This is a genomic window from Halalkalicoccus subterraneus (assembly GCF_003697815.1).
Lineage (GTDB): Archaea > Halobacteriota > Halobacteria > Halobacteriales > Halalkalicoccaceae > Halalkalicoccus > Halalkalicoccus subterraneus.
In genome coordinates, this window is the sequence record NZ_RDQG01000006.1 from 54,851 (window position 1) to 142,104 (window position 87,254).

75 protein-coding genes and 3 pseudogenes (1 of these 78 cut by a window edge) are annotated in these 87,254 nt (G+C 59.6%); 33 read left to right on the forward strand and 45 right to left on the reverse strand.

Translation table 11 applies throughout. The features are described 5' to 3' along the window. On the reverse strand, positions 1-938 hold the 5' portion of the coding sequence (gene pdhA / locus EAO80_RS01400; RefSeq protein WP_122088159.1) for a pyruvate dehydrogenase (acetyl-transferring) E1 component subunit alpha. The gene continues 175 nt to the left of window position 1, outside the view; only the first 938 of its 1,113 coding nucleotides appear in the window; the start codon lies at positions 936-938; its stop codon lies beyond the left edge, outside the window. 416 nt (positions 939-1,354) lie between these two features. Between pdhA and EAO80_RS01405 the strand changes: the two genes are divergently transcribed. The 4 genes from EAO80_RS01405 to EAO80_RS01420 all read left to right on the forward strand — a co-directional run bounded on the left by EAO80_RS01405 (position 1,355) and on the right by EAO80_RS01420 (position 6,964). Then, on the forward strand, positions 1,355-2,725 hold the full coding sequence (locus EAO80_RS01405; RefSeq protein WP_122088160.1) for an O-antigen ligase family protein: 1,371 nt from the start codon (positions 1,355-1,357) through the stop codon (positions 2,723-2,725). Between the two features lie 103 nt (positions 2,726-2,828). Continuing rightward, on the forward strand, positions 2,829-4,625 hold the full coding sequence (locus EAO80_RS01410; RefSeq protein WP_122088161.1) for an ABC transporter ATP-binding protein: 1,797 nt from the start codon (positions 2,829-2,831) through the stop codon (positions 4,623-4,625). A gap of 7 nt (positions 4,626-4,632) precedes the next feature. Next, positions 4,633-5,532, forward strand: a complete 900-nt coding sequence (locus tag EAO80_RS01415) for a glycosyltransferase (RefSeq protein ID WP_122088162.1) — start codon at positions 4,633-4,635, stop codon at positions 5,530-5,532. 172 nt (positions 5,533-5,704) lie between these two features. Further along, positions 5,705-6,964 (forward strand): O-antigen ligase family protein, encoded by a 1,260-nt coding sequence (locus EAO80_RS01420; RefSeq protein WP_122088163.1) that lies wholly within the window; start codon positions 5,705-5,707, stop codon positions 6,962-6,964. Here EAO80_RS01420 and EAO80_RS01425 read toward each other — a convergent pair. From EAO80_RS01425 to EAO80_RS01445, 5 genes are all read right to left on the reverse strand, one after another. After that, positions 6,919-8,070 (reverse strand): glycosyltransferase family 4 protein, encoded by a 1,152-nt coding sequence (locus EAO80_RS01425; protein ID WP_122088164.1) that lies wholly within the window; start codon positions 8,068-8,070, stop codon positions 6,919-6,921. The genes EAO80_RS01420 and EAO80_RS01425 overlap by 46 nt on opposite strands. A 53-nt stretch (positions 8,071-8,123) precedes the next feature. Then, positions 8,124-9,041: a glycosyltransferase family 2 protein gene (locus EAO80_RS01430; protein WP_122088165.1), complete on the reverse strand. Its 918-nt coding sequence runs from the start codon at positions 9,039-9,041 to the stop codon at positions 8,124-8,126. Positions 9,042-9,083: 42 nt separating this feature from the next. After that, positions 9,084-10,268 carry a glycosyltransferase family 2 protein gene (locus EAO80_RS01435; RefSeq protein WP_122088166.1) on the reverse strand — a complete coding sequence of 395 codons (1,185 nt, stop codon included), beginning with the start codon at positions 10,266-10,268 and terminating at the stop codon, positions 9,084-9,086. After that, positions 10,265-11,266, reverse strand: a complete 1,002-nt coding sequence (locus tag EAO80_RS01440) for a sugar transferase (RefSeq protein ID WP_162993826.1) — start codon at positions 11,264-11,266, stop codon at positions 10,265-10,267. The genes EAO80_RS01435 and EAO80_RS01440 overlap by 4 nt, the downstream gene beginning before the upstream one ends. Positions 11,267-11,639: 373 nt before the next feature. Continuing rightward, positions 11,640-13,091: an O-antigen ligase family protein gene (locus EAO80_RS01445; protein WP_245998385.1), complete on the reverse strand. Its 1,452-nt coding sequence runs from the start codon at positions 13,089-13,091 to the stop codon at positions 11,640-11,642. Positions 13,092-13,288: 197 nt separating this feature from the next. Here EAO80_RS01445 and EAO80_RS01450 point away from each other — a divergent pair, with 197 nt between their 5' ends. Continuing rightward, positions 13,289-14,701: an arylsulfotransferase family protein gene (locus tag EAO80_RS01450; protein ID WP_122088168.1), complete on the forward strand. Its 1,413-nt coding sequence runs from the start codon at positions 13,289-13,291 to the stop codon at positions 14,699-14,701. Positions 14,702-14,921: 220 nt separating this feature from the next. Here the strand turns inward: EAO80_RS01450 and EAO80_RS01455 are convergent, their stop codons facing one another. Continuing rightward, complete coding sequence (locus EAO80_RS01455) at positions 14,922-15,695, reverse strand: TrkA C-terminal domain-containing protein (RefSeq protein WP_245998386.1); 774 nt, start codon at positions 15,693-15,695, stop codon at positions 14,922-14,924. Between the two features lie 350 nt (positions 15,696-16,045). Between EAO80_RS01455 and EAO80_RS01460 the strand changes: the two genes are divergently transcribed. After that, positions 16,046-16,474, forward strand: a complete 429-nt coding sequence (locus EAO80_RS01460) for an SHOCT domain-containing protein (RefSeq protein WP_211330607.1) — start codon at positions 16,046-16,048, stop codon at positions 16,472-16,474. A 145-nt stretch (positions 16,475-16,619) separates the two neighbouring features. On the opposite strand, the gene EAO80_RS01465 is transcribed toward EAO80_RS01460, so the two are convergent. Next, on the reverse strand, positions 16,620-16,889 hold the full coding sequence (locus EAO80_RS01465; RefSeq protein WP_122088169.1) for a DUF7571 family protein: 270 nt from the start codon (positions 16,887-16,889) through the stop codon (positions 16,620-16,622). A gap of 548 nt (positions 16,890-17,437) precedes the next feature. On the opposite strand from EAO80_RS01465, the gene EAO80_RS01470 reads away from it, so the two are divergent. Next, entirely contained in the window at positions 17,438-17,644 is a 207-nt protein-coding gene (locus EAO80_RS01470; RefSeq protein ID WP_122088170.1) for a cold-shock protein, read from the forward strand. Positions 17,645-17,853: 209 nt separating this feature from the next. Here the strand turns inward: EAO80_RS01470 and EAO80_RS01475 are convergent, their stop codons facing one another. Further along, the gene (locus tag EAO80_RS01475) at positions 17,854-18,396 is read right to left on the reverse strand and encodes a DedA family protein (protein ID WP_122088171.1); all 543 of its coding nucleotides are present in this window, start codon (positions 18,394-18,396) and stop codon (positions 17,854-17,856) included. Between the two features lie 59 nt (positions 18,397-18,455). Beyond that, positions 18,456-19,475: a lysylphosphatidylglycerol synthase transmembrane domain-containing protein gene (locus EAO80_RS01480; RefSeq protein ID WP_122088172.1), complete on the reverse strand. Its 1,020-nt coding sequence runs from the start codon at positions 19,473-19,475 to the stop codon at positions 18,456-18,458. A gap of 100 nt (positions 19,476-19,575) precedes the next feature. On the opposite strand from EAO80_RS01480, the gene EAO80_RS01485 reads away from it, so the two are divergent. Then, positions 19,576-21,132, forward strand: a complete 1,557-nt coding sequence (locus tag EAO80_RS01485; protein WP_122088173.1) for a sulfatase — start codon at positions 19,576-19,578, stop codon at positions 21,130-21,132. A gap of 6 nt (positions 21,133-21,138) precedes the next feature. Here EAO80_RS01485 and EAO80_RS01490 read toward each other — a convergent pair. Then, a pseudogene (locus tag EAO80_RS01490) lies at positions 21,139-21,336 on the reverse strand (RNA-guided endonuclease TnpB family protein); the annotation flags it as partial. Positions 21,337-21,462: 126 nt separating this feature from the next. On the opposite strand from EAO80_RS01490, the gene EAO80_RS01495 reads away from it, so the two are divergent. The 7 genes from EAO80_RS01495 (at position 21,463) to EAO80_RS01525 (ending at position 29,864) form a co-directional block, all read left to right on the forward strand. After that, positions 21,463-22,320 (forward strand): hypothetical protein, encoded by an 858-nt coding sequence (locus EAO80_RS01495; protein WP_122088174.1) that lies wholly within the window; start codon positions 21,463-21,465, stop codon positions 22,318-22,320. Between the two features lie 148 nt (positions 22,321-22,468). Further along, positions 22,469-23,440: a glycosyltransferase family 4 protein gene (locus EAO80_RS20715; protein WP_122088175.1), complete on the forward strand. Its 972-nt coding sequence runs from the start codon at positions 22,469-22,471 to the stop codon at positions 23,438-23,440. Next, positions 23,441-24,589, forward strand: a complete 1,149-nt coding sequence (locus tag EAO80_RS01505; RefSeq protein ID WP_122088176.1) for a glycosyltransferase — start codon at positions 23,441-23,443, stop codon at positions 24,587-24,589. Between the two features lie 112 nt (positions 24,590-24,701). Beyond that, positions 24,702-25,991, forward strand: a complete 1,290-nt coding sequence (locus EAO80_RS01510; protein WP_122088177.1) for a hypothetical protein — start codon at positions 24,702-24,704, stop codon at positions 25,989-25,991. Between the two features lie 303 nt (positions 25,992-26,294). After that, on the forward strand, positions 26,295-27,446 hold the full coding sequence (locus tag EAO80_RS01515; protein ID WP_122088178.1) for a glutamate-cysteine ligase family protein: 1,152 nt from the start codon (positions 26,295-26,297) through the stop codon (positions 27,444-27,446). A gap of 104 nt (positions 27,447-27,550) precedes the next feature. After that, positions 27,551-28,495, forward strand: a complete 945-nt coding sequence (locus EAO80_RS01520; RefSeq protein WP_245998389.1) for a glycosyltransferase — start codon at positions 27,551-27,553, stop codon at positions 28,493-28,495. Between the two features lie 106 nt (positions 28,496-28,601). Next, complete coding sequence (locus EAO80_RS01525; RefSeq protein ID WP_122088179.1) at positions 28,602-29,864, forward strand: magnesium transporter; 1,263 nt, start codon at positions 28,602-28,604, stop codon at positions 29,862-29,864. Between the two features lie 99 nt (positions 29,865-29,963). On the opposite strand, the gene EAO80_RS01530 is transcribed toward EAO80_RS01525, so the two are convergent. Next, positions 29,964-30,536: a DoxX family protein gene (locus EAO80_RS01530; protein WP_122088180.1), complete on the reverse strand. Its 573-nt coding sequence runs from the start codon at positions 30,534-30,536 to the stop codon at positions 29,964-29,966. A 208-nt stretch (positions 30,537-30,744) separates the two neighbouring features. Between EAO80_RS01530 and EAO80_RS01535 the strand changes: the two genes are divergently transcribed. From EAO80_RS01535 to EAO80_RS01545, 3 genes are all read left to right on the forward strand, one after another. Next, positions 30,745-32,088: a sulfatase-like hydrolase/transferase gene (locus EAO80_RS01535; protein ID WP_122088181.1), complete on the forward strand. Its 1,344-nt coding sequence runs from the start codon at positions 30,745-30,747 to the stop codon at positions 32,086-32,088. Positions 32,089-32,231: 143 nt separating this feature from the next. Then, positions 32,232-32,636, forward strand: coding sequence for a GlcG/HbpS family heme-binding protein (locus EAO80_RS01540; protein WP_122088182.1), 405 nt, complete (start codon positions 32,232-32,234; stop codon positions 32,634-32,636). 92 nt (positions 32,637-32,728) lie between these two features. Beyond that, positions 32,729-33,019 carry a hypothetical protein gene (locus tag EAO80_RS01545; RefSeq protein ID WP_122088183.1) on the forward strand — a complete coding sequence of 97 codons (291 nt, stop codon included), beginning with the start codon at positions 32,729-32,731 and terminating at the stop codon, positions 33,017-33,019. Between the two features lie 51 nt (positions 33,020-33,070). On the opposite strand, the gene EAO80_RS01550 is transcribed toward EAO80_RS01545, so the two are convergent. From EAO80_RS01550 to EAO80_RS01590, 9 genes and pseudogenes are all read right to left on the reverse strand, one after another. Further along, the gene (locus EAO80_RS01550; protein WP_122088184.1) at positions 33,071-33,256 is read right to left on the reverse strand and encodes a hypothetical protein; all 186 of its coding nucleotides are present in this window, start codon (positions 33,254-33,256) and stop codon (positions 33,071-33,073) included. 3 nt (positions 33,257-33,259) lie between these two features. After that, entirely contained in the window at positions 33,260-33,673 is a 414-nt protein-coding gene (locus EAO80_RS01555) for a glycerol dehydratase reactivase beta/small subunit family protein (RefSeq protein ID WP_122088185.1), read from the reverse strand. A gap of 28 nt (positions 33,674-33,701) precedes the next feature. Next, the gene (locus EAO80_RS01560; protein WP_122088186.1) at positions 33,702-35,606 is read right to left on the reverse strand and encodes a diol dehydratase reactivase subunit alpha; all 1,905 of its coding nucleotides are present in this window, start codon (positions 35,604-35,606) and stop codon (positions 33,702-33,704) included. Between the two features lie 80 nt (positions 35,607-35,686). Then, entirely contained in the window at positions 35,687-36,091 is a 405-nt protein-coding gene (locus EAO80_RS01565) for a diol dehydratase small subunit (RefSeq protein ID WP_122088187.1), read from the reverse strand. Between the two features lie 9 nt (positions 36,092-36,100). Then, positions 36,101-36,688 (reverse strand): annotated as a pseudogene (locus EAO80_RS01570) (propanediol/glycerol family dehydratase medium subunit); the annotation flags it as partial. A 75-nt stretch (positions 36,689-36,763) separates the two neighbouring features. Then, positions 36,764-38,485: a propanediol/glycerol family dehydratase large subunit gene (locus tag EAO80_RS01575; RefSeq protein ID WP_122088189.1), complete on the reverse strand. Its 1,722-nt coding sequence runs from the start codon at positions 38,483-38,485 to the stop codon at positions 36,764-36,766. A gap of 396 nt (positions 38,486-38,881) precedes the next feature. Then, the gene (locus tag EAO80_RS01580) at positions 38,882-39,958 is read right to left on the reverse strand and encodes a CNNM domain-containing protein (RefSeq protein ID WP_122088190.1); all 1,077 of its coding nucleotides are present in this window, start codon (positions 39,956-39,958) and stop codon (positions 38,882-38,884) included. A gap of 123 nt (positions 39,959-40,081) precedes the next feature. Beyond that, complete coding sequence (locus tag EAO80_RS01585) at positions 40,082-40,495, reverse strand: universal stress protein (protein WP_122088191.1); 414 nt, start codon at positions 40,493-40,495, stop codon at positions 40,082-40,084. Between the two features lie 100 nt (positions 40,496-40,595). Continuing rightward, on the reverse strand, positions 40,596-41,606 hold the full coding sequence (locus tag EAO80_RS01590) for a lysylphosphatidylglycerol synthase domain-containing protein (RefSeq protein WP_122088192.1): 1,011 nt from the start codon (positions 41,604-41,606) through the stop codon (positions 40,596-40,598). A gap of 3 nt (positions 41,607-41,609) precedes the next feature. Between EAO80_RS01590 and EAO80_RS01595 the strand changes: the two genes are divergently transcribed. Continuing rightward, complete coding sequence (locus EAO80_RS01595; protein WP_211330608.1) at positions 41,610-42,899, forward strand: glycosyltransferase; 1,290 nt, start codon at positions 41,610-41,612, stop codon at positions 42,897-42,899. Positions 42,900-42,926: 27 nt separating this feature from the next. Here EAO80_RS01595 and EAO80_RS01600 read toward each other — a convergent pair whose 3' ends face one another. From EAO80_RS01600 to EAO80_RS01610, 3 genes are read right to left on the reverse strand one after another with little or no spacing between them, the layout of a single operon-like run. Then, positions 42,927-44,387, reverse strand: a complete 1,461-nt coding sequence (locus tag EAO80_RS01600; protein ID WP_122088193.1) for a sulfatase family protein — start codon at positions 44,385-44,387, stop codon at positions 42,927-42,929. Positions 44,388-44,435: 48 nt separating this feature from the next. Further along, on the reverse strand, positions 44,436-45,524 hold the full coding sequence (locus tag EAO80_RS01605) for a glycosyltransferase family 4 protein (protein WP_122088194.1): 1,089 nt from the start codon (positions 45,522-45,524) through the stop codon (positions 44,436-44,438). Between the two features lie 34 nt (positions 45,525-45,558). Beyond that, on the reverse strand, positions 45,559-46,965 hold the full coding sequence (locus tag EAO80_RS01610) for a sugar transferase (protein WP_122088195.1): 1,407 nt from the start codon (positions 46,963-46,965) through the stop codon (positions 45,559-45,561). Between the two features lie 235 nt (positions 46,966-47,200). Here EAO80_RS01610 and EAO80_RS01615 point away from each other — a divergent pair, with 235 nt between their 5' ends. Next, the gene (locus EAO80_RS01615; protein ID WP_122088196.1) at positions 47,201-48,187 is read left to right on the forward strand and encodes a GDP-mannose 4,6-dehydratase; all 987 of its coding nucleotides are present in this window, start codon (positions 47,201-47,203) and stop codon (positions 48,185-48,187) included. A gap of 11 nt (positions 48,188-48,198) precedes the next feature. Here the strand turns inward: EAO80_RS01615 and EAO80_RS20555 are convergent, their stop codons facing one another. Further along, positions 48,199-48,405, reverse strand: coding sequence for a DUF2061 domain-containing protein (locus EAO80_RS20555; protein WP_211330609.1), 207 nt, complete (start codon positions 48,403-48,405; stop codon positions 48,199-48,201). A 332-nt stretch (positions 48,406-48,737) separates the two neighbouring features. Here EAO80_RS20555 and EAO80_RS01625 point away from each other — a divergent pair, with 332 nt between their 5' ends. Beyond that, entirely contained in the window at positions 48,738-50,024 is a 1,287-nt protein-coding gene (locus EAO80_RS01625) for an MFS transporter (RefSeq protein ID WP_122088198.1), read from the forward strand. A gap of 209 nt (positions 50,025-50,233) precedes the next feature. On the opposite strand, the gene EAO80_RS01630 is transcribed toward EAO80_RS01625, so the two are convergent. Continuing rightward, on the reverse strand, positions 50,234-50,488 hold the full coding sequence (locus EAO80_RS01630) for a hypothetical protein (RefSeq protein ID WP_245998391.1): 255 nt from the start codon (positions 50,486-50,488) through the stop codon (positions 50,234-50,236). Positions 50,489-50,994: 506 nt separating this feature from the next. Between EAO80_RS01630 and EAO80_RS01640 the strand changes: the two genes are divergently transcribed. From EAO80_RS01640 to EAO80_RS01650, 3 genes are read left to right on the forward strand one after another with little or no spacing between them, the layout of a single operon-like run. Further along, on the forward strand, positions 50,995-51,270 hold the full coding sequence (locus tag EAO80_RS01640) for a hypothetical protein (protein ID WP_122088199.1): 276 nt from the start codon (positions 50,995-50,997) through the stop codon (positions 51,268-51,270). A 1-nt stretch (position 51,271) separates the two neighbouring features. After that, on the forward strand, positions 51,272-52,330 hold the full coding sequence (locus EAO80_RS01645) for a DUF4350 domain-containing protein (RefSeq protein ID WP_245998393.1): 1,059 nt from the start codon (positions 51,272-51,274) through the stop codon (positions 52,328-52,330). Beyond that, a complete protein-coding gene (locus EAO80_RS01650) occupies positions 52,323-53,321 on the forward strand; it encodes an AAA family ATPase (RefSeq protein WP_122088200.1) in 999 nt (332 codons plus the stop codon). Before EAO80_RS01645 ends, EAO80_RS01650 begins: the two co-directional genes overlap by 8 nt. A 352-nt stretch (positions 53,322-53,673) precedes the next feature. On the opposite strand, the gene EAO80_RS01655 is transcribed toward EAO80_RS01650, so the two are convergent. The 3 genes from EAO80_RS01655 to EAO80_RS01665 are packed head-to-tail and all read right to left on the reverse strand — an operon-like array spanning position 53,674 to position 56,428. Then, positions 53,674-54,522 (reverse strand): hypothetical protein, encoded by an 849-nt coding sequence (locus tag EAO80_RS01655; protein WP_122088201.1) that lies wholly within the window; start codon positions 54,520-54,522, stop codon positions 53,674-53,676. Then, the gene (locus EAO80_RS01660; RefSeq protein ID WP_122088202.1) at positions 54,519-54,998 is read right to left on the reverse strand and encodes a hypothetical protein; all 480 of its coding nucleotides are present in this window, start codon (positions 54,996-54,998) and stop codon (positions 54,519-54,521) included. Before EAO80_RS01660 ends, EAO80_RS01655 begins: the two co-directional genes overlap by 4 nt. Further along, positions 54,995-56,428 carry a DUF58 domain-containing protein gene (locus EAO80_RS01665; RefSeq protein ID WP_122088203.1) on the reverse strand — a complete coding sequence of 478 codons (1,434 nt, stop codon included), beginning with the start codon at positions 56,426-56,428 and terminating at the stop codon, positions 54,995-54,997. Before EAO80_RS01665 ends, EAO80_RS01660 begins: the two co-directional genes overlap by 4 nt. Before the next feature lie 77 nt (positions 56,429-56,505). Here EAO80_RS01665 and EAO80_RS01670 point away from each other — a divergent pair, with 77 nt between their 5' ends. The 3 genes from EAO80_RS01670 (at position 56,506) to EAO80_RS01680 (ending at position 61,099) form a co-directional block, all read left to right on the forward strand. Further along, positions 56,506-58,539: a hypothetical protein gene (locus EAO80_RS01670; protein ID WP_162993827.1), complete on the forward strand. Its 2,034-nt coding sequence runs from the start codon at positions 56,506-56,508 to the stop codon at positions 58,537-58,539. A 112-nt stretch (positions 58,540-58,651) separates the two neighbouring features. Continuing rightward, entirely contained in the window at positions 58,652-59,653 is a 1,002-nt protein-coding gene (locus EAO80_RS01675) for a DUF1616 domain-containing protein (protein ID WP_122088205.1), read from the forward strand. A 516-nt stretch (positions 59,654-60,169) separates the two neighbouring features. After that, positions 60,170-61,099: a glycosyltransferase family 2 protein gene (locus tag EAO80_RS01680; protein ID WP_162993828.1), complete on the forward strand. Its 930-nt coding sequence runs from the start codon at positions 60,170-60,172 to the stop codon at positions 61,097-61,099. Positions 61,100-61,243: 144 nt separating this feature from the next. On the opposite strand, the gene EAO80_RS01685 is transcribed toward EAO80_RS01680, so the two are convergent. The 3 genes from EAO80_RS01685 to EAO80_RS01695 all read right to left on the reverse strand — a co-directional run bounded on the left by EAO80_RS01685 (position 61,244) and on the right by EAO80_RS01695 (position 62,931). Further along, complete coding sequence (locus EAO80_RS01685; RefSeq protein ID WP_122088207.1) at positions 61,244-61,438, reverse strand: cold-shock protein; 195 nt, start codon at positions 61,436-61,438, stop codon at positions 61,244-61,246. A 117-nt stretch (positions 61,439-61,555) separates the two neighbouring features. After that, a complete protein-coding gene (locus EAO80_RS01690) occupies positions 61,556-61,735 on the reverse strand; it encodes a hypothetical protein (RefSeq protein WP_122088208.1) in 180 nt (59 codons plus the stop codon). 230 nt (positions 61,736-61,965) lie between these two features. After that, positions 61,966-62,931: a sugar phosphate nucleotidyltransferase gene (locus tag EAO80_RS01695; protein ID WP_122088209.1), complete on the reverse strand. Its 966-nt coding sequence runs from the start codon at positions 62,929-62,931 to the stop codon at positions 61,966-61,968. A 307-nt stretch (positions 62,932-63,238) separates the two neighbouring features. On the opposite strand from EAO80_RS01695, the gene EAO80_RS01700 reads away from it, so the two are divergent. Together EAO80_RS01700 and EAO80_RS01705 are read left to right on the forward strand one after the other, a co-directional pair. Beyond that, on the forward strand, positions 63,239-64,411 hold the full coding sequence (locus tag EAO80_RS01700) for an O-antigen ligase family protein (protein ID WP_162993829.1): 1,173 nt from the start codon (positions 63,239-63,241) through the stop codon (positions 64,409-64,411). Positions 64,412-64,623: 212 nt separating this feature from the next. Next, on the forward strand, positions 64,624-65,841 hold the full coding sequence (locus EAO80_RS01705) for a glycosyltransferase family 2 protein (protein WP_122088211.1): 1,218 nt from the start codon (positions 64,624-64,626) through the stop codon (positions 65,839-65,841). A 404-nt stretch (positions 65,842-66,245) separates the two neighbouring features. Here the strand turns inward: EAO80_RS01705 and EAO80_RS01710 are convergent, their stop codons facing one another. The 6 genes from EAO80_RS01710 to EAO80_RS01735 form a co-directional block, all read right to left on the reverse strand. After that, entirely contained in the window at positions 66,246-66,722 is a 477-nt protein-coding gene (locus tag EAO80_RS01710; protein ID WP_122088212.1) for an aldolase/citrate lyase family protein, read from the reverse strand. 307 nt (positions 66,723-67,029) lie between these two features. Further along, positions 67,030-68,184 (reverse strand): asparaginase domain-containing protein, encoded by a 1,155-nt coding sequence (locus EAO80_RS01715; protein WP_122088213.1) that lies wholly within the window; start codon positions 68,182-68,184, stop codon positions 67,030-67,032. Positions 68,185-68,429: 245 nt separating this feature from the next. Beyond that, positions 68,430-69,890, reverse strand: a complete 1,461-nt coding sequence (locus tag EAO80_RS01720; protein WP_122088234.1) for an oligosaccharide flippase family protein — start codon at positions 69,888-69,890, stop codon at positions 68,430-68,432. An 85-nt stretch (positions 69,891-69,975) separates the two neighbouring features. After that, complete coding sequence (locus EAO80_RS01725; protein ID WP_122088214.1) at positions 69,976-70,953, reverse strand: polysaccharide pyruvyl transferase family protein; 978 nt, start codon at positions 70,951-70,953, stop codon at positions 69,976-69,978. A 161-nt stretch (positions 70,954-71,114) separates the two neighbouring features. Beyond that, on the reverse strand, positions 71,115-72,305 hold the full coding sequence (locus tag EAO80_RS01730) for a glycosyltransferase (protein ID WP_122088215.1): 1,191 nt from the start codon (positions 72,303-72,305) through the stop codon (positions 71,115-71,117). 30 nt (positions 72,306-72,335) lie between these two features. After that, the gene (locus EAO80_RS01735) at positions 72,336-73,328 is read right to left on the reverse strand and encodes a glycosyltransferase family 2 protein (protein ID WP_122088216.1); all 993 of its coding nucleotides are present in this window, start codon (positions 73,326-73,328) and stop codon (positions 72,336-72,338) included. A gap of 703 nt (positions 73,329-74,031) precedes the next feature. Between EAO80_RS01735 and EAO80_RS01745 the strand changes: the two genes are divergently transcribed. Beyond that, on the forward strand, positions 74,032-75,243 hold the full coding sequence (locus EAO80_RS01745; protein WP_122088217.1) for an outer membrane protein assembly factor BamB family protein: 1,212 nt from the start codon (positions 74,032-74,034) through the stop codon (positions 75,241-75,243). A gap of 9 nt (positions 75,244-75,252) precedes the next feature. Here the strand turns inward: EAO80_RS01745 and EAO80_RS01750 are convergent, their stop codons facing one another. Further along, positions 75,253-76,764: a lipopolysaccharide biosynthesis protein gene (locus EAO80_RS01750; RefSeq protein WP_122088218.1), complete on the reverse strand. Its 1,512-nt coding sequence runs from the start codon at positions 76,762-76,764 to the stop codon at positions 75,253-75,255. A 193-nt stretch (positions 76,765-76,957) separates the two neighbouring features. Further along, positions 76,958-78,130 (reverse strand): polysaccharide pyruvyl transferase family protein, encoded by a 1,173-nt coding sequence (locus EAO80_RS01755; RefSeq protein ID WP_122088219.1) that lies wholly within the window; start codon positions 78,128-78,130, stop codon positions 76,958-76,960. Positions 78,131-78,315: 185 nt separating this feature from the next. Between EAO80_RS01755 and EAO80_RS01760 the strand changes: the two genes are divergently transcribed. Then, positions 78,316-79,107, forward strand: a complete 792-nt coding sequence (locus tag EAO80_RS01760) for a glycosyltransferase (RefSeq protein ID WP_211330610.1) — start codon at positions 78,316-78,318, stop codon at positions 79,105-79,107. 5 nt (positions 79,108-79,112) lie between these two features. On the opposite strand, the gene EAO80_RS01765 is transcribed toward EAO80_RS01760, so the two are convergent. The 4 genes from EAO80_RS01765 to EAO80_RS01780 form a co-directional block, all read right to left on the reverse strand. After that, on the reverse strand, positions 79,113-80,267 hold the full coding sequence (locus tag EAO80_RS01765; protein ID WP_122088221.1) for a glycosyltransferase family 4 protein: 1,155 nt from the start codon (positions 80,265-80,267) through the stop codon (positions 79,113-79,115). Further along, entirely contained in the window at positions 80,267-82,168 is a 1,902-nt protein-coding gene (locus EAO80_RS01770; RefSeq protein ID WP_162993830.1) for a hypothetical protein, read from the reverse strand. Before EAO80_RS01770 ends, EAO80_RS01765 begins: the two co-directional genes overlap by 1 nt. 77 nt (positions 82,169-82,245) lie before the next feature. Continuing rightward, entirely contained in the window at positions 82,246-83,418 is a 1,173-nt protein-coding gene (locus EAO80_RS01775) for a glycosyltransferase family 4 protein (protein ID WP_122088223.1), read from the reverse strand. Then, complete coding sequence (locus tag EAO80_RS01780) at positions 83,415-84,674, reverse strand: sulfatase (protein WP_122088224.1); 1,260 nt, start codon at positions 84,672-84,674, stop codon at positions 83,415-83,417. Before EAO80_RS01780 ends, EAO80_RS01775 begins: the two co-directional genes overlap by 4 nt. A gap of 154 nt (positions 84,675-84,828) precedes the next feature. On the opposite strand from EAO80_RS01780, the gene EAO80_RS01785 reads away from it, so the two are divergent. Next, positions 84,829-85,974 (forward strand): glycosyltransferase family 4 protein, encoded by a 1,146-nt coding sequence (locus tag EAO80_RS01785; protein WP_122088225.1) that lies wholly within the window; start codon positions 84,829-84,831, stop codon positions 85,972-85,974. Between the two features lie 91 nt (positions 85,975-86,065). After that, positions 86,066-87,040, forward strand: a complete 975-nt coding sequence (locus EAO80_RS01790; protein WP_122088226.1) for an alkaline phosphatase family protein — start codon at positions 86,066-86,068, stop codon at positions 87,038-87,040. A gap of 33 nt (positions 87,041-87,073) precedes the next feature. Here EAO80_RS01790 and EAO80_RS01795 read toward each other — a convergent pair. Beyond that, positions 87,074-87,254, reverse strand: a pseudogene (locus tag EAO80_RS01795) (NAD-dependent epimerase/dehydratase family protein); the annotation flags it as partial.

Consider the following 87,254-nt stretch of genomic DNA (forward strand, 5'->3'; position numbering starts at 1 on the left):
CCCTCTTCCACTTCTTCGATCCGTTCGTCGTCGAGAACCCCCTCGTCACGGAGATACGCCTCGAACCGGTCGATGGGGTCCCGCTCCTTCCACTCCTCGACCTCCTCGTCGTCGCGATAGTTCGATGGATCGTCGGCCGTCGTATGCGCCCCGTAGCGGTACTGAATCGCCTCGATCAGCGTCGAGCGGCGTTGTCCGTCGTCGGGATCGAGTGCCTTCTCGCGGGCGGCCCGGGTCACGGCGTAGACCGCGAGTGGATCCATGCCGTCGACTTGGACGCCCTCGAAACCGTAGGCGCTGGCTTTCCCCGCGAGCGTCTCGCTTGCGGTCTGGCGCTTGCGGGGCACGGAAATCGCCCACTGGTTGTTGTTACAGAAGAAGACGTTTGGCGTGTCGAAGACGCCCGCGAAGTTGAGCGCCTCGTGGAAGTCGCCCTCGCTGGTTGCCCCGTCCCCGAAGTGCGCGACGGTCACGTGCTCGTCGCCGTTGAGCTTCGCGGCCCACGCGTAGCCCACCGCATGGGGAATGTGGTCGCCGATGGTGATGTTGAGTGGGAACACCTCGATGTCTGCGAGACGGGCGTTGCCCGCCTCGTGGCCCATCCAGTAGAGCAGGTACTCCCAGGGCATCCCGCGGGCAACGAGCGCGCCGTGTTCGCGGTACTGATAGGCGATCATGTCGTCGTCGGCCAGCGCGTAAGTGCTGCCGATCTGGGACCCCTCCTGGCCCGCGAGCGAGGAGTACGTCCCCATCCGTCCCTGGCGCTGGAGGCTGATCATGCGCTCGTCGAACCGCCGACAGAAGCGCATGTCCCGGTACATCGCCGCCCACTGCTCGTCGCTCAGATCCGGAACGAGCGCGGGCGCGAGCACGCTTCCATCCGGCGCGAGCACCTCGATCCGGTCGCCCGGATTCCGGTCGAAGAGGGATCCTCCCATACTCGTGGTACTCGGGGACGTTGGGCATAAAACGCGCCCATCCAACCGGATCAATACGTATCAGTAAGATTTATTATGGTGTATGTTATACTGTATCATGTACCTGCCGAAGAAAGGGGTAGGAACGATATCCGAACGAATCATCCGCTCATCGAACAACGATCAGATATATCGAACAGAAGACACAACCGTCCGTCAGTCACGTACCGCTCGTTGATTACGATATCGGATCCGATTCCGGTTCACGTCGCCGGCTCCCTCGGATCCACCGAATTCGTCGGCCGTTCTCCGATTCCTGTGAGCCCCGCCCGTAGCGGGTAGGCGGCGGTGGGTGTTCCGAACGCCCGTCGAATGCCGTCGTCACTGATACCTTTCCGTCCCTTTAATACCGACTATCGCGGACGATAGGGCGTTCAATGGTTCGCCTCGCCGACGTCGCCTTCGCGGTCCTGTTCGTCGGCGTCGTCGTCCGCGCGGCCGTGACCGACCTCCTCGTCCCAGCGTCGACGCTCGCGGGGATCGCGCTCGTCGTCGCCGTCGTCGGTTTCAGTCTGTTTGACCCCGACGGCGGCGACCACGCCGCGTCACTGGTCGTGCACGTCGCGCTCGTCGGCGCGACCGCCCTCGCGCTCGTTCTCGTTCTGACCGATCTCACGCTCGTCTCCCGGGCCGTCGACCTCGCGCTCTTTTATCTGGTAGTGCTCGCGCTCGTCGGCTACCGTCGGGCTCCGCTTTCGAGCACCATCTCGCTGTTCCCATACCTGGGGGCGTTCGCCGTCGTGGTTGGCCTGTTTCTGCTTCACAGCCTCGACGTCTCGCCGGGGTCGGGTCTCGCGGCGTTTCCGGTCTTCGCGACCTTACTGCTCGGGGTCTGTCTGTTCGTCGTGCCCCGATACGTTGAGGCCGACTTCCTCCTTCGGTTCGTCGGCGCGCTCTCGGCCGTGATCGTCCTCGTCGGTCTGCCTTCCCTGTTCGTCGGCTCCTATTCCCTCCCCTTCTTCAGCGTGAGCCCGTGGTCCAACGCCACCCTCTCGCCGTGGTTCGTCGGCGAACTGCCGGTGTTACGCTCGATCTTCCCGAACCCGAACACCCTCGGCCTGCTCGTCTTTCCCGCCGTCCTTGGGGGCGTCGTCGACCTCCACCGCACGTATGGTCGCAGCGGATCGGTGTCGCTTTTCATGGTCGTTCCGGGGGTATTTCTCGCGATCAACGCGGTCGGGCTCTACCTGACGAACAGTCGGGCGAGCTACCTTGCGGCCGCCGTCGGCCTCGCGCTGTATGCCGCCGTGGTGGTCATCGACCGACGCGCCGTGCCGGTCCTCTTTGCGGGGCTTGCGGTGGCCGCGCCGCTGGTCGGCTTCGGCGTGTTCCGCGGCGTCGTTCCGATCGACCCGTCGAACCGCTTCGCGCTCTGGGGAGCGAGCGTCGAGGCACTCTTGGCGGGTCCGACGCTGCTTGGCGCGGGCGTCGTGAACACCAGCGAGCTGATCGCGCCGTTCCTCTCCGAGGGGCTCAGCGGCCAGAGTTCCCACAGTTCGTATCTCTCGATCGCCCTCCGGATCGGGCTGGTCGGCGGGGTGGCGTACTGTTTGCTCGTGATCGGCCCACTGATTCACGGCGCGTGGCGGTTCAAGCGCGTGGACGTGGGTATGTTCGCGCTGGCGGCGGGGTTCGCGGTCCACCAGCTCTTCGAGGGCTATACCCTCTTTCAGTACGGACCCGGGTCGATTCTGGCTGCCCTCGTGGTCGGTTACGTCATCGCCAGTGTAGTACCGGAGGCGACGTAGCGCGGCGGATCGACGGTGGAAACCCGCACGCTTTTTGCCGTCGCTGGGAATCGAACGATAGAGACCGGTTCATGCGCTCTCCCCTATCGATCACCCCGTCACCATGAACGACGTACCAATCGGCCGCCGCGAGAAGGCCAACTCGCTCGTTCGCGTCGCGAACTATCGCCCGCTGCTTACTGTAGGTATCATCGTTTTGAGCTTCTTTGCAGCCCTGCTCGAAGCGGTCGGTCTGAGCTTCCTGCTCCCGATCATCGAACTGGTTCAGGGCAACGGTGCGTCCGGTGCGGACGGCGACCTGCTCATGAGCATGTTCGTCCAGGTCTACGAACTCCTCGGGATCCCCTTTACCCTCGAAGCCGTCATCGTCGGGGTAACCGCGGTCATGTTCGCCCGGTTCAGCCTGAGCTTCGGCGTCGCGTGGCTCCGGGCCTCGCTCAAGACCAACTACATCCGCGACCAGCGCGCCGACGCCTTCGACTTCGCACTCGATGCGCGGACCGCCTATTTCGACCGTGAGGGCAGCGACGACATCCTCAACGCGATCATTACCCAGACGAAGTACGTCGGCCGGGTCATCGAGACCGGCATCAAGCTCTTCCAGGAGTTCCTGTTGAGCGTAATGTATCTCGTGATCGCGTTCGTCATCGCGCCGTGGCTCACCCTCGGTGCGGCGGTCGTCTTCGGCGGGATCACCTTCGTCGTTCGGCATCTCATCGAACCCGGCTACGAGGTCGGCGACCGGGTCGCCGACGCCAACGAGACCGTTCAGGGGTCGGTTCAGGCGGGGACCCAGGGGATCCGCGACGTGAAGCTCTTTAACATGAAACGCGAGGTGTATCACGTCTTCGAGCGCGCGGTCGATAAGTTCGCGGACGCGACCATCTCGCTCGAACGCAACGAGGCTGCGATCGACAACTTCTATCAGTTCGTCGTCGCCGCATCGGTGTTCATCATGATCTACGTCGCGCTGGTGTACGCCGACCTCTCGCTGGGCGCACTCGGGGTGTTCCTCTTCTCGATGTTCCGCCTCGCCCCGCGGGTCAGCCGAATGAACAGTTACGCCTACAACCTCGAGGGCGATCTACCTCATCTGGTACGTACCCAGCTGTTCCTCGATGAACTCGAAGAAAACACCGAACGCCAGCCGGGCAAGCGCCCGCCCGAGTCCATCCAGGAGGTCACCTTCGAGGACGTCTCCTTCTCGTACGACACCGAGGACGACGTCCTGAAGGACATCTCGTTTGCGGTCGACCGCGACGAGTTCATCGCCTTCGTCGGCCACTCGGGTGCGGGCAAGTCGACGATCGTCTCGCTGCTCGCCCGGATGTACGACCCAACTACCGGAACGATCCGGGCCGACGGGACCGACATCAACGAGTTCGACATCGACGAGTGGCGCGAGAAGATCGCGATCGTCCGTCAGGACCCCTACATCTTCAACGAGACGCTGCAATACAACCTGACGATCGGCAACCGGACCGTCTCCCAGTCCCAGCTGGACACCGCCTGTGAGATCTCGAAGGTCTCGGAGTTCTTCGATGAGCTGCCGAACGGCTACGATACCCACCTCGGGGACAACGGGGTGCAGCTCTCGGGCGGGCAGCGCCAGCGCGTCGCGCTGGCCCGCGCGTTGCTGAAGGACGCCGACATCCTCATCCTCGACGAGGCAACGAGCGATCTGGATTCCCATCTCGAAGGCGAGGTCCACGCCGGCATCGAGGCGGTCGATTCGGAGTACGCGACGGTCGCCATCGCCCATCGTCTCTCGACGGTGCGCAACGCCGACCGCATCTACACCGTCGAGGACGGTCGAATCACGGAGGTCGGCGACCACGAGGAGCTGCTCGAAACCGGCGGCACGTACGCCGAACTGTACGCGATCCAGTCACGGAGCTGAGAGCCTCATGACCGGCTCCGATCCCGCCGCCTCGGTGATCGTCCCGGTCTACAACGATCCCGCGGGGCTCGACCGAACCCTCTCGGCGCTCGTCTCCCAGACCTATCCCGATTACGAGGTGCTGGTCGTCGACAACGGCAGTACCGACGACACGCCCGCCGTCGCCGCGGACTACGAATCGGCCCATCCCCGCGTGACGCTACTCGTCGAGGACGATATCCAGGGGTCGTACGCCGCCCGCAACAGGGGAATCGAACATGCCCATGGGGACGTTCTCGCCTTCGTTGACGCCGACATGACCGTCGAGGACGACTGGCTGTCGTCGGCCCTCCGAGCCATGGACCGGCGCGAGGCGGCCTACATGGGCTGTCGAGTCGAGATCATCGCCGACCGGGAGACGACCGTCGCGCGCTACAACCAGCTGTCGGGCTTTCCGGTCGAGTCCTATGTGCGCGAACACCACTACGCGCCGACGTGCTGTCTGCTGGTTCGCCGGGCGGTGATCGAGGACGTCGGCCCGTTCGACCAGACGCTGGTGTCGGGCGGTGACGCGGAGTTCGGGCAGCGCGTCCACGCGGCGGGCTACGGGATCGAATACGCCCCCGAGGTCGCCATGTACCACCCCGCCCGCGAGTCCCTGCGGGCCCTCACGAAGAAGTACGTCCGCGTCGGGCGTGGCATCTACCAGCGCCGGCCGGATGATAGACCACCCCGAGAGCGAGCGGAGCGGTTCGCCCGTCGATGTCTCCCACCGAACCCGATCACGTTTCGCTCGCGAATGCGCGCCCGCCGGGCCGACGTCCCGCGCTCGGACCTGTTCGCGTTCTACGCGCTCGACGTACTTCGAAAGTACTCGAAGACGACCGGCTACCTTCTCGAGATGGCCGAAACGCGCCGCTTGACCTAGTTCGCACGAATCGACGGACGGCGCCGAGTATCCGTACGTTCTTATGCTGGGGGCGTGCTCCTCTAGACAGTGTATCGTCTCGCTGACGGACGGTCCCCGGTGGGGGGGACGCCGAACTCCCGAGCCGCGGCTCGACCCGGATCCCACCGAGCGGGATCCGAATAGATCCGCGATGGACTACCACACTCCAACCGTACTCGACGAGTCGCTCGGGAGCGCTCGCCGGTTCGTCTCCTTCGAGGCGCTCTTCGCGCTCTTTCTGTTCGCCGGCGTCTACAAGGCCTGGGCCCCGTTCGCCTGGATTCCGGTCGACCTGACGGCACTGCTTGGCGGGTTGGCCGGTCTTGTGGGGCTCCGGCTTTGGATCCAACGGGGCTTTCCGCGCCCTCCGCGGGCGGTCGTCGCCGCCGCCCTGTTCGGGCTCTTCGTCTTGTATGCGCTTCTCTCGGGGCTCTGGTCGCCGAGTCGGGTCTACTACGCCGAGAAGGCCTTCAAGCTGGCCTCCGCGACCACCTTCTCGTTCGTCGGCGGGCTCGCGATCGCTCAGAACCCGACTCGGACCCGGCGATTTTTCGCCGTCGTCACCGGCTTCGCACTGCTCATCACGGTCGGCGCACTCGTCTCGGCCGCCCCGTCCATGCTGCGCCCGACCACCACCCCCGAGCCACTCGGGACGACCTACCTCATCGTCGGGCGGGCGATCGGGTTCGGGGTGGTGATCCTCACCGGTTTCCTGCTCTTTCGCCCGCTCGAAACGCGGGAACGGGGGCTCGTCGCGGGCGCGATCGCGGTCTCGTTGCTCACGCTCGTCGGACTGGGTGGGCGCGGTCCGATGGTCGCGACGGGGGTCTCGATGGCCGCACTCGTCTGTGCCGCCATCGCTTCCGAGGGAATCGTTCCGACGTTCAGCCGCCGCATGGTGGTCGCCGTCCTCGGTGGCGGGGCCGTCCTCGGGGGTCTGCTCCTGACCGTCGGTCGCTCGATCCGCGGGGTCGGTCGATTCCTCATCCTGCTTGAGGGGCCCGGCCAATCGCTCGGCAGCCGACTAACGTATTACACCGTGACTCCCGAGATGTGGTATGCGGGCAACCGGCTCCTCGGCCAGGGTCTCGGTAGTTGGCCGATCGCGATGGGGCGAGGCGACGAGGCCGGCTACCCGCACAACATCATCCTCGAACTGCTGTTCGAACTCGGGCTGGTCGGGCTCGCGTTGTTCGGTGCCCTGTTGGTCTACGGCGGCGCGGTCCTCGTTCGTGGCTGGCTGGCCCATCGCCGTCCCGAATCGGTCGTGATCGGCGCGCTCTGTCTGTTCATGCTGCTCAACGCGATGGTCACCGGCGATCTGAACGAGAACCGCTACCTGTTCGCGGTGCTGGGGCTGCTCTGTTATCGTCCGGTTGCGGGGCGCGTCTCCCCCAGCAGCTTCTCGTAGAGGTCGAGCAGGCGGTCGGCCTCGCGTTCCCAGGCGTAGTCGGTCCGGACCGTCTCGGCCGCCCGCTTGCCCATTCTCTTCATCCGTGCCTCGTCGGCGAGTAGCTCCGCGACGACGCTCGCCTGTGTTTCGGTGTCGTCCTCGGGGACGAACGCGCCGAGCGATTCGTCCAGATACCGCCTGATCGAGCGCCCCGATGTGGCGACGACCGGCAATCCGGCGAGCATGTACTCGAAGAGCTTCGTCGGGACGTTTCGCCGACAGCGCTCCGTATCGATCAGGGCCAACCCCACGTCGGTCGCCGCGAGGACCGAAACGACCGCCTCGTACTCGACGCGCCCGAACAGCCGGACGCTCGCCTCGAGGTCGTGCTCGGCGATGAGGTCGTGAGCCCGGCGCTCCGTCTCGTCGTTTTTGAACTCGCCGAGCAACCAGAGCCCGACGTCCTCGTTCGTCGTTTCCCGAAGCTGCGCCACCAGTCGCAACATCCGGAACAGCCCACGCTCGGGGCTCAACTGGCCGACGTAGGCAAGCAGCTGATCGTGATCGCGCTCGACCGACGGTTCGACCGAGATCGACTCGATCCGCGGGAAGTTCCTGATCGTCACGACCCGCTCGTGACCGCGCCGGCGAAACGCCTCGGCGGTCGGCTCGTCGGCAGTGATGATCGCGTCGAGTTCTCGGGCGAACGCCGACTCGACGTACGGAAACGCACGCGAGAGCGGCCATCTGATCGGCATTGGGATCCACTCGCGCATGTAGATCGCGTCGGGGTAGTACTCATGGGCGTCGTAGATCACCTTCCCGTCGGTTCGTCGGGCCAACAGCGCGCCGACGAGCAGGAGTTCTGGGTCGTGGAAGTGATAGACGTCGGCATCGAGGCGGGCTGCCGTTCGGTAGGCGTCGTAGACGTGGCGCCATCGGTCGAAACGGGTGTCGACTTCGCCCAACGAGCGGATCTCGACGCCGTCTCGACGTTCGTCTCCGTCGTGGTGGGCGACGGCGCTGACGTCGAACCCGCCGTCGACGAGCGCCCGGGCCTGCTTGCGGAAGATCCGCTGGTCGCTCGTCGGGTGGACGGTCGTCAGGATACAGACGGAACTCATCTACACGAGGCGTTTACGCCGGGGCGACAAGAAGGGTCCGTGTCGGACGTTCCCTACCCAGTCGCGCGCCGAAGCGCGAGTTTGACCCGGTTGCGTGCGGCCTCGGCGCGGTCGTAGCCGCCCTTTCCGAGATACGTCGTGAGATACCGGAAGTAGTAGAGATAGTAGGTGGGATCCGTCCCGATCGCGCGCTTGAACTCGGCTCTGGCGCGGTCCATCTTGCCGGTGTCGGCGTACAGTGTCCCCCGGAGATAGTGGTGCTGGGCGCGGCGCTTGTCGCTGATCACGTCGCCGTACTCCTCGAGGATGAACTGCTGGCCCGCCATCTTGCGGTCGATGTCGGCCGTGATCTGCTCGCCATGGGCGTGATAGTCCACGAGCACCCGAGGGACCCCGACCATGTAGTAGTCCGACTCCGTGAGCACCCGTAGGTAGAACTCGTAGTCCTGCGAGGAGGCCAACCCCTCCCGGAGCCCGCCCACACGGTCGAACACCTCACGGCGAAACGTCGTACACGAAAAGCCGCCGATCACGTTCGCGTCCACGATGTCCTCGCGGGTGATCCGTCCGTCGACCGCCTCGATGACTGCGTAGACCTCGCCGTCACGGATCTTCCGGTAGGAGGTCGCGATGCCGGCACACGAGTCGGGCTCCCCTCGAAGAGTATCGACCGCGACCTCGAGAGTTTCGGGGTGGAACTCGTCGTCGGAATCGAGAAACGAGACGAACTCCCCTCGTGACTCCGCGACGCCCCGATTGCGAGCGGTGTTCGCTCCCGCGTTCTCCTGATAGACGTATCGAACCCTCCCGTCGTCGTAGCCGGTGACGACGGCCTCGGTGTCGTCGGTGCTCCCGTCGTCGACGACCACGATCTCGTAGTCCTCGAACCTCCCGGCGAGGACGCTCTCGATCGCGCGTCCGAGACGACCGGCCCGGTTGTACGTCGGGATTACCACGCTGACGACGGGCATTGTTTCCCGATAGCCCGTCGAGGGTGTTGTAGCTTGCTGGATTCACTCCCGCTCTACGGTCTCCCAGGTGACGACGTTTCGCCCCGCGAGGAAGTTCTTCAGCCCCAGCGCCATCGCGTAGTTCGAACTCAGGAAGTAGTACGGGATCGAGACGAGCCGCCCCGTCGGCCGGCCCGTCCGCTCGGCCAGCCCGCCGACCCCCGCTAGCGCGTAACAGGCCGTCTGACCGACGAGCGAGAGCGCGTAGAGCCAGCCCGCACCCAGCGCCACCAGCCCGACGTTCGCGAGAAAGGCGATCCCCAGAAAGACCGGTGAGAGCCACCGCAACAGTTTATGCGAGGTGAGCTGGAAGGCGACCCTCGGGCGGGCGACGGGATCGAGCAACGACGGATATCGCACGAGGGTGTGCCACGCGCGGGTGGTGATCCGCACGCGCCGATCGAACTCCGAGTCCACCGAGTCGCCGGTGTCCTCCCAGGCGATCGCCTCAGGGGCGTACGTGACCCGCTCGCCGGTCTCGATGACCGCCAGCAGCTCCGCGAAGTCGCTGATCTCGTCGGAATCGAGCGGGACGTACGACGAGCGCCGAACGGCGTAGATCGAGCCGTTGCCCGAAACGAGCGTGCCGATCCGCGATTCGAGGGTCCTGAGCCGGCGTTCGTAGCGCCAGTAGACCGACTCGCCCTCGACGCCGGCCTCCCGGTAGCGGAGCTCACCGACGACACAGCCCACACCCGGCTCGAAGCGCTCGACGAGCCGCTCGATCGCGTCGGGTTCGTACATTCCGTTGGCGTCGGAGAAGACGACGACCTCCGAGTCACAGTCCTCGACGACCGCGTTCTGACAGGCGGTCTTGCCGACCCGGCCCTCGATGCGCCGCAGCTCGACGCCCCGGTCGGCGTACGAGGCGACGATCTCGTCGGTCCGGTCCGAGGAGGCGTCGGAGAAGACGACGACCTCCAGCTTGTCGTCGGGATACTCGAGTTCGAGGCTGTTTTCGATCTTCTCGGCGATGACTCCCTCCTCGTTGTACGCCGCGATCACGAGGGTGACGGTCGGGTACTCGTGGTTTTGATTTCGATCGCTCTCCGGCTCCGAACGGCCCGCGAGTGCGCCGAGGAGCGCGCCGTACAGTACGTACGTCTGGGCGAGCGCGAACAGCGCGCCCCAGAACAGCGCCGCGAGCGCCGCCGTCGCCACGCGTCGGACTGCACTGATCCGAGTCATCGTCCCCAGAGGGCGAACGCGTCTCGAAGGACGATTCTGATTTGATGGCCGACTAGACGCAGGTCGAACGCAAACGACTGGCGGTGGATGTATTCGAGGTCCCATTCGAGCTTTCGTTCCGGTGAGAAGCTCGTCGCGTCGTTGACCTGCGCGAGCCCCGTCAAACCGGGCTTGACGAACCAGCGCTGGGACCACTCGGGAAGCGACGTGGCGATCCGAGCGTCGATCTCGGGGCGCTCCGGGCGCGGTCCGACGACGCTCATCGGCCCCCGCAGGATCAACCATAGCTGGGGGATCTCGTCGAAGTGTGTCCGTCTGAGGAGTCGGCCGACGCGAGTGACGCGCTCGTCCGACCCGCCGGCGTTCTCACTGCTCAGCGTCGCGCCGGTTTTGACCTCGGCGTTCTCGACCATGCTTCTGAACTTCGGGAGCTCGAAGGTCCGGCCGAAGCGCGTCGTTCGCAGCTGGGTGTAGATCACGGGTCCGGCGCTGTCGAGCTTGATTAGGACCGCGATCAGGACCATCAGCGGCAGGAGAGACACCAGCCCCACGGCGGCGAACAACACGTCGAACCCCCGTTTCAACGCTCGCTCGGATCGACTCCACGGCTCGAGGTCGACCCGCAGCAACTCCCCGTCCGCATCGGGGACGGTCAACACCCGGTTCGCTTGGTTCCGGTGGACCGCGACCGGGATCCCGCGCTCGTAGCAGGTCGTCAGCTGGTCGACGAACTGCCCGCGCCCGAGCGCCTCGAACGCGAGGACGACCGCGTCGACCTCGAGCTCCGAGAGAACCCTCTCGAACTGGGAGGGGGAACCGAGCCAGCCGAGTGCGTAGGCGCGCTTCCCGCCGTCGGTCATCGAGAGAGCGTCCTCGAGCTCCCGGTTGACGTCCTCGGAGACGAGATAGCCGACGAACGGTTCCGATCGCTCCGCGAGCCGCCGGATCTGCTCGGGGTCGTCACCGACGACGAGCGTACGCGACGACACTTCGACCATCGTTACCGCCCCCCGCTCGTCTGGACCGCCGACTGATCGACCCCCGTCCCCGTTCTGACGGCCTGTTTCGGCCCGCTGTAGGCGTGTTTCATCGGCGGAGCATCCCCTCATGTCGGGCTCCGAATCGAACACTGCGTCCGATCGCGCGATCCGTTCGCTTCGTTCGGCTGTTTCTCCGTCGACAGTAAAAGGATACCTATTCATACACCCCGACGCCGGGGGCCGTTCGCGGGCCGCCTTCCTAGCCGACCGGGACCGACACGACAGTCTCATCGTTCCTCTCGGCGTGCGACGGCGATCGTCCTGATGGCCGAGCCGCTGCTTCGACGCGTGTGCCGACAGCACCGCCGAGAATACGGAACGGTTGTCGCGTTCAGTCGTCGTGACGGAGGGACTCCATCGGGGACGACGGTACCGCCGGTAGCCCGGTCACGAACTCCACGTCGTCGGATTCGGACCGATTGATGTCGGCCGGCGTCGACACGGCGCGGCCGCTCTCGATCAGGCTGGTGATGACGTAGCCGACCGCGAGCGCACCGAGCACTGAACCATGGCCGAACTGAAAGAGGGTGTAGCCCTCGAAGAGCTGGTGGACCGCAAACCCCGCCGCCAGCGCGAACATTCCCGTCTCGACACGCTTGAACCGCCACGCGCCGTGAACGAGGGGGCCGACCACGAGCAGACAGTACGCCACCCCGCCGACGATCCCGGTTCTGATCGCGATCGAGAGATACGAACTGTGGACGGACTCTCCCCGCGCGGAGTACGGTTCGAGCGCCTCGCTCGTGCCGACGATCCCCTGGCCGAACAGACCCGAATCGTAACGCACGGCCTCGAAGCCGGCCTGCCAGAGCGTAAAGCGGTTCGTCGGGTCGATTGGAACGACGCCGATGGAGATCGCGAGCAGGAACCCGGGGATCGCGATCGCGGTGAGCGCCACTGCGGCGGGCAGGACCCGCCGCCCTTTGAGGGCCGTCGAACCGTAGATTCCGAGTGCGACGGCGGCCGCGAGCAGGCTCGCTCGGCTGTTCGAGAGGAGCAAACCGAGTACGGACGTCCCGAGTGCGGCCGCCGCCAGCCCCGTCCGCACCGACGGCACCTCATTCCGGAACGACCGATGACAGAGGACGGCGCTCGCAACGACGCCGGGAAAGGCGAGCAGGCCGAGCGTGTTGGGGTTCGCGAACACCGAGCGGATGATCGGAACCCCGCCGAACCACGCGGTTCCGTCCCACGTCCGGACCTCGAGGTGCCAGACCGAGAACTCGCCGACGACGATCGCTGCGAGACCCAGTAGCGATACCGCTCCCGAGACCGCGGCGATCGACCAGTAGGCGTCATCGGCCGAGACGTATCGCGGGATGACGAAACAGTTGAACGCGAGGACGATCCCCGCGAGCACCGGAAACAGCCCCAGCCCCGAGCCCGCTCCGTGGACGCGCCCGTGGTAGAGAAAGAGCCCGAACAGGATGACGAACGCCGCGAGATACGGCGCAGTCGTCGGGATCGACCGGCGAAGGCCCGCGTGTGCGAGGACGAACGTGAACACGAGCGCGAGCACCGCGAGCAACTCGAGGCTCCGCAGCCCGAGTCCGCCGACGACGAGCGTGATGAGCGAGACGCCGATCGCGAAGACGAGTGCGGTCTGCAGCGAGTGCAAGGGGGAGATCCCGTCGTTCTCGTCGTGGTCGCGGACGGTGAGCGCGATCACGACGAAAAGGAGGTACGCGAGCACGAGATGGATCGCCTCGAAGTAATCAGTCGCAAGCGTTAGCACGGCTAATCCGAGGAGAACCGCGAAAAGTGGGGCGAGCAGCGGATGCATTGCCCGCAGTTAATTCTATTTACCTTTAGTTATCTAGTTACAAAAGAATATCCTATGACCGTTATGCGCCTTTCGGCTGTCGATCGTCGGGCGAAGAGTAATGAACAACGCCTATATCCGCCCGCGCGGAACGCGTCATCAGAACTCGATGAATCGACGATCGGAACGCATCCATGGACTCACCGTAGGGACCGATCGTGTCGTCTAGGAGCGCTCGGATCCGCTCAGGACTCACCCGTACCCGGTTTCGAACCCTGTTCGCGGCGATCATCGTCCTCTCGATCGCCGTCCTCGCAAGCGGTGCGACCGGGGGCGGGCTTTCGACGGCGTCCGAGGCGGACGTCCCGCGCGCGGAATCGACCGGGAACCATACGGTCATCACCGAATCGGGTCGGGCCGGAACGATCACCGCCTACGAGCCCGACGGGAGCGTCCTCTACTACGAGAACGAGCGAACGAAGTACTTCGACGTCGACCCCGTCGAGGGCGACCCGCTGACCGTCGAGTACACGGCGACCGACACCATCCACACGGAGGGGCCGACCTGTGACTCCCCGCCCTGTGCACGGAACGTCATCGAGCGAACCGACCTCCAGACCGGTGAAACCGAGGTGCTCGCCGAGCGTTACGAACCTCAGGAGACCGCCGCCGAGTGGCACGACGCCGACCGGATCGGCGAGGATCGGTTCCTCGTCGCCGATATCCACGCCGACCAAGTGTACGTCCTCAACGTCGAGACGGGCCTGATCGAGTGGACCTGGGACGCTCAGGCCGACTACCCGGTCGAGGGTGGCGGCTCCTACCCGACTGACTGGACGCACATCAACGACGTCGAGTACGTCGAGGACGAGGGCCACGAACTGAACGGCACGGTCATGGTTAGCATGCGTAACCAGGACCAGGTCGTCTTCGTCGATCCCGACGAGGGCGTCCTTGAGGACTGGACGCTCGGCTCGGACGACGAGTACGACGTGCTCTTCGAGCAGCACAACCCCGATTACATCCCGACGGACAACGGCGGGCCGGCGATCACCGTCGCCGACTCGGAGCACGGCAACGTCGAGGAGTACCAGCGCGAGGACGGCGAGTGGACCCAGACGTGGGAGTGGTCCGACGGACAGATGCAGTGGCCCCGCGACGCCGACCGCCTCCCCAACGGGAACACGCTGGTCACCGACAGCCACGGGAACCGAGTGATGGAACTGAACCCCGAGGGCGAGATCGTCTGGGAGGTCGCCTCGACGATGCCCTACGAGGCCGAACGCTTGGAGACCGGCGATGAGAGTACGGGCGGGGAGAGCGCCCAGCAGCTCGGCTACGAGTCGCGCACGGCCGACGAGAGCGCCGACGAGAGTAGTGGAGACGGCTTTAGCCCGCTCGATCCGCTCATCGGGCTCTTCGATCGCATCGGGGCCGTCATCGAGTCGCTGCTCCCCCACCGGATCACCAACGGAATCCTGTTCGTCAGCCCGGTGTGGATGGGGACGGCCCACTTCGCCGCCATCGGGGTCGGCCTCCTGACGCTTCTCGTGTGGATCGGGTCCGAACTCGGCTGGCAGCTCTCCGATCGGGGGATTGGGATGCGTTCGCCGTTCTATCGGAACCGGTAGGCCGGAACATCGTTCACACGACGGTCCGTTTTGCTGTGTCGAACTCCCGACTGCTCATAGGACAAAGCGAAGAATCGTTAGATAGAGGCCAAGCAGATAACGGAACTTGATCTCCTTGATAGCTGTCAAAAATTGCGTGCTGACTACAGAGATGTATTCAGCATACGGTCATCGTTCAGTCCAGTTTGTCAGGAATCAAATAGCTGGTGGGTAGGCGTACTCATTGATCGATAAGCTCGGCCTGTTCATCAAGTACATCTTTGTGTTCCTCAATCGCGTCTTCGTGAGCATCCACATTGCCCTCGGCACGGTTAGAGAGTTCCTGCAACCGGCTTTTCTTTCCGTATAGGACAACAGTGTCGTCAGGATGTATCTCCGTATCTGATCTTGGGGCACCGATGTAGTCGCCATTTCGCCGAATGCCGAGCAAGAGCACGCCCTCTTCAGCGAGGTTCATTTCGTCGGCGCTATTGTTCGAGATCCAGTCGTCCTGGCTCACGTCTACTTCGGCGACCCGATACTCGCTTTGGAGTCCAAGCATCTGGGTATAGTCTTTGATCTCTAAGTCTGTCGTCCGTTCGAGAGCCCGTTCAATGAGTGGTGTAACGGCTTCATTAAGCAACTGACTCTTCGCGGCGGCAATAATCAGAAGTACGCCCCCAAGAACGTAGACGAGCGTAAGCGAATTTTCGCCACCAGAGTTGATGAATGACAGGAGAAGCGACGCAAGTGTACCCACGACACCGATACTCCCAATGCGAATTAACCATAAGACAGTGGTTCGTCTGCTGGGCTCAGAAACCGCAAATTCGGCCTCTTCAGTCGTAAAACCGGCTCCAGAGAACGCCGATGCGGCCTGAAATGAGGAGACATCGGGCGACAGTCCGGTCATCCGAAGCGCAACTGAGCCAATCCGAATGACAAGTAGAGAGAGTGCGAAGATAATGAAGATCGAGAAAATTTGGGTTGATGCAACCATGTGCGTATCTACCATGGTACTGTTAAAGAATCCTCGCACGTGACCAGGACACAATTAGTATCCTGTACTGAGCGGTCACACCTCTTTGGCAACCGACTTTCAGATCGTGTTGTATCTACGCTCTGTATTCAGCACGGCTCCGTCAGCACATCTATTATCTACTATGAATAACCGCGTTAGGTTCGTATCTCTACGCAACAGCTGCTTCATTCATTCTGGCTGGGAACTAATGGTGGCATCAACCGTTATATACAGGGAACTCTCCCGTCGAGTCAAACGGATGCAAAACTTATCAACCGTCAGTGAGAAGATTGTCAGAAGATAATGAAATCGTTTACCAGAACGAGAGAGGAGGAATAATACCAATGTCCTCACTGCTGGGGTCTGATGATCATTGGTTCACTCTCGCCGTTGGAACTCTCATCGTTTTAGGATTGTATGTGGGATTCTCGGTCCCGTGGTACTGGGCGTTGGTTGCAGCGATGCTTGTCTCTGGAGTGATGGAATTCGCGATTAAAGAGGTTCCACCGGATCCAGATGCGTATGATTCGAGTCAGTATCACCTCTGGAACACAGCGTTTGGAGACTCCCAGAGTCCCTCTGAAAGTGCTTCAAAAGAGATATCCACTGATTCAGCCGACTCGCTCGAAATTCTTCAGAGTCGATACGCCCGTGGAGAACTCACTGACGAACAGTTTGAGCAGAAAGTAGAGAAGCTGTTGGAAACCGAGTCGGTAAATAAGTCCACAGAACGGGACAAAGCACGAGAACGACTAACGGATCATACCAACTGAAATAGAGAACTGGTTCATTCGCACGAACTATCTAACGGTTGTTCCAGCGAAGAAATTATAGCCACTGAATCCACACCCAGTCTGCGTGTCTATCGAGCGGTCACCTTGACGAAAATATTGTTTGAGAGCGGAGAGCGACTACCGTTTAGGTGGACACGTGGCTACGCAGCCAGCCAGGGTCATGACCGGTGCGGTCTATGATATCAGACCGACACGCCGGACAGTAGTCGGGGGTGACTGATTCGTTTCGGGGAACGTACACCGCGCCGCCACACTTCACGCACGCATCCGCGACGATGGTCGTGCAGTCCGCACAGACGCTGAAGTGGTCAACCGTGAGTTCGCGCAGGGGTTCGAGTTGTTTATCGAGGAGATACTCGTCGATGACCGTCTGGCAGTTCTGGCATGGTTTCATGGCGATACATACCATACCTCGTGACCGCACGGTAAATATCTACCCCGAAACAGAACTGGTCACCGAAATCCGAACGAACTGTACGTACGACCAATCGTTTGGCGTGTATAGTGAACTACCCCGTCCTACCGCGCTCGGGGCTACCGGCCCCTCGCTTCTTGAGGGCGGGGCTTCCTGTTTCTGTGTCGGAATTTATACCCAAAGGCACAGGGATTCCAGACTCCGCAGGCGATTTCCCTTGACGGGCGATTCGGAGTGTCCCGCTCCTACCAACTCGACACTCGGGCCACACGACCGATGCAGGCGTGTTCTTGCCTTTGAACATCGGACGCATCGTGGTGAGCATCTTACTACCCTGTTCGACCGCGCGGGTAGTAATTATATTGATATATTTTGTTTCAAAGACGATGACGACGGGCGTATCCCCTCCCTACTCGCTTCGCTCGTTGAGGAAGGAGCCTTACCCGCCTGCGGTTCAGGTAAAACAGACCAGTGGTATCACGACACTCGGAAGTGTTATCAGTCACTGGAGACTACAGTTGTTTGTAATGGCAAACGGAACGGTTGATTTCTTCAACGATACTGGCGGCTACGGTTTCATTTCGACTGATGACGGCGACCTCGACGACGACGAAGACGTCTTCTTCCACATGGAGGATGTCGGCGGAGAGGACCTGACAGAAGGTACTGATGTCGAGTTCGACATCGAGTCCTCCCCGAAGGGACCTCGTGCGGCGAACGTCGTCCGACAGTAATACCGAGACACACTCGTCGCTCACAGCGACAAACACTACCTTCGATTTTTCGAACGATTACACGTTCCAGCTGAGGCTCTCTTTCTTCGAGGAGAGAGTCCCGCCGTTTACCCCGGGGAGGATGGCACGTATCCCTGAGAGCATTGACCGACTAGAATATCGACGGAGCCGTTCGGTGCCGTTTGACTGTTCCCCGTGTTGCGGTTCCCTCAGACGAGCAGGTAGTTATCGAGGACGAACTGGTAATCGACGAACAGGTACAACGCCGCCAGGATAGACTGAAAGGAGAGCGAGCCGAGAACGGAGAGAACGACAAAGGTTCGTCCGTTCATATCGGAGAGTCCGGCTGGGATCGTCAACAGACCGCGCACGAACAACATCGTGTTGCTGACCGGGACGGCGACCGGGCCCCAGCGATCGAACCAGCCGTCGACCCGTTCGAGCCGGGATTCGGTCACCGGAACCCACGATTTCTGGAGGATGTAGTTCCGGCCCGCCCGGCGGACGAGACGGAACAGGAGGAACTGCCCGACCGTCGTCCCGACGACCACCACCGCGACGATCGCGATCACGTCGGGAACCGACGACCCGATCAACAGGAGTGCGCTCGGGACGACCAGTTCGCTCGGCATGAACCGCAGCATCATCGTCCCCTCGAGGACGCTGATACCGAACAGGACGACGAGGGCGAACTCCGAGGTAAACAGCATCTCGACCTCCGTCGGGACGTGGTCGAGCTGCAGCGGATCCATTGCTAATTCGTTGGAGGGGAGCCGGAGTTAAACCTTCTCTCTTCCTGAACGCGACCGGTTCACGCCACTGTTCGCGCGCTAAAGGCCGCCATCGAACTACCGCCGATGACCACTGGCAGCCAGTAGATCGCCCCGCGGTAGATGACGACCGCCGCGGTGACAGTTGCGGCGGGAAGTCCGGTCGTCGGGACGAGCAGCGCGACGAACGCGGCCTCGATGCCGCCGAGCCCGCCCGGCAACGGGGTCGCGCCGGCGAGGTTTCCAAGGGGGATCACGAAGACGAGGATGTGCACTGGAACGCTGTGGCCGAGGGCCGCGAACGCAGCCAGCAGTGCGGCCGCCTGCAGCAGCCACCCCACCGTCGACAGACCGAACGCCACGGCCAGTCGACGGCGCTGGACTGCCATTCGCTCGATGTGGGCGAAGAACCGCCGCAGTCGCTGGGAGACGTCCTCGGCGATGGCGTCTGAATCGGACCCGCCGACCGGGAGCCGCACGACCGCAGCCGCAGCCGCCCCCGAAAGGCGGGCGACGATCGCTTCTTGGTAGCGCCAGACGAGATACAGCAGGACCGTGACGCTTGCGACGATGACGATCGCCGACTGGACGGCGACCGCCAACCGCCCGCCGATGGTGGCCGTCGTCGCGTAGTAGCCGACGCCGACGGCGATCAACGAGAGCGATGAAACGACGTTGAGGGCGTCGACGGTTGCGATCCCGGCCAGCCCTGTCTCGTAACGTGCGTCCGAGACCTTCGAGATGAGTAGCGCCGCGATCGGTTCGCCGCCGGCCTGCCCGAACGGCGTCACGTTGTTGGCGAAGACGGCCGCAGCGTAGACGAGCAGCGACCGGCCGGTCGGGAGATCGACGCCGAGGGTTCCCAGCACCGTCTGAAGCACGAACCCCCACGCGCCCAGCCATAGGACGGCACAGCCGACCGATACGGCGACTAGTAACGGGTCGGCGGTCGCCAGCGCTTCGAGGACGTCACCGGCACCGACGACGGCGAACAGGCCGGCAATGAGGGCAAACGCCCCCATGAACCCGACGACCAACGCCCGCCAGTTCCGGCGTTCCATACCGTATAGGAGACCCGAGTCCCCTTTCAACCATCTGATTTCGACGCCGATCCGCCGGATGTCGACCGATTTATCGCCGTCCGGGCCCGACCACCGGGCGATGGGCCGTCAGCAGCCGTCCAACGTTCTGTTCGTCGTCCTCGATACGGTTCGGAAAGACCACCTCACGCCGTACGGCTACGACCGCCCGACGACGCCGGAACTGGGGACCTTCGCCGAGGAAGCGACCGTCTTCGAGTCGGCCGTCGCGCCCGCGCCGTGGACGCTCCCCGTTCACGCCTCGATGTTCACCGGGCTGTACCCGAGCCAGCATGGCGCCGACCAGGAAAGCCCGTATCTGGAGGACGCCCCGACGCTCGCGTCGGTCCTCTCCAATGCGGGCTACGACACGGCGTGTTACTCCTCGAACGCCTGGATCACGCCCTACACCGAACTCACGCGCGGGTTCGACGAGCAGGACTCGTTTTTCGAGGTCCTTCCCCAGGACCTGCTCTCGGGGCCACTCGCGCGCGCATGGCGGCTGGTCAACGACAACGAGCGCCTCAACGACATCGCGACCCGGCTCGTCAGGCTGGGTGCTCAGGTCCACGCCACACTCGCAAGCGGCGAGGGCGCCGACTCGAAGACCCCGGCGGTGATCGACCGGACGAAGTCCTTTATCGAGGGAAGCGACAGCGAGGCGGGGTGGTTCGCGTTCGTCAACCTGATGGACGCCCACTTGCCCTATTACCCCCCCGAGGAGCAGCGCGAGGCGTTCGCCCCAGGTGTCGATCCCTCGACTGTGTGCCAGAACTCCAAGGAGTACAACTCCGGGGCGCGCGACATCGACGACGAGGAGTGGGAATCGATTCGAGGGCTGTACGACGCTGAACTCGCTCACATGGACGCCGAACTCGGGCGGCTGTTCGCGTGGCTGCGCGAGACCGGCCAGTGGGAGGACACCACCGTAATCGTCTGTGCGGATCACGGCGAACTCCACGGCGAACACGACCTCTATGGCCACGAGTTCGCCCTCTACGACGAGCTGATCAACGTCCCACTGCTCGTGAAACACCCCGATCTCGATGCCGGGCGGAACGAGGAGTTGGTCGAACTGCTCGACCTGTATCACACGACGCTCGATTCGCTTTCGGCCGATACCGACGGTATGCCGGGCGCAGTCGAGTTCGACCCCACCCGGTCGCTGCTGTCGAGCGAGTACCGGGCGTTCGAGCGCGTCGATTCACCCGATATCGGCCAGCAAGCGGTTCTCGGCAGCGACGGCGAGGACGAGGACTACGCCTTCGTCGAGTACGCCCAACCAGTGATCGAACTCCACCATCTGGAGGAGAAGGCGAGCGAAGCCGGGATCACCCTGCCCGACGATCACCGAGCCTACGCCCGGATGCGCGCCGCTCGCGGGGCGGACGCGAAGTACGTCCGGGCCGACCGTATCCCCGACGAGGGCTATCGACTCGACGAGGATCCCGAGGAACGCTCATCACTCACACCCGAGGGTGACGAGCGGGTTGCGGCCGCCGAGCGGGCGCTCTCGCGGTTCGAGGGCGAGGTCGGCGGGGCGTGGACCACGCCCGCGGAGGTGAACGCCGAGGAGGCACTCGACGAGGCCGACGCGGAAACCAAGGACCGCCTGCGAGAACTGGGGTATCTGGAGTGAACTACTCTACCGCTCGCCTGACGGCTCGCGCTTGAGGGTAGGGCTTCCTGCTTCCACGACGCGCTTTGCAGATACGGATGTATCCACAGGGAGCGCAGTCTCCACAGGCGTTGATTCGGAGCGTCCCGCCCCTAACCGCTTCTTGATACCGCGAGAAAGGATGTTCCACGCCGCATTCGCGTCTCTATCCGCTTCGAACCTACACGTCGTCGCTCGTTGAGGAAGGGGCCTTAGCGCCTCGATTCAGGTAAGACAGTCGGAAGCGATTCCGACCCGAGCGGGTCGAAACCAACAGTGATAGGTGGGCGCGAGGGGAACTTCGAGCAACGAATGGAGGACCACCGCTTTCTCGAATCCGACTGGGACTACTGCGTGGTGCTCGACGCGTGTCGCTACGACGTCTTCAGCGAGATCTACGACGAGTACCTCGACGGCACGCTCGAAAAACGCCGGAGCAACGCTTCCTCGACGCCGGAGTGGGCCTATCGGACCTTTACCGACAGCCACGACATCGCGTACTTCTCGGGCAACCCCTTCATCAACAACCTCGGTATCCCGCTGAACGAACTCAAGTGGGGGGCCAGCTGTGACTACGAGTGGGCCGCCGCGGATCACATCAGCGAGGTGTTCGATGTCTGGAAACACGGCTGGGACGACGATCTCGGCACGGTTCCCCCCGAGAGCCTCGCAGCGTCGTTTCGTGAACACCCTGAGGCCATCGAGCGTGCCGACCGGACGGTACTGCACTACATGCAGCCCCACGCACCCTATCTCGGGCGCGGGAAGGGACAGAAGCTCAAGCAGATCCGCAAGGGGATCGACCGACAGGGCCAACAGGAAGCGAGTGCCGATGGCGGGGGTGCGCTGTCGTCGGTCAGTGACGCCGTCCGCCCGAAAGTCGAGAGCGCACTCGATGGCAGCAAGCTCGCCCAGAAGGCGGGGTTGTGGCTCGAACTTGATCCCGCCGATCTGGTGCGCAACGGCACCCGCGAGGCGGCCATGGAGCTCTACGAGGAGAACCTCCGGATCGCCCTCGAATCGGTCGCCGACCTCGTGGACGATCTCGATGGTCGGGTGATCGTCACCGCCGACCACGGCGAGGCCTTCGGCGAACAGGGAGTCTGGGAGCACCACATCGAGACGCACATTCCGCCGCTCGTCGAGGTGCCGTGGCTCGAACTCGAGTGATCGTATAGAAACTCCACCAAAAACGGCTGAACGATCTATTATATCCGATTATATTTAGTATACAATATATCTCTGATAAGCCCAACTCGCGCCCGGGACTGAAAATGTTCATAAGTGCCCTATCGACTACTACCCAGTACGAGGAAGGATGGACGTCAGTCACTACTTCGAGTTCGAGCGCTACGTTACTGGCGGGATACAGGAGTCGGTCAGACACCAGCGCAAGATGCACGACCGGCTCGGTATCGACCGAGTGACGGATCCGGATCTCGACTCGGACGTCCTTCATCTCAACCTGATGGGGCCGCGCTCGGTCTGGTACGCGAAGCGCGCCCGGGACCGCGGCGTGCCGGTCGTCGCTCACACCCACGTGACCGCGGAGGACTTCGGCGGCAGTTTCCGATTGACCGACCGCCTCGCGGGGCCGCTCAGGCCGTACCTCGAGCGGGCGTACGGGCTGGCCGACGCGCTGATCTGCCCCTCCGAGTACAACCGCCGTCTCATCCGCGGGTACACCGACCGGCCGACGACGGTGATCTCAAACGGGGTCGACCGCGAGAAACTCGCCGGTTTCGAGGGATTCGAAGCGACGTACCGCGAGCGCTACGACCTCGATTCGCCGACGGTCTTCACCGTCGGCCACGTGATGAAGCGAAAAGGGCTCGAGACGTTCGTCGAGACGGCCCGGCGGATGCCCGAGTTGGACTTCGCCTGGTTCGGTCCCCTCGACCGCCGGCTGAAGGGACGCGAGACGAAACGCTTGATCGACGGCTCGCCCGATAACTGCGTGTTCACCGGTTACATCGACGACATCCGCGGCGCGTACGCCGCCGGCGACGTCTTCTTCTTCCCGACTCATGAGGAGAACGAGGGGATCGCGCTGCTGGAGGCGATGACGACCGCTCACCCGGTTCTCGTTCGGGACATCGAGACGTTCTCGTGGCTCGAAGACGGCCACGACTGCCTGAAGTCGACGGGGTCGTTCGCGGACGACCTCGAACGGCTAAAGGACTTGACGCTGCGCGATCGACTCGGGGAGAACGCCGCCCGGACCAGCGAGCGGTTCGCCCTCTCGGAGACGGCCGGGCAACTGAACGCACTGTACGAGGCGGTGGTCTGAATGCGGATCGGCTTTTTCACCGACAGCTACTTCCCGGAGATCGACGGCGTGACCTACACCATCGACCTCTGGCGCGAACGGCTGGAGGACGCCGGCCACGAGGTGTCCGTCGTCTATCCCGACGGCGATTACGACCCCGACGAGCGCGAGTACCCCGTCGCGTCGCTGCCGAACCCCTTCTATGCCGGTTACAACGTCCCGCTGTTCAGACGCCCCTCGACGCTACCCGAACTCGATATCGTCCACTGTCACGGACCGGCTTCGGTCGGGCTACTGGGGCGCTATTACGCTTACAAACACGATCTACCGTCGATCTACACGCATCACACACCCCTCGAGGAGTACTTCCACCAGAGCCTCGGCTCGCGGTGTGCGGCGTGGCCGTTGAAAAAGGCCTACGTCCCGCTGGAGAACGCCTTCCTGCGTAGTTTCGATGTGGTGACCGCCTCGACCGAGCGGATCGACCGTGACGTCGACCACGTGAAACTGCCCGTCGGGATCGACATGGACTTCTTCCAGTCTGCCGAGGAGGACTGGTATCCGGATCGGACCGTGATCGGCTACAGCGGTCGTCTCAGTATGGAGAAAAACGTCAGCGAGCTCCTTCGCCTCGCCGACCGACTGCCGGAGTACGACTTCGTCATCGTCGGCGAAGGGCCCTTCAGGGAGTCCCTCGAACGCGAGGCCCCGGGGAACGTCCAGCTCCGATCGTTCCTTCCGCGCGAGCAACTGCCGGTCTTTTACAGCTCCATCGACGTCTTCGTCACCGCTTCGACCGCCGACACGCTCGGGCTCTCAACGCTGGAGGCGAACGCCTGTGGGACCCCGGTCGCCGCGGTCGACGCCCCGCCGTTCGACCGCACGATCGAACCCGAAAACGGCGAGCGCTTCGAGCCGGGCGACGTGACCTCGATGATCGACTGCGTCGAGCGGTGTCTCGAATCGGACAAGCCGACCCGTGCGGCCGTCGAACGCTACTCGGCCGACCGGACCATCGACCTCCTTGAGTCCCTTTACTCGAGCATCGCGCCCTCACATTCCCGGTCGACCGACGGCGGTTCGGGTCCGGTCGTCGAACGCGAGACGCTGTTCGATCATCCGGCCTCGCTCGCCCGGCGCGTTCGAGATCTCCGGGAAAACGCCGATTAACCCCTCCATCTCGGCCGGTTGGGTCTGGCCTCGATCGCGTCCTCCTCTCATCACACCGTATATATAATCTATCGAAAGGGCTATCCTCCTCGGTCGGTTCCCCACTGTATCGATGAGACGCCGTCGGCTACTTTTGCTTGGATTTCTCGTGCTTGTCGCCAGCTATCTGGTGGCCGGCGGCGCGATCGACCTCGTTACGGACTCGACCGAACCCGAGACGCTCGAGCGCGACCAGCTGATCCAGGTCGAGGACGGCGGGAGCTACCTGTGGCCCTACACCAGTCGCGATCTGACCACTGAGGGACGGACGCTGGCGATCAACATGATCATCCACGGCGACGACGACCGCGTCCGGCAGGCGCTCGTCGACAGCTCGGAGCTGGAATGGGAGGAGGCCGATCCGGACGAACAGGACGCCGAAACGGACACCTACGAGGCCGACCCCGAGGAACGAACGATCAGCTGGGACGACGCCCGTGGTTCGACCCGCTACACCTACATCGACACCGGGCCACACGGCGGGGGCGGAATCTGGTTCGACGAGAGCTATCAGCTCCACGCCGGGTCGTATCTCGGCAGCCGGTATCATATCAGGGCCTACACGACGACGTGGGACGACTGGACCGCCGTCCAGGCCCACCAGGAGTACTGGGACTGGTTCCGCCTCCGACACACCGTCACGGACATCCAGGACGCGCGCAACGTCCTCGAAGCCGACTTCATCGACCAGCCGTACGTCAACGAGGTCAGCCGGGAGTACCACGGGACGACCGGGGGACGAAACGACGGATGGCTGTCCGTCATCAGGCTAGTGACGGTCGTCCCGCTTGCCGCGCTCGGTTTGTTCGGGAGCAGCGTCGAGCGAACACGGGCGCTGTGGCGCGAGACGACGCGGCTGCTGCAGTGGGTTCGACGGAACAGCCGCGGGTTCATCCTGGCGGCGGTGCTGGCGGGGCTGTTCCTCGGCGTTCGAAGTGCCGGCTTGCTCCTCGAGACCACCCTCTCGTGGATCACGCCGAAGGCGTTCGTCGCGATCCTCTACCCGATCCTGGTGGTCGGACTGCCGCTCGCGGCGGTCGTGTTTAGCCGGCCGCTCGAGACGGCCACCCGATTCGTGCGCCTCCAGTGGGGGATCAGCTGGCTGGGTGAACCACTCCGGCCCCAGTCGGCCTTCGTCTTCACCGTCGTCGGCCTCGGGCTCGCCTTCATCCTCGACTTCGCGGGGCTCGGAATCTCCGTGTTGCCGATCGAACTCATGCTCCACCGTCTCGGGCTGTTGTTCGCACTGGGGCTGATCGCGGCCGGTGCCGCCCGAACCGATCTCGAGGGTAACAGTCTCCTCGCCGTCGGCACTATCGGGTGGATCGTCGGGCTGGCGATGCCGCTGTTGGGCTATATCTGACGCCGACGCGGCGAGGGCTCGACTTGGATCACCCGTTGTGAAACTCCGACTCGGGGTGGAACCGTCTCTCGATCGAAAACAGGACTTTGACACCCTTTACAGTCGTATTTTATCCATTTCCGATCCGGCCGTCCGGTATGGTAGAGGCAAGATATACCGGCACGGGCAAGGCGAGGGGCCTTATCAGTGGGCAGTCGAGGGAGGTGATACAGGACGACGACCCTACCGACGATTTTCGGGATCTGTCCCGCGTCGGCGCTGCACTGACACGCAACCGCCTGACGTCCGATACATCATCACATCATGCAACTGAGTCTCGAACTCGAATACTGGACGGTCGATACGACGGGTGCGCTTGCACCCGCACAGCCGGTCATCGAGCGGATCGACGCTATCGACGCCGAAAGCGCCGATCCCATGCTGGAAGTCGTCACCGAGCCGTGCGACGACGTCGCAGAACTCCAAGCGGAGGTCACGGAGCGACTCTGCGAGGTGCTGGCGGTCGCCCACGAGGAAGACCGCCGTCTCGTCCCGCTCGCCACGCCGCTCTGTGCCGAGTCGATCGATACCAGCGAGTGTCCGCGAACCCGGATCCAGCGACGGGTGCTCGGCGAGGAGTTTGGAAACGCCACGCGCTGTGCGGGCACCCACCTCCACATCGATCAGATCTCCGGTTCCGAAACGGACCAGTTGAACCTGCTGACGGCGCTGGATCCCGCCTTCGCGCTCGTCGCGAGTTCCTCCCACGACCGGGGCGAGTACGTCGCCGGGTGTGCCCGGTCGGCGATCTATCGGCGGGGGTGTTACGGCGACCATCCCGAGCTGGGTCGGCTGTGGCCCTACGCCGGATCCGTCGACGAATGGGAGGACCGGATCGACCGCACGTTCGATCGGTTCCGCCGGCAAGCGCTGGCAACGGACGTCGACCCGGCGACGTTCGACGACCACTTCGCGCCCGAGGATTCACTTTGGACGCCGATCCGGCTCCGTGAGACGTTCGGGACGATCGAGTGGCGCGCCCCGGACGTGACGCTCCCCGTCGAGACGTTACAGCTCGTCAGGGACGTTCGGGACGCGATGGATCGGGTCGTCGACCGCGGCCTCGAGATCGGCCACCGGCCCGGGATCGCGGGCGAGCGCGTGACGATCCCGGAGTTCGACCGGCTCGGGCGCCACGTCCGGACGGCCATGGACTCAGGCATCGAATCGCCTGCAGTCGGCGGCTATCTGGAGGCGATGGGGTTCGACCCTACGGACTACGATCCGGTCGCACGGGAGTTCGACGGCGTAACGTCCCTCTCGACGACCGATGCCGAGCGGCTTCGACTCCGCTACGCCGACCGGCTCGAACGCGAGGTCGACGCACTCGCCACCGAACGGGAGGCAGGACGACCGGCGGTATCCCACACGAAAGACCTGCGCCGCGTCTCGCCGCTTCGCGGTCGCATCAGCTGATCGCCAGTCGTAAGACGATCGCTCCGGTCGTCTCCGGTATCGATGTGCGATCGTCCCTCGGATAGGCGTCCGCCCCGGTGGCCCACTCGGGCGGGGACAACCCCGTGACCGACCCGCTGGTGAGCGTCGTCGTCCCGACGTACGACCGGCTCACGATGGTACGCCGGGCGGTCCGCAGCGTCGCTGCCCAGACCTACTCGCCCGTCGAGCTGATCGTCGTCGACGACGGCTCGTCGACCCCGATCGACGGTTCGGAGCTCGATGTCTCGGCCTTCAGCGCCTGCCGGCTCCGCCGCCACGATCACACTCGTGGGGGGAACGCCGCCCGCGCCACGGGCATCGAGGCCGCCCGTGGGGAGTATGTTGCCTTCCTCGACGACGACGATACGTGGGCACCCGAAAAGCTCGAGCGTCAGGTCGCCGCGTTCGATCGGGTCCCGGCCGACGTCGGCCTCGTCTATACCGGCGTCCGGCAGGTCGACGCCGACGGCCGGACTAACGCGGTTCGTACCCCTCGAATCGGCGGGGACGTGACCGAGCGCCTGCTGTACTGGAACTTCGTCGGGACGTTTTCGGCCGTGATGATCCGCCACGCCGTGATCGAGCGGATCGGGCTCCCCGACGATCGGTTCCCGAGCTGGCAGGACTGGGAGTTCTACCTGCGGATCTCGAGGACGTATCGCTTCGGCGCCGTTCCCGAACCGCTCGTGGTCCGCCACAACCGTACGGACGATCAGATCAGCCGGGACTACACCCGGAAACGCGACGTGACGGTCCCGCTGTTCGAATCGACGTTCGAACCGCTCGCGATGGAGTACGGGTCGGGGTGCTGGCGGCGGGTTCGAGCCCGCCTTCGCTACCAGCTCGGCCGCTCGGCGCTTCGGGCCGAACGCTACGACGAGGCCCGCCGCCAGTTCCTCCGGGCGGTCCGGATCTCCCCCACCGAGTTCGCCGTTTACCCGTATCTCCTGGCGAGCCTCGGCGGCGCGCGGACGTACGAGCCCCTCCAGCAGGCAAAGCGCCGTCTCGTGCGGTGGCGCGACGGCTGAGGCGATCTTTTCGTGTCCCCCATCCCCGTTGGCCGCGCTCACAGAGCGATCCCCGACCGGCGGTGCCTATAAGAAAACCTTAGTTGCCGCGTCGATCGGGTAGGGTATGGTCGAGGAACTAGCTGCCGTTCAGCAGACCCTGGCGACCTCCTCCACGCCGGGGGACGAATTCCAGGCCCTGTCGCTTTCGCGCCAACGGGAGGTCTTCTTCCAGCTCCCCGAGACGACCCAACAGCGGGTCGTCGACGATCTCTCCCAGCAGCACCTGCACCGCTTCGTCCGACATCTCGATCCCGACGAGGCGACCGACGTGCTGGCGTTCGCCGAGGAGGACCGCCAGGAGGCGATCCTCCGTCGGCTCAACGACGACCGGCGGGAGCGCATCGAGTTTCTCCTCGAGTTCGACCCCGAGAGCGCCGCGGGGCTCATGCACCTCGATTACGTCACCGTTGACAGCCGGAGTAGCTTCGAGACGGTGACCCAACGCGTTCGGCGCTACGAGGACCGGACGGGCCGGTTTCCCACGATCTTCGTGATGAAACACGGGCGACTGGTCGGCGAGCTACCCGGGCAGGCGCTGGCGATGGCCACGTTCGATTCCGAGGCGATCACCGACTACGTCAGGGATACGCCGACGACGAGTTTCGACGACGACCAGGAGGACGTCCTCGAGGTCTTTCGTACGAACCCCGAAAGCCGGGTCGCGGTGCTCGACCCCGAGGACGGCCAGGACACGATTCTGGGCGTCATCTACGCGGAGGACCTCCTTCGGGTCGTCGAGGAACAGACCGGTCAGACCCTCTATGAGTTCACGGGCGTTACCGAGGAAGAAAGCATCCTCGACGGGCCGCTCTCGAAGGTCCGCAACCGCTACAAGTGGCTGATCGTCAACCTCGGGACGGCGTTTCTGGCCGCCGCCGTCGTGGGGCTGTTCGAGGATACGATCGCCGCGTTCACGCTGCTGGCCGTCTACATGCCCGTCGTCGCCGGGATGGGTGGGAACGCCGGTACGCAGTCGATGGCCGTGACGGTTCGTGGCCTCGCGTTCGGCCAGGTGTCGCTGCCGACCGGCGGTCGCGCGATCCTCAACGAGGTCATTGCCGGGGCTGCAAACGGGACGATCACCGGCCTCCTCGTCGCCGCGATCGCGACGGTGTTCAACCAGAGTCCGCTGTTGGGGCTGGTCCTCGGTATCGCGATGGTGTTCAACCTCGTCATCGCTGGGTTTTTCGGCACGATCATCCCGCTCGTGCTCGATCGCCTCGAGATCGACCCCGCGACCTCCGCGACGATCTTCATCACGACCGCGACGGACGTCCTCGGGTTCTTCGTCTTCCTCGGGCTGGCGCAGGTGATCCTCGGTATCTGATCCGACGAGGCTCCTGATGCCAGTTTGTTGATCCACTCACGGAAGCGGACGTCGAGTACGGAACTACAAGGAAACGGTTCGTCTTTGAGGGTGACGCCATCACCCGAGGACGTAATCGAGTTTGGGGTACTTCTCGATCAGGGGCGTTCCGTCGATCTCGTAGCGTTCGATGATCGCGTCGAGCCCGAGGATCCGGCCGGCGCCGAAGGCCGCCACGGCGAGGAACACGAGCATGTACGCGAAGTCACCGTTGATCAGGCCGTGAGCGACGTCCCAGTTGGCGAAGTAGAACATCACCATCATGAACGCCCCGAAGAACGCTGCCAGACGGGTGAACGCACCCACGAGGAGCCCGAGCCCGATCGCGACCTGACCGAACGGGACGGCGATGTCGAGGATCGTGAGCATCCAGCCCGTCTCGCCCATCCAGACGAACAGGTCGACGAGCGGGCCGCCGTTGGCCGGGACCGCCCCGAGGAGATAACCTTGGGCGCTAAAGGGTTCCGCGCCGAGCAGTTTGTCGAGCCCGGCATAGAGGAACGCAAATCCCATCATGAGCCGGAGCGCGAGGACGAACCAGGCGCTCAGGCTGTGTGCCCGCCCCCGAAGGGTGATTCCGGCGATGTTGCTCTCGAAGACGTTCACGTCCGATTTGGGGGGTGTGGTCGTCATTTTTATCACTTACAGTTGTATCATGGCTGGCTACAGTAGTATAGAGAACGGACGGTTCTCAGGAACTGAGAACCAGAACACGGTGTTTTCACCTCCTCCGTTCTCGTTTGTTGTATTCTACGGATCCGCCCGACGCTCGGGACGAGAGGGGAAGCTTCCAGCCGCGGAAAGCTCAACCGTTATCGCCTAGAGTTGAGAGGATTCACCGATGAGTAGTGTCGCGCTCGTAGTTCTGGATACGGTCCGAAAGGACGCGTTCGACCAGCAGTTCGGCTGGCTGTCGGGTCGTCGGTTCGACCACGCCTGGTCGACGGCCAAGTGGACGATGCCCGCACACGCGTCGTTGTTCACGGGCAAGTACGCGAGCGAAGTCGGGGTCAACGCCAGATCGGAGGGACTCGACTGTCCGGACTCGACGCTCGCAGAGCGCCTCAGTGCGGCGGGCTACACGACGCGTGCGTTCAGCGCGAACCTCATGGCGTCACCGGTGTTCGGTTTCGATCGCGGGTTCGACTCGTTCGATGGGACCTGGCGGGTCAATGCCAACAGCAAGGGCCTGTCCGGCTGGCGCGAACTCCTTCAAAACGGCCGTTCGGGCATCGACAGGTATCTCGCGTTTCTGAAGCTGGCCACGAGCGGCCAGTATCGCATCGGGCCCTCGATCGCAGCCGGACTGCTCAGACGGCTCTCGGACAGTACGTGGCTTCCCGACGGCGGCGCTCGGAACCGGGACGATGGGGCGACGACGCTGCTTGACTCCCTACAGCAAGATGTCTATTCGGACGCGGATTTTCTCTTCGTGAACCTGATGGAAGCCCACGCACCGTACGCGCCGCCGAAGCCCTACCGAACGAGCGGCGATCCCTCATACGACGAGGTCGCGGCGACGCTGACGAGTCACGAACCCGACGCTCGTATCATACGAGAGGCGTACGACGGCTCGGTCCGGTATCTCTCCGACCGGTATCGCCAGATATTCGCCGCCCTCAAGCGACGTTTCGAGTACGTCATCACGCTTGGCGATCACGGGGAGCTGTTCGGCGAACACGGGAGTTGGCGCCACCTTCACGGCGTCTATCCTGAGTTGACGCACGTTCCGCTCGTGATCTCCGGGGCGGGGCTCTCCGGGACCTGTTCGAAGACGGTGAGCCTTCTCGACGTCCATCGCACGATACTCGACTTGCTGCACGTCGACGGCTCGTCCCGTGGGCAGGTCCTGCTCGAGGAGGTCGAGGATCGACCGGCGTTCGTCGAGTACGAGGGGCTTCGGACGGCTCGCATCGAGATGATGCGCGAGGCCGGCTACTCCGAGCAGCTGATCCGGTCGTACGACCGCCCGTTAGCCGGCCTCGCGATGGACGGTGGCTACTACGGCTACGAAACGCTCGATGGATGGACGGAACACGGAACCCCACCCGAGAGCGTGAGTGATCCACACGAACAGCTACGAGCGTTTCGCTCGTCGCTCCCGACCCGTTCGACGCCCGATCGAACGGCCACTGACGTGTCCGAGGCGGTCCAAGCGCGGCTTGAGGACCTCGGCTACGCGTGAGCGGTCCCTGGATTGAAGCCTCCCGCCACCGACTGCTGTCCCTTGAGGGGGGAGGATCCATGAGGACACATAACACGTATCTATACTAGGGTGGAGAGAGAGGTAAAACCACACTATGGGAAACCCCCATGGATCGTGATACAATGGAGACGCTAACACTCGCCGACGCAAAGGAAATGATCGACGCAGCGGAGACCGAATCCGACGAGATCGGGGTGCCGATGTGCATCGCGGTCGTCGATGCCGGTGCGAACCTTCTTGGCTTTCACCGTGTCGACGATGCCCTGCTTGCGAGCATCTCGATCGCGCAGAACAAGGCGTACAGTTCGGTGGCAATGAAGATGCCGACGGAAGACATCGGCGAGGCCGCCCAACCCGGAGAGCCTCTCTATGGGATCGAGACCACTGACGACGGTCGCATCGTCACGTTCGGCGGCGGGTTCCCGGTCGAATCCGATGGCAGCGTGATCGGCGCGATCGGCGTCAGTGGCGGCTCGCCCGACGAGGACATGACCGTCGCGCGTGCCGGCCTCGACGCGATCAACTGAACGTTCACCCCGGCAGTGTGCTTTCGGACTCCCTATCCGGACGGTCAGCATGCGGGGAACACAGTTATTTGATCCGGAGTGAAGAGGGGTTCATGAGCGAGGATGCCTCGACGGATCCGGTGAACCCGTCGAAGGAGATGCTTCTGGAAACGATCGACCGGAACAAACGAAGAACGTGGACCGAGTACGCCGAACGGTTCCAGTTCACGCTCCGTGGCGACGAACTGGTGGAGATGACCGCGGCCGACGACGACGAGAGAACGGCTACCGTGACGCTCGCCGGAGGGCGAGCAGTGACGTGCAGTTGCTACAGTCACGCGACCGCGTTCGGGCGAACCGATTGTCGACACATGCGTGCGGTCGATGCCCACCCACGGCTCTAGTCGATCGTTGCGTGGTCGCTGATCGGAAGTGTGTGCTTCCCGTACGGATAATCACTGGTCGGATTCGATGCCGTCCACGATGTCTTCGACGGACGCTTCGTGACCACAGTGCGGACAGTAAAGCACGCGTCCTTCGAGCGTCTCCGTCGAGAGGTCGCTGAGACCCCAGTACGAGTCACAGTTCCCACAGTTCATATGCGCGAGCGTCTCGATGTACGCGGTGTGTTTCTCGGTCATTGTTTACTCGCGTTCGCGGTTCTCGGAGTCCTCCTCGATCGGTTCGAGGGGCATGCGCTTTGCTAACCGCGCGGCGTTCGCCCCGACCGCTCTCGCTTGCGAGTCCGTTTCGACGCGAGCACGCTGTACCGGCTCCTCGGGTGGGAGCCGGGCGTGATGAAGCGTGTGTCTGGCGTCTCGGTCGATCCCGATCCCGATCTTCAATCCTGACTCCGAGGCCGCTCGGAACGCCAGTTCGCGGGACGGCTCGTCGGGACTGTCTTCGTCCTCTTCCACTGCGTGTGTCCGCCACGGAACGCCCTCCTCTTCGATGCCGTGTTCGATGTACTCGAGCGTGGACGGTTCCTCGCCCACATAGCGAATGTGAATTCGCGGGACGGCCTCGTCGGCTGCCGACTGTGTTCGAGTGTCGCTCACGGACGACCTCCATGCAGTGAACCTGCGTTCATGAGCGACTATCCCCGACGATTTCGGTCGTTCCGACGGATTTCGCGAGCCCGTCGGGGACGGTCACGTCGAACTCCGTTCGATCCCCGACGTAGGACAGACAGAGTCCGGTCGCGACTGCGTTTCGTGGCCCGGTCGTGCTGCGGATGTTCCCGCGCCCGCAGACGATGCCGTACTCGGCGAGCGCATCCGAGATCATCTCCGGGATCTCGAAGTCCAATGCCGACCGACCGACCATCACGACAAAGGAGTGGTATCGCGTGCTCTCCGTCGGCGAGATCCGTCGGAGTGCGCGCTTGGCGTTCGTGACGAACACCTTCTCTTTGGCCTGGCGTCTGGTCCGTCGAACCGTCTCGACGGACTCGTCGAGACCGACCGGTTCCAGTGAACCGTCGTCCTTGAGGAGGACGACCCGTCCGAACGTCTCCGAATCGACCGCCTCATCGAGAAACGTGACCGTGCCGTCCTCGTGGCGGATACTGAACAGCGTCTCCACCTTCGCGACGGGATATTTCTTGAGCCCTTCGGCGAGTTCCCGATCGACCCCGAGCTCCGAGGCGATCAGCATCGTCACCATATCGCCCGCCCCGGCCAGATGGGTCGACGTGATCTCGTTCGTCTCGTTGATGTACGCCGCATCGGTCGAGCCCCCGCCCATATCCAGAATGGCAAAGGGGACGTCCGTTCCCGGCGTCGTGAGCGACCCCAGGATCGCCATGTTCGCCTCGATACCCTGAATGGTGACCGCCGTTTCCAACCGGTCTTCGACCTCGTCGGCGATCTGTTGCATGGGAAGCTCGCTCGTTTTGACCATCGCCGCCAGCCCAACGGCGGTCTCCATGCTGTGTTCGCTCGCGACCGAACCCTCGACTTTCTGTGGGACGAGCGTATCGACCGCCATGATGTCCCGAATGTTGATCTCCGAGAGTTCCTGGCCGGTCACCTCACCCATCTGTTCGCGCGCCCGGCTCAGCATCCCGCCGATGTTCGAGCCCCGCTCGCCCCTGATGTCCGCGATCGGCCAGTGTTCCTCGACGTGGGCCATGATCTCGTCGGCACCCTGATCGATATCAATCGACACCGAATTGCCTCCTTCACCGATGACGGTCAGCGAGCCTGCCGGGATCGTCCGCTCTTCGACGTCACCAGCCGGTGTTTTGATGACGACCGCGGATTTGTTCCCGACGAGGGCCCGCGAGACGGGGATGATCTTCTGGGTTTCCTCGGATGAGAGCTCGAACAGCGTCGCAAGACCGTAGGGGTTCGAGAGCTGGTCGATCGTCTGTCCCGAGCCGCCCGTCGCGACCTCGACGGCGGCCGGTTGCCCGCGGGGGATCTCCTCGATCTTGCCGACTTCATCGACGATGGGGATCTCCCGGTCAATGCGGTTGTTGATCAGGACCGCGTCGTCCTTCTGGACGATCGCTCCCTGAATGTCGATCCCCTGCTCGACCCACTCGTTGATCGTCCCTGCGGCGTCCGCGAAGTCGACTGTCGCCGGCACGACGACGATGACCGACGGTTCGTCCGTGAGTGTGTCGCGATCCGTGGTTATCTCCACGACCGTCCCGGTTCCGAGCCCGGCTCCGCCCGGTGTCGATGGATCGTGGCCGATCATCGTCGATTCCGTGATCACGGTCTCGGTAATCGTCTCCATCGCGACGTCCCCGATAACCGGTGCGGCTTCGTTGAGGAGGATCCGGTCGATCTCGTCGACCGAAATGCCTGCCGTCTCGGCCGCCCGTTCGAGGGCATTTACGACCCCCGGAACGTTCTTTACGGTCCCTTTCAGCCCGGTTGTTCGAAAGAGGCTGGTCGCGACGAACTCGTAGCCGTCGTTGTTCCGAACCAGTGCGACCTCGGTGCTCGAATTGCCAATATCTACGCCTGCGATATACTCCATGTTCTCTCTGATTAGGTCCCGGTCGTGCTCCGCCCTGATAATTCGTTCCCGTCCCTGTGCGCCGTCGATCGCGGTCGGGTTCAGACGACGCCGCGCTTTTCGTACACCTCGATCGCCTCTCGAACCAGCGCGGCGTTGATCTGGGCGTCGTACTCGGTTTCGAGTTCGTCGGCCATCCCTTCGAGCGTCTCCTTGTCCGCCCCACTGGGTCGCAGTGCGTTGTAGATCTCGAGAATCCGCTCGTCGGGAATCGCCGTCAGCTCGGCCGCTCGGCGGAAGTTTTCCGCGAGCTGTGGCCGTCCTTCCTGTTCGGCTACTTGTGCTTGCTTTTCGAGGGTGTCCGGTGAAATCGCGATGTCGTCGCCGTCGATATCGCCGTCGACGACCGCATCGAGCGTGATCTCCGAAAGCGCCGTTCCGTTCGGCGTTTCGACCTGTTCCGGGTTGTCGGACAGCGGGTATTCGATCTCGTCTGAGTTGCTCATTGGTGGTAGTTAGTTGAAGTCGACGTCTATTTCGATCTGGCCGCGCTCCTCATCGAGACACTGCGTCTCTTTGATGTGCCAGATCGCGGCCATCGCCTGGAACTTCGGTCGCGTCATCGGGTCGTTTTCGACTGTTACCGGTGCGGGGCTCTCCCCTTTCGCGTACCGGGCGGCGTTTCGCCCGATCGCACGGAACGTTTCGGGGACCAGTAGCGGCCCTTGGGGAAACAGCTCCAGGTTGTCGAGCTGCAACAGATCCTCCTGGTGGATGAGCGTGGTCCCTCTCGATTGTATCGCAATACTGATTCCCGACCCGCTGAGATTCGAGGAGACGAGTCCCATCCGCCCCAGATCGACGGTGTCGTAGACCCGGACGACGCGCATCGAGGCGCCTTCCTCTTCGATCCCGGCCATCACTTCGCGAATGATCTCCGCGTGGGAGACGCCCGAAAGCGTTTCCGTACTGATCTCGCCAAAGCCCGGGCTCAGGGCGATGACGACCTCGTCGGGGGCCGTCCCCTTCTCGGCCGGGCCGGTGTCCTCGAATGTGACCGTTCGTTCTCGCTGTGTCGCTTGACTCATGGTATTGACTGTCCTCCGTTTCGTCCTCGCGCTCGTTCGTGCTCGGCTACCGGTTCCCGACGCTCGCCGTGGAGAGTGCTAGGAGCCATGTTAGACGTCCTTTGGATCGACGGCGTGTCGGTAGTTCTTGATCTCCTCCCAGCGCTCCTCGCTCATCCGGTAGCCGGTTCCGGGGCCCTCGTAGTCGTTCGGGTTATTCACCGCGCTCACGACGTTGAACTCCTCGTCGAGGATCGCCGACGTATGGAGGTAATCGCCAGAGACGCGCGATTTGAGCACGCCGAGAATGTTCTCCGCGATCTCCTCGAACCCGCGCTCGACCAGGATGGTGACGATATCGGCGCCGGTGACTTCGCGCTCCATCATCTCCTGTGCGGCGTCGATGTCCTGTGCCTGGTTCCGATCCGGCATGTCGTCGCTGCCGTCGGCGTACGTCGCAGCCTCGACCTCCTCGTCGGTGATCGGCGGGAAGCCCAGTTCCTCGAAGACCGCCTGGAGGGCTTTGACCGCCCGGTTGCGATACTTGATGACCTCCTCCTCTTCGACGTCTTTGGTCCCGCCGTCGACCTTGAAGTCCCGTTGTATGAGGTTGTAGTCGTCGAAATCCGACGAATCGAACGTCGAGCCGGCGAACATGTCGTCGTAGTTCGGTACGGCGCTGTACCCCGAGAAGATGAAGTCGGTCCCGGGGAACATCTGGGGGATCATGTGGGCCGTCCGGCGCGTCTCCGAGTGCGTAAACGTCTGGTCGTTCCCGGAGGCCATCTCCAAGTCGACCATCCCAGCGATGAGGTTCTCCGCGAGGATACACCGCAGCCCGGAGGGAACCGCCGCCGGGATCGCGACGGTGCTGATCGATCCGTTCTGGAGCCCTTGGACGCCACAGCCCTTCGTCACCAGCACGCATTTCGTCTCCAGATACAGCATGGATTTGCCCTCCGCTTGGCCCATGTTCACCTCGGAGCCCGATCCCGAGGTGAATCGCATCTTCACCCCTCGCGAGGCGTAGCCGGAGGCGAGAAACGCCTTCGAGTACGGGGTGTCGTCGCCGTCTTTGAACACGTCCTCGGTGCCGTACACGGAGACCGTCTCGGCGTAACTGGTCATCCCGCGCATTCCCAGTTCGAGTTCGGTCGCCTCCTCAACGGCACACTGCGTCAGAACGCCGCCCCTGCCACATTGGGTCCCGATCAACAGCGAGAGCGCGTTGAACGGTGCGATGCGTGTGATCCCGACCGTCGTCTCGGCTTCGTCGAATCCCCGAAGGGCGGATTCGGCCGCATCGGCCACCAGCTGTGCGGGATGATCCTTTACGCTCGTGACGTGACACTGGTTTCCAGGGTTTTTGCGAGTGCGCACCTTCTGGAGCGCCATCATCATCTCCACCGTGTTCATCTGGTTGACGACCTCGGTGAGCTTCGCCGGCGTCATCCCGGTCGCGAGCCGCTTGATCTCCTCGCGCGGGACGTTGATGTCCGCAAGCATATGTGCGAACTCCACCGAGTCGAGCTCGAGTGCCTCGTCGGCTACCTCCGGATCGATCGCGTAGTCCGCGATGAACTGGTCGACGAAATCGAACTCTTCGCGCTCGATGCCGTCCATCTCGACGATCGTTCCGTCCTCAACCGTTATCGAGGGATCCGGATCGTCAGGAGATTCCATCGCGACGAACCCGACCTCCGGCCACTCCTCGACGATTCCGTCTTTGTTGACGGGTCGGTTATCGAGGGTCTCGAACCGCTTGGACCGCTTCCGTTCGACATTGTCGGTCGCTTGCGACGCGTCCTCGGAGTTTGGTTCCTTGTTAGCCATTACCGATTCACTGCTTGGCGTCCACCGTAATAGGTTTACTTATATTCAAAATTATAGGCGATGATACTGCCTATCCAACCAACAAATTTGGCTGCTAGACGCTAGAAACACACATTTGGTTGCAGTAGGACAACTGTACTTTCATCGGTTCGCTGAAAACATTACCTCACTACTATCTCAGTTTATCCGTACGGGCACGCTCCCTCTGTGGCCGATGACTCCCCTGTGGCTCGTGGGTTCTACAAACCGAATCGGTCACTACTAACGATTCTGGCTCTGGGACTCCGTTTTCATCCTTCACTCCACTTGATCGACCGACCCCTCGATCGGATCGTCCGTTATCCGTGTCGGTTCACTTCGGACTACTCGACTCGGTGACGGACTGATGACAGTCGTTCACGCTGTCGAATCGTCCGCGGCCTCATCGAGTGGGTCCTCGAGTTCGCCGACGACGGCTTCCATCGCGTCCGTGGCGGTCACCAGTCCGACGAGATCATCCTCCTCGGAGCGAACGAGTGCGAGCTCCTGGTGTTCCTCCTGGAATCGATCGATGACGTCGCTGACGGTCGTCTCTTCGGAGACGGTCAACGGTGGCGCAGCGATATCCTCGATGGTCTTCTCTCCCGCTTGGAGGGCATCGATCTCGTCGAGGACCGCCGAAACGTAGACGATCCCGCGGAAGTCGTCGGGATCCTCACCGATCAGCGGATACCGATTGTGCAGCGACCCCGAGAGCCGTTCGAGGTTCTCCGAGAGGGGCAGGTCCGTCGAGAGGAACACGATCTCCTCCCGGTCGACCATGATGTCGCTGACGGTCATCCGCCCGACTGCGAGCGCACCGAGGACCTCCTCGTAGCGTTCGTCGTCGAGGTTGCCCTCCGCGAGCAGCCTCTCCATTCGATGGCGGAGATCGGCCCGGCTCTCGATGACGTCCTGTTCGGTTTCGAGCCACGCGCCGGTCATCTCGACCCCGAACAGTCCGAGCGTCCCCTTCGCGACCCAGTCGCCAAAGCGGATCAGCGGGGCGATCGAGCGCGCGAACCAGTACAGCGGGCGCGCGCCGTATCGACAGACCTGTCGCGAGCGCTCGACGCCCAGATACGTTGGGGTCTGCTCGCCGTGGGTCAGATGGATCATGTTGATGATAAAGAACGCGAGCAGCGAGGCGGCCCCGACCGAGGCAAGCGTGGTGTTCGCGAAGATCGGCTCCAGCAGTGCCGCCAGCCCGGGTTCTGCGATGATCCCCAGCGCAATACTGGTGCCCGAAATCCAGATCTGACAGGTCGTCAGGTACAGTTCGAGGTCGTCGGTCATGTCCCAGGCCCGTTGGAGTGCTGGGTCACCTCCGACGAACTCCTCTTCGGTGAACTGGCGTGCGCGGGTCAGCCCGAACTCGGTGGCGACGAAGAATGCGTTCGCGACGATGAGGAGCGCACCGGCGAGGAGTCTAGCAGCGATCTCTAGAGTAACCATTCGATCGGATCGTGACGACCGAGACTCAAAGGGAATTCGATGAACAGGGAGTACCCGCGGATACTGCCCGTTTCGTAGGGATCCCGTATCCGGTCTTACCCGAGGGTGGCTGTCGGGACGGACTCAGATCACGAGGACAGGGGTATCGGTGAGGCGGATCACGCGATCGGTGACACTGCCCAGTAACGTCTCCTTGAGACGGCTGCGATCACGCTTTCGCATGACGATCACGTCGATGTCGTGGGTCTCGTCGTACTCGAGGATCGCCTCGTCCGGAACGCCCTGGATGGTCTCCGTTTCGACCGTGATCGCGCGCTCGCGTGCGGCCTCGGCGAACCGCTCGACCGCCTTCGTCGCTTCGCTTTCCAACGTATCGACCACCTCGCCGCCGAGGTTCGTCACGCTGTCGCGGTTGGTGTCGGCGACCGACAGGATCGTGATCGTCGCTCCGTGCTGTGCTGCGAGCTCGTAGATTGGCTCGTATCGTTCGTCGGGCGTCGCGTCGGTCGAGACGGGCAACAACACGTGATCATACATACGTCTCCGTAGCGCTCGAAGACGTATAGGTCTGGATGTGCGATTCGGGGTCTCGACTATTCTTGTCGACCGGCCCGACCTCCGACGAGAGGACCGGGATTCAGTCGGTCGTCGGCCGCCAGCCCCGAAGATACGCGGTACAGATACCCCCAGCGATCGCGCCGAACGGGAGGGAGACGGTTCGAACGACGAGGACCGCCGCGGTCGCAGCGGTCGCGGTGGCGCCGGTCACGACGACGAGCGCACCGCCCAGCAGGAGATCGTACGCCCCCAGACTCCCCGGGATCGGCACGACGCTCGCGATCTGTGGGAGCGGCACGATCACGAGGATCGGGAGGAACGCAACGGGAGCGCCGACGCCGGCGATCGCCACCCAGAGGGCCGCCGCCGTCAGCAGTTGCTCGATCACGCCGCCGAGGACGATGAGGGCGAGCAACTCCGGGCTTCCGCGAAACTCGACGACCCGCTCCCAGTACCGCTCGACGGCCGCGACCACGACCGCTCGGTCGTGCGGTTGGTCCCGGTACAGCCCGGAGATCCGCGTGATGAGCGGTGCGCCTACCGTGACGATCCCCCGCGAGAGGTGCTCTCGCGAGAGCAAGACGACCCCGCCGACCACGAACACGCCGGCGATCGAGACCCCGAGCGTCGAGAGCAACCCGGACGCGTCCGGCGTCCCGAAGAGGACGATCAGTCCGAGCAGACCCGAAAGCGTCAACTGGGCCGCCGATTTCACGTACTTCGCCACCGACCGGACGCCGAGCGCCTCGGAGTAGCCCGTGTTCGTCGAGACGCTGATGAACCGGGCCATGATCGGCTCGGAGCTCACCGGCCCGGCCGGGCTGAGGATGTCGAAGAAATCGCCGGCGAGCGCGAACTGCGCGCTTCGGGCCCCCGATAGCCCGCCGTTCAGCGGCGCCAACGAGGCCCACACGCCGATCCCGTCCGCGAGCCCCTCCAGGACGACGAGCACGATCACGAGCGCGAGCGCCCACGGCGCGACCGCCAGCGCGCGATCGAGCACGGTGTCGGCGCCGACGGTGTAGAGATAGCCACCGAAAACCGCTAGCCCGGCGGCGACGCCGACGAGAAACCGCAGCGAGCGTCTCACGGCTTGCGGTTCGCTTCGGCCGAAGAAAAACGTGCCGAAGGACACGAACCGGCTCTCCGGCTGGTCCCCGTCGAGCCCGCGACGGTCGACGCGAAAGAGCTATGCGGGTTTCCCCGCGAGTTCGCCCCAGCCGGACGGGAGCCGTTCGACCCGTTGTTTCCCTTCGGTGCCCGACCCATGCATGTTCTCGCGCTGTTCAGCCACATCGGCCACACGACGATCGCCTACGACCTCACCGAGCGCCTCGCAACGGCGACGGACGCGACCGTCACGGCCGTCTCCGTTTTCGACCGCTCGCGCGAGTCGATCGACGTGCCGATCGACGACGCCGTTACCGTCGTCGCCCTCGGCGCGCGCTCGCGGGTCGACCCGCGGGCAGTCGCCTGCCTGCGCGTGCTGCTCGCGAGCGGCCGCTACGACGTCCTCCACACCCACCACAACTTCGTCGGCTCGCTGGGTCGCCTCCTCGCCCCGCGCGACCTCGCGATCGTCGACACCGAACACGCCGACCACCGCGCGCACTACTCGCTCGCCCAGAACCTGGTGAACGCACCGACGCTGCCCCGGGCTGACCGCGTCGTCGCGAACTCCGAGCAGACCCTCCGGTCGTTCTATCGTGCGGAGCGATGGTTGCTCCGCGATGAGCGCCTCAGGGTAATCTACAACGGTATCGATACCGACCGGATCGACCGCGCGCTCGTCACCTCGGCGACCCCCTTCGCGATCGACGGCCGGCGAATCGTGACGGTTGGCCGGCTGATCGGGACGAAAGACCAAGCGACGCTCCTGCGTGCGTTCGCCGCGCTTTCCGCCCGCCAGCCGGACGTGCGCCTGACGATCGTCGGCGACGGCCCACTGAGAACGCGCCTCGAAGCGCTCGCGGCGGACCTCTCGATCAGCGAGCGCGTCGAGTTCACCGGCACGATCGAGCGCGAGGCCGTCTATCGGATGCTGGCCGCAAGCGACGTCTTCACGCTCCCGTCGCGCTCCGAGGGGTTCTGCGTCGCGGCGGTCGAGGCGATGGCCTGTGGTCTCCCGGTCGTCGCAAGCGACATCCCCGTCCTCCACGAGGTGATCGGCCCGGTCGGAACGTTCGCCCCCGTGGGCGATGCGGCGGCATTCGCCGACCGGCTCAACAGCCTTCTCGTCGATGACGACGCTCGACGAACCGCCGCGACGCGCCTGCGAACGCGTGCCCGGACGCGGTTTCCGCTCGAACGAACCGTCGAGGAGTACTACGCCCTCTACGAGCAGCTGCTGGCCGAGCGCCGTGCCGCCGCGGCCTCGTCTTGATCCCTCTAACACGCGCGCCCGCGACCGTCACTGCAGGTAGCCCAGGTCGTCGAGGCGCTCGCGCGTCGCTGCCGCCATCGACGTGTTCGTTTCCGATTTCGACTCTCCTTCAAAGGAACGCGGGCCCCGCTCCTCGTACAGTCGCTCGCACAGCCGATCCCGGACGTCTTCGCGTTCGGCCGCGAGATCGATCGTTTCGTCCGGATCCTCGTCGATCCGGTAGAGCTCATGCTTCCCGTCGCTCGCCTCGATCAGTTTCCATTCGTCGGTGCGGATGCTGCGAAGCGCCCGGTCGTAGCGGCGTGCGGAGGCGGGCAGCGTTCCCAGCGTTCGCTCGAGTGCCTCCATCGACGGCTGTGGCGTGAGATACTCGGCGATGACACGCTCGCGGGACGCACCATCCGATAGGATCCCCGTGGTCGAAACGGTTTCCGCTGTGGGTGTCGCTACACCGGCGAGGTCGAGGATCGTCGGATAGAGGTCGCGCAGTTCGACGAGATCGCTCACGGTCGTCCCGGCGTCGATGCGTTCGGGGTAGTGCATCACCAGCGGGACGTGCAACAGGCTGTCGTGGAGGCTGTACTGGTGGTCCATCAGCCCGTGATCGCCGATGTTCTCGCCGTGATCGCCGACGAGCACGAGTACGGTGTCCTCGAGCAGTTCGTGGTGGTTCAGTCGGTCGTAAAGTCGGCCGATCCGGTGGTCGAGGTAGTTGAGCTCCGCCTCGTACAGCGCCTCGAGCGTCTCGAACTCCCGATCGCTCATGTCGGTCAGCCCCGTGACGTAGGCCCACGCGTCCTGGTTTACGTCCGTGGCACGTTCCTCGGAGACGAACCGCTCGCGAAAGCGCCGCGGGGGATCGTATTGGAGGTGCGGTTCGAGATAATTGACGAACAGGAAAAACGGTCGGTCGGGCTCTCGTTGCTGTTCGAGCCAGCGCCCGATCCGGTAGTTCGTCATCCAGGCGCCGTCGTCGTACGCCCGCCGCAGAAAGCGCGTATAGAGGGCGTTGACGAGCGTTCGGTGCCCGCCTTCGGCGCGGAGTTCGCCGAGTACGGCCCGCGTTCGGTCGACGAACCCCGTCTCGGATTTCGAGATCGAGGCGAGGTCGGTCCCGCCCGCGAGGAGCTCCCAGCCGACGAGAAACTCCTCGAACCCGTCGTCGAACCCGAACTCCGGGCTCACCCAGGTGTTGTTCGACACCGCGACGGTCTGATAGCCAGTCGTTTGGAGGCGGGCCGCGAGCGTCGGTACCGCGGGATCGAACGATTTCGTGTCCGCGTCCGTCCCGTGCTCGGCGGTGTACTGGCCGGTGAACATCGACGCGTGCGACGGCAGCGTCCACGGCGCCGTCGCGAAGGCGTTCGTTACCCTCGCGCCCGCCTCGGCGATCGCGTTCAGGTTTGGCATGACGTGCGGATCGGTCGCGTTCGCGACGCGGGCCGTATCCATCACGACGAACACGACGTTCGGCCGGCGCTGTCCCATTCGTCGCCCGCTACGCGAGTCGACAGGAAAAAGCGAGTGGTCCGCCGGTCAGTCCGCCAGCCGCTCGAGCGCTCGGGTCGTCGCCTCGACGGTCGTTTCCCACCGGTGTTCGCGTTCGACGTACTCGCGCCCGTCGGGTCGTTCCTCGAGCGCCGTCGCGAGCCGCTCGGCCAGCTTCCCTGTCTCGCCGATCGGGGCGGTGTAGCCGCCGGCCTCGACGATCGATGTGATCTGTTCGAGGTCCGAGGTGACGACCGGGAGGCCGCTCGCCATCGCTTCGAGCACCGTCCGCGGGACGCCCTCGGCGCGGCTCGGCAGGACGAGCGCGTCGGCCGCCCGGTAGATCGCCGGCATCTCGTCGTACGGGCGCTGTCCGAGGAACGTCACCGCCCCCGTCAGCCCGCGCTCCGTGACGCTCGCTTCGAGCTCCTCGCGCAGCGGTCCGTCCCCGCAGAAATACAGGTGGACGTCCGGGTATCGCGCCCGCAGTTGCGCGACGGCGTCGAGCGCGTCCTGCGGTCGTTTCCCGTCGACGAGCCGCCCGACGAAGAGGACGGCCGGTCCCGGAGCGATGTGCTCGCTGCGCTCGCCCGCGGGCCGAAACCGGTCCGTATCGATTCCGTTCGGGATCACCTCGATCGGGGTCCGGACCCCGAGCTCGCGAAGGCGCGTTCGTTCGGTGTCGGTATAACAGAAGACGGTGTCAGCCCGATCGAACGTCCACCGGCCCGCCGTCCGGAGATACCACTCGAAGAGCTGTTGGGGGGCGTTCTGGGAGTACAGTCCGTGGTTGGTGATGGCCAGCGGTGGTCCCCCGACCGCCCGCCGGAGCGCCGCGAGGTTCGTCGAGAAGTACAGATGCGAATGGGCGTGCAACACGTCGTACGAGTCGAGCGTCGCCAACTCGCGGGCGATGCCCGTCGAGATATCGTTTCCCAGCAGGCTCGCCGTCGGCGAACGGCGGACGACGGTGTAGCCGTCACGCCGTTCGCGTCGCGGTCGGTCCGTGTGATCGACCGTCAGGACGGTCACGTCGTGGCCGCGTGCGGCCTGATCGCGGCTCAGCGCGTGGACGTGATACGGCCCCCCGCCCTTCACGTCGGGGTAGCACTTCTGTGCGATCCGAAGGAGCTTCACTGGCGGTTGCCTCCGACGGTACGAACCGTCCCCCTCATCGACTTTCCGACCCCTCGATCAGTAGCGAACGCACGCGAGTCACCACGAGCCGGACCTGCTGGAGCACGATGGCGACATCGAGCCGGGCCGACTGGCTGTCGATGTACTCGAGGTCGTAGTCGAGTTTCCTGCGAGGCTCCCTGCTCGAGGCGTCGTGGATCTGTGCGAGGCCGGTCAGACCCGGTTTGACGAACCAGCGGCACTTCCAGCCGGGAATGGCCGCCTCGAAGCGCCGTTCCTCGTCGATCCAGATCGCCCGCGGGCCGACCGCGCTCATCCGTCCGGTGAGGATCGACAGCAGCTGCGGGAGCTCGTCGAGGTTCGACTCGCGAAGCAGGCGGCCGGCCCGCGTGATTCGACCGTTCTCCTCGTCGCTGCCGAGATCGGTCGCCTCGCTGTCGCGCCGCATCGTCCGGAATTTCGGGACCGCGAACGTCTCGCCGAAGACGGCGGTTCGCTCCTGAACGTAGAAGACGGGCCCGGGACTGTCGAGTTTGACGGCGATCGCGATGAGCACGAACACCGGTGCGAGCAGCACGAGCCCAACGGCGGCGAACGCGACATCGAACAGGCGCTTCACGACGTGATCCTGCATGTTCCAGGGGTCCAGATCCACCACGATCAGTTCGTCGTCCTCGTCTTCGTCGCTCACGAAGACGTCGACGCCGTGGTCCGCGAACGTCTTTACCCGCACGCCGCGCTCGCGACAGAGCGTCAGTGTCCCGAAGAACTCCCCCCGGTCGGTCTCCGGCAGGGCGAGTAACACGGTGTCGATTCCGTGTTCGTCGAGGGCGGCGTCGATCCGCGAGAGTCCGCCGAGTCGTCCGACACTCGGGCGTGTGATCCCCCCGTCGGCGATCGCCATCGATCGGGACGCCGTCGTTCGTTCTACGCTTGCCGGCGAGAGATAGCCGACGACCGGCACGTCCGCCGCGGCGATCATCCGCTCGATCTGCGCGGCGTCCGTTCCGATAACAAGCGCTCGATCACGCCGTTCGACGGGCCGTGCGCGGACGACCGCCAGCCACACGGGCAGGACGATCAACAGCAGTCCTGTCGCCATCACGAGCGTCGTCTGCGGTACGGACACCCAGTTAAAATATCCGAGCGTCGCTAGGAGAACCGCGGCGCGGAGGACGCGCGTCTCGGTGTGGACGACCGTATCGAGTCGCCGGTCAGTCTGCGGGTCGGATAGCGTGAGGAACGACCCGACGACGACGGCGACGGCACTGACCAGCGCGATCGTGTCCGTCTGTCCCGGTCGGAGAAATGACGAACCATTGAGAAATGAGCGATATGTCGTGTCGATGACCTGAACTGGTGGACTGGTGGCGAGGCTAAAGGCTAGTGCCGTCAAGAGGAGCACCCCGCCCAGGTTCACGAGTCGATATCGCCACCCCATACGTTCGTTGTGTGTCGTCGTCGGGAGACGTATTTCTACCGAAGTCACTGCTTTGGTGTTTCTGTGGCTACTGTCGACAGTAGTTCATTTGCCGTCGTGTCCGTCTACTGTACTGCTTGGCATCAGTATAAGTCTCACCTGTAGTGGCGTCCTTTCCCCCGTTCTCGATGAGTGATCCGACCATTCCCGGTGGTCTTCGGCAGTCTTTTGCTCTCAGATTAGCGTCGATAGAGTGATGGACCTTCTCGTGACTGGGGGAGCAGGATTTATCGGCGGTCACCTCTCTGCACGGTTTCTCCGGCGTGGCCACGATGTGACTGTGCTCGATAATCTCGATCCGGACTACAACCACGATCTCAAACAACGTGTTCTCGAACGCTGTCGTCGATCGGCCGCCGAGGGGGATGGACGGTACGAACTGGTATTCGGGGACATTCGCGATGCGAAAACCGTAGAGAAGGCCGTTTCAACCGCTGATTACATCTTTCATCAGGCCGCTCAGACGGGCGTCCGCACCAGTGTCGAGATCCCGACCAAGCTCAACGAAACGAACGTGGACGGAACGATCAACGTCCTCGAAGCCGCTCGTAACAGCGATATCGAGCGGGTCGTCGTCGCGAGCTCCTCGTCCGTGTACGGCAAACCCCAGTACTTGCCCTACGACGAGGTCCATCCCACGACGCCGGTTAGCCCCTATGGCGTCTCGAAACTCGCGGCGGAGCAGTACGTCCGGGTGTATTCCGAGATCTATGGGCTGCCCACCGTGTCCCTGCGCTACTTCACCGTCTATGGCCCATGGATGCGCCCCAACATGGCGATCTCGAACTTCGTCTCGCGCTGTCTGCATGGAGAGTCGCCCGTCATCTACGGCGACGGCTCACAAACGCGGGATTTCACCTACGTCGACGACATCCTCTGGGCGAACGAACGGCTCCTCGAAACGGACGTTGCCGACGGGGAGATCATGAACGTCGGCAGTACCGACAACATCGATATCAAAACGCTCGCGGAGGTCGTTCGCGATCAGCTCGCCCCCGAACTCGAGCTCCAGTACGGCGAGCGAAACGAGGCCGACGCCGAACACACCCATGCCGACATCTCGAAAGCCAACGAACTGCTGGGCTACGAACCGACGACGGACATTCGCGAGGGCGTCTCGAAGTTCATCGAGTGGTATCGAGCGAACGAGGGCTGGTACGATCCGCTGGTTCGGAATTCGTAGTCAGGACACTGTCACGCCACTGATTCAGTTCCCCTGGGCAATGGAGAACGTAGCCCAGCAAACGTCAGGTAGCCCTGTGACCCCCACGTTCGCTCATAGAGGTAGTACGTTCCCGTCTTCACGACGTTCGTTACGCGACCGATATTCAGCGCATCGCTCACATCTCCGATGATCAGCCAAGCACCGCTGACTGTGAGTGATCCGCCGACTCCCTCCACTTCGATCCGTCCTCGGCCCTGGGTGCGTTCGCTGCGTCGATATCCTTCATCTTCAATCGTACGGTAGAGCCCGTCTCTGACGAAGAAAGCGGCGATATTGCGATGGGATCCGCCAACTTATCCACGGGACGATTCTCGGTGAAAACGACTGGCTTCGTCATGGAGTGGACATGCACGCCGACGGTACAACCGAACGGAACTTCTCCCCTTGCTACTGGACGCAGGACCGTTTTCAGTCCAGCTTCGCGTCGTCCAGTGGCCCCGAGGCGCTTGGTCGAAGCGACCGGTGTCGACCGTCTCGGCCGCCGGAATCATGCCGGTCGTGATACGGTATGACGACTCCCTCGTCCGAAACGGTCGATCTCTCGACGCGGGCCTACGAGGAGCTCGGTTTCTCGCGATGGTGGCAACTCGTCGCCACAGCCGTGATGATGGGGCTCGTCAGTCCGTACAAATACGTCTGGACGGCGATTCAGGAGCCCCTCGCCAGGGATCTCGGGCTCTCGTTGGCCGCTCTCGGAGCGGCGTTTACGCTGTTCGTGGTGTTTCTGTCGATCTCGCAGTTCCCGGCCGGTCTGTATCGGGATCGGTTCGGACCGCGTAACCTGTCGATTCTTGCCGGCATGCTCGCGGGTGGTGGCTACGTCGGTCTCGCATACGCGACGGCGCTGTGGCACGTCTACCTGTTCTACTCGCTGGGTGCGATCGGCGTTGGGGTCGTCTACACCGTCGGGACCAACAGTGCCCTCAAATGGTTTCCTGACAAGCGAGGCTTCACCACCGGCGTCGGAACGATGATGTATGCGGGCGGAAGCGCCGTGTTCATCCCCTACGTCCGTGCGAATGCCACGGTTGATGCGTTCCCCGGTGCCGTCCAGAACATCGGCATCCTGATCTGTGTCGGCGTCGTCGCCAGTGCGGTCGTGCTTCGCGACCCCCCGACAGGGTGGATGACCGATGGGGGCGCCCGATCCGACTCGTCCACGCAGGAGACGGATCATTCCTCGACGGAAACGATCGAGATGGTAACTCGGCAATATACCTGGCGGGAGATGATTCGAACCCGACAGTTCCGTATCCTGTTCGCCATGTTCGCCGGTATCACGAGCGTCAGCTACATGCTCGCCGGAAACATCGTTCTCTTCGCCGAGAACAGCGGGATCGGGGCCGGAATCGCGACGGCGGCTGCGACGGCTCTTCCGATTGCGGACGGCCTCGGCCGGGTCGCCATCGGCGGGATCTCGGATCGATTGGGTCGCGAACGATCGATGCTCATCGCGTTTTCGGCCTGCGGGATCGGCGCTCTCCTGGTCGTGTTGAGCAGCGTCCTCGGCCTCTCGACCGCGTTTCTCGGCGCCGTCGTCTTCGCGAGCTTCTTTCAGGGAACACAGTACACCTTGGTTCCGAGTCTCATGGCCGGGTACTTCGGGGACGAACATTCCTCGGCGAACTACGCCATCGTCTATTTGATGGAGATCGGTGGCGGGGTCTTTGGCGGTATCGGCGTCGGCTGGCTAGCTCCCACCGTCGGGTGGTCGACGACCTTCGTACTGGGCGGTGTGCTGGGGATCCTTGCTGCGCTTGGAGCCGTGGGCCTTCGATCACCCTCTCACGGCTGATCGGTGCCCGATGGATCCCCCTGTTCCCTACTGATACTGGATGCCCGCCGGTTGTCTTCGTTCACGGAGCGATCCTCGATCACATCCAGTGGAAACCCCGTGATGAATTCGTTTGAGAGCATCTGATACGTGGAGGCCACAGTCCCGCTCTTCACATCCATCCCTCTCGGTCAGATACAGTCGATCACCTCACTGATGGGTCCGCGATCTCAGTCGTCGGCCGACGCTTCGAGATCGGGCTGGGGACCGAGTGGTTCCTTTGGCTTGATGGGCGAGCCCTCGCTGGGGTCGCGATCAGCGAGCGCCATACTACCCAGCACCTCGATAATCAGACGGTTCGCGAATCCGGAGGTGATCCCACCGTTGTAGGAGTTCGTGTCGCTGACGTCGTACTGCGGGGCGACCTCGACGACATCGAACCCGAAGTTGTCGGGATCAAGCTGGGTGACCGCATCCCGGACCATTTTGATAGCCAGCTTAGTATCGGGCCATGTGGGGCAAAGACGACGATTGAGAAGCGTTTTGGAATCGAACGTTCATCCGTTCGCGTGTGCCCGGATGGTGAGCGAGCGCTTGTATGGGAATGATAGAACACCCGTGGTGGCGGCGGTACTCGCTCACCGATAACGGTCCTAAACCGTCGCCTCGGGTTCGTTGCATCGTTCGGTAAGGGCACGTGATGGGTGGCGTGTAGTCGACTACCACGGCGCGTACACGCGAGAAACCCGCCCGCTTCCTCCGGGTGAGTGTCGGCGACGTAGCTGTCGATAGTGCGGCGGATCTCCGATGGGATGACGATCCCCCGTACCGGCTGCGGGAACACGGTTACCATAGCAGCGGCACTACTACACTTCTTTCGGCCCGTGATACGGTACTTGGCAACACCTTGTTGGGGAGGACAGCCCAGTCTGCTTCTCTTCGAACCCAAAAGCCGTTAGATTCGTAACAATGGGACTGAAAACGGAACTAAATGCCGACTCATCGCCGCCAACGGTTCATCCACGGCCAGACCGCCTGGATGCTCGTGACGATCGTCCTGCTTTCGCTGTTGAACTCGCTCTCCTTGGAGCTGTTTTTCGTTCTCTCGCTGATCGGGTTCTTGGTCGTCACCGAGCTCACCGCACCGTTCAACGTTACGCCCGAGTGGCGCACGCGCCTGCGCTGGATCATCGTCATCGGGCTCGCGGTCTTCGGCTATATCGTCCTCCAGCGCATTCTCGCCATCCTTCCGGAGGGGGTGTTCTAGCGTGGACGTGTCGCTGTCCGACCGCTCGCTGCCGGAGCTGATCGCCGGCGCGTACATCGTCGTCGTCATCGTCGCGCTCATCGTCGCAGCGAGCACCTCCGGGGCGGCCTTCGGCGCGTTTACCTTCTCCTGGGAGGGGACCTCCGACCTCCGAGGGGCGGCCGATGCGTCCGACGCCGACCTGCAGATCGTCACGAACACCGCCCAGTACGCGGACCAGCCCGCGAACAACTCCGTCGCGTTCGTCCTCTCGCCCGACGAGGCGTATACCGGCGAGGATCGCGAGCGCCTCCAGACGTTCGTCGAGAACGGCGGGACGCTCGTCGTCGCCGACGCGTTCGGATCCCACAGCAACGCGCTGTTGGACGACGTCGGTGCGAGCGCCCGGTTCAACGGCGACCCGCTGCGCGACGAACAGGAGTACTACCGCTCGCCGGCCCTGCCGGTGGCGACGAACGTCAGTGACCACCCCTACGTCGCCCAGAGCGAGTCGATCACTATCAACCGCGGGACGGTCGTTGAGCCCGGCGAGGCGACAGTGCTCGCGGCGAGTTCCGAGTACGGCTATCTCGACACCAACCGGAACGAAGAACTCGACGACGCGGAGACGCTCGGATCGTATCCCGTCGTCACCGCCGAGGAAGTCGGTGACGGCGAGGTGGTCGCGGTGAGCGACCCGAGCGTCTTCATCAACGCCATGCTCGAACGGCCCGGCAACGAGGCGTTCGCCGAGGGCTTGTTCGCGCTCCACGATCGGATCCTGTTCGATACCTCCCATAGCACGGACATCCCGCCGACCGCCATGGCCCTCCTGACGCTCCGTGAGTCCGCCGCCCTGCAGCTCGCACTCGGCGGCGGGCTCGTCCTGTCGATCATGACGCTGGGTCAACGGACCCTCGGCGGGCGTTCGGACGACCCCGATGCCGACGAACGCGTGGGCCTGAGCGAGCCGGAGCTGCGGCGGCTCCTGGAGGATCGGCATCCAGACTGGGAGGACGATCGCCGTGAACGGGTCATAACAACCATAATGTCTCGGAAAAAAAGGTCAGAGAATGACTGATCCCCAAGAAACGTACACCACCATTCGCGACGAGGTCCAGACCGTTCTCATCGGCAAAGAGGAGGTCGTCGAGCAACTGACGATCTCGCTGCTGACGGGCGGTCACGTCCTCCTTGAAGGGGTCCCGGGGATCGCGAAGACGACGGCCGCGAGCCTGTTCGCCCGCGCCAGCGGGCTCGATTCCTCGCGTATCCAGATGACGCCCGACCTGCTTCCCGCGGACATCACCGGGACCCACGTCTATCACGAATCGAGTGGCGAGTTCGTCCTCCAGCGCGGGCCCGTCTTTGCGAACCTCGTGCTGGCCGACGAGATCAACCGCGCGACGCCGAAAACCCAGAGCGCGCTGCTGGAAGCGATGCAGGAACGCCAGGTCACAATCGAGGGCGAGACGCTCTCGCTGCCGACGCCGTTTATGGTGATCGCCACGCAGAACCCCATCGAGATGGAAGGGACCTTCGAGCTGCCCGAGGCCCAGCGCGACCGCTTCCAGCTCAAACTCATCGTCGATCTCCCCGAGCGCGACGATGAGAGCGAACTCCTCGACCGATTCGATCAGACGCCCGATCTGAGTCCCGAGGCAATCGAACAGGTGATCGACCCCGCCGATCTGCTCGATGCTCGTGAGATGGTCGTCGACGTCCACGTGAGCGACGAGATCAAAGGCTACATTCTGGATCTGGTGGGCGAGACCCGGGACCACCCCGATACATCCCACGGGGGATCACCGCGGGCGACGCTCGCCTTTCTCAACACCTCGAAGGCACGGGCGGCGATCCACGGCCGGGACTATGTCATCCCTGACGACATCAAGGCGCTCGCCGAGCCGATCCTCACCCACCGCCTCCTGTTGACGCCGGAAGCCGAGCTGAGCGACGTGACGAGCGAGGACGTGATCGAGGAGATCGTCTCGTCAGTTGAGCCCCCGGGCAGTTCCGTTCCCGACGACCGACCGACCGTCAGCGACAACCCGATTCCCCACAACGAGTAGCTGTCCTCTCTCGAGTACTCCCGTTCTTCGACCGATAGAAGTCTATTTGAAACGATATTGTGACCATCCCCAAATCCACCATGTGAAATATACCCACTATTCACTCGAAATACGTGAATGTTGAAAAATACGAAATCAATACTTGTCCGATTCATGTACCCTATTCGCTTCTGATAACTGTGGCGTTAAATATTGAGATAACCATAAGCCGTCGCCGGTCGTGGCTAATACTAGATGTCACAAACACAGATGGGATACTGCGAGCAGTGTGAGGCGGATCGAGAGATCCGTTTTACGGTGGCATGGCAACCGAACTTCTGTGCCGTCTGTGGCGCAGAAATGGACGACTAACCTATAGTTCTCGACAGGTCACGACGTAGTTTCCGTCTTCTGTCTCCGTGACGTCGAGTTCGACCGGAGTGGTTCGTTCGGCCGCGACGGCGGTAGCGACCGTTGACGCGACCGGGTGGTCGAACCGATCCACGGGACCGTAGGCACTACCGGACACTTCGACCGAGAGTCGGCCGTTTTCGGGGTCCGTATTCGGCGTCGCACCGTCGACGAGTTCGAAGACTTCGACCAGCCCGTCGGCGAGTTGACCCGCCAGGACGTCGAGGTCACTTCCGAGGTCGCCGTTCGTCGCCGATCGCAGCTCGTCGACGAGCGCGTCGCCCGTCGGTTCGAAGGCGACCCCGCGTCCGCGATCGTCGGCGGGAAGGACGAGCACCGAGTCGAGTTCCTCGTCGTCGGGGATCGAATACTCCGTTTGCTGGGGGACGAACAGCCGGACGGCGGGATTACTGTCCGTGTCGATGGGCGTATACAGCTGCGTTTCCCCGAGCCCGAGTTCGTTCGTCAGCGACTCGTGATCGGTCGCGAGCGCCTCGTAGATCCGGCGGCCGACCGTCGCGGAGACGAACCGCTCGGGTGTGAGATAGCGGATGAGCAGCGCCGTGAACAGACCGGTCCCCCCGAGGGCGAACAGGACTGTGCTCGCGACGGGAAAGAAGAACGCTCCGACGATCGCCACCAGACCGACCAATCCGGTGCCGAAAGCGGCCCGTCGGTAGCGCGCTTGGCGTGCTTGGGCCAGTTCGCGGCGAAGGCGATCGTTTTCGGCTTCCAGCAGATCGACCCGTGCGGTGGTCACGTCCGGATCCGTCTCCGGTTCGTCGTCGGTGAGCGACTGTCCGAGGCTCATGTCGCTCCCTCCACGAGGTCGAGCGAAACGAGTTCATAGCGATGCATGCCGTAGGCGACGAGCGCGCCGACGACGACCAACGCCAGCGCGCCTATCCAGAGCGCCTCGCTCGAGACGAAGGCGATCCCGAAGACGAAGACGAACAGTCCGAAGACGAAGACCGTCATCGAGGTCACCGCGCCGCGATCGTAGAACGTCGGTATCGCCGCCACGAGCATTCCAAATAGACCGAGCTCGGCGACAGCGATTGCGAGCGTCTCAAATCCGTCGACGGTGAGCGCCACGACGAGCAGGTGACCCAGCGCGACCGCATAGATCACCGGAAGGGTCAGCCAGAGAAGGCCGATCGCGACTCCGCCGGCGATGCCGATGGGGGCGAAATCCCCGAGGAGAGCGAACCCGGCGGCCGCGATGAGGACGGCGAGAAACTCTGTCCACGAGCGCTCGGTGATCGCTCGGTTCGACTCGTCGATCATGCGACGGCCCTCCGTGCCTGCCGACCGCTCGAGCGGACGGCGGCCAGTCGATCGCTGGGGGCGATCTCGAGGGCCGAGACGCGATCCAGCCGGTCGAGCGATCGCCGGAACGCCTCGAACTCGCTGTAGCCCTCGTACGCAGCCGAGAGGTCGGCCAGTTCGTCGGATTCGAACATCACCGTCGGCGTCAGCATCACGAGGACGCGACGGCCCTGGTGGCGAGCGAGCAGTGCCGCCTCGCGGACCTCCGCGCGATGGGTGTCGTCGGTGAGGATGATCGTCCACGTCCCGCTTCCCAAGCGGCGAATGTGGGTCCTGACGGCAGCGGCCAGCGGGTCGTCCTCGACGGCCTGCGTCTCGTTCATCGTCATCGAACCGCCGTAGGGGCGAAGCCGCGTCGAGAACGGCGAGGACTCGTCGAGATTCGCCAGCTCTCGCGTCCGCGCGGTCGACCACTGGTCGCGATCGGTTCGGACCGGAGCGTCACCCGGCGTGACCGCGAGGTCATGAATTCGGGAGCGGACGGCGGCGTAGTGACCAGTCGAGTTCCGCGGTGGGAGGCGCTCGGTCACGCCCTCCCCGTCGACCGCGTAGAACCCGAGCGGATCGGTACTCCCCTGTACTTGTTCGGCGAGCGAGAGCGCGACGTGGCGGGCGTAATCGAGCTTCGTCTCGTCTTCGGGACCATCACCCATACTGCTTCGATGGTCCATCAGCAACACCGTCTTTCGGTCGGTTTCGGATTCGAACTCGCGGACGTGCGGATAGCCCATTCGAGCGGTCGATTTCCAGTCGATGATGCGGGCGGCGTCGCCGGGCATGTACTCGCGGATCTCCTCGGGGTCCATACCCGATTCGAGGGGATCCGACTCGTGTTCGCCGAACGCCCGGCGGATGCGCTCACCACCTTTGCCGACGTGGACGTTTCGCGGCCCGCGTGGCTCGACCGTGACCGTCGGCGTCGCGCCCCCCATGAGGGTCTCCTCGAACAGTCCGAGTGGATCGCGCGCGCTGATCGTCGCCGGATCGAACTCGAAGGTTCCGGCGATCGGCCAGCTGATGTCGACGACCCGCTCCGACACCCGTTCGTCCGGCCCGAGGGTAAGTTCCGACTCGCCCTCGACGCTCGCTCCGACCGGGATGCCCGGTTCGAGCGCGATTCCTAATGGGGTCTGTTGAGTGAGGGTAGCGCGAAAAGCAAGCGGTGTGGGACGCTCGGCGACGACGCGATCGCGCGCGAGGGTCTGGTCGATCGAAAGTGCGGCCATCGTCTCACCGAGCGCCCGCGCGAAGGCGTACTGGCGGGCGATCAGCCACGCGCCGATCATCGCCGCGCCGACGACGAGTACCGGCCGCGCAAGAGCAACGCCGCCGGCCGCGAACGCCGTCGCCAGCGCGACGACCGCCCAGAACTGCCGGGTAACATGCATACTTCTGTAGTATTTCGAGAGGTAATTGAACCTACCGACGAGAGATTTTTATCCTTCGCTGTCAGATGCGGGAGTACGTGTCTTCCAATCGCCGCCTCCTGACGCTGGTCGTCCTCGGGCTCTGTGTCTCGCTTGTCGCCGTTGGCGGCGTTGCGCCCACCGATGTGGCCGCACAGAACGCGACTACGAACGAAACGGGGGCGGATGCACCACACACCAATCCCGACGAGGCCAGCGAGGACGGCGACAGCGAGCGTGTCGCCAATTGGCTCCAGCAGCGACTCGGGAGTTCACTCGGCGAGAGCTCAGTACAACTCAGTGAGGGCCAGTACGACCAAGCGCGCGAGACGCTCGGTGACGACTACAACGGCTATCTCACCCAGTACGCCGAGATGGTGGGCGAGGACAATGCCACGGAGTTCGAGCAAGCCCAAACCAATCAGACCGAACTGATCAACGCGACCGAGGAGTACAACCAGACCTACACGGAGTATCAGGACGCACAGGCGGCGGGTGACGACGAACGCGCGCGCGAGCTCGCCCGCGATCTGAACGATCTCTCCGAGGACGTCGAAGAGAACAGTCAAGCGGTCCAGCAACGCCAGCAGACGATCGAGGAGGAAACCGGAACCGACACGTCCGATACGCGCGCGACAGTCGAGGACGTCAGCTCGAACGTCGCAACGACCCAACAAGAGGTTCGCAACACCGAGTTCGTCGTGACCGAACTGACCGTCGAGACGGACTCCAGGACGGCCTCCTTTGGGGATCCGATGACGATCGACGGCACGATCACGACGACGGCCGGGCAGCCGGTCGCGAACGAACCGATCGTCCTCGAGATCAACGAGCAGACGATCGAGACGACGACCGACTCGACCGGGTCATTCTCGGTCGAGTACCGACCGACGACCGAATCGCTCGACCTGACCGAACTCGAGATTGGCTACACGCCCCAGGCCCAATCCGAGTACGCCGAGGCCGAAACGAGCGTTCCCGTCCGCATCGAACAGACACAATCGTCGATTGACATCACCAACGCGACCGAGAGCGTCGCGTACGGCGAGGAGTTCACCGTTACCGGAACCGTCGAGGCCGCCACCGTCGGCATCGAGGGCGTGCCGGTCGCCGTGTTCGCTGACGGGAATCGGATCGGCGAAACAACCACCGACGAGAACGGCAGCTTCGAATCCACGACGACCCTTCCCGCAGACATCCGCGCAGACGACATCGAGGTCCGGGCGAGCACCGCACTCAACGAGCAGGCACTCGCCAGCGCCGAGACGACCACCGTGGCGACGGTCTCCGAAACCCAGAGCGAACTCGAGGTGGCGGCCAACCACACCGACGACTCGATCTACGTCCAAGGGGCGCTCAGCACTAACGATGGCACGCCTATTGCCGGCGAAGTCGTCACGCTCGACTTTGCCGGTCAGAGCACGACCATCGAGACCGCGGGAGACGGGAGTTTCGAGACGCTCGTCGACGTGCCCGAGACCGCGGGCGCGTTCGTCACGGTCGAGGCGACGTACGCCGAGGACGACAGTAATCTCGGCGAAAGTACGGCGTCGACCGACGTCCAGGTCGGGGAGGTGACGTTGCTCACGCAGCTCAGTGAGGTGCTCGGAATTGGCTGGCTCGATACGAGCCTGTCAGGGCTCGAAACCCAACACTGGCTCACGTTCGCAGGATCCGTTCTCCTGGGACTGACTGGGGCGTACTTCCTGCTTGGCCGACGCGGTGAGACGACGGACAGCCCGGACCTGAGTGGTGATGACGCCACGAATACAGGCGCATCGAGCCAGCAAGACGCGGCGACGCTTCGGGCAACGTTACTGTCGTCCGCACGTGATCTGGCCCAGTCCGGCGATCCGAACCGAGCCGTCGAACGCGCGTACGTCGCGATCCGGCAGGACGACAGCGACGAAAGCCGGACGGCGACACACTGGGAGTTCTATCAGTCCCATCAGGACGGGTTCGCCGCCGAGCAGATCGATGCGCTCCGCTCGCTCACCCAGCGTTTCGAACAGGCGGCCTTTTCGGCACTCGGCGTCTCCTCGGACGACGCGGACGCGGCGGTCGACGAGGCGGAGACGATCATCGACGAGTAACGTTCCGATCGGACTCGGTCGAGCCGAGCCGTGCTGTCCTCTTCCTTTGGTTGATCAGAACCCGGATTTCGTATCGACCGATTTTTTTACGACCGAAACGAAAGTAGCGATAATGCAATCGGATCGGGGCTGGTGGTTGATTTTGCCGCGGCCAGTCCGCCGGCTTCCAGCCGATCTCGCGGCCGTGATCGTCCTGACGCTGCTGACGGTGCTTGCGGTGTTCCTGCCGATCGTTCGCGAGACGTCCCTTCGCGTTCTCTTCGGATTGCCGTTCGTGCTCTTCCTTCCCGGCTACGCGTTCATCGCCGCGTTGTTCCCCGAACGAGGGAGTGTACCGACCGACGAAGAAACCGTAAGCAGGGGTGGAGGGATCGATCCGATCGAGCGGGTCGCGCTCGCCTTCGGGACCAGTATCGCGATCGTCCCCCTGCTGGGATTGATTTTGAACTTCACGCCATGGGGACTCCGGCTGACACCGATCGTTCTGAGCGTAAGCGCGTTCACGATCGGGTGTACTATCGTAGGCGCTGTTCGACGATGGGAGTTAGAGCCCGAGAAGCAATTCTCGGTGCCGTATCAGGAGTGGCTCGTCGCTGGGCGTGCGGAGCTCTTCGAACCTGACGATCGAATCGATGCTGCACTGACCGTGGGGCTCGTTTTGGCGTTGTTGCTCGCGGTCGGCAGTGTGGGTTTTGCCGTCGCCTACCCACAGCCCGGCGAATCGTTCTCCGAGTTCTATCTGCTGACTGAGAACGAAGACGGCGACCGCGTCGCTGATAACTACCCGGAGGAGTTTGTACAGGGCGAGCCCCAGTCGCTGATCGTCGGGATCGGGAACAACGAACACGAGACGGTTGACTATTCAGTGGTGGTCCAGCTCGAACGGGTCGAAGGGGAGGGCAACCAATCCGAGGTGGTCGAACGCGAGGAGCTCGACCGGTTCGGAACGACCCTTGAACACAACGAAACCTATCAGGAGTCCCAGACGGTGACGCCGACGATGGCCGGTGAGGAACTCCGGCTGAACTTCTTGCTGTATACGGGAGAGATACCCGCTCAACCGACCCGCGAGAACGCCTATCGGGAGACCCATCTCTGGATTGACGTCGAGTAAACCCCCGCTCTACTCGGACTCGACGTTGCAGGATCTGGTGAGTCCTCTGGACTAGTATGGTTTGACTGTCCATGATGCACTCATCGAGAAGTGTCAACTATTTCTAATTATCTCTAGCTTGTCCTGTATTTCTTTGTCACCCATCGTTCGTTTTCTTTTTGGTCAGTAATCATGCAAAATCCAAATAATCCGACAGTGTATTATTATTTGTATAAGAAGCAATCAAATATCTGTAAAATAGATGTGGACTATGTGAACGAAATGGATTAACTATCTTCCATTCATTACGAAGATAGTGTACTTCTGCGGACATTTATTGTCTTCCCGATTCTGGGATGAAGGAGGGGAATGACTGATACTCAACACTCCGAGTCAGCAGAGCAGGCATCTACCCAATCGGAGGTCTTTCTATCAAGTGCGCAGGAATCGGTTGTGGACGGGACGCGAACAGTTGATAGCTCTTCCGAGACATTTGACATTAATACTGAGGAATTATTCGAGACCCTCGAAGCCGACGTGGAGTGGGAGGATACGTACGTTCTCGTCGGTATCCCGGCGTACAACGCCGCGGACTCGATCGGCCGGGTCGTCAAGAAGGTCAAAGCCTTCGCTGATCACGTACTCGTCGTTGACGATGGAAGCGCCGATGCAACGGCCAAACAAGCACGCGAGGCCGGTGCAGAGGTCGTTTCCCACAAACGCAATCGCGGGTACGGTGGGGCACTCCAGACTATCTTCCGGCAGGCCAACGACCATGGCACGGATCTTCTGGTCACACTTGATGCCGACGAACAACACGATCCACGGACTATTCCACGACTAATCGAAGCTACGACCACCTCCACCGCTGATATCGTCATCGGAAGTCGGTATACGGACGACGCCGCCACGGACCTGCCGTTCGTTCGGTCGATCGGGTTGGGGATCGTGAATCTCCTCACGAACTGGAGTATGGGACGACTTTCGCCCCACAACTGGATCTTAGATACGCAGAGCGGTTTTCGGGCGTACAGTAGCGAGGCCATCGAGTCGCTTGCCTTCACCGATCGGATCGGCGATGGGATGTGGGCGAGCACCAATATCCTCTATCACGCCCAACAGGAGGGGTTTGACTTTACAGAGGTCGGGACCACTATTCGCTACGATGTCGAGCAGGGGAGTACGGAAGGGGCACTCTCACACGGATTCGGGTTGGTGAAGAACATCTCCCGATTCGCCCAACGAACCCACCCGCTCTTGTTGCTCGGCGTACCGGGCGTTCTCTGTGCGATTATCGGGATCTTCGTCGCCATCCTCTCACTCCAATTCGTCCTCCTATCGCAGTTCTCACTGGCGTTAGTCGCGTACGTGGTCTCCTCGGCTGGTCTGTTGCTCTTTGGGTTCTCGCTCATGTTTTTGGGAGTGTTGTTACATGCCTTCAACATCCATCCGTTCTTCGACGAGTAGTCCCACCAGACCGTATCTCTAATAGAGTATCTTTGATATATCTGAGATGAGTCGAAGAGATATCAGAGCGCCAGCTACGGGTGTAGCGTTCGGAAAATCGGAGTCGATAGCTAGTCGCCGTGAGGCGACAGCTGAAATCCGGTATTAATTGCGGACGACGTTCGTCGCGCGGGGGCCCTTAGGGGCTTGTTCGATGCCAAATTCGATTTCCTGCCCTTCTTCGAGGTCCGGGCCGCCAACGTCCTCCATGTGGAAGAAAACGTCATCGTCCGCATCCTCAGTGGAAATAAATCCGTAACCGCCAGTATCGTTGAAGAAATCAACTTTTCCGTTTGCCATTGCAAACAAATGTACACCCGAGAGGGAGATAACACTTGCGAGGGTCGCGGTATCATACCCTCTTCGATTTCGTATCGTGGTAGATGGGCGCTCGTTCCAGAAAACGCCTCTCAGTATTCACTCCTCCGTGTTCATTGGTACGACGTTATTCGCGCCACAGTCCGGGCATTCCTCGTCGTAGATATTGAACCGCGACTCACACGTCCGGCATCGATAGGACGCGTTCTCTTCGGCGCTTTCCTGCGCAGTCTGCTTGAACTGCTCGACCTCTCGTCCGATCTTTTCGAAGAATCCCATCAGTTTGCTACTACGTGGTGGGCGAGCGGGATAAGCGTTCACCAGACCACGAGTAGATCTACACGCTCTCCTCACGCGTTCCCTGACATCTGAACTGGGTCGGTGCCTTCTCGTTGTCGTCAAGCGACTGTGAATCGAGCCCGACGAGCCTCACGTCCGATTGCATCTCGGGGTGTCGTCCACGATGTCGGTCACAGTATCTCACTCGCAGAACGTGGTATACGGAACCGTCACTCGGCGTTCAGCTGTGTATATTCGCCGATGAGCGCGCCGTCGAGATTCACCGACCGCACCTCTGCCTCGTGATCGATGATCGAGTGATCGATATCGCTGTCCTCGACACGGGCACTCCCGAAGATGACCGAGTGGTCGACCGTCGCGTTCTGCAGTACTGCGTTCCCGAGGATATGGGCGTTCGTCCCCAGTTCCGTGTTCTCGACGATCGCATCGTCCGCCACGTAGCTCTCGCCATTCATCTGCCACTCGAGGGCCTCGAGGTAGCTCTCGGCGGTCCCGATGTCGAACCACGCCTCGTCGAACGTGTAGGCGTACACCGGCTGATCCTCGTGGAGCCACTGGATGAACCAGCCCGGTTCGTCGGGGTTGTTGCCCGCCTCGAGATACTCGTCCAATCGGTCCAGGGTTGCGGCCGGGAACGCATAGCAGGCGATCGAGACGAGGGTGCTTTTGGGGTCGTCGGGCTTCTCCTGGAACGCCGTGACCCGGTCGCCCTCGAGGTCGACGAGCCCGTAGGATTTCGCCTGTTCGCGGCTCTCGACGTCGTAGGCCGCAAGCGTCGGCTCGCCGTTCGCCTCGAATGTATCGAGGAAGTCACTCAGGTCGAAGCTGATGACGTTGTCCCCGGCGACGATCAGGGTGTCCTCGTCGACCTCCTCGCGATCGACGAGCTCAGCCAGCGCGCCGACCACGCCCAGTTTCTCGTCTTCCCGTGTGGTGCCCTCGATCGACAGCGTCGGTTTCTCGAACCGGCTCTCGGCGAGGTACTCCCGGAAGTCCGTCTCGAAACACTCGTTCGTGCTCACGAAGACCTCCGAAATTCGTTCGTCAGCCTCGAGACCGGCGAAGATCCGATCGATGACCGTCGTCTCGCCCATCGGTAGGAACATCTTGGGACGCTCCTTCGTAATGGGCCAGAGCCGTGTCGCATATCCTCCCGCGAGTACGATTGCCTTCATCTCTCTATTCTCTCTTTCAGTAGGCTTGTATATATGATTTTACCTCAAAGTTCTCTATATCGATACTATGGCATTGATTATCATAATTATTCGAACGACGAATATCGGTCGGTTTTTGAGAGCTGCTCAGAGAACCCCTAGTAATGAGTCGAGGACGCTTTCTTCGGTCGGTTTTTTCTCAATCACGCCGGACGGTTTGTTCCGATCTCGCGGCGGTGATTGGAACCGTCGCCGCGATCGGATGGCCTCGCTCGCAGAACCGGGTGCGACGACGACCGGAGCGCTGTGAGAAAACGGAGCTTCGGTGGTGAACGCAGTAGTCAAGCCGCCGACGTGGGGCGGGCCGGTGGTCGCACTCTGTTGTGTGCTGGCGAGCATCTGTGTGACGGTCTGGTTTCTGCCCTCGCAGATCGGCTACCTGCTGTCGGGTGGCATGCTGCTTGTCGCGATCGGCTATGGCGTGCTGACAGGGGTGTCCATCCGGACGGATCGCGTCTTTTTGGTCCTGTTCGGGCTGTACTGGCTGGCCCTCGCCGGGAACTACTACGTGACGCGAACCGACCCACTGCTGTTGTACGTCCTCGTCACCCCGATCGCAGTCGGAGCGACCGTGGTCGTTCTGCCGGCTCTGATCGCGGACGACCGACTGGTGTTCGCGAAGCTACTTACCGGGGTGAGTCTCCTGCTTACGTTTGTGGGGCTTGGGATGCTCGCGATGGAGACGCGGACCGACGAGCAGCTGTTCGCGTACGTGGCTGGCCCAGTGCTAGGCTACGAGGGCTATCGGATCACTTCCGTGTTCAGCTACTGGAACACGTACGGCTTCCTGATGATGGTCGGATTCTTGAGTTCCCTGTACGTGTATCTGGAGGAACGGGGCGTGCTGTGGGCGCTGTCTCTTCTGATCGCGTTCGCCGGGCTCGTACTCAGTAACGGGGAGGCTGCCTACGTTGGTGCCGGTGCCGGAGGGATTGTTATGGCTGCCGGGTACAGTTTCTCTGTCTTTCTCGGATTCTTGCTTCTGGGGATTGCTAGTACGGGTACGATGGTCCGGACCGGCCAGCTGCAGGCGCTGTTCGATTCCGGACTGTCAGGGCGATTATCCCTGTGGGAGGGGACCGTTCGTCGGCTCCTAGATGACCCCTACGTCGGGATCGGCTTCGAGAATCCCGGCGCCGAGATCATGCCGTATAGCGACTGGAAGACTGGTGTTGGCCCCCACAACGCCTACCTACATATTCTCCTCAATACCGGTATCATCGCCGGGTCGATCTACCTCGTCGCCCTTGCCTACGGTGCGCTCCGGTCGATGTGGTCCCTGACGACGACCTGGGACTTCTACGTCGTCGGAGTTCTAATCGCGATTCTGGTCCATATCGTCTTCGAGTCGGTCACGCTTGGTGGATTGAGCATGACGTCCGTGTTCTTCGGCCTGTTTCTCGGCCTCAGTCTGTATAATTATCCTCCGACTATTCATTAGTATAGATAATGATATATATTCCACTAATTACCACATACCTATTGATACGTTTATACAGAAACATTTTTATGCAATGTAGTATATGTCTTCCATAGGACAGAGCTTCGGACAAAAATAAGCTGATTGACAGCAGGTGGGAATTGCTGATACCCTCTTCTTGAAGGTAATATCCGGTGCCCCGGCCTGCTGATCTCTTGCACCCACTACTATAAATGTCAACAAAAAACCAACAAACGACCCAGAGCGGCTACGAACAGTCGGTCTCTGAGCAGGAACGCGGGCAGGAACTCCTTCTCAGAGCGGATAGTGCGACCACTCCTCGACTTAGCGTCGTCATGCCGACGCTCAACGAGGAGGAAGGAATCACCGAGTGCATCGATCGCATCAGGACCGCGATCCACGAGCTGGGCATTCCCAGCGAGATCATCGTCAGCGACAGCTCGACCGACCGCACCCCCGAGATCGCCCGCGAGATGGGGGCGATCGTGGTGACGCCCGACGAGCCGGGCTATGGCTACGCGTACCGGTACGCCTTCGAGCACGCCCGTGGGGAGTACATCGTGATCGGCGACGCCGACACGACCTACGACTTCGAGGACATTCCGCGATTGCTCGACCATCTGCAAGAGGAGGACGCGGACATGGTCATGGGCAGTCGCCTCGGCGGTGAGATCAAACCCGGTGCGATGCCCGCGCTGCACCAGTACGTTGGCAATCCGGCGTTGACGAAGTTCCTGAACACGTTCTATGGCGCTGGTGTGAGTGACGCCCACAGTGGGTTCCGGATCATCCGGAGTGACTCGTTGGAGGCGCTCGATCTGAAGACCAATGGGATGGAGTTTGCCAGCGAAATGATCATGGAGGCCGGGGCTAGTGACATGAAGATCGTCGAGGTGCCCATTACGTATCACGAGCGCGAGGGTGAGGCGAACCTCGAGAGCTTTACCGACGGGTGGCGCCACGTCCGGTTTATGCTCGAGAACGCCCCTGGGTACCTGTTCTCGGTACCGGGGATCGTGCTGACTGCCATCGGGATGCTGGTGATGGGGCTTTCGACGTTCGGGGTGCCGATCAGTGGTGTCGCCCCTGGTGTGCATTCGATGATTGCCGGCAGCCTGCTGACGATCGTTGGTTACCAAGTGATCAGTCTGGGTGTGTTCGCCGCGGTGACGAGCGACCCGATCCAGAAACCCACGGACCCGATCACGACGTGGGCCGTTGAGAACATCGGACTAGAGTACGGAGCAGGAGCCGGAGCGGTGATCTTCGGGCTCGGGGCGATCGGTGCGCTCTTGCTTATTGGACAGTGGGCCGCCTCCGGATTCTCGACGTTGACCTTTACAACGTTGTCGCTTGCTTCGTTTACGGCGATCGTGATCGGGACCCAGACCGTGTTCTCGTCGTTCTTCTTGAGCGCGGTCAATCAGTAGTTCGGTCGATCTGTTTTTCGACTGAGGAGTTGGTCGTCGGCATATTTCGTGTTACCCACGATTGTAGTCCGCGAAGTCCTGTCTCCATACTGGGTCACGTTGCACTGGCATTCTAGACTACCACCACTCCCACGTAGTGGTGAGTCGCGAATATTCTTTCTGAAGACGGTTATACCGCATTCTCACTCAAGAACGGCGCCGCATACAACGACGAGGTCACGATCGAAGGGCGTACTCGACAAGCCGCCGTAGTGTAAGCGACAAACACGCTCGCTACTGATCAGTAATCGTATAGGGGGATCAGGTTCGGCGTCGCGACTCGGTGTTGTCCGCTACTAGAGTTGGGACGGCGTTCGTGGGAGGACATTTGAGCTGCTTGAGCGGAGAGGTGAGGACAGGACAGATTAGGGAATTCGCTCCTCGATCGCATCACCCAGTAGCGCGGATGCAGAGCCCAGCGAGAGCAGTTGCCAGCCTTCCTCGACGAACTCGGATTCGTCGTTCGAGCCCACCCAGTAGCCCGGCACGATGTCGTTCTCTTGGGACGCTCTGAGCACGCGATCGACGGCGTTCTTGAACTCTGTCGAATCAGGACTCACGCCCATGAAGTTCGAGAGGTCGTTCGGGCCGACGAGCAACGAGTCGATTCCGTCGATCGCCGCCACTTCTTCGATCTGCTCGATGATCTCCGGTGTTTCGACCTGTTCGACTTCCTTTGGATCCCCGGCGGGGATCCGGACAAGGCCGGCGGTGTCGTCGGGGAACGTCGCCATCTTGTGGCGGATCTCCTCGATCCAGATGGCGCCGTGCTCGCCGTCGACCCACACCCAGTCGGTCGTCGGATGTTGCGAGACGATTGCCGCAGAGTCGATGCCCTGCATCGGGTCCGAGATCTCGTAGAGAGGGTTGCCGCTCTCGAGTTTTTCGGAGAAACTCCTACCCGTGTCGTGTGCGTGTTGACGATCTTCCCTTTTGAGAATTATATTGACACTTTCGCGATTTCGTGTAGTCCGGGTTGCTTGATCGGATACTCAATGGGACAGTGAGATTGCGAGACTGGGCTGTTGTCTGTGGCTTGTAGTGTCCGTAGTTTGGCCACAGTGCTTGGTGATGATCAGAAACGTGTGGATCGCTCGACCACGATCCAGCGTCAATGACGCTTTCTACGAACGACTCGTGTGCGTTGGGCTACTCGATCGACGAGGGGGCGACGACGTCGATCCCGTACTTGCCCTCAGTCACGGAGTCCCGCACGCCCTCCAGATCGGCGCTGATCGAGAGGGCGACCATCATGTGGAGGCGGGCCTTCCATGCGTTGAGGTCCTCCATGATGACGATCGGACTCTCCTCGTCGATGAGTCGGAGCGGTCCGTCGTGAACGCGTGTGGAGCGGGCGACCGGAATGCCGGCTTCAAGTGCTTCCTGACTCGCCTCGGTGATCGACGGTGAGGTCCCACCCCACCAGCCCGTCGCTTGGACGAGGATACCGTCGACGTCGTACTTACCCGCGCTCGCTTGTTCGATCAGATAGGCGTCGGCCCCGGCGCCGGTGGTGACGATCGGCACGACCATATCACAGGTCGCATCCAGATCGGCGTTCGCGAGGTTCGACGAGTAGCTCCCTGGTTCGCGGTACAAGACGAGCTGCTCGTCGGTGAAGACGGCGATCGGTCCTGCCGCGCCGGATTCGAACGTATCGACCTTCGTAGTGTGTGTTTTCGTCACGTCGCGTGCCGCATGGATCGTCTCGTTCAGGACGACGTAGACGCCGCTTGGTTCGTCTTTCAGGTGGAACTCCTCACGGGTGATCATTCGGGCCGCGGTCAGTAGGTTCGAGGGACCGTCGGCGCTCACGGCGTCTGCGGCGCGCATCGCTCCGACAAACGCGACGGGAATGTCGAGATCTAACACGAGATCGTTGAAGTAGGCGTCCTCCTCGATCGCGTCCGTGCCATGTGTGACGATCACGCCGGCCGCGCCGTCGGCTTCGGCCCGCTTGGCCGCTTTGGCCACGCCGACGTAGTCCTCTACGAGCAGACTCGAGCTCCCTTTCTGGGCGACGCGGTCGACCTCGATATCAATGAAGTAATCCAGGACCGGCACGGCCTCAACGATCGCGTCAGCCTCCTCGGAGACGGAGTAGCCCGAGCCTTCGGCCGCCTCTTCCGTGCTTGCGATCGTCCCGCCGGTCGTGACGAGCCTGACCAGTGGTCGGTCGCTTTTATCGGGTAGTTCGACGTCGGCGAGTAGCTCCTCTGTGGAGTCGGCGGCGGCCGTACCGGCCATCAGCCCTGCACTTCCGGCGGCGCCAGTGAGCTTGAGGAACGATCTCCTATTTGGCATAAAACTTCCAGATTCGCTAGTATCTGTTTTACTTTTTGTCTGAGTACGTTTTTTCATTCGGCAGATCGAGACAAACAGGGTGTTAGAATAAAACCTCGGTATGGGGCAAAACTGGGGAGTGGGGGTTGGTGTGGGGATTGTTCAACACCCAGGTCCGTCATTGGAGTTCAGACCGTGTTCTCGTCGCTTTTCTCTGGTCTCGGTTGAGTAAGAGGACGTTCTCTAAGCGGGTTGTCTACGGTATATCACCTATCTGGTAGAGTCTTGCTCGCGTACTCTCTGACTATCTCTACGGGGATGTAGCCCGCCGTGACGTTCAATGAGAGGAAAATAATGAATCCGAGTGGCGGGAAGACAAGCAGGGAGACTAACGGCGAGAGGTTAACGAGCGAGACGATCGCGATGAATACGGCGAAGAACGCGATCTGCACTCCAATCAGTTTGACCGCCCAGCTGAGGGGGACGACTTCGAGTGGGGAACGCCTCCATAGGAGGACGTTCCCGACGAAGATCGCGACATACGAGACACCCGTTCCGATCCCCGCCCCTATGATACCATACTCAGGGATCAAAAGGAGATTCAAGACGAGATTGACTACCAGCCCGAGCACGGTGATAAATTCCGATTCGCGAACCCAACCTGTTGCGTGTAACACTGGTGTGACCACCCGTGTTGTCCCCAAAAAGAACGTCCCGACGAGGAGGATCTGCAGCGTGGTTGATGACTCTACGTAGTTGGGCCCGAAGTAGACGCTGAGGAACGGTTCCGCGAGGGCGAACAAACCGATTCCAAACAGCGATAGTGACAGGACAGCGTATTTAACACCTTCCTGTAGATTTCTGTTGATCGTGTCCGTCCTATCGTTTGACCACAGATGTGCCGTATGCTGTAAGAACGCTGCCTGGATTACTGATGGAACGAACCAGATCATCTCTGCAGGAACGATCGCGCTCTGATAAAGTGCGGCCGCGTTCTGTCCATTGAAGAACTCGACGAGGAGGATATCGGTTCTATACAACAGTAGTGCGCTCACACCGCCGATAAGCTGGTAGCCGCCGAACGAGACAATCTCGCGCCCATATTTGGAAACGTCGTCTCTCGATGGAAGATTGAACGGGATCCTACTGCTCAGTACAACTAAACCGATTACACTGAGAAGGACGAATGAGAGCGTATAGCCCACGAATACACCGACAACCCCGTATCCGACGTACGCGAGTAGTAGTGCAGCTGCGCTGTAAATCAACTGACGGCTGATATTTAGTATCTCGGCGATCGATTCGCGCTGCACACCGTAGAACGCGGATCTGACGACAGCATACACGTTTCCAAAGAACACGACAATAATGATGGCCCAAATGTAAGGGACATACGTTGAGGGAACGATTCCCAATTCGGCCGAGAGGGATATTGCGGCAATCGTCAGCGCCGCGTAGACGACGCTGATCAGTAACGATACAGAGACGACCTTTGATACCCGCTGTCGGTCGTCTTTCCCATCACCAACTACCTTTCTGGTTGCATCGAAGAGCCCGCCTTTCGCGATAAGCGTGACAATGCTGAACCCTGCCATTATCGTCGCAAATAACCCGTACTGTGACTGTGAGATAATTCGTACGAGAATTGGTGTAAAGAGAATTCCGACGAGTAGCGTCAGAACACGTCCCGAAAGGATAGAAGCGATCGACCGCAGTAACGATGGCATAATGTGATGGTTGTCGCCCTGCCCGAAACTTAGTTCAAATGATTTGGTGTTAATTATATATTGAATCGGTGATCTAAACACTGAATCACTCTGCAGCCTCGAATAGCAGATCGAAGTTCTCTCTCGCAGCTGTCCGAAGCCGGTCAACGCCCGATGGTGAGACGAACTCGATCTTAATGTCTTTATGTGGCTTGTAGTACGGTAGATCGAGACGCTCTGCGACCTCTTCGACTTTCGGCTCATATGCTAACGGCAGGATGGGCTTCCTACAAATCGACGCGAAGACAAGCGAGTGGTATCGTGTGGCGACCATTCGTTCGACGTTTGAAACCCGCTTAAGCGTCTTCTCGACGGAGAACGTATACGGCCAGATCGGGATATCAAGGTATTTCTGTGCGAACTTCTCGTCTTTCGGCGTGAACGGGATGAATACTGGATTATCAACAAATTTGCATATTCGTTTTATATTCTCGATATACCGCTCGGTCGCGTTCTCTAAATCGGTGTAGCCAAAGTGGTCTCTCAGTGCACTTTCCGACATATCCTCTTTTTCTCCGAAGTATGGTCGGAAGTTTATCCCTGTTCGATCTGAGGTCGGCTCTTGGGGATCATCGTAGAGCCAAACAGGACATGCTGTGACAGTGACGTCCGTGTCACAGACGGCTTCGATGTTCGATTTCGACCATTCGTCACGAACCGTGATTAGGTCCAATTCCGGGAGTACGCGCGACGCCAGATCGCGCCCCTCCGGTGACTGGAAGCCGGGGACACCGACACCGATGGCGAACGCCTTTTTACCGCCAGTTGCGTACGCCAGACGCGTTTTGAGATGCTCCGTGCCGTACCAGTCGTGCAGGACACCGCCGCCACCGAGGACCCTATTCGGCGCATTACTGCTCTCTGTCGTGTGGTTAAACATCTCGACGCTTCTCCCTCTTGCCTGTATCTCTTCATAGAAGCGTTCTCCCAGAGCTTTATCTCCGATGTTACCCGTCCCATAACTGCCCTGTATACCGAAGTCATGCGATCTTCGCAGCCGAATTTGCGTGCTGATTTCGTCCATCGCTTCGGCGGGATTCCTTAATCCGTACGATAAGTCACTAATTGAATACATGATGTATGTGATTTCTCTACTTCACTTGATTGTTTGGCTTCGCGAGACCGCTGTCCACGTAGCTGCGCCGACCTTGGATCGCAAAAAACGAACTCTTCGTTCAGAGCCCATCAACGCGTGATTATCTCCTTGAACACTCGCTCTAGCTTGTCGACCGCCTTTTCTGGGGTGAGGTTTTCTCTGACGTGTTCCCTACCTGCTGTTGCAAGCTCGTCGCGGTACTCAGTGTCTTTGAGCAACGTTTTAACCGCGTCAGCCGTTGCACCCGGATCTCTCGGCGGTGTCAGCAGCCCAGTCTCCCCATCGGTGATGAGTTCTGGAACAGCCGAAACGGTCGTTGAGACACAAGCCGTGTTCATCGTCATAGCCTCTTTGAGGACAACTGGTGCAGCGTCACGGTCACCGTTTTCGGCTATTATGCAGGGCAGTAGGAAAATCGCGGCCTCGTCATATTCTTTCGATAGTTGGTCGTCAGATATTTGCTGTAGGATTTCGATATTTTTTTCTATACCGTATTCCCGTATCAGGCTGCGAATTTTCGGCTCTATATTCCCCTCTCCGACGATATGGTATTCTACGTCGGGATACTCCTCTACTACCTTCGCTATGGCTTCGATTGAGTATGAATACCCTTTCTTTTCGGCGAACCGTCCAACGGTCAATACCCTATTTGGGACAGTCCCCCCCGTTGGCTCCCTGTTTCCAAGCTGTGAAACCGCTGGAACGACGTTGATAGACGTGTCTGGTAGGTAGTGTTCTTCGATGTATCGTTTGTTATACTCAGTAGGCGAGATGATATGATTAACGCTGTTAAACAGTATCTCTAGGGCGTCGTAGTCCGGATCGGCGAACAGCCCGAATGCATGGGGTACGACCGAAATCGGGATCTCGTGCTTTCGAGCGACGTAGACAAGAGGGAGCCGACGTACGTTCGTAAAGTGGGCGTGGATGAGATCAGGGTGGAATTCTAACTTGGTGAGAAAATTCTCGAACTCTGATAGTAGATGTGCGTTGAAGAACTTACTTGGCACGTTCAGTGAACTCTCTCCAAATCGGTAAAATGACGGGTTTGAAAAGCTCTGGAGCACGTTTTTTGCACACTGATATGTCAGTTGAGGGGGTCCCGCGTGGTACACCGGAAGATTGAGATTATCGATTTCCTTGTGGGTAGTCTCTTCCATCGGGTCTGTATGTGCAAAAACTACAACGTTGTGGCCGCGCGATTTGAGTTCGTAGATTTCGTTTAGAATGAATGACTCTGACAGCTTCGGGAACCTGAACGCGGAGTATACGATGTTCATAGATGTTTGCACTTACTTATCCTCAATATTCTATGCATATCTGTTCATCTCGCTTTTGTGTATAAATCCATACCTGTGGCAATCTATATGAAATTGTACTTTATAGATCAGGTTTCTCCCTCTTTCTCCAGCGATAAGAGTCGCTGTAAGTGGGAAGATATCCACTATTTTCCACTCTGGGCTGTTTTTTTCCTCGTTAATAACTACCGATACTGCCTGCTGTGTTTTTCCTTGTTCTATCCTTTCACACGCTTTCGATCGGTATATTATCGCTAGTCGTCTCTCACTAAATTTCTTGATGTAATCTTCTCCGAAATAGTCGATCATGTCCTCCCCGTGCTCGTTGAGAAACATCTGTAGACCATCAAACCTCCCACAATAGTCATCCCCAATCTGATCATGCCTTCCGGTATTTTTAATCACCAGTCGCTCATCAACGTACGCGACGACTGAATCTTTTGCCATCCTGACCAGCATATCGTACTCTTGAAAGCTCGGGAAATTGGGGTTAAATCCTCCTGATTCCTCAATACAGCTCTGTTTAATCAAGAGTTGAGATGTCATAATGTTCATCCAGCCTGATAATAGATCCTTGTGGATGTCTCCCTCCCGGAGATCGTGGGGCTTTAATAGCAACTGAGATGAGGAACTCAATCCCTTGAGATAATCACAGTAGACAATGTCTATGTCCTTGTCCGATGCCTCTATTTTGTTTACCTGTTTTTCGATCTTATCAAGACGCCATTCATCATCGGAGTCGAGAAATGCGATATAATCACCTTCTGCGTGCTCTATACCCGTATTCCTTGCTACACTGCCTCCTTTATTATTTTCATGCCGTATATATATTATATTTTTGCAGTCAAAAGAATTCACGACTTCTTTTATATCTTCTTCAGATCCATCATCGACAATTATTATCTCTATGTTCTTATATGTCTGACTATTAACGCTATCTATCGCATTTGATAATAAACATCTTCTATTATATGTAGGTATTATTACACTTACGGGGCCCGACATATTTTATTAAGTCATATTTTGATGGTGTTATAAATGTTGTTTTCTCCCAGCGTTTTGGACTTCGTGAAACTAGTCATCCGATATAGCCAGTCGTCTTTACTAACCAGTCAGAGACTGGTGATGGGACGCACTGTAGGAGTGGGATTACTTGTCCGGCTGTGATAGCCCCTGTTCGCAACGCGAGTGTAGAATAAACTATGAAACCAGCCGGGGGACGATTACAAGCGATAGTAATCCCGAACTAATAGTATACGATATCCCAAAAATGACGACTGTAGATATAGCAGCAGTAGTGATAACTCGGAGAAGACGAAGATCACTAAATGGATCGTAACCGATCCAACGGGCAATAACGCTGTGGAATGTGACCAGTGACTATAGCAATATTTGTTGCGACAGCCGCCACAGCCATTCCATATTGAGGAATGAGCAAGAGATTCAATGCGAGATTGATCACTGTAGCGGTCCCGGTTACAACGATGAGCGCTTGGAGTTTACTTTACCTTGTCCAATCACATAGATTGGTCTCGCAAGTGCGAACCCAAGGACACCGGGGAGGAGGAGCAAAAGTGGTGCCACCGCGTCGCCGAATTCTCCTCTGAAGTACAATTGCATGAACGGGATTGCAAGCGCTGTAATTCCGAAGAGTAACTTAAAATGTTATAACCTGTAGTTTTAATAGATTCCCGTGCCAGAATCGTTTATGCAACTTCTTACCGATTCAAGTGTCCCCTGTGCGACCCATATGTATGATAAACTTAGAACTGGGCAGGCCAAAAATTCAATCAAGGATTCATGTTCACCAGAATTAGCTTGGAAAACACGTCTCCCTAATTTCCCAGCGAAAGCACCCGAGTCTACACCGGTATTTGATTCTTCAGGAAACATATATTTTGGATGTCATGATGGCAACCTATATTCATTATCGCCATCTGGTGATGTTAGATGGAGTTTTATGACTAATAAGAAAATCTTCGGAGGGCCATTAATTACAGATTCTAATAGTATAATAGTAGCTAGTGGAAATGGATATCTCCATTCAATCACTACAGATGGGACACATGAATGGGCATATGATATTTCAGAAGAATACAGGTCAAAAAAGGAATGGGCTAAGTCGTTTTTTTCAATTCTGCCGGGATCTATAGACTACAGTAAACACTCTCTACGGCGAATATTATGTTGGTCTTCTCCTAATATTGACTCAGAAGGGAATCTCTATATTACTGGATTTGGTGAAGGGATTCATTCAGTAGACGCTGCTACGGGTGAACAAAACTGGAGTTATGATCTGGGAGTTCCTAGATTCCATACAGGAGGTGCTGCAATTGATAAATCAGATAATATATATGTGCCATCTCAGCGAGGAGTGCTATATTGTTTCGATACAGCTGGGAATGTGATTTGGAAATACAAAATTAAGAAATCACACGATACTTGGGCAGCTCCTTCGATTGATCTTCAGAACGGATATATTTACCAAACATCATCATTCTTATCCCAGAAAGGTCAAATATCTGCAATTAGTCAAAACGGAGAACTAATCTGGGAAACAACTATTGACGAAGGGATCCGTGGGACAGCATCAATCAGCCATCAGGATTATGTGGTTATATGTGGACTGAATGGTACAGTCTATTTTATAGGGAAAGAACAAGGAAGGATATATCGAAAAATAAATCTCAGTAACGCTCCTAGGGCAATGTGGACAAGTGCGAGTATAGATCGCTCAGGGAATATATTAATTGGGATAAAAGAATCATTTCACCAAGGATCACTCGTGTGTATCCAATCTAATGGTAGAATAAAATGGTCGGAGAACATTGGGAAAGCCTATGCAACCCCTATCATTGGCACCGAAGGAGAAATTTATATTGGATCTTGGAAAGGTGAGTTCTATTGCTATACAACATAAATTAGATTGTTATGATATAGCTGTAATAATTTTCGTAGCCCAAATTGAGAATGGATCAGGAATTTGGTCAAGAAACGGTAAGATTTCGTCGGCCGTAATTGCATTTGTCCAAAATGCGATTTTTGAATATACAATGAAACCGACAGGGGGGACAAGGATAAGTGAAATAATTCCAGAATCAATTGCGTAAGAAAGCCCAAAAATAACTGGTGCAGCAAGACTTGCGGTAATTCCAACACGAACAGATCGGAGGTCTTGAAATGGATTATAGCCAATTCGACGAGCTGCAAGATAATGAAGAAAAACCATCAATCCATATCCGATACTGGTTGCGATCGCTGCACCAGCCATTCCATATTGAGGAATAAGTAGTAGATTCAGAACAAGGTTAATTACTGCTGCAGTACCCGTTGCGGCGATTAATTGGCGGAATTTTCCATCACCTATCCCAATCGCGTAGATCGGCCGCGCGACTGCAAATCCGAGCACACCGGGGAGGAGCAACAGGAGAGGGGTTACCGCGTCGCCGAATTCTGCTCCGAAATATAATTGCATGAACGGGGTTGCAAGCGCCGCGATTCCGAGGAGCAACAACGTCGTGAAAACCAGCGTGTACCGAGTGGCTTTGCTCGCCATACTGGTAATTTCCTCGTGAGCCTCTCGTGACCACATCTCCGAGGACGAGTGAATGAAAACTATTTGCACTGCAGTCGGAACGAGCCACAGAAACTCCGCAATCACCAGCGCGGACTTGTACAGTCCGGTTTCGTGACTGCCAACCATCGGCTGGAGGAGCAGAAGATCGACATTGTACAGCGAGACAGTCAAGAGGACGAAGACAGTATTATAAACGTTAAAATTGAAGAGATCGCGTTTCGGAAACGCCGTAGGAACCGATCGAAAAACGGCCGTCAGATCGATGCGCGTCCGTAGTATCCATGTTGCCCCAACTGCACACACCAGATAGGCAAGTGCGGTTCCGGAGAGTACACCAGCAACGCCGAATCCGACGTATGCTAAACTCAGACCGAATGCACCGAGTAGGAACGTCTGTAGCATCGAGAGTGATTCGGAATACTGCTCGAAATGTAGTCCCATGAGGGTGTGTCGAGAGATGTAGAACAGTTGGTTGGCTACGAGCATCGCTGCGAGAAGAACGAAATAGAGCGAGAACCCATCACCGAACAGTTGTTTGACTGGTCCTAACATGCCGAAGAGGATCAAACAGAGTCCGCCGAGAGCGGCAAACCCCAGTGCTAACTGGGTATAAAACGCGAAAACGTGTTCTTTCCATCCCTGTTGGTTTCTCTCCTCGGCGATGTACTTCCGGATTCCGGCTGAGATTCCCGCATGGGCGAACGTCGTGATGACAGCAAACATCGAAAGTAAAAACCCATAGTCGCCGTAGTCTGCGCTGCCGAGAATTCTGACGAGGAGTGGAGTAGTTACCACACCGATCAGGAGAACACCAACCTTCCCGCCCATCACGGAGAGAATCCCCGAAATGGTTCGGTTACTCATTGATTAAGTTATCGAACTCGATCACTTCTAGATCTTCCCCTCAAACGGTAGTACGAGTCGATGCAACCATTTTGCGCGGGAGATAAATCGATTCCCATCTCGATAGGTTGCATTGCCATCGTTACAGATTCGGTTCTTCTCAACGAATCGTGCATCACCAACGGAGAGCCCATTCGACGGAAATATCTGTGGCTCAGTTGTTTCTTTCATAATTCTTTTTAATTTTATGTATGAATTCCAAACCTTCATTTCGTAATTCGATTGTTCTTTTCGTAATCTGTTCATCATCCATCTGTTGTTCAAATGAATCAATCTTTTCTCCTATGTCTAGTATATCATCGTTTACAGCATCTATGTGTCTATTTAAAAGAGAAAAATCATTTAACAGCGAATGGGTTTTGCTTTCCATATTCGCATAGGCCTTATCTGTTTCAAGAGTAACAAATGGTGTTCTATGCTTGAGACTAAATATTATTGAGTGAAGACTACTTGTAACCACCATGTCGAAATGCTTGTACATCGTGTAATATTCGAATGGATCTACCTTTCCTCTGAGCTCTAGATCTGCATACTTAGAAGTTGTAGGCGCGATTATCTGATATCCTTTTCCTTTGTAATGATCACATATCTCTTTACCTAGCTTATTAGATGGACCGTGATAACCTAAGATTGGCTTTTCAAGATTAATATTATTCTTTAGTAAGATTGCTTTAGCGTCGCCCTCGGGAATGTCAACTAATAATGTCGGATCGGGAACTTTATACACATTTTTGAGCCCAAGATCTCCTAACAGTTCTTGCGTGTGTCTATCACGAACACTAATATAGTTATAGGCGGATAGATGCTCTCTCATTGTCTCTTGTTGAGACTGTGTTAGTGTCTCTAAATTCGTCTTATTTGCTGATGCAGCATATGCTACTTTCATTGCAGAAATTTGAGGATCCAGGAAGTACAGATTTGGAAAAGGGCGGGATGGACGAAGATATGACCTAATTTTACTATCATCTTTAGCTATCTTCCAGATCTCGTCGCTACCAGTGAATAATAATCCATATTTTTGTTTTTCTAGCCAACTCACAGCTTCCTCATGAGTATCCGTTGTAATTGTTTTCTTGCTCGTTGATAGAGATGATGATGAGAAATTGTTAACTATGCATCTATCCTTGATTTGATTGATAGTTTTCTGAGGGTGTTTTGGGAAGAATATCTTACTTATTCTACTTATTTCTTTAGATTTAGTACGATAATCGACTATCTCGACATCTTCCGAAAATATTTGGGAAAGTGACTTCTGTAGGCAATAGGATTGTAATATTGCTCCTCGATTTTCATTGTTATGAAACGTGAGGATTCCAATTTTTGGCATCGATAAATAAAATGTTATTGGTTGAAATAAATCTCCCGAAATTGAACTGCCTCAAAGAAAAATTAGTTCAGTTATATTATTGTGATTATCATTTCTATAATGACACTTACTGTTGTCGAAGCTAATAGTGAGCGAAAATTTGATACTGCCAGCTAGATAATTCTCCTATTATGAGATTCGTTACTATGGTGAATGAGGGATACATAGATCCTTTGTTAGCACTTATTGATAGTTTAAAATTAAATAGCGGGTTCAAGAAAGAGGATATCCATCTAATCATATTAGAACTATCCGAACTAAGCGATGAGAGTCGTTATTTAGTTGAAAGTCAAGGTATTAATATTGAATTCGTCGATTCTTCCTCGTTGGGAACGTTTGAATTCGACCAATCATTGTTGAATAATCCTTCTAAATTAACAAACCAGAAAAAATTCCTTATATATAAATTGCCATACTCGGAACGCCTTTGTTATCTTGACGCAGATATGATCTGTCTAAATGACATAACTGATATAGCTAATTTTGACAACTTATCAGCCGGTATTAATATTGGGCGAGAACCACCGGAAACCGTTTTTAATAGGCCTATGTTCAATTCTGGATTGTTTATATTTGAACCCTCAAACAAAACTTATGAAAAGATACAAGATTTTGCATTAGACTATAATGCTCAACTTGATTACGGCGATCAAAGATTACTTAATGAATTCTACTATGGCGATTCTGATATTAATGTTGACTTACTATCCTTTGAATGGAATGTTATAATAACTATGAAAAATCACCATCCAAAGATGTGGAACTTTGTAGTAGATAACGGGGTGAAGTTCCTCCACTACACATTATGCGAACCGTGGAAGGATACTAATTTTTATGATATAAAAGAAATAGCATCTAATTCAATAAAAAAATATAAATATAGAGATGAGATTAAGTTATGGAAAAAACATTATCAAAATGCGTTAGATTCCACATAAATCTGTTAGTACGCGTTGTTAGCACTATTATATGTGGTAAGTAGTTGTGGAACGACAACGTCTGGTGAATATGTTTCATATACGTATTCTTTGTTTTTCACACCAATCTGGCTTTTACAGGAGAAAACATCCTGAATCGTCTCAGCCAAGTCACGAGAATTCTCTGGTTCACAGAGATACTCCTCTTGAGGGATCACTTCTGCTGGCCCACCGATATTTGTCGCTACAACAGGAAGTCCGAACTGCATGGCCTCAAGAATCGTTCGTCCGAACGGCTCGGGCCAGATACCCGGATGTACAAATAGATCCGCACGGGCGTACAGCCGTTGAATATCATCGTGTGGAACCCTTCCAAGGAGGGTCACTTGATCAGCGACACCGATCTTGTCGGACAGTTCACGCAGGCTTTCCTTGTTCTTCCCTCCTCCAGCGATAACAATCTGATTGTTTTCCGGAAGGTAGTTCGCAGCTCTAATTAGATACTTCACACCTTTAGTCTCGCGGAGTGACCCTACATACAGGATCGTGTTCTGGGTAGGTGCTATATCGATAATCGACTTCATGTCTGATGTATCGACATCGAACAAGTGGGGTTCGCACATGTTCGGGATCACCTCTATGTTTTGGTCCCCGAACATTTCACGTCGGTAGATCTCCGCGATGGTCGAACTGATCGCAACGAACGTGTCTATCTGTCGCATACGGTTCCGGAGAATGTGCCCTGTCGTCGCCTTCGAGATGATCTTATACCATTCGAGCACACTGCTAACAGGAATGTCGATATCGCGGTATGGGATGAATGCATACGAGTTTAGAGTCGCCACAGATGGAATATCCAGCTTGTTTGATAGATGACCGACAACTGGATGGAGCTGCATATTATAGGAGTGGATCAGATCTATCTCGTCTTCTGTGAGCTTCTCTCTGAGTTTGAAATATGAATAGAGGTTCACGACTTCGAACGAGACGATCAACGGCGATTTGTGCCGTCGTATCCGAGCGCCGTCCTGACGCGTCGGCCCATCTCCATCAAACGTGTAGACTACTACCTCGTCTATCTCGTCGGTGTCTGAGAGTATTTGAGCAAGTAGTTGGGCGCTGACTTCCCCGCCACCGCCGTTGTTCGGTGGATATCGAGGTGTTACAATCCCGACACGCATCACTGTCCACCCCCACCAGACGCATTCTCGGATTTGTATCTGATCACTGTGTCTCCATTCGCATAGATAACGCTATCAGTGGAGTTTGAATCCGGCAAGAGGAACACGTACGTATGGCCTCCAATACCCTGTCCAGTCGTGTCCCGTATCCCAGTATTTGCGGCTGTTTCCGTATACCCGTATCTGTAACCGGGCTGTACTTCTGAAGTATTTAGTGCCGCAGTCGTTCTTGATTGTGACTCGTACGGTACCTCCGTACTTGGTGCCATTGTGCGCAACATCGTTTCGGGATCTCCCTCGTACATATCGGTCCACTCTTCACCCGCGTTCAACTGGTTTGTGTCATGAAGACGATTGTGCGGAACCTCATCACTAACTATCGATAGATGCGCACTTGCAACCGGCGAGGCCAGAGACATAACGGCGAAGACACAGACTATAGCGCCAATCACCTTTGGAGAGGTAAACGGGATATCCGAATGAAGGAGATACATCAGGCTTACGCCGGCGAATACGTTCAAACCGAAAATACCCAAGAGTGCGTAAAACCGCTGTGGCTGTGTGTCTCCGGCGTTGAAAACGAGGCTTATAACCATAAATATCGCTATGAATCCCATCCAGAAGATAGTGAGATCGAACTCCCAGTTGGACTGCCGAATCGCGATTGCCGCCCCTAATACTCCCAGTCCGAACAACATCGCTTGCCCGGATGTTGCTGCCAAGAGCATCTCCAACGGGAGTTCAGAGTACCGTCCTGCTCCTCCTGTCCCTCCACCAGCCCCGGATTCAGATCCCACAAGAAATATCGACGCTATTAGACCTGCAACCCGTCCAGTTAGATCGCCGCTGTGAATGGGATTTCCGAAGATTCCCAGACTATACGCGGCAACGAACACCACTGTCGGCCCGGTATGAAACGTTGGGCGGCTCTCTTGGTAGATATACTGCGTAAGAATCACGAATATCGTGATCGCGATGACGAAAAGAAGGGCAGCACCAGCGCTGAACTGGTGTCCGAATATCAGTGCAGGACCGATGACAATCCCAATGATCGCCCATAGACGTCGTCGCTGGGGTGACACCGTCGTATACAGAAGTATACAAACCATCCCTAACAGCAGCGTGAGTGCGTAAAAGAAGCTGAGTTTGCTTGGGTGAAACCCCCGTCCTAGCGTCCAGCTCATACATCCGAAGAACAGTGCAGCGTAGAGTACGACCTGACTCGACATTGATGGGAACGCCATGTCTAAGACGGAGATAACGAGGATCGTACCGGTGAGAAGCAGTACTGTCAGTAAGAAATACCCCATTCGGGGTGACAGACCAGTAACCAGTATCGATTCGGTTGCATAGACTAAGTGTCCGAGATAGATGGTTAAACCATCAATCACGCCGTCGTTCAGTGCATCCCGAATCGCTGGAAGATAGGTTGATCGTGTGTCTGCTTGATTCATCCCCGCAGGGAACGCTAGCTGGACGCTCCAGTACATGAAAAACAAGAGCACAAGGATTTGTGGAACAACCCGCTGTTTTCGCGCACCAGTCGCGATTTCATAGGCGATATATCCCGCAAAGCCTCCGAAAATCACATAGTGTGCTAACGGCCGTTCGTAGAGTACGATTCGATATATGAGAAATGTAGAAAAAACGTATAGACCTGTAATAATCCCTGAGATTCGGTAATTCGGTGGGGACAGCTCTGCGTCTGTAGTTCCCGGATGCAGGATGTGCAGAATGAGGATCGCAAGCAGTCCACCCACTGCTGCTCCGAGAATGGGACCGAGCAGTGATCTGTATTCTATCGTGATAAACAGATAAAGCAAAGCCAGCCCTAAGATGGCAACTGGTAATGATGCGTAGTGTCGAACGCTCTTCTCAATTTTCGTCAGTGTGCCATTCATAACGTGTGTCTCATGAAACCAGACTCATTATATCAATAGTACAAAGTATTATACTTCGCATCAATTACTCTCTCTGTTTATACGATATTTAGGCTATCTTCATATAACTCTTCCACATCCTCTACAACTGTCTCCCAAGAGGTGTTGACAGCCTTCGTGCGAGCCTTTTGTGCCATTCTGGCTCGTTTCTCCGTACTCGTCGCCAGTGAACGAATCGCTTCTGTGAACTGTTCAACGCTCCTCTCTACTTTGTACCCCGTTTCTCCATCGTCAATGACAGTCGGGATCCCTCCTTGATCCGTTCCAATGACAGGCGTTCCACAGGCCATGGCTTCGAGCAGAACCAGTCCAAACCCTTCGTATCGAGACGGAAGTACGAACACGTCTGCCGACGAGTACAGACTCGGTAGTTCGTCATCGGGAACGTAGCCGAGGAACTGAATTTGCCCTTCGATTCCTAGCTCCTGTGCGAGATCACGCAGATGGTCCTCGTGACGCCCTGTTCCTGCGATCAGCAGCTCGATTGTCGAATCGTCCACCTGCGCTACGGCCTGAAGTGCCAGATCGAGCCCTTTCCGGGCTCCCAACCGGCCCACATAGAGCAGTGTCGTCCGCTCCGGATGTACGTCTGGATGCGCTTTCTCGCGTGGGTAGAATCGATCAACGTCGACGCCATGTGGAACCATTTGGACGTGGTCGGCGTCGAACCGGTATCGTTTCACTAACTCGTCTGCCGCATGGTCGCTGATAGCGACGATTTCGTCTGCCCCACGGCCGGCAACGAAGTCCATCACGACGTTCATCGGATGAAAGAAGTATTTCAGCAGGTAGTCCGCAGGTGTTTCCAGTGCAACCGACTTCGTCTCTCCGATAGAGGTCCCGTGACTCGTCAAAACGACAGGTGTCTCAATATCGTTCAGCGGCGTTACCGCGATCGTTGAGGCAGGCATGAGCGTCCCGTGGACGATATCGTACTGGTCGAAGTCGATCTGTCGTCGCGCCTGAAAGCTGAACCAAAGCGTCTCGAACGTGACGAGCTTTTTCCGAGCCTTGGCGATCCGGTAGACGGTGACATTCTCATGGAGGTCGACGGTGTCGTTTATACTCTCGATCCATTGGGTGTATACATCGACCCGGTGACCGCGCTCTGCAAGTCCATTTGCCAGTTCGTAGGCGTACGTCTCGGCACCGCCAACACCGGGTGGAAACTGCTTTGAAATGAGACAGACGTTCAGCGTGTCGTCGCTCATTCCTTGTACCCGAGTGCTTCGAGTCGACGATCGATCTCCTCGTCTACCTCGTCGTCGTCCGTCGTCTCCTCCCCGCTTTCCGTTTCAATGCGTGTCTGGATGTGCGATTCAAGGCGTTCACGAAGCATTCGGGACGTACAGTCAGTAAATTCAAGCGCGTCGGTATCCCGATTTCGCTCGCAGAAACACGCCCCCTCCTGTGATCGTAGCGCGTACCGCCGGAGGTGGGCGTGTTCGTTCTCACCACGAGCCTGTTGGTAGACAGTTCGATCCTCGTCGGCAATATCGATCAGCGACGAACCCTCACGGGCCTGCTCGATACCGGCTGCTGACTCGATCGTCGCGACGATATCCACCGTGCTCGTCGGTGTCGTTATCTCTTGGTTGGCACCACCAGGGGGGCGGACCAAAAGCGGGACGTGGGTGATCTCGTCGTGGAGATATCGCGGGTGTTCGTAGTAGTCGTGTTCGCCAAAGGCATCGCCGTGATCCGCCGTGAATACGAGTAGCGATCGCTCGAGGAGGTCTCTGTTCCGAAGCTCTTCGAGAAGCCAGCCGATTTGGGCGTCGTTATAGCGGATCTCTGCGTCGTAGAGATCGATCAATAAATCCTGTTCGTCGCCGGTGATTGAATTTGGGTTTTTGATCGCTCGCCGGTACAGGTTTTGGGCCTCCCGACCGCTCAGCTCTTCGTCGGTGTACAGTGTCGCGTACTTGCTTGGGGGCTCATAGGGACCGTGGGTATCCATATAGTGTGCCCAGAGGAAAAACGGCTCGTCGTCCAGCGAATCGAGCCACGAGAGTGCTCGCCCGTTGATCTCTGGGGCACGCGCATAGTGGCGGTTTCGAAGCTTATCGAGGGCGCGCTGGGCGAGCGCGATGAGTTTGTGCTGTCCTAAATGGAGATCGTCGTCGAACTCGTCGAATCCGTCGTCGAACCCGTATGCCCGTGAGACGAACGGGTTCGAATGGAATCCGCCGGTCGCAACCCCTTCCTGAGAGAGCGTCGAGGCAACCGTCTCAGTCGCGAGGCGGTAGTTCGAATCGATCGCCACATCAGGCAGTTCTCCGGTCAATAGTGCAGGTACTGCCTCGCGTGTGTGTGAACTCGCACTATATGTGTTCGTGAATCGGATCGATTCTTGCGCGAGCTCGTCGAGAATCGGCGATGTATCTCGCTGATAGCCGTAACACGAGAGGTGATCCGCTCGCAACGCATCCGCCGAGAGGAGGATTACGTTCTCCCAGTCAGTCATTACTCATAGCCAGTCAGCGAAGTATGATATAGTTTTGTTCTCTCCGTGCTATGGCTATATATGTAAACATATCTACTGAAAATATTGCACCGGTATAGCTCACTCCCGTTCAGATCGGAATATTATTACAGAGACCCCTCAATCGAACCATACAATGCGAATCGCTTTTCTTACGAACGTCGTTTACCCCTTCGTTACTGGTGGTGCAGAAAAACGGATCCATGAGATCGGTTCTCGGCTCGCGTCTGATGGTCACGAGATAACCGTCTACGGACGGCATTTCTGGGACGGTCCTGAGGTAATTTCCCACGAGGGTATGACTCTTCGAGCCGTCGCACCAAGTGCAGAGCTCTACACCGATGATCGGCGATCGATCCCGGAAGCAATCGATTTCGCTGCGCGGGCAGTCAGGCCGCTTCGTCACCAGCTTGCCCGTCATCGACACGACCTCATCGACGTCTCTGCGTTTCCGTATTTTCCGATCTTCTCAGCTAGTCTTGCACGTATCGGCACCGACACACCGGTGGTGACGACGTGGCACGAGATTTGGCTGGACTACTGGGAGGAGTATCTCGGTATGCTCGCCCCGTTCGGAAAGGCGGTTGAGCGCGTTACTGCTCGTATGCCCCAACACCCGGTCGCAGTTTCAGGAATTACGGCCGATCGGCTCGCCGAAATCGGCCCTGCTCGTGAATCGATCGATGTCGTCCCCAACGGAATCGATATCGACCAGATTCAACACGCATCCCTTCCCCAAGAGCAGGCCTCGTTTGACGTCCTGTTCGCAGGACGTCTCATCGACGATAAGAACGTCTCGTTGCTTTTAGATGCATTCGACAAGGTCGCTGACGCGCACGATGCGACACTCGGCATTATTGGTGAGGGGCCAGAGCTGGATCGACTCGAAGCGCAAGCCGAACGGTTAGCACACTCTAATCGTATTACCTTCCTGGGCTTCCTCGAGGAGTACGAAGAGGTCCTCGGACAGATGCGTGCTGCGAAGGTGTTTGCCTCCCCATCGACCCGGGAGGGCTTCGGAATCACATTTGCCGAAGCAATGGCCGCCGACTGTACTGTCATTGCGGCCGATCACCCCGAGTCCGCTGCCAGTGAGGTAATCGGCGACGCGGGTTACGTCGTCGAGCCGACTGCCGAGGCAATCGCCAGTGCGCTCGAACGTGCACTTTCGGGCGAACGTCCGCCCATCGAGCCGACCGAGCGCGCAAAACAGTATGACTGGGATCGGGTCGCAGAACAAGCCGAAACGGTCTATCGACGGGCGATAGAGACGAATAGATAAGAGGACATTACGGCCACTTGTATTTATCTAGGAGTACAGTTGTTCTCCTAAACCACGACGGTTATAATATAGTTGAATATCTACTCGACCTATGAGACCTGATCCTCGTGACGGCCTCGCAGCATACACATACCTTTGGCGCGTACTGACATCGCGTATTCCCTATGGGAAGTCTGTTTTCAGCGAGAAGTGGGATCTACTCGTTATTCTCGATGCGTGCCGTGTCGACGCCCTTCAAGAAGTCAAAGACGAGTATTCGTTCATCAGCTCGGTAGACTCGATCCGATCCCGAGGAAGCACATCGAAAGAATGGATCGACAACACGTTCACTACCACGTACCGCGACGTAATCGCCGACACTGCGTATATAACGTCAAACGGATTCACGCACCAGTTTGAGGATAATGATCCTGTTGATCCTCTCGATACATCTGAAATACATGGATCTATAATCGATAAAAACGATTTCTTTAGAAATATGATAAAAGAGAGGACAGTTTCTGGAGAGTTCGCGTACTTTGAACAGGTACCGGATGTAAAGGGAAAGCGGGATGCACCGGATGAGTTGGGGCGACCGATCCCCTCACCGGAAGTGCTGACGGACAGAGCGATCAGAGCCGGTCGGGAGGAGCAGCACGATCGTATGATTGTTCATTATATGCAACCTCACGCGCCGTATATCCACGCTGCAGTGGATCGTGGCCGGTTCCTTGAGCATGAGCAGTACCCGTTTGCGTACTTGAAGGACGACGGGGACCGATCAGTGGTATGGGAGTCCTATCTGGACAACCTACGCTTTGTACTCGATAGTGTCGAACGCTTATTGAACAACTACCAGGAAGGAATCGCCGTTATAACCGCCGATCACGGTGAACTGTTCGGTGAGTGGGGACTGTACTCACACAAATATGGTCTCCCGCATCCGAAGCTCCGTCGCGTCCCGTGGGTACATGCAACGACTGACGATCAAGGGGAGCCGCTTCCCTCCCCGGAGGCGGACGAATACGTGGCCGCTGAAGAGCAGATGTCGGTCGAAGACCGTTTGGAGGCGCTCGGTTATCGATAATCGGCGCTCGTAGCTCACAGGCGACTTTTAAGCTTAATACCCCGAACAGACCCGTTGGATACCCTCCTCGAAGTCGATCTCGGGCTCCCAACCCGTTTCTTCCTGAATCTTCGAATAGTCCGCACACGTGTCGTGGACGTACACGCTATCGGGAATCGGGTTCTCGACGTATTCGGGTTCGATCTCGGTTCCCAGCTCTTCGTTGATCATCTCG

What these genes read in the sequence shown, in the direction of transcription:
- EAO80_RS01505 (WP_122088176.1), top strand. Translation starts at nt 23,441, where the DNA reads ATGCGGATCGGCTTTTTCACCGACAGCTACTTCCCGGAGATCGACGGC.
- EAO80_RS01615 (WP_122088196.1), top strand. Translation starts at nt 47,201, where the DNA reads ATGGACCTTCTCGTGACTGGGGGAGCAGGATTTATCGGCGGTCACCTC.
- EAO80_RS01585 (WP_122088191.1), bottom strand. Translation starts at nt 40,495, where the DNA reads ATGTATGATCACGTGTTGTTGCCCGTCTCGACCGACGCGACGCCCGAC.
- EAO80_RS01690 (WP_122088208.1), bottom strand. Translation starts at nt 61,735, where the DNA reads ATGGGATTCTTCGAAAAGATCGGACGAGAGGTCGAGCAGTTCAAGCAG.
- EAO80_RS01610 (WP_122088195.1), bottom strand. Translation starts at nt 46,965, where the DNA reads ATGGGGTGGCGATATCGACTCGTGAACCTGGGCGGGGTGCTCCTCTTG.
- EAO80_RS01770 (WP_162993830.1), bottom strand. Translation starts at nt 82,168, where the DNA reads ATGAATGGCACACTGACGAAAATTGAGAAGAGCGTTCGACACTACGCA.
- EAO80_RS01715 (WP_122088213.1), bottom strand. Translation starts at nt 68,184, where the DNA reads ATGCCAAATAGGAGATCGTTCCTCAAGCTCACTGGCGCCGCCGGAAGT.
- EAO80_RS01465 (WP_122088169.1), bottom strand. Translation starts at nt 16,889, where the DNA reads ATGAAACCATGCCAGAACTGCCAGACGGTCATCGACGAGTATCTCCTC.
- EAO80_RS20715 (WP_122088175.1), top strand. Translation starts at nt 22,469, where the DNA reads ATGGACGTCAGTCACTACTTCGAGTTCGAGCGCTACGTTACTGGCGGG.
- EAO80_RS01735 (WP_122088216.1), bottom strand. Translation starts at nt 73,328, where the DNA reads ATGTCGGGCCCCGTAAGTGTAATAATACCTACATATAATAGAAGATGT.
- EAO80_RS01540 (WP_122088182.1), top strand. Translation starts at nt 32,232, where the DNA reads ATGGAGACGCTAACACTCGCCGACGCAAAGGAAATGATCGACGCAGCG.
- EAO80_RS01530 (WP_122088180.1), bottom strand. Translation starts at nt 30,536, where the DNA reads ATGACGACCACACCCCCCAAATCGGACGTGAACGTCTTCGAGAGCAAC.
- EAO80_RS01575 (WP_122088189.1), bottom strand. Translation starts at nt 38,485, where the DNA reads ATGGCTAACAAGGAACCAAACTCCGAGGACGCGTCGCAAGCGACCGAC.
- EAO80_RS01470 (WP_122088170.1), top strand. Translation starts at nt 17,438, where the DNA reads ATGGCAAACGGAACGGTTGATTTCTTCAACGATACTGGCGGCTACGGT.
- EAO80_RS01405 (WP_122088160.1), top strand. Translation starts at nt 1,355, where the DNA reads ATGGTTCGCCTCGCCGACGTCGCCTTCGCGGTCCTGTTCGTCGGCGTC.
- EAO80_RS01655 (WP_122088201.1), bottom strand. Translation starts at nt 54,522, where the DNA reads ATGAGCCTCGGACAGTCGCTCACCGACGACGAACCGGAGACGGATCCG.
- EAO80_RS01640 (WP_122088199.1), top strand. Translation starts at nt 50,995, where the DNA reads ATGCCGACTCATCGCCGCCAACGGTTCATCCACGGCCAGACCGCCTGG.
- EAO80_RS01435 (WP_122088166.1), bottom strand. Translation starts at nt 10,268, where the DNA reads ATGACTCGGATCAGTGCAGTCCGACGCGTGGCGACGGCGGCGCTCGCG.
- EAO80_RS01710 (WP_122088212.1), bottom strand. Translation starts at nt 66,722, where the DNA reads ATGCAGGGCATCGACTCTGCGGCAATCGTCTCGCAACATCCGACGACC.
- EAO80_RS01445 (WP_245998385.1), bottom strand. Translation starts at nt 13,091, where the DNA reads ATGCATCCGCTGCTCGCCCCACTTTTCGCGGTTCTCCTCGGATTAGCC.
- EAO80_RS01565 (WP_122088187.1), bottom strand. Translation starts at nt 36,091, where the DNA reads ATGAGCAACTCAGACGAGATCGAATACCCGCTGTCCGACAACCCGGAA.
- EAO80_RS01725 (WP_122088214.1), bottom strand. Translation starts at nt 70,953, where the DNA reads ATGGACGAAATCAGCACGCAAATTCGGCTGCGAAGATCGCATGACTTC.
- EAO80_RS01410 (WP_122088161.1), top strand. Translation starts at nt 2,829, where the DNA reads ATGAACGACGTACCAATCGGCCGCCGCGAGAAGGCCAACTCGCTCGTT.
- EAO80_RS01415 (WP_122088162.1), top strand. Translation starts at nt 4,633, where the DNA reads ATGACCGGCTCCGATCCCGCCGCCTCGGTGATCGTCCCGGTCTACAAC.
- EAO80_RS01460 (WP_211330607.1), top strand. Translation starts at nt 16,046, where the DNA reads ATGTCCTCACTGCTGGGGTCTGATGATCATTGGTTCACTCTCGCCGTT.
- EAO80_RS01760 (WP_211330610.1), top strand. Translation starts at nt 78,316, where the DNA reads ATGGTGAATGAGGGATACATAGATCCTTTGTTAGCACTTATTGATAGT.
- EAO80_RS01705 (WP_122088211.1), top strand. Translation starts at nt 64,624, where the DNA reads ATGTCAACAAAAAACCAACAAACGACCCAGAGCGGCTACGAACAGTCG.
- EAO80_RS01780 (WP_122088224.1), bottom strand. Translation starts at nt 84,674, where the DNA reads ATGACTGACTGGGAGAACGTAATCCTCCTCTCGGCGGATGCGTTGCGA.
- EAO80_RS01625 (WP_122088198.1), top strand. Translation starts at nt 48,738, where the DNA reads ATGACGACTCCCTCGTCCGAAACGGTCGATCTCTCGACGCGGGCCTAC.
- EAO80_RS01675 (WP_122088205.1), top strand. Translation starts at nt 58,652, where the DNA reads ATGCAATCGGATCGGGGCTGGTGGTTGATTTTGCCGCGGCCAGTCCGC.
- EAO80_RS01550 (WP_122088184.1), bottom strand. Translation starts at nt 33,256, where the DNA reads ATGACCGAGAAACACACCGCGTACATCGAGACGCTCGCGCATATGAAC.
- EAO80_RS01420 (WP_122088163.1), top strand. Translation starts at nt 5,705, where the DNA reads ATGGACTACCACACTCCAACCGTACTCGACGAGTCGCTCGGGAGCGCT.
- EAO80_RS01535 (WP_122088181.1), top strand. Translation starts at nt 30,745, where the DNA reads ATGAGTAGTGTCGCGCTCGTAGTTCTGGATACGGTCCGAAAGGACGCG.
- EAO80_RS01685 (WP_122088207.1), bottom strand. Translation starts at nt 61,438, where the DNA reads ATGGCAAACGGAAAAGTTGATTTCTTCAACGATACTGGCGGTTACGGA.
- EAO80_RS01475 (WP_122088171.1), bottom strand. Translation starts at nt 18,396, where the DNA reads ATGGATCCGCTGCAGCTCGACCACGTCCCGACGGAGGTCGAGATGCTG.
- EAO80_RS01785 (WP_122088225.1), top strand. Translation starts at nt 84,829, where the DNA reads ATGCGAATCGCTTTTCTTACGAACGTCGTTTACCCCTTCGTTACTGGT.
- EAO80_RS01775 (WP_122088223.1), bottom strand. Translation starts at nt 83,418, where the DNA reads ATGAGCGACGACACGCTGAACGTCTGTCTCATTTCAAAGCAGTTTCCA.
- EAO80_RS01660 (WP_122088202.1), bottom strand. Translation starts at nt 54,998, where the DNA reads ATGATCGACGAGTCGAACCGAGCGATCACCGAGCGCTCGTGGACAGAG.
- EAO80_RS01425 (WP_122088164.1), bottom strand. Translation starts at nt 8,070, where the DNA reads ATGAGTTCCGTCTGTATCCTGACGACCGTCCACCCGACGAGCGACCAG.
- EAO80_RS01545 (WP_122088183.1), top strand. Translation starts at nt 32,729, where the DNA reads ATGAGCGAGGATGCCTCGACGGATCCGGTGAACCCGTCGAAGGAGATG.
- EAO80_RS01455 (WP_245998386.1), bottom strand. Translation starts at nt 15,695, where the DNA reads ATGGTAGATACGCACATGGTTGCATCAACCCAAATTTTCTCGATCTTC.
- EAO80_RS01485 (WP_122088173.1), top strand. Translation starts at nt 19,576, where the DNA reads ATGGGCCGTCAGCAGCCGTCCAACGTTCTGTTCGTCGTCCTCGATACG.
- EAO80_RS01790 (WP_122088226.1), top strand. Translation starts at nt 86,066, where the DNA reads ATGAGACCTGATCCTCGTGACGGCCTCGCAGCATACACATACCTTTGG.
- EAO80_RS01440 (WP_162993826.1), bottom strand. Translation starts at nt 11,266, where the DNA reads ATGGTCGAAGTGTCGTCGCGTACGCTCGTCGTCGGTGACGACCCCGAG.
- EAO80_RS01755 (WP_122088219.1), bottom strand. Translation starts at nt 78,130, where the DNA reads ATGCCAAAAATTGGAATCCTCACGTTTCATAACAATGAAAATCGAGGA.
- EAO80_RS01600 (WP_122088193.1), bottom strand. Translation starts at nt 44,387, where the DNA reads ATGGGACAGCGCCGGCCGAACGTCGTGTTCGTCGTGATGGATACGGCC.
- EAO80_RS01745 (WP_122088217.1), top strand. Translation starts at nt 74,032, where the DNA reads ATGCAACTTCTTACCGATTCAAGTGTCCCCTGTGCGACCCATATGTAT.
- EAO80_RS01765 (WP_122088221.1), bottom strand. Translation starts at nt 80,267, where the DNA reads ATGCGTGTCGGGATTGTAACACCTCGATATCCACCGAACAACGGCGGT.
- EAO80_RS01720 (WP_122088234.1), bottom strand. Translation starts at nt 69,890, where the DNA reads ATGCCATCGTTACTGCGGTCGATCGCTTCTATCCTTTCGGGACGTGTT.
- EAO80_RS01510 (WP_122088177.1), top strand. Translation starts at nt 24,702, where the DNA reads ATGAGACGCCGTCGGCTACTTTTGCTTGGATTTCTCGTGCTTGTCGCC.
- EAO80_RS01750 (WP_122088218.1), bottom strand. Translation starts at nt 76,764, where the DNA reads ATGAGTAACCGAACCATTTCGGGGATTCTCTCCGTGATGGGCGGGAAG.
- EAO80_RS01525 (WP_122088179.1), top strand. Translation starts at nt 28,602, where the DNA reads ATGGTCGAGGAACTAGCTGCCGTTCAGCAGACCCTGGCGACCTCCTCC.
- EAO80_RS01730 (WP_122088215.1), bottom strand. Translation starts at nt 72,305, where the DNA reads ATGAACATCGTATACTCCGCGTTCAGGTTCCCGAAGCTGTCAGAGTCA.
- EAO80_RS01560 (WP_122088186.1), bottom strand. Translation starts at nt 35,606, where the DNA reads ATGGAGTATATCGCAGGCGTAGATATTGGCAATTCGAGCACCGAGGTC.
- EAO80_RS01650 (WP_122088200.1), top strand. Translation starts at nt 52,323, where the DNA reads ATGACTGATCCCCAAGAAACGTACACCACCATTCGCGACGAGGTCCAG.
- EAO80_RS01495 (WP_122088174.1), top strand. Translation starts at nt 21,463, where the DNA reads ATGGAGGACCACCGCTTTCTCGAATCCGACTGGGACTACTGCGTGGTG.
- EAO80_RS01515 (WP_122088178.1), top strand. Translation starts at nt 26,295, where the DNA reads ATGCAACTGAGTCTCGAACTCGAATACTGGACGGTCGATACGACGGGT.
- EAO80_RS01630 (WP_245998391.1), bottom strand. Translation starts at nt 50,488, where the DNA reads ATGGTCCGGGATGCGGTCACCCAGCTTGATCCCGACAACTTCGGGTTC.
- EAO80_RS01580 (WP_122088190.1), bottom strand. Translation starts at nt 39,958, where the DNA reads ATGGTTACTCTAGAGATCGCTGCTAGACTCCTCGCCGGTGCGCTCCTC.
- EAO80_RS01430 (WP_122088165.1), bottom strand. Translation starts at nt 9,041, where the DNA reads ATGCCCGTCGTCAGCGTGGTAATCCCGACGTACAACCGGGCCGGTCGT.
- EAO80_RS01695 (WP_122088209.1), bottom strand. Translation starts at nt 62,931, where the DNA reads ATGAAGGCAATCGTACTCGCGGGAGGATATGCGACACGGCTCTGGCCC.
- EAO80_RS01480 (WP_122088172.1), bottom strand. Translation starts at nt 19,475, where the DNA reads ATGGAACGCCGGAACTGGCGGGCGTTGGTCGTCGGGTTCATGGGGGCG.
- EAO80_RS01665 (WP_122088203.1), bottom strand. Translation starts at nt 56,428, where the DNA reads ATGCATGTTACCCGGCAGTTCTGGGCGGTCGTCGCGCTGGCGACGGCG.